Source organism: Tabrizicola sp. T46 (assembly GCF_057219895.1).
In genome coordinates this window covers 1-115,044 of record NZ_JBXVVV010000004.1, presented here as the reverse complement: position 1 = coordinate 115,044, position 115,044 = coordinate 1, and the positions used below count along the sequence as shown (strand labels likewise).

The window sequence follows — 115,044 nt, the reverse complement described above, 5'->3', positions numbered from 1 at the left end:
CCAGGTCTTTCGCGCGGCCGAGGATCGAAAGGTAGCCATCGGCATCGAAGGCCCCGAGATCGCCGGTGATGAACCAGCCGTCCCGGAACTCTTCCGCCGTCTTTTCGGGGAGGTTCCAGTAGCCTTTGAAGACGTTCGGCCCCCGAACCTCGATCGACCCCGCCTCGCCCGCCGGGAGCACGCCCGCAGGGCCGGTGACCCGCACCTCCACCCCCGGCAGGGGCATCCCTACCGTCCCGGCCTTCCGGGCACCGTCGTAGGGGTTCGAGGTGATCATGTTCGTCTCGGTCATCCCGTAGCGTTCAAGGATCGCATGGCCCGTCCGCGCCTGCCATTCGGCGTGGGTCGCGGGCGAGAGGGGGGCCGAGCCGGAGATGAAAAGCCGCACGCCCTTGCAGGCGTCACGGGTGAGCCGGGGATCGGCGAGCAGGCGGGTGTAGAAGGTCGGGACACCCATCATGACCGATGCTTGCGGCAGTGCGGTCAGCACGGCGTCGGGGGCGAAGGAGGGAAAGAAGATCATCGAAGCGCCAGAGACCAGCACGCAGTTCGTCGCGACGAAGAGCCCGTGGGTGTGAAAGACCGGGAGCGCATGGAGAAGGACGTCATCTTCGGTGAACCGCCAGAGATCGACCAGCGTCGCCGCGTTCGAGGCAAGGTTGTCGCGGCTGAGCATCACCCCCTTCGACCGCCCGGTGGTGCCGGAGGTGTAGAGGATCGCAGCCAGATCATCGGGCTTATGCTGGGGGTCGGCGAAGGCGGGGTCCTGCGTGGCGGATGCGGCGATGAGGTCGGGCAGGCTTGCCACCCGCGCGCCGGTTGCGGCGATCTCGGCCTGCCGCGCGGCGTCGACCACGGCGAGGGCGGGTTCGGCATCGGTCAGAAAATGCCGGGTCTCGGCAACCGTGTATCCGGGGTTCACCGGCAGAAAGACGATCCCCGCGCGCAGGCAGGCGAGGTAGAGGGTCAGGACCTCGGGGCACTTTTCCACCTGCAGGAGCAGGCGGTCGCCCTTTTGAAGGCCAAGGGCCAGAAGGGTGTGGGCAAGGCGTCCCGTTGCGTCGAGGAGTTCGCCGTAGGTGGCGGGCGTGCCGCCGTTCAGCCAGGGCCGGTCAGAGCGTTCCGCCATCGCCTTGAGACGGGTGATGATGTCCTCTGGCATGGCGGCCCCCTTTTCGTCCTGCCCGGGGTTTAGCCGTGGCGGGCGGCGAACCCAAGAATTTTCGGCGAAACTTCTTGGACTTTCCCGGCTCAGGCGCGGGTGATGCGGGGGGGCGTGGTGGCGTCGCGGAAGGCGGCAAGGACGGGCTCGGTCCCGTGTGTCTCCGCAAGTTTCAGGAGGGCAAAGCGGATGCGCGCAAGCTCGCGGTAATAGGTCAGGAAGGCCGCGTTCAGCGCTGCCCCGGTGACCGCGCCGACCACCGGCACCGCCTGCGCGGCAAGCTTCTGGCCGAGGACGGCAGCCAGGCGCGGGGCGATGGCAGTGATCAGGTTCTGCACCGTCGGCCCGGTCAGCGCCAGACGCGCGGTCAGGAAGCTGGTGTTCACCCCGTCATCGCCTTCCAGCGGCGATCCCGCACCGAAGACGCGCAGGCAATCCTCGCGCACGCCAAGGGCATCCGGGTCGAAGCCGGCGGCCCGGGCCTCGGCCCGGATGGCGTTCAGGATCAGGGTCACGGTCACCGGGATTTCGGCCAGTGCCGTTGCAAGGCCCCCAGCCCCGCCAGCCGCACCCGAGACCATCACGGCAGCAAGCGGGCCTCGCTGGCCAAGATCGGGTGTCCGGGCGGCGAGGCCATAAGCGGCTTCCAGTGCGCGGGCTGTGACCACCTCGACCTGGTCACGGAATGCGGGCGGCAGGAGGTCAAGCTGGTTTTCCAGCGTGCCGCCCAGACGGTTCATCAGTTGCATCACCGGGCCGTTCGCGCGCTTGTAGCGGCGGGCAAGCGAGGTGATGGCCTCGTCAAGGCTGGGGGTTGCGACGGCGGGAAGGGTGTTCTTCATTCCCGGAATATGGCCCCGATCCGCCCCCGCGCAATGGGCGTCAGGTCGCTTTTGCGACCTTGCCGGTCACGCCAGCCCAAGCCCCGGCCTTCAGTTCCAGCCCGAGAACCCGGTCGGGGTTGGTGGGGGGCGGCATCTCGACCCCCTCGAGCTTGCGAAAGCCGAAGCGGCCGTAATAGGGCGCGTCGCCGACGAGCATCACCCGTTCCCATCCAAGGCGCCGCGCCTCGGCAAGGCTTTCGTTGATGAGAAGCGCGCCCAGCCCTTCGCCTTGGCGGGTCGGGTGGACGGCGATGGGGCCGAGGAGGAGGACGTCATGCTCGCCGATCAGCGCGGGCCAGTAGCGGATGACGGCGGCGAGCGTTCCGTCATCGTCGCGGAGCGTGAGGCACAGGGGTGCCACGGTCGGCACGCCGTCGCGCAGGCGGTACGAGGACAGCGCCGTCCGCCCGGGGGCGAAGCACAGGTCGTAAAGCGCCTCGACCTCCCACCAGTCGGCTTCGGTCTCTTCCTCAAGCCGGTACACCGCGCCCTGCCCCCGAATCTGCTTGAAGCGCGCCGTAACATGCGCACATGTCAGGATCAAATCGCGAAAGGCCCGCAGATGTTCTACCGCCCCGCCGATGGTCACGGCCTGCCACACAGCCCGTTCTCGGCCATCGTCGCCCCGCGGCCGATCGGCTGGATTTCCACCCGGTCGGCAAGCGGCGACAACCTTGCCCCCTATTCCTTCTTCAATGCCGTGGGCTACACGCCGCCGCAGGTGATGTTTGCGGGCGATTTCCGCGACAGCATGGCCAATGCGATGGAAAGCGGGGTCTTCGCGGTCAACATCGTGGCCGCCGATGCGCTGCAGGCGATGAACGCGACCTCGGCCCGGTTTCCGCACGGAACGGATGAGTTCGTCGAGGCCGGGGTCGCAAAGGCCGAATGCGTGGAGATCGACTGCCCGCGCGTGGCGGATGCGCCGGCAACGCTGGAATGCCGTGTGGTGAAGCTGGTCGAGCTTCTTGGGCCCGAGCGGATGCTACTGGGCGAGGTCGTGGGGGTTCATATCCGCGAGGACTGCCTGGTCGGGGGGCGGCTTGATTATACCCGCTATGCCCCGGCGGCGCGGCTGGGTTATCAGGACTATACCTTCGTGCGCGAGGTCGTCGCGCTGCGTCGTCCCTGAGCGGGGTCAGCCGGAGGCAGCTTGGTCGGCCTCGCGCAGCCTTGCCTCCGCCGCCGTGCGGATCTGGGTCAGGCTGGCGCGCGGGGTGAGTGCCTCGGCCGAGATGGCAAGGTCAAGGACCGCCCCGGTGGACGAGGCGACCGCGCGGTCGAAGGCGGCGGCGAAGGCCTCCGTGGTTTCCACCCGTTCGGCATGAAAGCCGTGGGCGCGGGCGAGCATGACGAAGTCCGGGTTGATCATGTCGGTCCCCGAAACGCGGCCGGGGTATTCGCGTTCCTGATGCGCGCGGATGGTGCCATAGATACCGTTGTTCAGGATCAGGATGACCGGCTGCGCGCCTTCCGCCCGCGCCGTGGCAAGTTCCTGCGCGGTCATCTGGAAGTCGCCGTCGCCGGCAAAGCAGAGGACAAGGCGGTCGGGGTGGGCGATCTTGGCGGCGATGGCGGCGGGGACACCGTAGCCCATGGCGCCCGACTGGGGGGCGAGAAGCCGCGCCTGAGACCCGTAGGCAAGGAACTTGTTCGGCCAGACGGCAAAGTTCCCTGCCCCGTTTGTGATGATCGCGTCCGGCGGCAGCACCTTTCGCAGATGGGCCGAGACGCGGCCCATGTCGACCGGCGACGGCAGCGGGGAGATGGTCAGCGAGCCAAGCCAGGCCGACCGCGCCTTTGCCCGCCAGTCAGCCCAATCCCCCCGGACCGGGCGCAGCGACCGGGCAAAGGCGTTCGGCCCGGACTGGATTGCCAGGGCGGGGCGGTAGATCTTGCCAAGCTCACCCTCGGACCCGTGAACATGGATCAGCCGTTGCGCGGGGTTCGGCACATCGAGAAGCGTGTAGCCATCCGTCGTCATCTCGCCAAAGCGGAGGTTGACGGCGAGGATGGTATCCGCCTCGCGGATCAGTTCCTTCACATGCTCGGGCATGCCGACCCCGGCTTCGCCTGCGTAGACCGGCGAGTGGTTGTCGAAGGTGTCATGCGCGCGGAACCCCACGATGACGGGGATGTCCGAGGCTTCGGCGAAGGCCTTGAAGGCGGCCTTGCCCTCGGCCTGCCAGTTGCAGCCCCCGAGCATCAGAAGCGGGCGCTTGGCGTCGGCCAGAAGGGCCAGCGCCGCGTCGACTGCCCCCTCGCCCGGTGCGGGTTCGTGGATCGTGACCAGGCTGGTCAGGGCCGGGGCGTCGGTCAGGGTGACGAGCATGTCTTCGGGCAGCGCCATCACCACCGGGCCCGGACGGCCGCTGAGCGCCGTGGTCCAGGCCCGCGACAGAAGCTCGGGGATGCGGTCGGCGCGGTCGACCTCGACCACCCATTTCGCCATCGTGCCGAAGACCGCGGGGTAGTCGAGTTCCTGGAAGGCCTCGCGCCCGGTCATGTCGGTCCCGACCTGCCCGACGAAAAGGATCATCGGCGCGGAATCCTGCATCGCGGTGTGCAGGCCGATCGAGGCGTTGGTGGCACCGGGGCCCCGGGTGACCATGCAGATCCCCGGCTGGCCGGTCAGCTTGCCCCAGGCGGCGGCCATGAAAGCGGCCCCGCCTTCGTGGCGGCAAAGGACGTAGTCAAGCTGGCCCGCCGTGTCGTGCAGCGCGTCGAGGACCGCAAGATAGCTTTCCCCCGGCACACCAAAGGCCTTCTTCGCGCCTAGCCCCACCAGGCTTTGCACCAGAAGCTGCCCGCCGCTTTGCATCATCCCGCACTCCCCCGTTTCAGGGGGGCAATCTGCATCGCTTTGCCGGAAACGGAAAGACCCGGCGGCAGGCGCCGGGTCTGCCCTCAGGGCGAGGTGGTCGTGGTGGTACCCGCGTTGCCAAGCGCCGCGGCGGCTGCATCCACCTGCGCCTGAAGAGCGGTGATCGTCTCGGCCAGCGTGGCGCGCTCGGCCTCGAGTGCGGTGGCCTTTTCGGTCATCGTGGCAAGGTCGGCCCCAAGGCTGGTGACCTGGTCGCCGAGTGCGGTCTTCTCTGCGCCAAGGGCGGTGACCTGTTCGGTCAGGGTCGTGACCTGTTCGGCCAGTGCCGCGCGTTCAGCCTCGACTGCGGCGGCGGCGGCGGTTGCGGCCTGCGTCGCGCTGGCGGCATCGGCCTTCAGCTTTTCGATCTCGGCGGCCAGGGCCGACTTTTCGCCTTCCAGCGCGGTCACGGCAGCGCCGGCGGCCGTGATCTCATTCTGCAGGCCGGTGACCTGCCGCGAGCTTTGGACGGCGAAGAAGCCAAGGATGACGACTGCCGCGATCAGGATCCAGGTCAAAAGGTTCCGCATGTTCTCCCCCCGTCATGGCGCCGTGCCGTGGCGCCTTTTGCGGACCTCACCACAACCCCCGTCGCCGCACAACAGTTTCTCGCCATGGCGATTCCGCGCGGGGCGGCCTCAAGCGATCCCAAGGGCCCGCATAGCGTCGCGCATGCGGATCGTCTCGGTCAGGACATCGTCGAAAAGGGTGTTCATGTAGGTCTGGTGGACGTATTCGACCGCCAGCCAGCCGTCGTAGCCCGCGCGCCGCAGGACGCCGACCATGGCAGCGAAGTCCAGCGTGCCTTCGCCCCATTTCGCCTGAAGGGCACCGGGGCGGGCCTGGCGCAGGTGGACATGGCCCGCATGGGGGGCCAGGGGGTCGATCGCGTCCTGCGTGAAGCCCATGCATGCGAAATGCGCGTAGTCGAGCGCAAGCTTCACTCCCGGCGCCTGGTCCAGAAGCGACAGGGTCTCGGAGGGGCTGGCGAGGATGCCGCCGACATGCGGCTCGACCGTCAGGGTCACACCCTGCCCCTGCGCGATGCCGTTGAGCGCCCGCAGCGAGGCGGCGCTGTCGGCGATCGCCTGTTCCTTCGGCCGCCCATCCACCACTCCGGGCAGGACGAAGACCGAGGGGATGCCCGCCGCTGCGGCAAAGCGGCAGACGGCGGCGAAGTCGGTCAGGTTCGGGGCCCTTGCCTCGGGGTCGGTCAGCGCCCGGTCTGAAAGCCCGTTCCCGAAAAGCCAGTAGAGGTTCGCCCCGCGGATGCCGCGCCCGGTTACGTCCCGCGCCGCCCCTTCCGGGTCGGCAAGGACCCGCGCCTTGTCGAGGGCGGGGCCGTAGAAGAGGCCGAGGTCCATTGCCTGGAACCCAAGCGCGCGGGCAATGGCCCAGGCTTCGTCCAGGCTGCAGGCCGGAAAGGACCAGCTGGTGACGGAAAGCTGCATCTGACTGGCCTTACCACTTGAGCCGTTTCCGGCGATCTTCCGCGAAGTCCGGCGCATTGCAACCCATTTTTCGGCCAGAAACCGCCCGTTCGCCAAAAGAATCGGTTGCCAGCGCAAAAGTGGTCAGGCCAATATGCCGCCATGCCGATCGGGGGAGCGATTCGGCCAACGCTCAAATGGGAGGAGCAAGAATGAACAAGCTGACCGTGTCGGCGCTGGCGCTGAGCGCTGCGCTTTGGGGAGGGATGGCCCTGGCCGAAGCCGTGAAGGCCACGCCGGGCCAGGAAGTGCCGATGGTGCTTCTGCCCAAGTTCCTGGGGATCCTGCCTTTCGACCAGGCGAACCGCGGCGCGCAGGAGGCCCATGCCGAACTGCAGAACCCGGCGGAGCTTCTTTACACCGGCCCGACGCCGGAAAACTCGGTCGCCGGCCAGATCGAGATCGTGACCAACGCAGCCTCCCAGGGCCAGAAGGTCGTGATGCTGTCGAACAACGCAGGCGACCAGATCGCCCCGGCCGCCGAGGCCGCGCAGGCAGCAGGCACCAAGGTCGTGACCTGGGACAGCCCGATCCCGTCGGGTGCGGGCGAGACTGTATTCGTCGCGCAGGTCGACTTCGGGTCCATCGGCGTGGTGATGGCCGACATGGCCCATTCGATCATGGGCGGCGAAGGCGAGTTCGCGGTCCTCTCCGCCACGCCGGACGCGGCCAACCAGAACGCCTGGATCGCCGCGATGAACGAGGCGCTGAAGGATCCGAAATACGCCAACATGAAGCTGGTGGACACCGTCTACGGCGATGACCAGTCCGAGGTCAGCTACAACCGCGCGCTTGCGCTGGTCGACAGCCACCCGAACCTGAAGCTGATCATGTCGCCCACGACCGTCGGCATCCAGGCTTCGGCCAAGGCGATGCAGGACGAGGGGCTTTGCGACAAGGTCAAGGTCTCGGGCCTTGGTCTGCCGGCCGAGATGGTCAGCTACACCATGAACGGCTGCGCGCCGGAGTTTGCGCTCTGGTCCTTCGTCGACCTCGGGTATCTGACCTATTACACCAGCTACATGCTGGCGACGGGTGCGATCACCGGCGCGGTGGGCGAGACCTTCTCCGCCGGCCGCATGGGCGACTACACGATCGAGGAAGATCCAGGCCGTCCGGGTGCAAAGCGCATCCTGATGGGGCCGTTCACGGTCTACACCAAGGACAACGTCGAGGCCGAGGCCAAGTAAGGCCTTCGGCGGCCTGGCCCCCCGCTTTTCTCCCGGGGGGCGGGCCACTTCTTTCTCGTTGAAGTACCGAAAGGGCGGGGCGTGACGGCACCGGTTCTGGAAATGTTGGGCGTGAGCAAGACCTTCGGGTCCACGCAGGCCATGGTGGACGTCTCGCTGACGCTTTACCCCGGCACGATCCATGCGCTGGTGGGCGAGAACGGCGCCGGCAAGTCCACCCTCATCAAGACGATGACCGGGATCCATCGCCCCTCGTCCGGCACGATCCGGGTGAATGGCCAGCCGGTCAGCTTTGCCGGCACGCGCGATGCCCAGCGCGCCGGCGTGGCCGCGATCTACCAGGAGCCGATGGTCTTTCCCGACCTGACGGTCGCCGAGAACATCTTCATCAGCCACCAGTCGCGTCCGCAGCTGATCGACTGGGCCGGGCTGAACGCCGAGGCGGCGGCGATCATCGACCGGCTGGGGGTCAGCCTTGACCCGACGCGGCCTGCCGCGGAACTGACATTGGCCGAACAGCAGACCGTCGAGATCGCGCGGGCGCTGTCGCTGGACGTACGGGTCCTGATCATGGACGAACCTTCGGCCAGCCTCTCGGATCACGAGGTGCAGCGGCTTTTCGGGATCGCCCGCAGCCTGCGCGACCAGGGGGTTGCGGTCCTTTACATCAGCCACCGGCTTGATGAGATTTTCGCCCTCTCCGACACCGTGACGGTGATGCGAGACGGACGGCACATCAGCACAAAGCCGACGTCCGAAACGACTCAGGAGGGGATGATCGCAGAAATGGTGGGGCGCGACATGGCGGGGCGCTTTGCCCGGATGCCAAGCCTTGCCACGGGCGAGACGCGGCTGAAGGTCAGCGGCCTTGGCCGGACGGGTGCCTTCCGCGACATCAGTTTTCACGTCGAAGCGGGCGAGGTCGTCTGCCTCTCCGGCCTTGTTGGCGCGCGGCGGACGGATGTGGGGCTGGCGCTTTTCGGCGTCGCCCCGGCCGATCGTGGCACGATCGAGGTCGACGGAAAGGCGGTGACGATCACCGGCCCGCGTCAGGCTCAAGCCCTGGGAATCGCCTATGTCAGCGAGGACCGCCGCAAGATGGGCCTAGCGCTGGAGGAGTCCATCGCGGCGAATATCACCCTGCCGAAGCTTGATGCCTATGCCAACGGATGGGGCATCATCGACCGGGCGCGCGAGCTTGCCGATGCGCTGGATTATCGCAAGAAGCTGCAGATCAAGGCGGCAAGCCTTTCCGCGAAGGTCGGCACGCTGTCGGGCGGGAACCAGCAGAAGGTGATGCTGGCCAAGTGGCTGAACACCCAGCCGAAGATCCTGATCGTCGATGAACCCACGCGGGGAATCGACGTCGGTGCCAAGGCCGAGGTGCACCAGATCCTGCGCGACCTTGCGGCCAAGGGCGTGGCGGTGATCGTGATCTCCTCTGATCTGCCAGAGGTCCTGTCGCTGGCCGACCGGGTGCTGGTCATGCGCGAGGGGCGGCTTGTCGGCGCCTTCCCGGGCGAGGCGGCGACGGAACAGGCGGTGATGCGCGTCGCGGTGGGGGCCGAGCATGGGTAAGGTCAGCCCCACCACGCTGCGGGTTCTGGCCCTTCTGGCGGTCTTCGCGCTGACTGTGGCCTTCTTCGCCACGCAGATCGACGGCTATCTGAACGCGCGCCTTTTCAACCGCACCTCGACCTCGGTCGCGATCATCGCGCTGATCGCCGTGGGGCAGGCCTTCGTGATCCTGACGCGGAACATCGACCTTTCCGTCGGCTCGACGGTCGGCTGCGTGGCCTATCTGGTCGGCGGGCTTGTCATCCAATACCCCGACATGCAGCCCTTGCTGCTGGTGGCGCTGGCCGTCGGCGCGGGGGCCATTCTTGGGGCGCTGAACGGCGTGCTGGTGGCCTTCGTCGGCCTGCCCTCGATCATCGTGACGCTGGCGACGCTGGCGATCTTCCGGTCGATCCTCGTGCAGTTCTCCAGCGGCGGGTCGATCACCACCGACCGCCTGCCCGTGTGGCTAACAGGCTTTGCCCAGGCCAATGCCTTCGAAATCGGCGAGCTTCAGGTCCGCTGGATGGTGGTGATCACGCTGGTCATCGTCCTGGCCGCCCACCTCTACCTCACCCGCTTCCGGTCCGGGCGGCAGTTCTATGCGGTGGGCTCCAACCCCGATGCCGCGCGCTTTGCCGGGATCAGCATGGCGCGGACGGTCTTTGCGGCCTTCGTCCTCTGCGGCGCGCTGGCCGGGCTGGCGGGCTTCATGTTCCTGTCGCGCTTCGGCAACATCACCGTGGTCGCCGGCCTTGGGTTCGAGCTGAAGTCGATCGGCGCGGTCGTCGTGGGCGGGGTCAACATTTTCGGCGGCTCGGGCTCGGTCATCGGGGTCCTGATCGGCGCAAGCCTGATCGACCTCATCGACACCTCGCTGGTCCGCTGGGAAGTCGTCAGCGAGTTCTGGCGCGAGGCGGTCCTTGGCTTCCTGATCCTTGGCGCGGTCGTGCTTGACACCGTCCTTTCCCGCCGCCTGATCGCCCGCAAGATCGCCGCCGCCGAGGCCGCCCGCGCCCCGGCCCTGCAGAAGGAGCCCGCCGAATGACCTTGCGCGAGCGCCTCGCAAGCTATGAAGGCTTTCTCCTTGCGGTGCTGATCCTGCTTCTCGTGATCAACACGCTCACGCTCAGGGATCAGGCCGGGGTGCCGATGTTCCTGACGCAGGACAACCTGATCAACATGTTCCAGCTTTCGGCGGAGAAAATCATCGTCGCCCTTGTGATGACCTTCGTCATCATCAACGGCGAGATCGACCTTTCCGTCGCAAGCGTGATGGGCCTTGCCGCCTGCGCCTTCGGCTGGTTCTTCCAGATGGGCGTTCCCGCCCCGGTCGCAATCGGCCTGTGCCTTTTGATTGGCCTTGCCTGCGGCGCCTTCAACGCCTTCTGCATCGTGCGCCTCGGCATCCCCTCGCTTGTCGTGACGCTGGCGACGATGATCGCCTTCCGCGGCATCGCGCGGATCCTGGTCGAGGACAGGGGGATCACCGATTTCCCCGACTGGTTCGACCGGCTGGGCCAGGCCGGACTGATCGGCCCCCTGCCCCTTGCGATGGTGATCTTCGCGCTTGGCGCGGTCCTTGCCTGGGTGATCCTGGAACGGTCGGCCTTCGGACGGAAGGTGTACTTCATCGGCTCGAACCGCGCGGTGGCCGAGTATTCCGGGATCGACGTCGGGCGCATCAAGGCCTGGATCTTCATCGCCTCGGGCTTCGTCTCGGCGCTGGCGGGCCTGCTTTACGCCGCAAGGCTCGGCGCGATCCGGGGCGACGCGGCGCTGGGGTTCGAGTTGGACATCATCACCATGGTCCTTCTGGGCGGGATCTCGATCTTCGGCGGATCGGGGACGATGCTGGGTACGGTGCTGGCGATCCTGATCGTGCTGGCGCTACGGAACGGCATGGGGCTGGCCAATATCACCGGTCACATCCAGACCGGGGTCTTGGGCATCCTGCTGATCCTGTCGGTGATGGTGCCGATGATCCGCGACCGGCTTTCGCGCCTCATCAAGGGAGGGGCCCATGGCACGGCAGACTGAGCCAGTCGTCGTAAGGCTGGACGATCCCATCGGCCGCAAGTCGGTGTCGGAACTCGTCGTTCAGCGCATCCTCGACATGGTCAAGGCGGGGGCGCTGTCGCCCGGCCACAAGTTGCCCGCCGAACGCGAACTGGCGCAGATCCTTGACGTCAGCCGCCCCACGGTGCGCGAGGCTCTGCGCGCGCTCGCCATCCTTGGCGTGGTGGAAATCCGGCACGGCGGCGGGGTCTATGTCACCTCGCTCGACGCCGAGCTTCTGTCGCCGATGGAGTTCTTTGTCACCCTTTCGGCCTCGAACATGGCCGAGCTTTTCGACGCCCGCATCCAGTTCGAACCGATGATCGCCCGCATGGCGGCGGAACGTCTGACCGACGAGCAGCTTGACCACCTTGCCGACCTTGTCGCGCAGCAGACCGCCGCACCCGAGGATGCCGAGCTTTTCCACGACACGGATGTTGAGTTCCACAAGACCATCCTCGACGCCAGCGGCAACGCCTTCCTTGGCCGCTTCGGCAAGATGCTGCAGGTCCTCGGCGACCAGGGCCGCAAGGCGTTCCAGAAGCGCCGGTCGATCCGCGCGCAATCGGTCGAGGATCATCAGGCGATCATGGCCGCCCTTCTGGCGCGCGACCCCGACGCAGCACACCGGGCGATGCGGCAGCATATGGTCAATGTTCGGAACGCGTTGAAGGAGGTGACAGGTGCATAAGGCCAGGATCGCGGTTCTTGGTGCGGGCTGGTGGGGCGCGCAGGTCTATATCCCTGCCCTCCTTGACAACCCCGACGCCACCCTGGCCGCCGTGAACCGCCGGAACCCGGAAGCGCTGAAGCAGCTGACCGAGACCTTCGGCATTGCGGCGGGCTACACCGATTATCGCGAGCTTCTGGCGAAGGAGGCACTGGACGGCGCGATCATCGTCTCTCCCCACACAGTGCATTTCGAACAGGCGATGGCCTGCCTTGAGGCGGGCCTGCATGTGCTGGTCGACAAGCCGATGACCACCTCGGCTGCCGATGCGCGCGCAATGGTGGCGAAGGCGGCGGCGGCGGGCAAGCAGATCGTCGTGCCCTATGGCTGGAATTTCAAGGACTTCACCCGCCGCGCTGTGGACCTTGTGCAGGCGGGCCGCCTTGGGGACATCCGCCATGTCTCCTGCCAGATGGCCAGCCCGACGGGCGACCTTTTCGGTGGCGACGGGCTGATCGAGACGGTCAGCCACATGTTCCAGCCCGAACGCTCCACCTGGGCCGACCCGGCGAACGCGGGCGGCTATGGCTGGGGGCAGCTTTCACACGCTTTGGGGCTGATGTTCGCGGTTTCGGGCCTAGCACCCGCGCAGGTCTTTGCCATGGGTGGGAAAAGCAAGGCGGGGGTGGACTACTACGACGCGCTGACCGTGCGGATGACCAACGGCGCGACGGCGGCGATCTCAGGCGCGGCGACGGTGCCGAAACACTGCGGCTACCAGGTCGATGTCCGCATCTTCGGGACCGAAGGGATGTTGCTGATCGACGTCGAACGCGAGCGGATGGAGCTGCGCCGCAATGACCGCGATGACGTGGTGCTGGACCTCAAACCCGGCGAAGGGGCCTACCTCGCCATCGAGCCCGTCGACCGGCTGGTCGATATCTGCCTCGGCCGCGAGAAGCGGAACGAGGCGCCGGGCACGGTGGGCATGCACGTGGTCGAAGTGCTGGACGCGATGTACCGCTCCATGGCCTCGGGCCGGGTGGAGGGCGTGTGATGTGGGGCGCGACGAAGGATCAGATCGTTCAGGGCGGGTTCTCGACCCCGCTTGATGCGCCGATGATCCCGCGCTTTCCCTTCACCTTCCGCGATGTCGAGGTGCTGACCCTCTGCTATCGCAGCGACACGGACGCCATGCGCCGCCTCTTGCCGGAACCCCTGGAGCCGACCGGCGACGTGGTGATGATCCACGTCTACAAGATGAACGACACTGACTGGCTGGGGCCTTACGGCGAGGTCAACGTGATGTTCGGGGTCCGGCTGGGGGACGTGGTGGGGAGTTACTCGCCCTACCTCTTCCTCTCTTCCGACATCGGCGTCACGCATGGCCGCGAAATCCACGGCCAGCCGAAGAAGCTTGCCGAACCGGCGCTGGAGTTCCGGGGTGACCTTATCGTCGGTTCCTGCCGGCGGAACGGGATCGACATCCTGACCGGGACGATGCCCTACAAGCAGGTGCCGGCGGACATTGCCGAGCTAAATCATTTCCCGTTCAGGACCAACATCAACCTAAAGGCGGTGGACCATATCGACGGGACACCGGCGATCCGGCAGCTGACCAGTCGGGCGCTTGCTGACGTCGAGGTCACCGAATGCTGGCGCGGTCCCTGTACGGTGGAGCTTCGCCCGAACGCGCAGGCACCGGTCCACCGTCTGCCGGTGCGCGAGATGCTGGACGGTTTCTACTGGCGTGCCCGGTTCACGCTGGTGCCGGGCATCGTGATCCATGACTATCTGAAGGAGGGTGCGTGATGGCAAGCTACGCTTGGGTTCTCGGGGTTCGCCCCGGGTATGAGGACGAATACAAGAAGCGCCACGACGAACTTTGGCCCGAGATGGACGCGACCCTGCGGAAAAGCGGCATCCGCAACTACCACATCTTCCGCCACGGCCTGACGCTCTTCGGCTATTTCGAGACCGACGACCTGCCCGCCACCATCGCCTACCTCAAGACCGACCCGGTGAACGCGCGCTGGTCGCAGCACATGGCCGACATCATGGTCATCGACATCGACACCCGCACCGGATTTCCCTTCCTTCTCCCAAAACAGTGGAGCCTTGATGAAACCCCTTGATCTTCATGGCAAAACTGCCCTCGTCACCGGCGGCAACCGCGGCATCGGTGCTGCCACCGTGACCGCCCTCGCCGCCGCCGGTGCGACCGTGACCTATACCGCGCGCTCGGCCAGAAGCCTTGCCGAAGGCCCCACGGGCAAGGGGATCACGGGCCTCGTGGCCGACGCGACCGACCGGGCGGCGACCGTCGCCCTTCTTGCCCATGGCTTCGACATCGTCGTGAACAACGCCGGTGTCATCACCCCCATCGGCCATATCGACAGCGTTTCGATCGATGACTGGGAGCAGAACATCCAGATCAATCTGGTCTCGGCCTTCCATGTCACCCAGCAAGCCATCGTCCATCGTCCTGCAAACGGGGTGAGCGTGATCCACCTCTCCTCCGGTGCCGCCCGCAACGCGATGGAGGGGTGGAGCGCCTATTGCGCCGGGAAGGCGGGCCTTGCCATGCTCACCCGCTCGGTCCACCTCGAGTTCGCCGACAAGGGCGTCCGCGTCTTCGGCTTTGCGCCCGGCGTGGTGGATACCGGCATGCAAGGCTCGATCCGCGCCTCGAAGATGAACCCGGTCAGCCAGATCCCGCGCGAAAACCTCGCCCCCGCCGACCAGCCCGCCCATGCCATCGCCTGGCTCGCCACACCCGAGGCCGACCCCTATGCCGGACAGGAGGTCGACGTGCGTAACCCCGAGCTCCGCGCCGCCTGCGGCCTGCCGGTGCTGGCATGAGGGTCATCGTTACCGACGCGACCTTCCCCGATGTGGCCCGGGAAGAGGCCGCCGCCCGCCTTCTGGGCGCCGAGTTCGAACGCCACGCCTGCAGGACAGCCGACGAGGTCGCCGCCGCCGTGAAGGGCGCCGATGTCGCCGTCGTCCAGTTCGCCCCGCTGACCGCCGCCGCCATCGCGGGCCTTGCCCCCGGTGCCCGCGCCATCCGTTACGGCGTGGGCTTCAACAACTTCGACCTCGCCGCCCTTGATGCCGCGGGCGTCAAGGCCGCCTATGTGCCCGACTACTGCACCGACGAGGTCGCCGACCACACCGCCGCCGCCATCCTGACCCTCCTCCGCAAGCTCATGCCGCTGGAAGCACAGGTCAGGCGCGGCGAATGGAACGTCGTCGCCATCACGAAGCCCCTGCCCGCCTTTCGTGACACGACCGTGGGCTTCCTCGGCCTCGGGCGCATCGCGCAGGAGGTGCACCGCCGCCTTCACCCCTTCGGCTTCCGCTTCATCGCGACCGACCCCGTGGCGCAGGTTGACGGCGTCCAGATGGTCGACCTCCCCACCCTGCTCTCCCAATCAGACGTCCTGACCCTCCACGCCCCCGCGACGCCCGAGACGGTCGGCATCATCAACGCCGAGGCGCTGGCGCACATGAAACCCACCGCCTACCTCGTCAACTCCGCCCGCGGCGACCTCATCGTCGAACCGGCGCTCGCCGAGGCCCTGACCAAGGGAAAGCTCGCCGGTGCGGCGCTCGATGTTTTCGCGGTGGAGCCCCTGCCGATGGACTCCCCCTTGCGGTCGGCGCCGAACATCCTGCTTACTCCACACGCGGCGTGGTATTCCGACGTGGCGGTCGCCCAGTTGCAGTCTCTCGTCGCCGACGAGATCACCCGCGCCCTGACCGGACAGCCCCCGCGCCGCCCGATCCCCGGAACCATCGCCTACGACAAGGACAAGACATGAAACTTCTGCGCTATGGCCCCCAAGGGGCGGAACGTCCCGGCATCCTCGACAAGGCGGGGCGCATCCGCGACCTCTCCGGCGTCGTCCCCGATGTGGCGGGCGAGGTCCTGACCCGGCTCGACAGCCTGAAGATCGACCCCGAGACCCTGCCCCTTGTCGAAGGCAACCCGCGCCTTGGCCCCTGCGTCAGCGGAACCGGCAAGTTCATCTGCATCGGCCTCAACTACGCCGACCACGCCGCCGAATCCGGCATGCAGGTTCCCAGCGAGCCGGTCATTTTCATGAAGGCCACCTCCGCCATCTGCGGGCCGAACGACCCCATCCTGATCCCGCGCGGATCCGAAAAGACCGACTGGGAGGTCGAGCTTGGCGTCGTCATCGGCAAGCCCGCGAAATACGTGACCGAAGCGCAGGCGCTGGACCATGTAGCGGGCTACTGCGTGATCAACGACGTCAGCGAACGCGCCTTCCAGACCGAACGCCAGGGCCAGTGGACCAAGGGCAAAAGCTGCGACAACTTCGGCCAGACCGGCCCCTGGCTGGTGACGAAGGATGAGGTGCCGGACCCGCAGAACCTTTCCATGTGGCTAAAGGTCGGCGACCAGACGATGCAGAACGGGTCCACGAAGACCATGGTCTACGGCGTGGCGCACCTCGTCAGCTACCTTTCCCAGTTCTTCACGCTCCATCCCGGCGACATCATCTCCACCGGCACGCCCCCTGGCGTCGGCCTTGGCATGAAGCCGCCGCGCTACCTGAAAGCCGGCGAGGTCGTCACCCTTGGGATCGAAGGGCTGGGCCAGCAGCGGCAAGAGGTCCTTCAGGGATGAAGGTCGCCCGCGTCGAGGCGATCCCCGTCGCCTATCCAGAGCCGAACGACCACAGCCGCAAGCGGTCGGTCTGCCTGGTGAAGATCACCTCGACCGATGGCGCGGTCGGCTGGGGGGAGTGCTGCAGCTACTTCCCCGAAGCCAGCCGCGCCGCCAAGGCCCTCGTCGACGGAATGGCCGAACTGGTGTTGGGCGAAAGCGTCCTCGCGACGCACCGGGTCTGGCACGCCATTCGCCATCATGCCTGGTGGTATGGCAACGGCGCGGGGATCGCCTCCATTGCGCTCTCCGGCATCGACATGGCGCTCTGGGACCTCAAGGGAAAGACGCTGGGGGCGCGGGTGCTCGACCTTCTCGGCGGGCAGGTGAATGACCGGATGCCGGCGGTGGCGAGCCTTCATGCGACCGAGGCTGACATCGACCGCATGGTCGAAGGCATGGCGCGGCATCTGGAAGGCGGGATGCAGGGCATCAAGGTCGGCTTCGGCAAGAAGGGCGACGCGCATCTGGGCTTCGACCACGACCGCGACGTGCGCTTCGTCAAGGCGCTGCGGAAGGCGGTCGGGCCGACGAAGCGCATCATGATCGACCTTGGCATCAAGAACTTCTGGGATGTGCCGACTGCAATCCGTCGCGCCCGCGCCTTCGAGGAATTCGATGTCCACTGGCTGGAAGAACCGCTCGGCGACCGCGACCCCGAAGGCTACCGCGCCTTGCGCGCCGGTACCTCGCTGCGGCTGGCCTACGGCGAAAAGGAGTGGAACTACAAGGGCGTGCAGGAGATTATTGAGACGGGAACTGTAGATGTCATCGGCCTTGACCCGGGCCGGATCGAAGGCATCACCGGCTTCTGGAAAGCCGCCGAGATCTGCGTCGCCCACCGCCGTCAGGCCAATGCGCACAACTTCTCCACCGCCATCGTCTCTGCGGCCAGCCAGGCGCTCAGCTTCGCCTCGCCCGCCTGCCGCGAGCTTGAACTCCAACCGGTCTACGGCCCGGCGCAGGCCGACCTCGTGGACCGCCCGATCTGGCACACCGACGGCTGGATCAACCCGCCGGAAGGGCCGGGGCTGGGGATCACGGTGAACGAGGACCTCGTGAATTCGGCAAGGCTGGACCGATGACCCACCTCGACTGGGGCCTGGCGGGTCAGACCGTGATCGTCACCGGCGGCGCCGGGGCCATCGGCCGCGCGGTCTGCGAAGGCTTTGCCGAGGCGGGGGCAAGGGTCGCGGTCGTGGACATCGACCAGTCCGCCTGCGAGGCGGTCGCCGCCGCCCTGCCCGGTGCCAGGGGGTTCGGAGCGGACCTCACCGACTTCGCCGCCCTGCCCGCCCTCGTGGCGCGGATCGAAGACGCGATGGGGCTGGCGACCCACCTCGTGAACGTCGCCGGGATTATCCTGCGGACGGCCGACCTCTTTTCGGTCACCGAAAAGGATTGGGACGCCCAGCACGACGTGAACCTCAAGGCGCTCTTCTTCCTCACGCAGGCCTTTGCCGCGCGGCTGAAGGCCGAAGGGCGCGAGGGTTCGGTCGTCAACTACTCCTCGCAGGGCTGGCAGTCGGGCGGATTCGGCGGGTCGGTCGTCTACAATGCGACCAAGGGGGCGGTGACCACGATGACGCGCGGGATGGCCCGGTCCTGGGCTCCGCTCGGCATCCGTGTGAACGCGCTGGCACCGGGGTTGGTTGATACGCCGATGCTCAAGACCCCCGGGCAGACGCCCGAGCAGTTTCAGGCAATGGTAGACGCGATCCCGATGAAGCGGCTTGGCCTGCCCGAGGATCACGTCGGCGCGACCGTCTTCCTCTGCAGCCCGATGGCGCGCTACATGACGGGGGCGACGATCAACGTTTCGGGCGGTTTCCTTATGTATTGACCGAAGGCTCGTCGAGCCCTTCGGGCACTCCTCGCAGGCCCGACCGTCGAGTGCCCGACGGGCTTCGAGGAAGGTTGGCGATCCCGCCCGCAAAAATTTGATCAAATTTCTTGAACCCCGCCGCGTTTGATCATATCCTGCCTCCAAGACGGGGCGCCTGCCCTGCCGATTCCGGAAGGACAGCCCATGAACATGATCACCAACCACCTGCCCACCGCCGAGCTGCAACGCCTTGATGCGGCTCACCATTTCCATCCCTTCACGGACAAGGCCGGCCTCGCCGCCAAGGGCGCCCGGGTCATCACCCGGGGTGAAGGCGTCTGGCTGACCGACAGCGAGGGGAACAAGATCATCGATGGGATGGCGGGGCTCTGGTGCGTCAACATCGGGTACGGTCGGAAGGAACTTGCCCGCGTGGCAGCCAAGCAGATGGAAGAGCTGGCCTATTACAACACCTTCTTCCAGACGACCCATGTCCCGGCGATCGCCCTTGCGGCCGAGATCGCGAAGCTTGCGCCGGGCGACCTGAACCACGTCTTCTTCGCGGGTTCGGGGTCCGAGGCGAACGACACCAACATCCGCCTCGTCCGCCGCTACTGGGACGTGAAGGGGATGCCCTGGCGGAAGACGATCATCGCCCGGTGGAACGGGTATCACGGGTCCACGATGGGCGGCGGCAGCCTTGGGGGCATGAAGCCGATCCACGCCCACGGCGGCAAGATCGACGGGATCGAGCACATCGACCAGCCCTACTGGTGGGGTGAGGGTGGGGACATGTCGGAGGACGAGTTCGGCCTCGCCCGGGCGCGGCAGCTGGAGGAGAAGATCCTTCAGGTCGGACCCCAGAACGTCGCGGCCTTCATCGGCGAGCCGATCCAGGGTGCTGGCGGCGTGATCGTGCCGCCGAAGACCTACTGGCCGGAAATCCAGCGGATCTGCGACAAGTACGGGATCCTTCTGATCGCCGACGAGGTCATCACCGGCTTCGGGCGGACGGGGGAGTGGTTCGGGTCCCAGGTCTTCGGGATCAAGCCCCATATCATGACCATCGCGAAGGGCCTTTCGTCCGGCTATGCCCCGATCGGCGGGTCGATCGTCTGCGACGAGGTGGCCGAGGTTGTCGGCGGGGCGGGGGAGTTCTTCCATGGCTACACCTACTCTGGCCACCCGGTCGCCTGTGCGGTGGCACTGGAAAACCTGCGGATCATGCAGGACGAGAAGATCGTCGAACACGTCCGCGACGTCGCCCACCCCTACCTCAAGGAACGCTGGGAGGCGCTGACCGACCACCCGATGGTGGGCGAGGCGAAGCTGGTCGGGCTGATGGGCTCCATCGCCCTCACCCCGGACAAGGCGAAGCGGGCGAAGTTTGCCAGCGAGGCCGGCACGGTCGGCTACAAGACCCGCGAGCGGTGCTTTGCCAACAACCTGATCATGCGCCACGTCGGCGACCGGATGATCATTGCCCCGCCGCTGCCGATCACGCCGGCGGAGATCGACGTGCTGATCGAGCGGGCGAAGAAGAGCCTGGACGAGGCCTACAAGGTGGTCAAGGACGAGGGACTTTTCGTCTCTGCCTGAGTTTGACCACAGTGGTCAAAATGAACTTCACGAGCAAGATCAACATCTTGCTCGTGGACATTCAGGATTTGTTAACACATGGCGGCGCGGGCGGACGGCGGGAGAAACCCTACCCCGCCGGTGCCGCAATCGTATTTCGGGGCATCTGATTTCCTCTGACAGGCGCAACCGGCAGCGCTAGGGTTCCTGTGAAATCCATTTGACGAGTCGCCCATGCTGTTTCCCCGACGCCGGCTGATTGCCCTTTCACTTGCCACACTTGCAGCGCCCGCACTGATCCGACCGGCCCATGCCGCCTGCCAGCGCGCCGACTTGGACAAGGGCATCGTGTTTCGCCGCAGGGACGGGTCGAGGGGCCTTGCCCGGCGCGAGGGCGACGGGACCGTGGTGATCGACTATGTCACCAACCGGGGCGAATGGCTGGACCGGCGGCGCGTGACCCATGGGGTCTTCGAGATCGCCCGGATCGTGCAGGAAAGCGAGTTGCCGATTGTCGGAGCCTCGGCCCCCGATTACCGCTGGACCTTCAGCCCGAAACCGATCTGGCCCGAGGACGGGGCCAAATGGTCGGGCAAGGTGAAGGAAGTGGTGGAGGTCACGATCAGTGACGAGAGGGGCACCGTCGAACGCGAGCGGCGCAACTGGGCCGCAAGCTTTCGCTGCTTCGAGCCGAGGGAGGTGGAGCTGTCGGGGTGCAGCTACATGGCGCTGACGGTCGAGGCCGAATTCACCGGCAAGGGCGGCGGCCGCAGCCAGCGCTGGGTCTACTTTCCCCAGCTTGGCCTTGGGATCGAGACCCGGCGCGATGGGATCTCGAACGGGCTGACCGCAATGGGACCCGTCTGAGATCGGGACGATCCGACAGCCAGCGACTGCCGGCTTGTTCCAGATCATGTCCTGGGATGGTCTTCCCGGCCATGGTGGGGCCGGGAAGAGCCGGTGGCGGACATGTGCTGGGGAATAGGGATGACGGCGGGCATGGCCGTCGCGGGCGTGGCCGCGGCGGCCCTGACGATCCGGCGTGGCGATCCGGCGGCGGTGCCTTTGGCGCTGCTTTACTTTGCAGCGATGGAAGGGTTGCAGCTGGCCGGATACCTGGTGATCGACCAGTGCGGCACCCCGGCGAACCGGACGGTCACCGCCCTTTCGATGCTGCACATCGCCTTGCAGCCCCTCGTGATCAACGCCTTCATGCTGGCCTGGCTTCGTCGTGGCGCGACCAGGCGGACCGGAAGAACCGTCTTGGCGCTGTCGCTGCTGGCAAGCGCGCTGATCGCCGTGCAGATGGTGCCCTGGCCCGGACTTGAGCGCTGCGCGACCGGCCAGCCCCTGTGCGGCGAGGTCCTCTGCACGGTCAGCGGCACCTGGCATCTGGCCTGGACCCTGCCCTACAGCGACATCTTCGCCGGTCCCGACCGCTGGCTGGGCACCAACTTCGGCTTTCCCTTCTACGTTCTGGCGGTCTTCGTCCTGCCGCTCTTCTACGGCCTGTGGCGGTTTGTGCTGTTTCATGCGCTGGCCGGGCCGGTGGCTGCGAACCTTCTGACGCGGAACCCTAACGAGGCCCCTGCGATCTGGTGCCTGGTGTCGGTCCTGATCCTGGCGATTGTGCTGATCCCCGGCACGCGCAGGTTCTTCTCTGCCGGTGCGCCTGCCCCGGCTTGAGTTTGGCGGCGGTCCCCCATAAACCTGCAAGGATAACGGAAGGACCGCCCCATGCGCATTCACAGTGATCTTGCCGACACGATCGGGAACACGCCGCTTCTGAAACTGAAGAAGGCCTCCGAGATCACCGGCTGCACCATCCTGGGCAAGGCAGAGTTCATGAATCCGGGCCAGTCGGTCAAGGACCGCGCGGCGCTGTACATCATCAGGGACGCAGTGGCGAAGGGTCTTCTGAAGCCCGGCGGCACCATTGTCGAAGGCACGGCGGGGAACACTGGCATCGGCCTTGCACTGGTCGGCGCGTCGATGGGGTTCCGCACGGTCATCGTGATCCCCGAGACGCAGAGCCAGGAGAAGAAGGACATGCTGCGCCTCGCGGGCGCCGAGCTGGTGCAGGTGCCGGCAGCACCCTACCGGAACCCGAACAACTATGTCCGCTATTCGGGCCGCCTGGCCGAGGCGCTGGCCAAGACCGAGCCGAACGGCGCGATCTGGGCCAACCAGTTCGACAACGTGGCCAACCGGCAGGCCCATATCGAGACGACGGGGCCCGAGATCTGGGACCAGACCGGCGGGAAGGTGGACGGCTTCATCTGCGCCGTCGGCAGTGGCGGGACGCTGGCGGGCGTCGCCATGGCCCTGCAGCCGAAGGGTGTGAAGATCGGCCTTGCCGACCCCGAAGGTGCGGCGCTGCACAGCTTCTACACCACCGGCAAGCTGGAGGCCCCGGGCAATTCGATCACCGAAGGCATCGGCCAGGGGCGGATCACCGCGAACCTTGAAGGCTTCAAGCCCGATTTCAGCTACCGGATCCCGGATGCCGAGGCGCTCCCCATCGTCTTTGACCTTCTGCAGGACGAGGGCCTGTGCATGGGCGGATCGACCGGGATCAACATCGCCGGGGCGATCCGCATGGCGCGCGACATGGGGCCGGGCAAGACGATCGTGACGATCCTCTGCGACTACGGCAGCCGTTACCAGTCCAAGGTCTACAACCCCACCTTCCTGCGCGAAAAGGGCCTGCCGGTGCCGGATTGGCTGGACCGCGCGTCGCGGCCAATCCCGACCGTGTTCGAGGACGCATGAGGCAGCCCTTGCCCGCGGCGTGCGGACGGGTCTGGCGGGCGCTGCTCCTGGCGCTGGCCCTTGCCGCACCGTTGGCGGGTCCGGGCACGGCCCAGCAGTCGACGGCACAGCAATCCACGGCTCAGCCGTCAACGGGGCAGCCGCAACCTGGGGCGATCCCGATCACGGGTGTCGAGACCGTTCTGGGCGACGGAGAGCTCAGTTATTCGGACTGGGAGGCGACAGCCAGCCGGGCCGAGGCCGAGATCGCAGAACGTCGCACTTCGGACGAGCGTCTGGAAGAGATCCGCCGGCAGCTTGCGCAATGGCGCGCCGCCCTTCTGACCGCCGAGAACGCCAATTCGGCGCGGATCGCCACGGTGCGCCAGCAGATTGCGGCACTTGGCCCCGCGCCAGGTGAAGGCGAAAGCGAGGCCGAAGAAATTTCCAAGCGCAGAAGCGAGCTTGCCGCCCAGCTGGTCGAACTGCAGGCGCCGGGCATCGCGGCGGACGAGGCCTACCGGAGGGCCGACGGGCTGATCCGCGAGATCGACCGGACCTTGCGGGAGCGGCAGGCGGACGAGCTGTTGCAGCTCTGGCCCTCGCCCCTGAACCCGGTGAACTGGCCCGAGGCGGCAATCGCGTTTTCCGACACGGTGATGCGGGTCTGGGACGAGGTGACGACAGCCTGGGCGGACCGCGAGGCGCGGGCGAACTTGATGGACAACCTGCCGCTGATCGGCGGGCTTCTGGTCGTGGCCCTTGCGCTGGTGGTCTATGTGCGGCGGTGGATCCGGACGTTTTCCGACCGGCTGATCCAGAATGCCTCGGCCCGCGGGCGGGGGGTCTGGTCAATCCTGGCCTCGACCGGCGAGGTGATCGTGCCGACGCTGGGGATGATCTCCCTCTCTGGCGCGATCCTCGCGACCGGAACGCCGGGCGAGGTGGGCCGGCTGATCGCGGTGGCGCTGCCCTTCATGGGTTTCGTGGTCTTTGCGGCGGCCTGGCTGGGGGCCCAGACCTTTCCGCGCGTGCAGATCGAGGGTGCGGTCCTGCCACTGCCGCCCGAGCGGCGCGCCGAGGGGCGGTTCCTTGCGGTCCTGATGGGACTGGTCTTCGCCGCCGAGATCCTGCGCAGCGCCGCGATGGATGCGCAGGCCTATTCGGATGCCACGACCTCGGTCATGTCCTTCCCGATCCTTCTGCTCGGGGGGCTCCTCCTGGTCCGTCTGGGCCGGGTGATGCGGCTGTCGGAGGACCATGCCGAGCGCAACTATACCTGGCGGCTGGTGTCGATCCTGTCGCGGGGGCTGGGCATCATCGGCTTTGTCGGGCCAGTGCTGGCGGCCCTTGGCTATGTGCAGGCAGCAGCGGCGCTGATCTACCCGTCGATGCTGTCGCTGGCGCTTCTGACGCTGCTCTTCGTGATGCAGCGGCTGATTGGCGAGACCTGGGCGCTGATCATGCGCAGCGAGGTGCGTGACGGGCTGGTGCCGGTGCTTCTGGGCTTTGCGATGACGCTGGCCTCGCTTCCCGTCTTCGCGCTGATCTGGGGGGCGCGGTCGTCGGACCTGACCGAGCTCTGGGCGCGGTTCTCCGAAGGCTTCATGCTGGGCGACCGGCGCATCTCGCCCACCGATTTCATGATCGTCGCGGTGGTCTTCGCCATCGGCTACCTCCTCACCCGGCTCCTGCAGGGGACGCTGAAGGCGACGATCCTGCCCAAGACGAAGATGGAGCAGGGCGGGCAGACCGCGCTGGTGGCGGGTGTCGGCTATGCCGGGATCTTCCTGTCGGCGCTAATCGCGATCAACGCGGCGGGGCTAGATCTTTCGGGCCTCGCGATCGTCGCCGGTGCCCTGTCGGTCGGTATCGGTTTCGGCTTGCAGGCCATCGTGGGGAATTTCATCTCGGGAATCATCCTTTTGATCGAGCGGCCGGTCAGCGAGGGCGACTGGATCGAGGTTGGCGGCGTTCAGGGGCGGGTCAGGGCGATTTCCGTCCGCTCGACCCGGATCGAGACCTTCGACCGCAACGACGTGATCGTGCCGAACTCGGACCTGATCACCGGCCGGGTGACGAACTGGACGCGGTTCAACCTGTCGGGCCGGCTGATCGTGCCGGTCGCCGTGGCGATGGGATCGGACGCCCGGCAGGTCGAGCGCATCCTGCGCGAGATCACCGAGGCTCAGCCGCTGGCGATCCTGAACCCGCCACCCTTGATCCTCTTCATGGGCTATACGCCGACGCAGCTGACCTTCGAGATCCGGGTGATCCTGCGCGATGTGAACTTCAGCCTGCAGGTCCGCAACGACATCAACCACCAGCTGATGGAACGCTTTCAGGCCGAGGGGATCCACATCGTGCCGCCCCCTGCCCCGCCGGCCGAGCCGGACCCGGTCAAGACGGCCGAGACGCTGGTCGCGATGGCCGACCTCGTCGCCGCCGACCGGCCGCCCGCACGGCGCAAGCCGGCCAGGCCGCCCGCAGACGACATCAAGGGGGCCGACCGATGACCGAGCTTCTCTTCCGTGCCGATCCCTATCTGGCCGCCACGGAGTGCTGTATCACCGGCCATACCCCGGAAGGCGCGCTGATCGTCGACCGGTCGGTCTTCTACCCCACCGGCGGCGGCCAGCCGGGCGACAGCGGGATGCTGGACTGGAGCGGCGGGCGGATGCCGATCGCCACCACGATCAAGGTGGACGGGGGTCTTGCCCTTGTCCCGGCCGAGCCGCTGCCGATGCCACCCGTCGGCGCAGCTGCACGGATGATGCTCGACTGGCCGCGCCGCTACGGCCACATGCGCGTGCACACGGCGCTCCACCTTTTGTCGGTCGTCATTCCCCTGCCCGTAACCGGCGGCCAGATCGCCGCCGACCGCGGGCGGCTGGATTTTGACATGCCCGAGCCGCCGGACGACCCGGCCGCGATCCAGGGCGCGCTGATGGGCCTGATCGCCCGCAACCTGCCTGTGACCGAGGACTGGATCACCGACGCCGAGCTCGACGCCAACCCGGACCTCGTCAAGACGATGTCCGTCCGCCCACCGACCGGCCAGGGCCGGGTCCGGCTGATCCGGATCGGCGCGGGGGCCGAGCAGATCGACCTGCAGCCCTGCGGCGGCACCCATGTCGCCCGCACAGGCGAGATCGGTCAGGTCACGATCGGCAAGATCGAGAAGAAGGGCCGCATGAACCGCCGGGTGACGCTGCACCTCGCCCCCTAGCGGCGCCCGCATTCGCGCAGCTCTTATCGCCCTTGCAAAGCCCCCGGCGACTTGGCAGAAGGGCCCCCACGGACAGTTGGCCGAGTGGTCGAAGGCGCACGCCTGGAAAGTGTGTAGGCGGGGAACCGTCTCGAGGGTTCGAATCCCTCACTGTCCGCCATTACCGCTCAGATCGTTTTCCTGACGTCGAACCGCGTGGGGCTCGGACGTCTTGATGCTCAGCGGGAAGACGGCGCGGCAAGGCTGCCACGGCGAAGTCGCGGAACCTGCCCTGCGGTCATGAAGACCTTCGTGGGCCATCCCTTGGTGCCGGTGTCGGCAGGCAGCTGGTGGTCTGCCCGCCCCTCGGCTGCGATGTCCGTGGCGGCGGACCGTAGAGAAACAGTGGCCTTGCACCGTTCCCCGGGTTTGCGACTCATGTCTCGCGGAACGCCCCGCGGAAGTAGTCGGCGAAGGGCTTCACAAGATAGGAAAGCGGTGTCCGGTCTGTTGTCTTGAGCATGGCCTCGACCGGCATTCCCGGAACGATGTCCACGCCGCCAAGAGCCTGCAGGGTCGTGGCATCAATCGCGATCTCGGTGCGGAAATAGGCAACGCCTGTGCGTTCGTCAGACAAGGTGTCCGCCGAGACGAGCGTGACGGTTCCGGTCAATTCGGGAGTATTGCTTTTCGGCAGCGATGAGAAAATGAGGCGAACCTTCTGGCCGGAGTGAACCTCATCGACATGCGTGACAGGGACCCGGGCCGCGACGAACAGCGGGCGGTCCTGAGGCACGATGTGCAGCAGGGCCTCTGCGGGGCGGATCACGGACCGCGGAGTGGTGACGGTCAGGCCCAGTACGAGGCCGGAGGTCGGCGCGCGCAGGTCAAGCCTTGCGATGCGTTCGGTCAGGGCGTTATCGCGTTCGGTAAGTTCAAGCTGGCGCGCGACGACATCACGCAACTCGGCCTCTGCCGCTTCGCGGCTTTGGGTGGAAAGCGCGGCGATCTCGATCTCGATTTCGGTCACTCGGCCAGCCGCCTCTGCAAGGGAGGAGGTCAGTTCGCCGGCGCGACCCTGCAACTGGGCGAGATTGCGCTCCAGTTCGGACACGCGCGCGGCCTGGGTCAGGCCACGCTCCAGGAGGTCGCGTTGTGCGGCGATCTCATTGCTCAGCAGCCTGACCTGGGCCTCGTTCGCGGCTTGCTGGGCCCGCAGGCCGTCCATCTGGCTGTTGATCTGCGCGATCCTGGTCCGGCGAAGCTGTTTGGCCTGCCCCAGGGCATCCGCCTGCCGTTCGAAGAGGCCCAACTGCCCTTCGATCATCTCTTTCACTTCGCGCTGCTGGGTTGCCGCCGCGATGACCGTGTCGGGAAAGGTCGGGGCAGCTGCGTCATCGCGCTGCGCTTCAAGCCGCGCCCGCCTTGCGGCAAGTTCCATCAGCTGCGCGGCCACGATCGCCTTTTCGGACCGAAGAGCACTGCCATCAAGACGGAACAGGACGTCGCCCGCCATGACGCTTGAGCCTTCTGCGACCAGTATCTCCTCGATCACCCCGCCGTCCGGATGTTGCACAACCTGCCGGCTCTGTGACACCTCGATCCGTCCGGGGGCGACGACGGCACCTGACACCGTCGTCAGGACCGACCATGCGCCGAGACCGCCGACAAGGAGTGCGATCGTCAGAAACCCAAGAAACAGCGGGCGCGCGGCCGACCATGTGCGGACTGCACCCGTCATGTCGGAGCCCCGGGAAGCGCCGGTCGCAGAATCTCGGTGTGGTTCTTCACCTCTTCCCGCAGGACCTGATCACGCGGGCCGAAGGCACGGCGCGTCCCTGCTTCCAGAACCAGGAGGAGGTCGCATTCCTGGATTGCCGCCGGACGATGCGCCATGATCAGGACGGCTTTGCCCGCCGCCTTGGTCGCCCGGATCGCCATGTTCAACGCCGCAGAGCCCTGACTGTCGAGGTTCGAGTTCGGTTCGTCCAGCACAAGGAGCGGGGGATCCCCGTACAAGGCGCGGGCGAGGCCGATCCGCTGCATCTGCCCGCCCGACAGCCGACCGCCTGTCGCCGAAACGCGGGTGTCGTATCCCTGCGGCAGCCGGACGATCATGTCATGGGCATCGGCCCGCTTCGCTGCCTCGATGATGAGGGCACTGTCAGCCTGCGCTTCAAGCCGGGCAATGTTTTCGGCGATGGTGCCCTCGAATAGCGTAATGCGCTGGGGCAGATAGCCGATCAGCCGGCCAAGCTCGTCCGGGGCGTACTGATCCAGCGCCGCGCCATCCAGCCTGATCCGTCCGGCAAGCGGGGCCCAGACCCCGGTAAGCGCCTTCGCCAGCGTCGACTTGCCCGCGCCGGATGGGCCGATCACGCCAAGGGCCTGTCCGGGTTCGAGCCTGAAGCTGACCTGGCGCAGAAGCGCGTTCGTGTCGCCCGGCGCGGCGACGCTTAACCCGTCCACCTCCAGGATCGCGCGCGGGCGGGGCAGAGCGGTGCGGGGGACGGGAGGCGGCACGCGGGACAGCAGGTCGGCCAACTGGCGCCAGCCCTCGACAGCGCGCTGAGCCACGGGCCACTGGCCCACTGCAAGCTCGATCGGGGCCAGCGCGCGCCCCATCAGGATCGAGCCTGCGATCATCGCACCGGCGGAAAGCTCACCCCGCAGAACCAGCCAGGCACCAAGTCCCAGCATCGCCGATTGCAGGAACAGTCGGAACGTCCGGATCATGGCGTTGAACCCGCCGGAGATGCCGGTGGCCGTCAGGCTTTTTTCAAGGGCCAGGCGCCGGGCTACCTGCCAGCGGTCGAAGCCTGACCCCGCCATTCCCAGAGCCTGCAGGGTTTCGGCTTCGGCTTTCAGCTGGTCGGCGGTCCGTTCGGCCTGGAGGGCGGCGGAGCTCGCTTCAAGCTGCGGCTGGCGGGACCGGATCTGGTTCAGCGCCGTCATGGTCACCAGCACCGCCCCGCCTGCCACCGAGAGCCAGCCCATCCAGGGATGGAAGATGAAGATCGCGAAGAGGAAGACAGGCGTCCAGGGCAGGTCCATGAGCGCGGTCAGAACAGGCGAGGCGATGAAGCCCCGCACCGCCTCGAGATCGCGCTGCGCGCTGACGGCGGCGGGGTCGTTCGGGGCCACGGCAGAGCGCGCCATGGCCGCCGAAAAGACGCGCCGGTCCAGCTGTTCCTGAAAGCGGGCGGCGACCACCGTCATCACCTTGCCGCGCACGAAATCGAGGACACCCATGGCGAGAAACAGAAAGACGACGAGAAGGGACAGAGCGACAAGCGTCGCCTCGGACCCGCTGCCAAGGACGCGGTCATAGACCTGCAGCATGTAGAGCGGCCCGGTCAGCATGAGGAGGTTGACGAAGGCGCTGAAGACCAGAACCGCCAGGACCAGCCCATTCGAGGCGCGTCGCGCCGACCGCAGTTCCTTCAGTCCCCCGGATGCCACCGTCTTCTCCCTGTCCGTCCCGTCAGTCTAGCCCGAGGTCGTTAACGTCGGATGTCCGCCCCACCGTCCGAGAGGGCGGCCAGGCAGGGCCTGACGGACCCCCAGCGCGTCGTCGACAATGCGCACCTGCAGAGCCTTGCCGTCAAGATGCCATTGCGCGATTTGACGCGACTGTAGCGCAAAGGGTCACGGCGAAGACCTCAGGACCACTGGCTTTCGACATGCTGCGGGTCATAACTGGCCGGAACCGGCGTCAGGTTGATATCCTTCAGCAGCCGCGCACCTTCCGGGACGGTGCCGTCGATGACCCAGAGCTCGCGTCCTTCGGCCTGCGTGGTGCGGGTGAAGTAGAACTCGTCATCCCCGCCGCGGATGAGCGAGGAGATGCTCGCCGAGTCCGTGAAGCTGGTCAGTTGCGTCACGCCGGTCTGGTCGCCCGGCTGGGCGCCGGGGGTGAAGACGAACACCTGATCGATCCCGTTTTCAAAGGCGATCACCCCCACCCGGTCGCTCAGGTCCGCCAGTCCGATCACCACGCCGTCAAGGGGACCGGCGCCCACACCGGGCAGGTCCAGCTTCGTCGCGGTCAGGCCGCTGTCGTCAAGCTGGAAGACGCGCTGCCGACCGTCCGTCGCGTCGCGGGCGGTGAAGAAGAACTCATCCCCGACGGTGGTCAATTCGAAGGGGAAGGCAAAGCTTTCGGGCAGGTCAGGACCGGCCACCGCGACCGGCGCCGAGATGCCGTCGGTGGCGTAAAGCCGCGCCCCCCCAAAGGAGCCGTCGGTCGAGGCGGCGAAGTAGAACCGCCCGCCAAAGAAAGCAGCACTGTTGAAGTCGCCGCCCGAGGTCGCCCCGGGGGCGATGTCGTAGAGGGTCAGGCTGCCCTGGATGTCGGCGGCGGCAAGGTTGATGCTGTGCACCTCGACCCCGGCCCCGGCCCCGGCGTCTGCCGCGTTGTTCAACTGCTTCCAGAAGATCCGGTCGCCCTCGCCGAAGAAGCTTTCCCCTGTCGTGCTGAAGGGCACGATGGGATCATCCTGAAACTGGCCGGAGTAGCCGTTCGGCAGGTCGGCAAGGAAGGTGACGACCCCGCCCTGATAGCGGTAGAGCGACCAGATGTCGTTGGACGGATCCACATCGCTGTTGAACGGGTCGCTCCGATCAAGCGCGCTGAAGATGATCTGGCTGCCGATCGTCGTGGCCGAGCCGATCAGATGGTCGGCCAGCAGCGTTGTGGTCGTCCTGGCGTCAAGGTTGTGGATCAGGATGTCGTTGGTGGCATCCGTCGTCTCGCCGAAGAGGACCTCACGCCCCAGGCCCGCCACCGTCGCGCTGAAGTTGGTGCTGTCTGTGTAAAGCGCCCGGAACCCGGCAGTATCGGCGCGGAGCAGTCCGTTCACGCCGGTTGCATTATCGAAGCCCGTGCCGATCCAGGCGCCGTCAAACGCGATGCCAGGGCCGAGGAAGAGCTCTGCGGTCAGGTTCACCGTCAGGTTGAAGGACTGAGCGGGGAGCGTGCCGCCCTGCGCCGTGACAAGACGCACGCCCGCAAAGCCGAGATCGGCCTGGAAGGCCACCCCGAATTCCGTCGCGACCAGGGACGCGCCGCCCACGGCACCGTTCGCCGTGCCGCCGGTGAAGGCGTCGGTGCCGATCTCGTTGCCCGCGCCAGCGGCGATGTCGTAGACGAAGAGCGTGGGGAAGTCGCCTGCGGTGCTGTCCATGCGGTAGGTCAGCTGGCCGCCCTCCAGCCGCAGCTCGTCGATCTCCTTGAACGAGCCACCCCGGATGATGATGTCGCGCAACTCGGGCGTCCCGGAGCCGTCATCGGGGCGCCAGAGGTAGAGGGTCTCGTTGAAGCCCGTGTCCCAGGTGAAGGCGATGTTGCCCGCCGCATCGGTGACAAGGTCCTCGATCGTGCCGCCCAGGCCATCGAAGATCCCGGCTGTCGAGAAGACACCGTCGCCGTCGGCGTCGGTGGTCGTGTTGATGATCGCCCTGCCGTCGGCGGTGATGGCCGAGAAGGCGACGCCGCCCGTATAGGAAACGATATCGATGCCCTGGCTGATGCCTGATCCCGAGGCGGCCAGCGAGGACGCTGTTTCCAGCGACCCATCTGCGCGCGTTGTCACCGCGAAAATGCGGCCCTCGCTGCCACCGCCGCCTGCATCCGCGGTCCCGAAGAAGAACAGCGTTTCGCCGCGTCCGGTTTCGGCCACGGTCAGCTCTCGCGGCGCAAGCGGGGCTGCGGTGCCGGTGCCACCTGGCACGAATTCGCCGTAGTTGTAGCTCCAGATAACGCCGTTGTTCGACGCAGTGACAAGGAAAAGGCTGTTGTCAAGCCGGAACCCGGAGCCGTCCAGGTAATCGCCCGAGAAGAACAGAGTCTTCTCCGTCAGAGTTACACCTGCAAAGTTCCGCTGCGTGGTTTCGAAGCCGGCGATCTCGCGGATATCCAGCGCCTGCACGACATCGGGTTCGCCAAAGGCCGGGATGAAGGACGTGGGCGCCAGCGAGACCCAGCCGTCTGCCGCCGTCGCGTCCGGCAGGACGACGAACAGCTGTTCAACAAAGCCGAAGCTGCCGTCCTCCAGTGCGGAGTCGACAAAGGCCGCGTAGGCCACGCCATCCCCCATGCCGGTCAGCAGGCTGCGGTCCTGCCCCTGAAGGCCGACCTGGCCGGAATAGGCTCCGTTATGGTCATAGACCATCAGCACGTCAGAACCGCTTCCGGCAGACAGGAAGACGTTTGCATCGCTGACGGCCGACAGCGTGCGGTTTTCAAGGGCAAGCCCTGTGTCAAAGGCCTCCTCTCCCAGGCCTGCCAGTTGCTGCAGGCCAAGGCCGGAGGTTGGCGCATAGCTGAACCAGGAGGTCCCGAAGCTGGCTTCGCCGCGCCAGAAGACCGTATTGCCCGTCTGGGTGATCTCGACCGGGTTGCCATTCGCCGCGCCCGGGTTGATCTCGGCCAAGGCCACGGGGCGCGCGATCGGTATGCCCGAAGGCGGCGTGCCCTGCGCCGGGTCGAAGGCCCAAAGCTCACGCCCGCTTCCGGGTGAAGCACCCGAGAAGAAGAGGCTCCCCGGTCCCGGGGGCGGCGGACCGACGCTGTCGTCATCCTCGATCGTGAACTCGTTCACCTCGGGGCCGACCGTGCCGACCGTGCTGCTGACGAGGCTGACGCGGAAGGTCTCATCCGTTTCGCGCAGCAGATCATCGGTCAGGAAGACCAGCCCGACGGCCTGTGTCTGGCCCGCGTTAAAGACCATCGTGAAGTCGCCGAAGCCTGCCTGCAGGTCGGCGGCGCTGGCGCTGATGCCGGTCAGGCCGCCTTCGACGCGGTAGGTGACGGTGGCCGAATCGGACAGATCGCCTGTCCGGGTGACCGTGACCCCGACCGGGAAGGTGGCCGAGACACCCTCGCGCACGAACGCATTGATCCCCGTGAACGTGGCCATGGTGAAGACCGAAGGCGGGGGAGGCGTCACCGTCACGTTGGCTATTGCGGTATCGTCTTCCAGCTCGGATGCGGTAAGGAAGTTCCCCGGCGTGCTGTCCGGGTCGAAGCGGGTTGCCGTGTGGATTTCGCCGATGATCGCGTTCGTGCCGAGATAGGCATCGGAGAAGCTGTAGGTCGCGGTCAGCGTGACGGAGGTACCGACGCCGAGGTTGCCGAAGTCCCAGATCCCGGTCGCCGCGTCGAAGCTTCCGGTGCTGACGACGACGGGGGCAGTGGGGGTCTGGCCGGAGATCGTGAAGAGCTTGAAGGTGCCCGCCCCGGCGTCCGGACCGCTGTTCGTGACGGTGAAGGTGGCGCTGCTGGTCCCGCCCGCCGACACCTCCGCGTTCGAAACGGTGGCCGCGACCGAAAAGTCGGCCGCCGGGAACCGCACGCTGACCTCTACGCCGGCCGCGTCGTCCTCTGACGTGGGCCCGGTGAAGAAGTTCCCCGGGGTGCTGTCGGGGTCGGCGACATCGGCCGTTGCGATCTCGGCGACGAAGTTGAGTGCGCCAGCGGTGGTGAACCGCAGCGTGACTTCGGCCGCGACCGACTGACCTGGGGCGACCGACGGGAAGGTCCAGAGTTGCGTCGCCGGATCATAGACCGCGCTGCCCCCGCCGGGCAGGGTCACGCCCTCGACGGTGAACCCGGAAAACGGCTGGCCGAAGCGGACCGTGCCGCCCGTGGCATCGGGACCGGAATTCGTGACGGTGACAAGGAAGGTCCCCGTGCCGCCCTCGACAATCGCGCCCGTGCCGTCCGTGCGGACCACCGCCAGCGACAGGTCGGCCGTGGGCGCTATCACCGTTACGCCGACGCTTGCCGCGTCGTCTTCCGGCGTGGGTTCGATGTTGAAGTTCCCCGGCGTGCTGTCGGGGTCTGTTTCGGTTGCCGTCATGATTTCGGCCAGGACGTTCGCGGTGCCGATGCTCGCTTCGTCGAAGACCGGAGAGAATGACAGCGTGATCGAACCGCCGGCCGGGATCACCGGAAGCGTCCAGGTGCCCGTCGCGAAGTCGAAATCCGGCAGGTCATCCGTGCCGAAGAACCCGACGCCGCTGATTGTGGAACCGCCGGGCAGTCTGATCTGCACGGTGCCACCACCGGCGTCCGGGCCGGAGTTGGTGACGGTGACGGTGAAGAACGAGGTCTCACCCACCTTGATCGGATCGTTCGGCCCCTGACGGCCGACGGTCAGACTGAGGTCGGTCTGCCGTTCGCGGACCGTGACGTTCACGCCTGCCGTATCATCCTCGGCCAAGGGGATGGTAAGGAAGTTCCCCGGCGTGCTGTCGGGGTCGAAGACGTCTGCGGTTGCGATCTCGGCGACGAAGTTGAGTGCCCCAGCGGTGGTGAACCGCAGCGTGACTTCGGCCGCGACCGACTGCCCTGGGGCGACCGACGGGAAGGTCCAGAGTTGCGTCGCGGGCTCATGGACCACGGTGCCCCCGCCGGGCAGGGTCACGCCCTCGACGGTGAACCCGGAAAACGGCTGGCCGAAGCGGACCGTGCCGCCCGAGGCATCGGGACCGGAGTTCGTGACGGTGACTAGGAAGGTCCCTGTGCCGCCCTCGACAATCGCGCCCGTGCCGTCCGTGCGGACCACCGCCAGCGACAGGTCGGCCTGCAAGTCGTCATTCAGGATCGTGACCTCGCGCGCGGTCGTGTCGACCGTGCCGACGCTTGCCGAGGTCAGGGCGACGCGCACACTCTCATCGGCCTCGAAGAGCGAGTCGGGTCTTGCAAGGATGGTGAAGGTCCTGACCGTCTCGCCTTCGGCAAAGCTGACGCTGCCACTGCCAAGGCCGGGCAGCATGTCGTCGAGGCTGACGGGGTTCGTGCCCGTCCCGCTGACGGAATAGATCACGTCCGCCGCATCCAGCGCGCCGGTCCGCATGATCGTGAAGGTCACCGACCCGCCCGCGCCGGGCTCCGTGCCCTCGAGCACAGACGTCGCCGACTGCGCGGTGATCGCGAACTGTGGGCCGGCAGGGGGCGCCGTCACATCGATGGTGACGGTGGCGAAGTTGCTGTCACTGACCCCGTCGGAGATGCGGTAGGTGAACGTGTCGGTCCCTACGAACCCGGCGTTGGGCGTGTAGGTGAAGCTGCCGTTCGTCACGACNCTCACCGTGCCGTTCGAAGGATCGAAGAATCCCGTCGCCTGGATCGGGTCGTTGTCGGCATCGGTGTCGTTGGCCAGAAGCCCCGGCGCGCTGATGGTCAGCACCTGCCCGGCCCGCATGGTGAAGGTGTCGTTCACCGCGACCGGGGCGGTGTTCGTCACATCGATGGTGACGGTGGCGAAGTTGCTGTCACTGACCCCGTCGGAGATGCGGTAGGTGAACGTGTCGGTCCCTACGAACCCGGCGTTGGGCGTGTAGGTGAAGCTGCCGTTCGTCACGACGCTCACCGTGCCGTTCGAAGGATCGAAGAATCCCGTCGCCTGGATCGGGTCGTTGTCGGCATCGGTGTCGTTGGCCAGAAGCCCCGGCGCGCTGATGGTCAGCACCTGCCCGGCCCGCATGGTGAAGGTGTCGTTCACCGCGACCGGGGCGGTGTTCGTCACATCGATGGTGACGGTGGCGAAGTTGCTGTCACTGACCCCGTCGGAGATGCGGTAGGTGAACGTATCGGTCCCGACGAACCCGGCGTTGGGCGTGTAGGTGAAGCTGCCGTTCGTCACGACGCTCACCGTGCCGTTCGAAGGATCGAAGAATCCCGTCGCCTGGATCGGGTCGTTGTCGGCATCGGTGTCGTTGGCCAGAAGCCCCGGCGCGCTGATGGTCAGCACCTGCCCGGCCCGCATGGTGAAGGTGTCGTTCACCGCGACCGGGGCGGTGTTAGTCGGCGTCACCGTGACCGGCACCCAGACGACGTCGCCGACGGTGCCCGAGGCATCCTGCGCGCGGTAGTAGAAATTGGCCGTACCATTGAAGCCTGCATTCGGCGTGAAGGTGAGCGTGCCGTCGCCGTTGTCGACGACCGTGCCGCCGCCCCAGTTCGACACGCTGTTCAGGGTGACGGTCTGGTTTTCGTTTGCGGGCTGCGTGTCGTCGGCGAGCAGATCGGCGATACTGATGGTCAGTGGGGTGTCCTCGGCCGTGGTCAGGCCGAGCGCCGCGTCATTGCCCTGCGGGTCGCGCGGGGCATCGTTGACCGAGTTCACGACGATGATGCGGCTGGCCGCGCCGGTGACGGTGGTGCCGCCTTCCACACTCGTGGCGGTCACGGTTACACCGAAGCTGCCGTTGAAGTCTGCCGGTGGGGTGAGGGTAAGGTTGGCTGGCGGGGCACCGGCGAAGGTCCAGGTTGTGCCACTGGCACTCGGCACGCCGGCGCTCAGGACGCTGCCCGCGGGAAGGCCGGTGAGGACGACCTCGGTCAGGGTGCCGCCGGGCGGCGGCGTCACCCGGATGGGCATGGCGATCGAGGTGTCTTCGTCGCCGCCGATGGGGACGACGGTTTCGAACCGCCGCGCAACGATCTCGCCTTGACCGAAGAACGTGGCGATCAGGGTTCCGTCGGCAGCGACGGCAATCGGGTTGCCGCCCGCGCCAGCCCTGTGCAGCTGTTCGCCGGGAAGATCGGCGCTGATCTGCACCGCATCGCCGATCGGCGTGCCCGTGCTGTCGTAGTGGCGGGCCAGGATGTCCCGGCCGTTGGGGCCAAACTCCATCCAGCTGACGACGAAGCCGCCGGTGGGTGTCGCCGCCAGCGCCGGGGTGGCGAAGTTGCTCGCGTTGGGCACCTGAATGGTCGGGCCTGCGGAATTGCCATCCGCATCGAACACCTGGACCTCGACCTGGTTACTCGAGACCTGATAGGCCACCGCGTACCCGCCGTCCGCCAAAGCCGTCACACCGGCGATTTCGACGTCTAGCGTGGGGTAGTAACTTGCCAGCGTCCGTGGGCTGCCAACAGGATCACCGACTGCGTCGAATTGCTGGGCGACGATGAAGCGATGCATCGGCCCGCTGGCGGTGAAAACGAATGCGTTGGACACGACGACATAGCCACCGTCCTGGAGGCCCGCGAGGGAAGAGTATTCGTGGCCAAGCTGAAAATTCGGAAACAAACTGCCGGCATTGTAGCCCCGGACCGGAATCGGAACCGTTTCCCCACCCATCCGGTCACCATCCGCGTCAAAGCGCTGAAGGAAGGTTCCCCCGAAGCTGGCGCCGGAAGTGCTTCTGCCTTCATAGGTGATCGCAAAGCCGCCATCCGCCAGCGCGGCGATCTGCGGGGCCACCTGGGGACCGGCCGTCGTTGTGTTGACAACGAACTCGGCCCCGATCGGCGTGCCCCCAGCGGAATACCGTTGGGCATAGATCCCGGCGCCGCTGCCATCCTGGCCCACCGAGGACCAGGTGATGACGAATTCGCCATTCCTGAGGGCCGCGATGGCAGGATTGCGCTGCTCTCCCGCCGTGAAGGAATTGACCAGGAACTCGGTCCCGTCGGGTGCGCCCGTCGCATCGAAGCGCTGTGCATAGATACCCCAGGACGAGCCATCCTGGCCCTGCGACTCCCAGGTGATGACGTGGCCACCCCCGGCCAGGGCCGCCACGGCACCGGTTTGCTGCGTGTCGGTGGTGGTGGTGTTCACGGTCAGATTGGCCGGATCTAGCGCCCGCAACGGCACGGCCGCGCCGAACAGGATGGTCGGCAGGCTTGGTGCGGCGGTGACCGTGATCGCGGCGGTGCTCTGGTCATCCTCGCCGTTCAGCGTCCCGTTGCCGGGGGTGCTGTCGGGGTCGGTCAGGCTGGCAGAGGTGATCTCGCCGGTGATGCCCAGCGTGCCGGCAGCGGCAAGGACCGCATTGATCGGAATCTCGATGAAGTCGCCCGGCGCGATCTCGCCGAAGGTCAGAAGGCCGGTCGCCGGATCGAAGCCGCTGGCCGGGCTGAAGGTCACCCCGGCGGGCGCGGTCAGGAAGACCGTGCCGCTGGCCGCATCCGGCCCGCTGTTCGTGACGCGCACCAGAAGATCGACGTCGGTCCCGAAAGCGACCGAGTCTGCCGGGGTGTCGAACAGAAGCGACAGCGACAGGTCGGCCCGGGGCGGGGCGACGACGGTGACGGCATTCGCGGCATAGTCATCTTCGGCCGTGTTGGTGTTGCCGGGCGTGCTGTCGGGATCGGGGAGGGTCGCGGTGACGATCTCGGCCGCAAAGCTGCGCGCGCCCGAGGTCAGGCCTGCATCCAGGGCGACCGTCACGAGCAGGCTGGCCGAAGCGCCGGACGCCAGCGCGGGAAAGTCCCAGGTGGCGGCACCGGTGGTCCGGTCCACCGTCACCGTCGGGGGCGGCGCACCACCTTCGGAGGCCACCGACTGAACCGTCGCGCCAGAGGGAAGCACGAAGCGCGCGGTGCCGTCGCCCGCATCCGGCCCGTCATTCGTCACGGTCAGCCGGAAGATCGCGACACCACCCGGCGCGACCGGATTGCCGCCGTCCGCCCGCTCCAGCGTCAGGCTCAGGTCTGCTGCCGGGGGGGCGTCGTCGTTCAGGAACCGGCCTTGCGACACGGTGATGCCGCCCAGCGTCCCGTTCGACACGACCTGCGTCAGCTCAAGCCGCAGAGTTTCATCCAGCTCGACCGCCCTGTCCCCGACCGCGGTGACAAGGATCGGCAGGGCCGCGACACCCGCGTTGAACTGCGCTTCGTACAGCCCCAGCGTGCCGACCGGGCCGTCGCCGACCCGGATGGCGTTGCCGATCACGATGTCATCGGCCGCAACGTCACCCGCGACGGTGAAACGCACGACCGAGACCTGGCCCGTGTCGCCGCTGCGGGTCAGGGTGAAGGTCAGACTGCCGGAAGCGCCCGGGGCCGGGTCGCCCTCGGGAACGCTTCCGGCATCGGCCGACTGAAACCCGATGGCTGGAGGCGGCAGCGGAGCCACGTTGACCGTGACGGTCGCGCGGGGACCAAAGGCAACACCGTCGAACGTGGCGTAGGAAAAGGTGTCCGTGCCGATGAACCCTGCCCGCGGCGTGTAGACGACGTTGCCGTCGCCATCGATCGAGACAGTCCCGTTCCGTGGCCCGCGAAGGGACGCGACCGTCAGGGCTTCGCCCTCGGGATCCCGGTCGTTTGCCAGAACGTCCAGCACAGCGGACCGTCCCGCGGCAACCGTGAAGGTATCGGCAACGGTGACCGGCCGGTCGTTTCGACCGGTAATGGTTATGGTCAAGGTTGCGGTATCGGTCCCACCCGAAGGATCGGCCACCGTGTAGACGAAGGTTTCGGTCAGGGTTTCGCCCGTGTTAAGCCCTTGAACCTCCGCAAGGGCGTTGTCGAGGTCATAGACATAGCGCCCGTCTGACTGCAGCGTCAGAGTGCCGTATGCACCCCGCACCGCCGCCCCGACCAGGCCGCTGTCCCCGTTCAGCTCCGAAACCCGCAGCGGGTCTCGGTCCACATCCCTGTCGTTGCGCAGCACCATGCCCGAAACCGTGTCGCGGTCCTCGGTCATTGCACGGGCATCATCGTTAGCCACGGGGGCATCGTTCCGGCCGACCACCGTGATCGTCAGAATCTGGGTCGCAAAGCCGCCGTTCCCGTCGCTGACCGTCACCCGGAAGGTGTCGGTGCGCGACGCACCTGCGGCCAGTCGCACGTAACCCGGAGCGGTTTCGTCCAGTTCGTACCGGAAGCTGCCGTCTGCCGCGACAGTGAGCTCGCCGAAACGCCCAGCCACCGCGTCGCCCGGCGCGAACACATCCCGGCCCCGCCGGATCGACGTCACGCTCAACTGGTCGTTCTCGGGGTCGCTGTCGTTGGCCAGAAGCATGCCCGTAACCGGGCCCCCGCCACCGGTTGCCACCGCGGAGTCCGAAACCAGAAGCGGCCGGTCATTGCGTCCGACGATCGTGATGGCAAGAGTGGCCGAGGCCATGCCGCCCGCCGCATCCGTGACCGTGTAGGCAAATCTTTCGGTCAGGGTCTGTCCCGCGCGAAGGCCCTGAACGGCTTCCAGGCGATTATCAAGATCATACCGGAAAGTCCCGTCGGCATTCATGCGCAGGATGCCATAGGCCCCTGACACAAGCCCGTTCACGTTCTGGGTCAGCCCGTCAATGGCCGTCACGGACAGGGGCTGCTGACCCCGGTCATCTCTCAGAACACTGCCGGAAATGAGATCGCGGTCCTCACTGATTGTGGCGCGATCATCGGAAACTGTAAGTCTTGGAAACAGCAAAATGCTCTCTCCTGAAATCAAGGGGTGATGAAAAAAACCTGAGCAATCTTAAACACCCGAAGCATGCATCAACCTGCATGGCTCGGCAAGCCTAGATTCCAGCCAGAATGTCGCGGCGAAAGACATTAACGGCTCCGCCCGCAAGCGGTTCATGCCCTTGGCACGCTAGCGTCCCGCATCAAGGATCGAGGCAAGGAGGGGGTTGGGGAAGCGGCGGTCGCGGGTGACGGCCAGGAAAGTCTCGACGATGCCTTCAAGCTTCACGGCCTCGATCAGAAGACCCGAGGCAAGTTCGTCCTGCACCACGATCGGCGGAATGACGGCCAACCCGGCATCCTCGCGCGCCAGAAGCCGCAGCATGGCCATGTCGTCGACCTCGGCGGCGATGGCGGGGGTGACGCCAAGACGGCTGACCAGCGCATCGAATCCCTCGCGCAGCGCGGTTTCCCGGGTAGGCAGGACCACCGGCTCCCGCGCCAGAAGATCGGCCAGCCGCAAGGGGCCGGGACCAATGCGGGCAGGCGTGCCGATCAGGCTGACCGGCTGTTCCGACAGCCGGTGCACCAGCCAGGGGCTTGCGGCATCGCGCGGTGGCGCGAGGTTCGTGAGCACCACGTCAAGCGACGTGGCCCCCAGCCCGCGCAAAAGCTCGGCCTGACTGCCCGAGCGCAGCACGACCTCGACATCCGCCCGTCCGATCAGCGGGCGCAGGAACTGGAGCTGGAAGTTCCGCGACAGCGTGGCGAGCGCGCCGACCCGCAGGACCTGCCGGCTGCGTCCCGTCTCGCGCAAGGTGGAACCCAGATCATCGGCCGTGCGGAAGATCGCCTCGGCATGGTCCAACGCAATCCGCCCGGCCTCGGTCAGCACGAGCGCACGGCCCCGCCGTTCGAAGAGATCATGGCCAAGTGTCTGTTCCAGCGTGCGGATCTGGGTGGACAGCGCCGATTGAGAAAGGTTCAGCCCTCGGGCCGCTGCGGTCAGCGAGTCATCCGTGGCGACAGCCTGAAAGAGGCGGAGATGATGCAGGTTGATCTGGGCCATCGTTCTATTCTTTCAAATGATACGTCAGAAAATATGTATTTTTCTGGTTGATGGCCAGCCGTTATCTGCCTCGGGACCGCCCTGTGCCCAAACGGAGACCGAACGATGGACCCCTTGTCGCTTGCACCGCTTCCGCTTCTGGCCGTCTCGCTTCTTGCCGCCCGCCGGCCCGGACTACGGCCCGGCGCCATCCCGCACCTGGCAGAGGGCGCGGCCATTGCCGCACTTGCCTTGGCAGCGGCGGGAGTGGCATGGCTGATCCTGTCCGGGCCCGCGGCCCTATCGCTGGGATCCGGTCCCTGGATTTTGACGCTGCGGCTCGATCCGGTAAGCGCGACCATGGGCCTCCTGGTCGCCTTCGTCGGCTGGATCGTGGTGCGCTATTCGCGCCGCTACCTTGACGGCGAGGCGCGGGAGGGGCGGTTCCACGCCTTGATGCTGGCAACGCTGGCCGCAGTTCTGGTGCTGGTCCAGGCCGGTAGCCTGCTTGTGCTCGCCGCAGCTTTCGTCGCGACCGGGCTTGGCCTGCGGCAGCTTCTGCTCTTTTACCCCGGGCGGGCCGAAGCGCGCCGGGCGGCGGCAAAGTTCACGCTGGTCTGGGGCGCGGGTGATGTGGCGGTGGTGCTTGCAGCACTTCTCCTCTGGTCCGGCTTCGGCACCGCTGATCTGGCGGCCATCGCCACAGCGGCAGAGGCGGGCCTTCCCCTCGTCGCGCAGGGGGCGGTCGCACTCCTGGTACTGGCCGCTGCCCTGAAGACGGCGGCCTTCCCGCTGCATGGCTGGCTGACCGAGGTGATGGAGGCCCCGACCCCGGTTTCGGCGCTTCTGCATGCGGGCATCGTCAATGCCGGGGGCTTCCTGCTGATCCGCATGGCCGATCTGGTGCAGGCCAGCCCCGGCGCGATGGCCGCGCTGGTGATGATCGGCGGACTGACCGCCCTTTTCGGGGCGGTGGTCATGCTGACCCAGTCGGCGGTCAAGACCGCGCTCGCCTGGTCGACCGTCGCGCAGATGGGCTTCATGCTTCTGCAGTGCGGCCTTGGCCTCTGGGCGCTGGCGATGCTGCATATCGTGGCGCACTCGCTTTACAAGGCGCATGCCTTCCTGTCTTCGGGTGGCGCGGTGCAGGCGGTTGCGGCGGTGCGGCGGCCGGGGCCGGTGGCGGTGCCGGGCCTTGCTGCCGTCACCCGCGCCTTCCTGATCGCGATCCTCCTTTACGCCGGCATCGCGGCGGGCTTCACCGCGGTTGCGGGCGAAAAGTCGCCGCAGGCGCTGGCCCTGGGCATGATCCTCGTTTTCGGTGTGGCCTACCTTGTCGCGCAAGGGCTCGCCGACGCCGCCCCCGCCGCGCTGACGAAGCGGACGGCGGCGGCCTCGGCCGGGGCGGCGATTGCCTATTTTGCCTTCCACCAGATCGCGGGCGGCCTTTGGGGCGGCATGCTGCCTGCGGCTCCCGTTGCCGGGGCGCTGGAATGGGCGCTGATCGTGCTGGCGCTTCTGTCCTTCGGACTGGTGGCGGTCGCACAGGCGCTTTTCCCGCTCTGGTCGCATCACCCGGCCGCCGCGGGCCTGCGCGTGCACCTGGCAAACGGCCTTTACCTCAACGCGCTTCTTGATCGCCTGATCGGCGGCCTGAAGACCCAAAAGCCCCTCTGACCCCCCGACATCGCGGAGACAGCCATGTTCCTCAAGCCGATCGACATCGCCCCCGCCCGGATTTCGGGCCTTCTGAAGGCGGCAGAAAGCGCGGCGCGCGCCATTCCCCCAGCGTTCCCGCTTTCTGCCACGGTCGCCGTAAACCCGTTCCTCGGCCAGACGGGCGAGGATCTTGCGACCGCCGCCGCCCGGCTGTCGCGCGTTGCCGGGGTGGCGATCCTCCGGCCACGCTCCGACTTTGCGGCAGAGGTTGCAGCAGGCCGGATCACAGACGATGACCTCGCCGCCGCCCTTCTGGCCTGCCGCTCGCCGCTGAAGCCTGCCGACCTTGCGCTTCTCAAGGCCAAGCTCGACGTCAAGTCCCCTTCCCCTGCCGCCTTGCCGACGGTGGCCGACCTTGCCGCCAACGCCACGGGCACGGATTGGCCCGCGGTGGTCGCGCGTGCCTTCGGCCTTTGGGCCGCAGGCCGGTTCGACCTGGGTCAGGCGCTCTGGACACCCGCGCCGGGACAGGGTGCCTTTGCCGCCTGGCGGGAATGGGCCTCGCACGACCTGACCCCGGAAATCGCCGGTCTCACGGGCTTCTGCGCCCATGTCGCGGCCGCCCCGGACACGGCCGAGCGCGCGATCCTGCGCGCGGCGGAACGGCTGGGGATCACCGAGGCGGCAGCGTCAACCGCCTTCCACCGGCTGTTGATGGACCTTGGCGGCTGGGCGCAGCATGGGCGCTGGCTCTTGTGGGAAGCCGAGTTGAACGGCGGCAGCGACACCACGATCACCGATCTTCTCGCGATCCGGCTGGTCTGGGAAGAGGCGCTTCTGGCGCATGTACCGCAGGTGGCCGAGCATTGGGGGCAAGCGGTTGCCGCCCATGCCGCCCCGGTTGCACCGACCCCCGACCAGGTGATTGACGCGATCCTGCAGGAAGCGGCCGAACGCGCGCATCAGCGGCGGCTGGCGTCCGCCCTGACCGGACCGAAGGCGCAGGCGGGCCGTCCCGCCCTTCAGGCCGCCTTCTGCATCGACGTGCGGTCCGAGGTCTTCCGCCGCGCGCTTGAAGCGCTTGATCCCGGCATCGCGACCATAGGCTTTGCCGGGTTCTTCGGACTGCCGCTCGCGCACCGCGCGCATGGCACCGACGAGGTCGCGGCGCATCTGCCGGTGCTCCTGAAGCCGGGCCTCACCTCGACCAGCCATGCGGGCCCCACGCGGGAAGAGGCGACACGCATCGCCGCCCGCGGCGCGCGCGCCTGGGGCCGGTTCCGCCAGGCCGCCGTGTCCTCCTTCGCCTTCGTCGAGGCGGCAGGGCCGGTCTACGGGGCGAAGCTGGTGAGGGATGCGCTTGGCCTTTCGCCCGCGCCCAAGGCCAGCCCCGCGCCGCAGTTCGAGGTGGCGCTTTCGCCCGACGCGAAGGCTGCTACGGGGGCGGCGGTCCTGAAGGCGATGAGCATGACCACCGGCCATGCGCGGCTGGTGCTGCTGCTGGGTCATGGCGGGCAGGTGACCAACAACCCCCACGAAAGCGCCTATCACTGCGGCGCCTGCGGCGGCCAGACCGGCGAGGTCTCGGCGCGGCTTCTCGCCAGCCTCCTGAACGACTCCGAGACGCGGGCGGGCCTTGCGTCACATGGCGTTGACCTTGCGGCGGAAACGCATTTCGTGGCCGGTCTCCACGACACCACGACCGACACGATCACGCTTTATGAAGACACCCCCGCGCCGGATCACCTGTCCGACCTCGCCACCGCGAAGGACTGGCTTGCCCGCGCGGCAAAGGGGGCACGGGCGGAACGCGCGCTGCGGCTTCCCGGTGCCACGGCGGCATCCGTCGCAAAGCGCGCCCAAGACTGGGCCGAGGTCCGGCCAGAGTGGGGCCTTGCGGGCTGCGCCGCCTTCATCGCCGCCCCGCGCGCGGTCACGGCATCAGCCGACCTCAAGGGCCGCGCCTTCCTCCACAGCTACGACTGGCAGGCAGACGCAGGCTTCGGCACGCTGGAACTGATCCTGACCGCGCCGGTCGTCGTCGCCAGCTGGATCAGCCTGCAATACTACGGCTCCACCGTCGCGCCGGAGGCCTTCGGCGGCGGCAACAAGCTGATCCACAACGTGGTGGGCGGCATCGGCGTGGTCCAGGGCAACGGCGGCAGCCTGCGCCCCGGCCTGCCATGGCAGACCGTCCACGACGGGGAAAGGCCGGCGCACGAACCGCTCCGCCTCTCGGTCCTCGTCGAAGCGCCAGAGGCCGCGATGACGGAAATCCTTGCCCGCCACGCCGGGGTGCGGGACCTGTTCGACAACGGCTGGCTCCACCTCTTCGCGCTCAAGAACGGCCGGATCGCCGCGCGCTACCGCCCGGGGCTGGTCTGGGAGGCGGCAGAGGACCTCGCGCGCGCCGCCTGACGCGGCGGCGCGTCCACTTTCCCGGCAGGTGGTGGCGTGGGTACGCCAGCGAAACCGCTTGAACGATAACGGCCTCGTGATAGGCTCGGCTTCGCACAGGCCTACCCGGTTTCGGCGTCAGGAACTGCCGCAACCGGGTGCAGGCCTCACCCAGCGAAGGACAGTCCCATGCGCATTTCCAGCAGGCTTCGGACGACAGTTGCGGCCATCAGCATCCTTGTCGGGCTAGCACCCGGCCTGACCGCAGCACAGGAGGCTGAAGGCGGCACGGCAGTCGGCGATGTCGGCGGCGTCTCCGAGGCCGAACTGGGTCGCGTGGTCGCCACCAAGCCCCCCTATTCCCCCGCGCTCAGCCGGAACTTCCCGACCCGGCCCCTCTTCGGCGACACCCACCTCCACACCGCCGTGTCGCTTGACGCCGGCACCGCCGGAGCGCGCCTGACACCGTCCGACGCCTACCGTCTTGCGAAGGGCGAACGGATAACCGCCTCCTCGGGCCAGCCGGTCCAGCTGACGCGCCCGCTCGACTTCCTCGTCGTGGCCGACCATTCCGACAACATGGGCTTCTTCCCCAAACTGTCGTCCGGCGATCCGGCCTTCCTCGCAGACCCCACCGGCAAGCGCTGGTACGACATGATGGCCGCCGGCAAGGGCATGGCCGCGACGCTGGAGATCATCCAGGCCATGTCGACCAACACCTTCCCGGCCGCCCTTTCGATCTCGCCCGATTCCAAGGCCTTCAGCGACGTCTGGAACGAGACCATCGACGCGGCCGAGGCTTTCAACGACCCCGGGCGCTTCACCGCCTTCATCGGCTATGAATGGACCTCGCAGGCCGCCTACAACATCCACCGCAACGTGATCTACCGTGACGGCGGCAGCTATGCGCGCCAGATGATGCCCTTCACCGTCTCGCCGCCTCTTGGCAGCCCGCATGAGCCCGACCTCTACGCCTGGATGGCAGCCTATGAGGAAAAGACCGGCGGCGACGTCCTGGCCATCGCCCATAACGGCAACCTGTCGAACGGGCTGATGTTTCCGACCGTGAACCAGCCCCTCACCGACAAGGCCGTGGACAGCGCCTATGTCGAGGCGCGTGCGAAATGGGAGCCGCTTTACGAGGTCACACAGACCAAGGGCACCGGCGAGGCGCACCCTCTCCTCTCGCCGAACGACGAGCTGGCGAATTTCGAGATCTGGGACCTCGGCAACCTCAACCTCTCCGAGGCCAAGACGCCCGAAATGCTGCCGCATGAATACGCGCGCTCCGGCCTGAAGCTCGGGCTGGAGCTGGAACGCAAGTTCGGCACCAACCCCTACAAGTTCGGCATGATCGGCTCGACCGACGCGCATACCGGCCTCTCGGCCGTCGAGGAGGACAACTTCTGGGGCAAGGTCACCCCGATGGAGCCGAACCCCGAACGCCTGACCAACACCTTCATCGCCGACAAGGACACCGGGCTGAAGCTGATGGAATGGCAGGTCTCGTCCTCGGGCTATGCCGCCGTCTGGGCCACCGACAACACCCGCGCCGCGATCTTCGACGCGATGGAGCGGCGCGAGACCTATGCCACCACCGGCAGCCGGATGACCGTGCGCTTCTTCGGGGGCTACGACTTTGCCGCCGAGGATGCCAATTCGCGCAACCCGGCGATGATCGGCTATGCCAAGGGCGTGCCGATGGGCGGCGACCTTGCGCCCGATGCCGAGGGCCGTGCACCCTCATTCCTTGTCGCCGCACTCCGCGATCCGATCGGGGCGAACCTCGACCGCTACCAGATCGTCAAGGGCTGGATGGACGCGGACGGCAAGACGCATGAACAGGTCTACGACGTGGCCTGGTCGGATGGCCGCGTCGCCGGTGCCGACGGCAAGCTGCCCCCGGTCGGCTCGACCGTCGATGTCGCCAACGCAACCTGGGCCAACACGATCGGCGCGCCGGAACTGATCGCCGTCTGGACCGACCCCGATTTCGACCCGACCGAGCCCGCCTTTTACTATGGCCGGGTGATCGAGATCCCGACTCCGCGCTGGACGGCCTATGACGCCAGGTACTTCGGCAATACCCCCCTGCCTGGCACGGTGATGGAGATCACGGAACGCGCTTATACCTCGCCAATCTGGTTCAACCCGGCGAAATGAGATCGGGCGTTCACTGGCGGCCTGCGCTGGCCGCGACCTGCCTCGCCCTCTGGCCGGGGCTCGCCTCCGCCTGCCTTGTCTGCATCGCGGTGCCGGAGGACAGCCTCGCCGACCGTGCCCATGCGGGCGAGGCAGTGGCCCTTCTGCGTCCCATGCCTGAAGACCCGTTCCGCTTTGCGCCGGTCGCCGTCCTGAAGGGTAGCCCGGATCTTCCGCCGGTGCCCTTCCTTGTGAGCCGGCCGGCGGCGGCGGTCTTTGACGCAGACCCTGCCGCCGTCACCGTGGGCATCTTCAGTCCGGGCAAGGGCTGGAGCCTTCACGACCAGGGAACCGGAGCCCTGGGCGAAGTGCTGGCTGCGGCCCTTACCGCCGATCTTACGACCGAGGAGGCACGCATGGCCTTCTTCGGCCCCCTTGCCGCGCATTCCGACACGGCCGTGCAGGAAATGGCCCTGATCGAGCTTGCCGCCCTGCCCTATCCTGTCTTGCGCCAGGTTGGGGTGCATCCCGACCGGCAGCAGGTTCTGCGCCGGGCCGCCGACCCGCTCTGGTCGGAATGGGCACCGGTGATGATCCTTTTGCTCGGCACCAGCGACAACCCCTACGACGCCCGCCTTGTCCGCACCGCCGTGGAACGTCTGGCCCGTGCGGGACATGACATACACCTTGCCGCCTGGGCGACCGCCCTGATCGAGATGGACGGGCAAGACGGCATCAGGGCGCTGGAACGCCTCTTTCCGGCGGATGGCACGACCTCGCCGGACACCGTCCTCCTTCTTGCCGTCGCGTTGGCCGACCACGCCACGCGGCGCGACACGGTGGGCGAGGCCGCCCTTGACGCGCTCATCCGCCTTGCCGAGGTGCGGCCCGAGGTGCTGGGCTACCTCTCCCGTGCACTTCTGCAACGCGAGGACTGGTCGCTGGCCGAACCGCTTGCCCGCTTGCGCGACCGGGGGATTATCACCGATCCTGCCGACGAATTCGTCGTCAGCCAGTATATCGCCGCAGCTGCAGCCGCCCCGACGGCCCTGCCCTGAACCCGGAGAGCCAATTGCCGCGCCGCCTTTACTTCGTCCTTCTCTTGCCGCTGGTCGCTTTGGTGGCCGGGCCGGCGCTTGCCCATACCGGGGACGGGGCGGGCGGTGGTTTCCTTACCGGCTTCCTTCACCCGATCCTCGGGCTTGACCATGTGGCGGCGATGGTGGCCGTCGGCCTCTGGGGCGCGATCCTTGGCCGGCCTGCGGTCTGGGTCCTGCCCGTCGCCTTCCCGCTGGTCATGGCCATCGGCGGCGCGCTGGGGGTGGCGGGGATCGACCTGCCGTGGGTCGAGACCGGCATCGCCGCCTCGGGGGTCGTGATCGGGCTGGCCGTTGCCCTTGCCCTGCGACCGCCGGTCGTGATCGCGGCACTGATCGTCGGCGGCTTCGCGATCTTCCACGGCCACGCGCATGGCACCGAGATGCCGACCGCCGCCAATCCGATCGCCTATGCAGTGGGCTTCGTTCTGGGCACCGGGCTTCTGCACCTCGCCGGCATCGCCTTTGGCAGACTTGCGGTCAGTCCCAGTGGCACGGCCGCTGTGCGTGCGGCTGGAGGTGTCATCGCCCTTGCCGGGTTCGGTTTTCTGACCGGCACGCTGTGATCCGGCGTCTCATCCTCCCGGCTGTTCTTTGCAGCTTGCCCGGGGCCGCGCTCGCGCATGACGCCTTCGGTGACCTCGGGCCATTCTATCAGGCCTTCCTCCATCCGCTGGTCGATCCGGCGCAGGGACTTCTCGTGGCGGCGGCTGCGGTTGCGCTGGCCATTCAACCGGTCGCGTCGCTGCGCGTGGCCTTTGCCGCGCTGACCCTTGGTGCCCTTTCGATGCTGGTCGCCCGCACCGTAGTGGACGTTGCCGACCCCGGCCTTCCGGAGATCGCGGTGCTGACGGTCCTTGCCGCCGCCATCGCCGTGCTGGCGCTCCGGCCCGGACCGGCGGTGACCGGACTTCTCGCCGCCCTGCTCGGCGCGGTGGCTGCCCTGTCGGTCGACCGGGCGGGCGGCGGTCTTCCTGCCGTGCTGTCGGTTGCGGGCGGCACAGCTGGGATCGCCTTCGGCACCCTCTTCCTCTGGGGCGCCATCGACCTCGCCGCCCGCCGCATCTCGCCCCTCGCCCCCCGGGTCGCCGGGGCCTGGCTTGCCGCCATTGGCGTGATGGTCGCGGCCCTGCCCGCCTGAAGCACTCAGAACGCCGCGACCCGCGCGATGACCCAGGCGGCGGCAAGGCTCCCGATCCCGTAAGCCATCACCCGCGCGCCCGTCCGCCCCCGCGAGGCGATCGAGGCGATGGCCCCGGGATAGACCCGTGCCAGCAGCGCCCCCGCGACCAGCGTGAAGCCGATGAACAGCAGCTGCCCCGCCTCGACCCCGAGGTTGAAGAAGAGAAGCGCCGGCACCACGTCATCCCGCGGCAAGCCGATGTCGAGGAGAGCGCTCGCAAACCCCAGCCCGTGCAGAAGGCCAAAGCCGAAGGCGACGGTCCAGGGGAAGCGTTCGGTCCACCGCAGCCCCGCGCCCTCGGGCCGCACCAGTTCGGCGGCAAGGAACATGATCGACAGCGCCACCACCGCCTCGACCGGCGGGGCGGGCACCACGATCCAGCCCAGCGTCGCCGCCGCCAGCGACAGGGAATGCGCCACCGTGAACGCGGTCACGGTCCCCACCAGCTGCCAGCGGTCCCGCACGAGGAGGAGGAGAAGGAACACGAACAGGAGATGATCGACCCCCGCCAGAATATGCCCGATGCCCAGCGCGCCATAAGTCACCGCCATCCCGCGCAGCCCCTGCGGTTCGGGGATGGTGAACCCCGGCTCCGCCGCCGTCAGCCGCCTGGTCTCCACCACGCCCGGCGCAAGCTCATAACGCACAAGCACATCGGTCAGCGTCGCCTCCAGCCCCCGGATCACGATGCTTCCGCCCTCCAGCCCCTTGGGACAGGTCGCCACCCAGACCGTGCGATAGGTCGCCCCGTCGAACTCCAGCGCCCCCGGCTCGCGGGGCGAGCAGCCTTCGGGCAGGACCGCGACAAGATCCAGCGCGCGCCCGCCCGACTGCGGCACGCGCCACAGGACCCGCCACGCCTGCCCCTCGACGATCCGCAGGTCTAGGTAGCCGGGGTCCAGCGCATGGGCGCGCGCCGCGCCACCCGCCACCAGCGTCAGCACCACGACCAGTGCGGCAAGGACCAGCCTCATTCCCCCCCGCCCGTCATGATCCTGATGTCATAGCGCGCACGCAGCTCCTGGTAGTGCGCCTCGCGCAGCTCCACCGCGCGGTCCTGCCGCCAAAGCTCGACCGCCCGCTCCCGCACCTCGCTGAGCGGCGGCACCGGCGCGGCCTCGCTCCGCTCCAGCCGCACCAGATGCGCGCCATAGCCCGACGGCACCGGCCCGGCCCATTCCCCCGGCGGCAGTGCCACCACCGCGTCGAAGAACCCCCGCCCGAAAAGCCCGTCGACCGCCGGGGCCGAAGCCTCAACGGACGTCGGCAGCATCGCCCCCGCGCCAAGCCCGGCAGGATCGGCTCCTCCGGCCAGCTGCGCCAGCACCGCCCCCGCATCGTCGCCCGGTGCCAGCAGCACCTGCTCGAAGACGGCAAGCCCCGGCGGCGCCAAGAGCGCCCCCTTCTCAGCATACCAGGCCGCAAGCTCGGCCTCCGTCGGCTCCATCGCGCCCGCCGCGCCTTCGCCCAGAAGCTCCATCTTCAGCTTCAGTCGCTGCCGGATCACCGTATCGTCGCGGTCAAGTCCCAGCGCCTGCGCCTCACGGTAAAAGACTTCCTCGCGCACATGGGCCTCGATCAGCCCGGCAAGCTCCTCCTCTGTCGGCGGCCTGCCCCATGAGCTGGAGAACTGGGTCGCCAGACGCTCCTGCACTTCCGCAGTCACCTCGATCACCCCGCCCTGGGGCGTGACCTCTGCCGACCTGTCGGACAAAAGCCCGTAGGCCAGGAAAAGGCCAAGCCCCGCCACCAGGAAATGCAGCATCGGCTCGCGCAGGACCGCCGACAGGCCGGACCGCGGGCTCATCCGACCCGCCCGAATTCCTGCCCGCCCGGGGCTCTGACGCGCATCGGAACCTCTCCCTGCAAGGATCACCGCTCTTTCCGACCTTCAGGCCACAGATCGCGCCCTCCGGCAAGAGGCGCGCGCGAAGCCGGCGATTGACAGGCCCGCGCCGGTTTGTTGTATTATCGTTCAACAACAGCGCCGGCCCGGCCGAAAGGATCAGCCATGACGCAGCACTACCGGGCCGTGGTCATCGGGGGCGGCATCGTCGGCACGGCGATCCTTTACCACCTCGCCAAGGCCGGGTGGACCGACATCGCGCTGATCGAACGGGCCGAACTGACCGCAGGCTCCACCTGGCACGCCGCCGCCGGCTTCCATGTGCTGAACGACAATCCGAACGTCGCGGCGCTCCAGAACTACACGATCAACCTTTACCGCGAGGTCGAGGCCGAAAGCGGCCAGAGCATCGGCATGCACATGATGGGCGGCATCAGCCTTGCCACCACCCCCGCCCGTTTCGAGATGCTCAAGGCCGAGAAATCCCGCTTCGACGTGATGGGGATGGACACCCGCATCATCGGGTCGGAAGAGATCCGCGCCCTCTGCCCCATCGTCGACGTCACCGGCGTGATCGGCGGGCTGCACGACCATCACGAAGGCTATGTCGACCCGCATGGCACGACGCACGCCTTCGCCATTGCCGCGCGGAACCGGGGGGCCAAGGTCATCCTTCGGAACCGCGTGACCGACTTGCACCCCACGGCCGAAGGCTGGCGGCTCACGACCGAACAGGGAGAGATCACCGCCGAACATGTCATCAACGCCGCCGGTCTCTGGGCGCGCAAGGTAGGGCGCATGGCGGGGATCGACCTGCCCGTCGTGCCGATGTCGCACCACTACCTCGTGACAGAGGACATCCCCGAACTCGCGGATTTCCCGGGTGAGATCGCCTGCGTCACCGACCTTGAAGGCTTCACCTACATGCAGCCCGAAAAGAAGGGCATCCTTCTCGGCGTCTACGAACGCGAGCCCCGGCACTGGATGCCGGACGGCGCGCCGTGGGATTACGGGATGGACCTTCTGCCCCCCGACATCGACCGCATCCTGCCCGAGCTCTCCATCGGCTTCGACCGCTTCCCCGCCCTGCGCGACATAGGGATAAAGAAATGGGTGAACGGGGCTTTCACCTTCACGCCGGACGGCAACCCTCTCGTCGGTCCGGTGCCCGGCCTGCGGAACTACTGGGTCGCCTGCGGTTGCATGGGCGGCTTCAGCCAGGGCGGGGCCATCGGCAAGGTGCTCGCCGCCTGGATGGTGCATGGCGACCCCGGCACCGATGTCTTCGGCCTAGACATCGCGCGCTACCCGGCCTTCGCCAGCCGCGACGACTACCTTCGGGCGAAGACAGCGCAGTTCTACGCCCGGCGCTTCGTCATCTCCTACCCGAACGAGGAACTGCCCGCCGGGCGGCCGATGAAGACCTCGCCCAGCCACGACATCCTTGCCGCCGAGGGCGCGCTTTTCGGTGTCACGCACGGGATGGAAACGCCGCAGTACTTCGTGTCGGGGGGCGAGGCCTTCACCGAGATCCCCACCCTCCGCCGCCCGAACGCCGGGCGCTTCGTCGAGGCGGAGGTTGAGGGCGTCCGCCACGCGGCAGGTGTCTTCGACAGCTCGGTCTATGCCCGCTACGAAGTCTCGGGTCCGGGGGCAGAGGGCTGGCTTGACCGGCTGGTGGCCAGCCGGTTGCCCGGAGTCGGCAAGGTCCGGCTGGCGCCGATGCTGGGCCATGACGGGCGGCTGATGGGCGACCTCACGGTCAGCCGCCTTGCGCCGGACCGGTTCTGGCTGATCGGCTCCTACTACCTTCAGGAATGGCACATGCGCTGGTTCGCGGGGCTTCTTCCCGCCACCGGGGTGACGGTTACCAACCTTTCCGACGACTGGACCGGCCTTGCCCTCTCCGGGCCGAACTCCCGCCGCCTGATGGAGCGGCTGACGGGTGCCGACATGTCGAACGAGCGGTTCGGCTTCCTTGGGTGCCGGATAATGCCGGTCGCCGGGGCCGAGGCTGTGGTCGCCCGCCTCTCGCTGACCGGCGAGCTCGGGTATGAAATCAACGTCCGCGCCGCAGATCACCGCGCCCTCTACCTCGCGATGCGCGAGGCAGGCCGCGACCTTGGCCTTCTGCCCATCGGCAACCGCGCGCTCGACAGCCTGCGGCTGGAAAAGAGCTACGGCATCTGGTCGGCCGAATTCACCCGCGACGACACCGCCGCAGAAACCGGCCTCGGCCGCCACGTCGACATGACCAAGGCCGATTTCATCGGCCGTGCGGCGGTGCTTGCCGCCTCTCCCCCCGCACGGCGGCTGGTGACCTTTGCGGTCGACAGCACGGACGCCGACGCCGCCCCCTTCACCGCCGTCCGGAAAGGGGGCCGGGTCGTGGGCCATGTCACCTCTGGCGGCTACGGCTGGCATGTGCGCGAAAGCCTTGCGATGGCGATGGTGCAGATCGAGGCGCTGAAAAACCCCGAGGGGCTGACCGTGGATGTGATCGGCGAACCTGCCCCCGCGCGGCTCCTGTCCGAGCCCGCCTATGATCCGAAGGGCCAGCGACTGCGCGCCTGAACGCCTCTTCTGACCACGTGGTCACGGGTTAAGGATTGGTGAATCAATTTCGCCAATCCATTGATCCTGAACGGAATCCCGATTTTGACCACTGTGGTCACTTCCCGCATCAAGGAGTGGGATCAGTTCATCGGCGCCCCGCCCTCGGCCTTCCTGCGGGTAACGTAGGCGTCCAGGGCCTCGGCCTTTGCCTCGTCAAGCGCGGGGGCTTCGTACTGGGCCAGAAGCTGCGGCCAAAGCTGGGCGGCCCGGGCGGCGGCATCGACCGACCCCCGCTCGACCCAGGTCGTCCAGCTGTCCCAGTTGGCGACAAGGGGGGCGTTGAAGGCGGTCTCGTAGCGTTCCATCGTATGGGCGGTCCCGAAGAAATGCCCACCGGGGCCGACCTCCGCGATCGTCTCGGCCGCCAGCGCGGCGGGGGTGGTGTCGATGGGGGTCAGGTAGGCCTGCATCATCTGCAGCATCTCGGCGTCGATGATCAGCTTCTCGAAGCTCGCCGTCAGACCGCCATGCATCCACCCCGCCGCATGCTCGATCAGATGCGCCCCGCCCATGATCGACCCCCAAAGGGCCATCTGGCTCTCCCACGCCGCCTGCGCATCGACCGCATTCGCCGCCGTCACGTTCGACGACCGGAAGGGCACGCCGATGTGGCGGGCCAGCTGGCCCGAGGCCTGCGCCGCCTTGGTGTATTCCGGCGTCCCGAAGGCCGGTGCCCCGGACTTCATGTCGACGTTCGAGGTGAAGCCCCCATACATCACCGGCACGCCGGGCCGGACGATCTGGGTCAGCACGATCCCGGCAAGGGCCTCGGCATGCTGCATCACGAGGGCCCCGGCGAGAGTGACCGGGGCCATCGCTCCGGCAAGGGTGAAGGGGGTGATGACGTTGACCTGACCATGCTCGGCCAGCGCGATCAGCCCCTCGGCCATGGGGATGTCCAGCTGCCGGGGGGAGTTCGTGTTGATGATCCCCATCAGGATCGGGGTCCGGTGCAGGTCCTGAACCGGGATGCCGAAGGCGATCGAGGCCATCTCGATCCCGTCCATCGTGCGGGCATGGCCAAGGGTCTGGGTCTGCCAGGACTTGTCGAGGACCCCGATCTGCGCGCGGTAGATGTCGAGGTGGCGGGTGTTGGCGGGCAGGTCGAGCGGTTCGAACGGACAGCCGCCCTCCTGCTGGACGACGTTCAGGACCTGGATCAGCTTCAGGAAATCGCACATCTCGGCGAAGGTTCCGGTCCGCCGGCCCCCGGCGAGGTCCATCACATAGGCGGGTCCGCCGACCGCCGAGAAGACAAGGTCGTTCCCCCCGAACCGCAGTGACTTCGCCGGGTCGCGGGCGGCGAGGGTGAAACGGGCGGGGACCGTTGCCAGACGCTCGGCCACCAGCCCCGGGTCGAGGCGGACCATATCCTCCACCACCGCGGCCCCTGCCCTGCGGTAGAGGCCCCTTGCCCGGTCGTCGAGCACGCGCAGGCCCTGGGTTGCCAGCACGTCAAGCGCGGCCTGATGGATCGCCTCTACCTGGTCGTCGGAAAGGACGCGGATCGGGTCGTAGGGGCGGGGCACCTGGCCGAAGGGGAGCTGGGTGATCCCACCCGGCACCCGGGTGCCACGGGGGGACCGGCGGCTCATGGGCGGGCACCTGGGCTGCGGGGGTCGCGCGGGTGGCCGGGCATGGGGCGCTCCTGTTGAACAGGCGTACAGTAGGAGGCGCAGGCGCCCCGGGTCAAGAGGGTTGACGCCTCGCGCGGACCTGTTGCATGCTCGTTCAACAAGCCCCGGAGGTCCGATGCCCACGGAACGCGACGACCTGCCTTACCCCGTGCGACTGATCGAGGACCTTAAGGTTCCGCTGCCGGATGGCAAGGTGCTTGCGGCGCGAGCCTGGCTGCCGGAAGGCGCAGGGCCAGTGCCCGTGATCCTGGAATACCTGCCCTACCGCAAGCGTGACGGCACAAGGTCGCGTGACGCGAAGATGCACGGCTACCTTGCCGGGCATGGCTATGCCTGCATCCGGCTGGACATCCGTGGCACCGGCGACAGCGAAGGCATCCTGCACGACGAATACAGCACGCAGGAACAGGTCGACGGCTGCGACGCCATAGCCTGGCTTGCGGCACAGGACTGGTGCGACGGACAGGTCGCGATGATCGGCATCAGCTGGGGCGGGTTCAACGGCTTGCAGATCGCTGCCCGCCAACCCCCGGCGCTGAAGACGATCATCACGGTCGGGTCGACTGACGACCGTTTCGCCACCGACATCCACCGCGTGGGAGGCTGTCTGTCGAAGGACGACTTCGACTGGTCGGCCACCATGTTCGCCCATCAGGACCTGCCGCCGGACCCCGCCATCGTCGGCCCGAAATGGCGCGAGATATGGGAGGCGCGGATGCGCGCCAACGAGCCCTGGATCCTGACCTGGCTACGCCACCAGCGGCGAGATGATTACTGGCGGCAGGGGTCGGTCTGCGAGGATTTCTCGAAGATCAGGGTGCCGGTCTATGCCGTCTCAGGCTGGGCAGACAATTACAGCGAAAGTGTCCCGCGCCTGTTGTCGGGTCTTTCGGTCCCGGTGCGCGGCCTGATCGGTCCCTGGGCGCATTCCTTTCCGCATGACGCCGCCGTGCAGCCCGAGATCGGCTGGCTGCAGGAAGTGATCCGTTGGTGCGACCACTGGATGAAGGGCCGCGAGACCGGGATCATGGATGAACCCCTTTACCGGGCCTGGATGCAGGAGAGCGTGCCGCCCCGGACCTGCTACTATGAGCGGCCGGGTCGGTGGGTGGCAGAGGATGCCTGGCCCTCGCCCCGGATAGACTGGCGACCGCTGCACCTGGCACAAGCCGGGCGGCTGGCCGATGCGCCGGGAAAGGGCGAAGCCTCGATCTGTTCGCCCCTCTGGGTCGGGCTGACGGCGGGCGAAGTTGGGCGCTATGGCGAAGAGGCGGAGTGGGCGACCGACCAGCGGCTGGACGATGGCGGGTCGCTGGTCTTTGCGACCGACCCGCTGCCCGAGCGCACGGAAATCCTGGGCGCGCCGCAGCTTCGCATCCGGTTCCGGTCGGACAAGCCGCAGGCGCTGATCTCGGTCCGGGTCAACGACGTGGTCCCGGATGGGGCATCGACCCGGGTGGCGATCGGGCATCTGAACCTCTGCCACCGTTTTGGCCATGACGCACCGCAGGCGCTGATCCCCGGTGAATGGACCGAGGCGGTGGTGGACCTCGACGACATCGGCCACGCCTTCCCGGCGGGGCACCGGATTGCCGTGTCGATCTCCACCGTCTACTGGCCGATCGCCTGGCCGTCGCCCGAGCTTGCGACGCTGACCTTCGATCTGGCGCATAGCCGCCTGGACCTGCCGGTTCGCCCGCCGAGGGCCGAGGATGCGACCTTGCGCCCCTTCGACCCGGCGGAATGCGCCCCGGCCGAGCCGGGACGGAAGCGCGTCACCGGCGGCTCCCCTGCCCCGTCGGAAGCCGCCCCCGTGCCGGAAAAGCGCCGGGTCACGCATGACCTTCTGTCGGGCGAGATGGTGGTGGACTTCCCGCGCTGGACTTACCTCGCCGAGATGCCGGAGATTGCCACCACCACGCGCGGCAAGGCGATGGCGCGCTACCGTATCACCGACGGCGACCCGCTGAGCGCCCGCTGCGAGACCGACTACAGCGTCGAGATCGAGCGCAGCGACGGGCGCTTCGGCCATGAGAGCCGGGGGGTCCTGTCCTGCGATGCCACGCATTTCATCGTCGAGATGCAGCTGACGGTGACCGAGAACGGCAGCGCGATCTTCCGGCGCGACTGGCACGAGAGGATCCCGCGTGACCACCTCTGACCGATCCGCTCTTCCGCCCTTGCGGGCGTCATCGCTGCGGGCGGTCCCGGCGATGACGCCCGTCAGGGCGGAAGAGCGACCCGGAGCATCACCCCCATGCTGACCTACACCGTCAAGCGCATCGGCCTTGCGATCCTGATCCTGGTGACGGTGATGCTGGCGATGTACGCGATGGTGTTCCTGGTGCCGGGCGATCCGGCCTCGGTGGCGCTTGGTCCCCGCGCCTCGCCGGCCCTGAAGGCGGCGCTGACCGAACGGATGGGGCTGGACCAGCCGATCCTGACGCAGGTCTGGAACTTCTTTGCCGCGGCTCTGACGGGCGACCTTGGCTATGACGTCTGGTCGAACCGTCCGGTGACCGAGATGATCCTCGAGACCTTCCCCAAGACCCTGATGCTGGGGACGGTGGCGATGGGCTGGGCGATCCTGTTCGGCCTGATCCTTGGCTGTCTTGCGGTGGTCTGGCGTGACACGGTGGGGGACCGGGTGCTGGGCGTGCTGTCGGTCGGTTTCATTTCGGTCCCGTCCTTCGTCATCGCGATCTACCTGCTGCTGATCTTCGCGGTCACGCTGAACTGGGTGCCCGCCATCGGCGCGGGCGATGCGGGAGACCCCGCCAGTCAGGCCCGTGCGCTGATCCTGCCTGCCATCGCCATCGGCCTGCCCTGGATCGGGTATCTTGCGCGGCTGGTCCGCGCCTCGATGCTGGAGGTGATGGCGACGCCGCACATCCGCACCGCCCGCGCCTTCGGCCTGCCCGAGCGGGTGATCGTCGCGCGCTACGCCCTGCGGGTTGCGGTGGTGCCGGTGATCTCGGTCATCGCGGTGGGTTTCGGGGCGATCCTGTCATCGGCGGTCTTCGTCGAGACGGTGTTCTCGCGCCCCGGGATCGGGACGCTGATGACGACGGCGGTGGAAAAGCGCAACTTTCCGGTGGTGATGGGGACGGTCCTGTTCATGACGGCCTTCTACCTGGCGGTCGTGACGGCGGCGGACCTTCTGATCGCCCGGCTTGACCCGAGGGTGCGCGATGCCTTCCGCGGTTGACGCCCTGCCTGCGCCAGAGCCTCGACCGCGCGCGTTCGGCGCCCTTGGCCGGCTGATGCGCGACCCGATGGGGGTCTTCGGGGCGGTGCTGGTTGCGTTCTTCGTACTTGTGGCGCTTCTCGCCCCGCTCATCGCGCCTTACGACCCAGTGGCGATGGACGTGCGCAACAAGTTCGCCGATCCAAGCTGGCAGCACTGGGCGGGGACGGACCAGCTGGGGCGGGACACGCTGTCGCGGCTGATCTGGGGGACGCGGACGGCGCTGGGGATCGCGCTGACGGCGATCGGGATCGCGGGGGCGCTGGGGCTGATCCTGGGGCTGATCGCGGGCTACGGGCCGCGCTGGCTGGATGGGATCCTGCTTCTGGTCTTCGACGCACTCTCGTCGCTGCCGATGGTGTTCTTCGCGCTGGCGGTCATCACGGTGCTTGGTCCGGGGCAGGTGACGCTGATCCTGGTGATCGTCCTCGTCTCGGTCCCCGCCTATGCCCGGCTGGTCAGGGCGCAGACCCTTTCGCTGCGCGAGGCGGACTTCGTGCTGGCCCTACAGGCGATGGGGGCGTCGCCCGCGCGGATCGTGTTCCGGCACCTTCTGCCGAATGTCGTCGGGCCGCTGGTGATCGTCCTGTCGATGGACGTTCCGGTCGTGATCACGCTGGAGGCGGGGCTTTCGTACCTGAACCTCGGCGTGACGCCGCCGACGCCGAGCTGGGGGAACATGCTCTATGACGGTTATTCGGCGATCCGGAACTCGCCGGTGCTGGTCATCGCGGCAGGGATCCCGCTGATCCTGGCGACCCTGGGCTTCACCTTCCTGGGCGAGGGGTTGCGCGATGCGCTGGACCCGCGCTTGCGGCATCGGGGGGCCTGATGATCCGGGTCGAGAACCTTTCGCTGAGCTATGCCACCGACCGGGGGCCGCTTCAGGCGCTGCGCGACGTGTCGCTGCATGCCGAGGCGGGTGAGGTGGTGGGGATCGTGGGCGAATCCGGCTGCGGAAAGTCAACGCTGGCGCTGGCGCTGCCGATGCTGTTGCCGGAGAACGCCCGGATCACCGGCGGGCGGATCAAGCTTGACGGGCGGGATCTCGTATCCTTGCCGGAACCCGCGCGGCGGCCTCTGCGCGGGCCGGGGATCGCGATGGTGTTCCAGGACCCGATGACCGCGTTCAACCCGGTGCTGACCATCGGTGAGCAGCTGGTGGACGCGCAGGTGAACCTTCACCGTCCCCGGGCCGAGGCGGAAGCGGCGGCCCGCGCAATGCTGGCCCGGGTCGGCCTGCCGGACCCTGCGGCCATCCTGCGGCGGCATGTGCATGAGCTTTCGGGCGGGATGCGCCAGCGCGTGGGGATTGCGGCCGCGCTCTTGCTGACCCCGCGCGTGCTGGTCGCGGATGAGCCGACCACGGCGCTGGACGTGACGATGGAGGCGCAGATCCTGCACCTTCTGCGCGACCTTCGGGCCGACCATCAGGGGGCGATCCTGGTCATCACGCATCACCTTGGCGTGGTGGGAGAGCTTTGCGACCGGGTCTATGTGATGTATGCGGGCGAGGTGGTGGAGGAAGCGCCGGTCGACACGCTTTACCATGCGGCGCGGCATCCTTACACGCGGGCGCTGATGGCCTGCGATCCCGCTGTGCTACCGGGCCGTGTCTCGCCCTTGCCGACGATCCCGGGGCGGGTGCCCGACCTTGTCACCCCACCCGCCGGCTGCGCCTTTGCCGAGCGTTGCCCGATCGCGCAGGCCCATTGCCGCATCACCCCGCCGCCCCGGGTGACGCTGGGCCACGGCCACGCCGTCCTTTGCCATGAGGTCCGGCCATGACCCCCGTGCTGGAACTGGAGAATGTCGCGGTGGACCGGCCCCTGCCGGGCCTTCTGTCCCAACCGAAGCTGAACATCCTGTCGGGCGTCACCCTGGCCGTGGGCGCCGGCGAGACGCTGGGTATCGCGGGCGAAAGCGGGTCGGGCAAGTCCACCCTCGCCCGGGCCTTGATGGGGCTTCTTCCGGCCAACGGACGCATCCTGTTCGAGGGCAAGCCCATCACCGACACCGCCGCACTCCGCCGCCACGCGGCGCTGATGCTGCAGGACCCTGTCGCCGCCCTCTCGCCGCGCCAGTCGGTGGGGGCTGCCCTGGCCGAACCCTTCGCCATCGCGGGCCGCAAGCCCGAACCGCCCGAGGCGATGCTGGCCCGCGTCGGCCTTCCCGCCGATCTTGCCCGGCGCTTCCCCCACGAGCTTTCGGGCGGCCAGGCCCGGCGGGTGAACCTTGCCCGCGCGCTGGCGCTTTCCCCGCGCCTTCTTGTGGCGGACGAACCGACGGCCGGGCTGGACGTGTCCGTGCAGGGCGAGGTCCTGAACCTGATCGCCGCGCTGCAGCGCGACATGCGGCTGGCCGTGATCCTGATCTCGCACAACCTAGCCGTCCTGCGCCACACCTCGGACCGGATCATGATCCTCTACCTCGGCCGGGTGATGGAGACCGGGCCTGCGGCCCGGGTCTTTGCGACCCCGGCGCATCCCTATACCGCTAGCCTCCTTGCCGCGACCCCCGATCCTGACCCGCGCCATCGGCGCGCGGACCTTGCGATCAAGGGCGACATCCCCTCGTTGCTCGGGCGGCCAACGGGTTGCCCGTTCCATACCCGCTGCCCCAAAGTTCAACCGATCTGCCGACAGACCGCCCCGGCCCTCGCCGAGGTGGCCCCTGACCATTCTGCTGCCTGCCACTACCCAAACCAAGAACAGGGAGAACACCATGCACTGGTCCACTGACCGCCGCGCGTTCCTGAAGCTTTCAGGCGCCGCCCTTGCCGCCGCAGCCACCGCCCCCCGCTTTGCCTGGGCGGCCGAGGGCAGCACTCTGCGCCTGCGCGTGACCTCAGACTTCCAGGTCGTCGACCCGTTCGGGATCATCGGCGAGCTTGACGACATCATCCCCCGGATGACGCAGGTCACGCTCGTCCGCATCTCGGACATGCGCGAGGGGAACACGCTGTCGAACTACGCCGCCGGGGTCTTCGAATGGCGCGACCCGCAGACCATCGCCTTCACCTTGCGCGAGGGGCTGGCATGGACCGGTGACTTCGGGCCGGTCACCACCGCCGACGTCAAGTTCAGCTTTGAACGCATCAAGGGCAGCGACTCGGCCTGGGCCTACCAGTTCGAACAGCTACGCGAGGTCGAGATCATCGACGACCGGCAGGGCCTGATCCACCTTGCGGCACCCTTCGCGCCCTTCCCGGTGATAGCCCTGCCCTACTACGGCGGGCATATCGTCTGCCAGAAGGCGGTCGAGGCGGCGGGCGGGCGTTACACCACCGAAATCCCGGCCCAGTGCGGCCCCTACCTTTTCGACAGCTGGGAGCAGGGCCAGAAGGTCACCCTGAAGAAGAACCCCGCCTGGACCGGCGAGCCGCAGAACTGGGAGACGATCGAGATCTACATCGTTACCGACGATCAGGCGGCGCAACTGGCCTTTGAGGCGGACAGCTTCGACTATACACGCGTCGCCGTCGCCGCTGCGACCGGCCTGCGCGAGGCGCTGCCGGACGGGGCCGCGCTGATCGAGGCGCAGTCCACCCGCTATGCCTGGCTGACCATCAACATGAACGCGGAACCCCTAAAGGACCCGCGTGTCCGGCAGGCGATCCAGTACGCCTATGACGGCGAGTCCGTCCTGATCGGGGCCTATGACGGGCTGGTCCCGCGGTCGACCGGCGTGGTCCCGCCCGGACCCTATTCGCGGGCCTCGAACCTGATCGCGACGCGGGATGTGGAGAAGGCGAAGGCGCTGCTGGCCGAGGCGGGGGCGGAGGGGCTGACGCTGAACCTAGTGGCGCTGACGGACGGCACGTCGCAGGCCATCGCCCAGATCATCCAGGCCTCGCTCGCCGAGGCGGGGATCACGGTGAACATCCAGCCAACCGAGGATGCGGTCTACTGGTCGCTTGGCGACAAAACGGCTGGTGATGCCTACCTGTCGCTTGAACTTGTGCTGATGAACTTTGCCGGCGGCGTGGACCCGACCGAGAACCTTGTCTGGTTCCGGCCCGACCAGATCGGGGTCTACAACTGGTCGTTCTTCGACAGCACGGAATACGAAGAGCTTTACCAAGCGTCGCTTCTGGAAACCGACGTGGAGAAGCGCAAGGCGATGTTCAACCGGATGGAGGACCTTATGGAAGAGTCGGGAGGCTTCATCTTCATCTGCTTCGAGCCCTTCGTGGCGCTGCACGACACGAACCTGAAGCCGGTGATCCTGGCCGATGGGCATCCCGACCCGGTGCGCTTCACGCTTATCTGACCCAACCACCGGCGCCCCTTGCCCAAGGGGCGCCCGTCTTACGAAAGCCAGCCGCCGATGTCGGAGCCCCGTTTCCGTCGCTATTCCGTTGAGGAGCGGTCTGCCATGCTGGTCGAGGCGGGCCTTGCCTGCCTGGCGCAGGGCGGAATTCAGGCCTTCACCGTCGACAACATCTGCCGCGAGGCAAAGGCGTCACGCGGGCTGATCGCGCATCACTTCGGCAGCAAGGAGGGGCTTCTGACCGAAGTTTATGTGGCCGCCTACCGCAACTTCATGGCGATCCTGATGCCGGAGGGGGCCACGGACCTGAAAGCCTTGCTCGACGCCGCCTTTTCAGCCGACCTTTACCGCCGCGATCCGCTGAACATCTGGCTTGCGCTCTGGGGCGAAGTGGCTGTCAACCCCACGCTGCGGGCTGCCCACCGCGTGCAGTATGCCGGTCTCTTGTCCCGTCTCGAGGCGGCGATCGCCGAACATGCAGAGAAGCGGGGCCTTTCCGTCGATGCTGCCGAACTGGCCCTGCCCGTCATGGCACTGATCGACGGTCTCTGGCTTGAAGCGCAGATCGACCCCGAGCGGCTGTCGCCATCCCGCGCCCGTGCGGCCGCCCTTGCCCTTCTTTCGCATGCCCTGGGCCCGATCGACCCGTGATCGCAGGCGCCGGGTGGGTTCCGCCCGGTGCGAGCGCGCACTCTTGCTTGGGGCCGCTCTGCCGTCTATTGCCTGAGAACCACCCGGGGACGCAGCCGAAGCGCCCTTTTCCAAATCGAAGGCACCCAGCGCCAGCCATGATCAGCCGCCTCAAAGACCTCTGGGCCAGGAAGGTCGAGCGGATAACGCAGCGCAGCACGCTTGGGCGGCTCTTGCTGGAGAATCTGCCAGAACACCGCAAGCGCTATCTGGCTGCTGTCTTCGCCATGGTGATCGTGGCCGCGATGACGGCCGCAACCGCATGGATCATGGGGGCCATCGTCGATTCAATGACGAACCCCGAAGACCGCGCCCGGATCATGCTGGTGGCCGGGGCGGTGGCGGGCATCTTCATCCTGCGTGGCCTGGCCTCATACGCGCAGATGGTCCTTATGGCCCGGGCCGGCAACCGGATCGTGGCGCAGAAGCAGGCGGACCTCTATCGACGGCTGCTTGACCAGGACATGGCCTTCTTCTCGCGCACCGAGTCTTCTGATGTGCTCGTCCGGGTCACGCAAAGCGCCCAGATGGCCCGGAACGTCATTGACACGATCGTCACCGGCTTCGTCCGCGATCTGCTGACCCTGGTCGGACTGATCGGCGTGATGTTCTGGCAGCAGCCGCTTCTGTCAATGGTCAGCCTGGTCGTGGGGCCGCTGGCACTGTGGGGGATCAGGTCGATCCTGTCGCGGGTGCGGGCGGTGATGTCGCAGGAAATGGCAGGCCTGGCGGAAGTGTTCCGCGTGGTGCAGGAAACCTCGATCGGCACGCGCGTGATCAAGGCCTTCGCGCTTGAAAGCCCGATGATCGAGCGGATGGAAACCGCCGTCCGTGCCGTGGAAAAACGCGCCAACAAGATGGTGCGGCTGGAATCCGCCACTGCGCCGCTGATGGACACGATCGCCGGACTTGCGATTGCATCCATCGTGGTCCTGAGCACCGTGAACCTGTTCGGCAGCTCAGCGGGGACACCGGGTCAGCTGATGTCCTTCGTCACTGCGTTCCTCATGGCCTATGAGCCGGCAAAGCGCCTGTCGCGGATGCGGGTCACGATCGAGGCAGGGATGGTCGGGGTCCAGATGATGTATGAACTCCTTGACCGTCCCCCGACCATGGTCGAGGCCCCGGATGCCGTGGATCTTCCGCCGGGACCGGGCAGGATCGAGCTGCGCGATGTCAGCTTCAGCTACACCGACGGACGGCGGGTCCTGGACGGCCTTAGCCTCACGTTCCCGGTGGGCGGCACCACCGCCCTGGTCGGGCCATCGGGGAGTGGCAAGTCGACGGTGCTCAACCTGCTTCTCCGGCTTTACGACCCGGACGAGGGACAGGTGCTGCTTGACGGCATCGACCTCCGGCAGGTGCGTTCTGCCGCCCTGCGCCGGAAGATGTCCTATGTCGGACAGGACACCTTTCTCTTTTCCGGCACGATCGGCGAGAACCTGCGACTGGTCAGGCCGGAGGCAGACGATGCCGAGATCGTCGAGGCGGCGCGGATAGCGCATGCCGATGAATTCATCCGGTCGCTTCCGAAAGGATACGACACTCCGGTCGGCGAGAACGGGGTCTTCCTGTCCGGCGGCCAGCGCCAGCGGCTTGCCATCGCCCGCGCGGTCATGCGCAAACCCGAGGTCCTTTTGCTGGATGAAGCCACCAGCGCGCTGGACAGCCACTCCGAGGCCCTGGTCCGGGACGCTTTGCAGAACGTCACGCAGGGTGTGACCACGGTGGTCGTGGCGCACCGTCTGTCCACCGTGCTGCGCGCGGAACTCATCTGCTACATGGAGAATGGCAAGCTTGTCGAAAGCGGTCGGCTGGACGAGCTTCTCGCCCGGAACGGGAAGTTCCGGGAGCTGTACGAGCGACAGTTTGCGCAGTGATGGGTGCAGCTATCCGTGTCCGCTGTCAGCGCCCATGGAACAGTTTCGTGTGATTGCGTAGGGGAGGGTTTGCGGCTCATTTTAACCTACATGGAGTTGAAGATAACGAAGAGATCCGTGACGACGAAGGCCTCCGCCGAGCAGGCTTTGAAGGACATCCGGCGCGCGACGCGCAAGCTGCATTCGTCTGAAGAGAAGATCCGGATCGTGTTGTCCGGGCTTCGTGGCGAGGTCGGCATCGCGGAGCTGTGTCGCAAAGAAGGTATCGCCCAAAGCCTGTATTACAGCTGGTCGAAGGAGTTCCTTGAGGCTGGCAAGAAGCGGCTTGCTGGAGACACCGCTCGCCAGGCCAGCAACGGCGAGGTCAAGGATTTGCGCGCTGACGCTGTGGCTTTGAAGGAGCTGGTTGCCGATCTGACCTTGGAAAACCGCTTGCTTAATGAGCATGACCGGGGCTGGGGGCGACCAAGAATGAGATACCCAGCTGCGGAGAAGCTTGAGATCATCCGGTTGGTGGCACAGTCACACCTGTCGGTCCGGCGCACCCTGGCCAAGATCGGCATCCCGCCCACCACGTTCTACCGGTGGTATGACCGGTTCGTCGAACATGGGTCTGAGGGGTTGGAGGACAGGCCCTCTTTCCCTTCTCGGGTCTGGAACCGGATCCCCGAAGCGGTGCGGGATCGGGTTCTGGGACTGGCGCTTGAGGAGCCCGATCTGTCGCCGCGCGGGCTGGCGGTCCGGTTCAATGACACGGAAAAAAAATTCTGTGTCAGAGGCTGCAGTCTATCGGCTGCTCAAATCTCACGACCTCATCACCAGCCCGGCCTATATCGTCATCAAGGCCGCCGATGAGTTCAAGGACAAGACCGCGGCGCCAAACCAGGTGTGGCAAACTGATTTTGCCTACTTCAAGGTCATCGGCTGGGGCTGGTTTTACCTGTCCACGATCCTCGATGACTACTCACGCTACTCACGCTACGTCATAGGCTGGAAGCTCTGCGGCAACATGCGAGCTGAGGGTGTCACCGACACGCTCGACATTGCCCTGGCCGCGTCAGGCTTTGACAGGGCCAGGGTGCTGCACAAGCAGCGCCTGCTCAGCGACAACGGCTCTTCCTACATCGCCGGCGATCTGGCCGAATACCTCGAAGGCAAGGGCATGAAACACGGGCGCGGCACCCCGATGCATCCCCAGACCCAGGGCAAGATCGAGCGGTGGCACCAGACCCTGAAAAACCGCATCCTGCTGGAAAACTACTTCCTGGAGGGCGAGCTGGAAGCCGCCATCGCCGCCTTCATCGATCACCACAACCACCACCGCTACCAAAAGAGCATCGGCAATCTGACCGCGGCCAACGTCTACTTCGGACGCGGCGAAAGCATCTTGGCCGAAAGGAGGCGGATCAGACAGCAGACCATCCAAAAACGCCGCTTGAACCACCAGCGTCAGGCAGCATAACCTCAACCAGATGAGGCCGCGCCCTCCGATCCAAAATCAGCGCAGCCGCTCCAAATCTTTCGACGACGGACAGACGCATGCCCAGCAAACCCATGAAGTTCCTTGCCAACCTCGCGGCTTTCGTGGGCCCGACAAAAGCCTCTCGCCGTCAGATCAGGCGTAGTATTCTGGGCGATCCCGTGACCGAAGTCCGGAAGGAGACAGCCGCGCTGGCCAGATTCAGCGAGTCGGCAATCCTGACCCGGGCGCAGGACTTCATGTTTCCGGTCACAGCAATTGAGTCCAAGCGTCTCATGGTCATGATCGTCCCCGAGCACAACGACATGAGTGGCGGGATCTACTCGTTATTCTCGATCGCCAACCAGATGCATTCGATGAAGCGCATCCACGGCTATGATGTACTCGTGATGACACGGCCGAACGAAGCGGGCCATACCTATGTTAGACTGTCGGCGTTCCGTAATGCAGAGACGGTCTATCGGTTCGAGCAGATCCTGCTCTGCGACATGGTCGAAGAACTGTATCTCCATGTTCCTGAATATGCGACACCCCAATTCTATGATCTTCTGTCGCCCGAGTTGCTGACGTATCTTAAGAGTCGCAGGAAGCTCTACATCAACATCCTGAACCAGAACACGAAGCTGATGCCCGAGGCGCCGGCGTTGCGGAGCTTGAGGGGACTTGCCACCGAAATTTCGCAATCTGTCGCCCATCATGCATACTTCGGTCAGGATTTCGCGGATCGGTACAATCTTCCGACCCTGCTCCTTCCAGCCTACACGGATCTGAGCGCCTATCCCGCATCGGCTTTCGAAGAGAAGCGCAAGCTCATCATTTACTCCCTTGATGAAGCCCCTCATCGCAAGGCCTGCCTCGACATTCTGGAACGCGAGTTCGGCGACTACGAGCGGGTCGAGATCCGGGGCATGTCCTTTGATCGCTACATGCAGCTTGCGACCGAGTGCCTTTTCTCCATTTCTTTTGGCGAGGGATTTGACGGATACGTCGCGCAACCGATCCAGCAGGGCGGTATCGGGTTGACGGTGTACCGCGAGGAATTCTTCCCGTCCAAGGATTTCCTACGATATTACAACATCTTCCGATCTGAGGAAGAAATGGTCGCAGAGCTTGCCACTCGCCTGCGCCGCCTTGCCTCCGAGCCGGATCTCTACAAGTCCCTGAACCGGGACTACAAGAAAGCGCATGCTGCGCTCTATAGCTTCGATGACTATGTCGGCTGTGTCCGGAAACTCGTGATGCGCGATTTCGATCTGTTCCCGACCCGGAATGCCGCATCATCGGTCGTGACGTTGCCCCCTGCGCCTAATCCAGTTTGAGGTAGACTCTGGCCCAACCGAGAGGACCAGAGATGAAGCGCAGCAGGTTCACCGAAGACCAGATCATCGGCATTCTGAAGGAGCACGAGGCCGGGGTTTCCGTCGCAGATCTGTGCCGCAAGCACGGCGTCAGCGATGCGACCGTCTACAAGTGGAAGGCCAAGTCTGGCGGAATGGATGTCAGCGAGGCGAAGCGTCTGACGGGGCTCGAGGACGAGAATGCGCGGCTCAAACGGCTGTTGGCCGATGCGATGCTCGACAATGCGGCGCTGAAGGACCTCCTGGGAAAAAGTGGTGGCGCCCGCCGGAAAGCGGCAAGCGGTCGCGCATCTGGTGGCGGGCCACGGGATAGCGAACGGCGGGCGTGCCGGGTGATCGGGGTGTGGCCGGATGACCATGCGGTATGGGGCGATCCGGCAGGACGACCCCATGCTGCGCGAGCGCTTGAAGGAACTGGCGCGGGTGCGTCGCCGCTTTGGCTATCGGCGGCTGCACGTGTTCCTGAGGCGCGAGGGGCATGAGGTGAACACAAGCGCCTGATCCGCATCTATCGCGAGGAGCGGCTGCACGTCCGCCGCCGCCGCGGGCGCAAGCGGGCCATCGGCACACGGGCTCCGATGACCCCGCCGTTGATGCCGAACCAGCGCTGTTCGCTCGACTTTGTCTCCGACCAGCTGACCGATGGCCGCCGCTTCCGGGTGCTGACCGTGGTGGATGACTGCACGCGCGAATGCCTCGCTCTGATCGCTGACATGTCCCTGTCCGGCGCACGGGTGGCGCGGGAGTTGTCGACCCTATTCGAGGCCCGCGGCAAGCCGATCACGGTGGTCAGCGACAACGGGACTGAGTTCACCTCGAACGCGATCCTGACCTTCGCCGACGACCGCAAGATCGACTGGCACTACATCGCACCCGGCAAGCCGACGCAGAACGCCTTCATCGAGAGCTTCAACGGTCGGTTGCACGACAAGCTTTTGAACGAGACGCTGTTGCCGTCCTTGAACCATGCCCGCGCCACGCTCGCGGTTTGGCGCAAGGACTACAACACCGAACGCCCCCACTCCCGCCTCGGCTGGCAGACGCCTGCCCAGTTCGCCCAAACCTTCACCCCGCAACGGGACCTGACGCTGCGCAACCCGCAAAGCTCCGGGCCAGCCCCCGTTGCCCAACCCGCCCAAGCAGGCAAAGCTCAAACCCGGAGTCTCGCTCACGCTGGACGAGAGTTGGGGGCAACGTCAAAATCTTTCGACGACAGACATGCCCAAGCACATGCAAAAAATGGTTAAGTAGAGCCTTCACGCCAGCCATCATCCTCGAAAGGAGAACAGCCCGTGCCCAGCAGAAAGAGCATCATCTTTCATGTCGGAACAGTAAAGACGGGGTCAACCGCGATCCAGCATCACCTCTGGAAGAACCGTGATCAGCTTCGTTCTCTAGGCATAGACTACCTACAGATCACGCCTCCCCGGATTGATCTGCCAAGATATGCAAATGCGGATTTTCTCTTCGATTCAGACACGAAATTCGAAGAGGTCCACAGACTTATTGATGAATCTCCGTCGGATCAGATCGTGATCTCGGAAAAAGGGCTTTGGGGAAATCCGCGCTCAATCCTGCACCCCGTATTCGAGGGTCAAGAGAAAACCATCGTCATATACCTGCGCAACAGCGCCGGCCATGATCGCGTCATGGGCTGCGTAAAATGCCGAGCCCTACAATGTCATGATTGATCCGCCTGCAGATTTCCCGCCTGATTTTCTGAGTGGTCCCGTGCCAATCGACATCGGTATAGAGCAGTGTCGCTACTTCTACGGCAAGATATTCCGGGAGTTCTTCGATTTCCTGGACGGCTTTCTTGCCACCGGAGTGCACCTTGTGGTGCGGCCCTTTGAGAAACACCAATTCTATGGCCATGATGTTGTGTCAGACTTTTTGAATCTTCTTGGAGCGCGTCATGAGGATCAGTCTGGCGGAGGTCCAGAGGATGATCCGATCATCGTCAACCCAAGTCGCAGCCGAAAGTTTTGTGATGTGTCTACCCTTGTCTGGAAGCCCGTCCAATCGCGAGGAGAACAGGCATTCTACAACCTCTCTCTTGTCGAGGCAGTGTATACAGCCTGCCGGTCGGGCGACGATCGGCCCGTGGTCGCGACCTTGCCAGATGAACTGATTGCATCGATCTACGAGGAGTTTCGTTTCGTCGAAAGCGCGCTTTCACTTCGATTGGCGAACACCGGAAAGGACATTCTTGTTCGCAAGATGCCCTCTGTCTTTGGCCACAGCCGGCCGTCTCTCGTTCCGATTGATGAACGAGAGCTGAACCTTCTGGTCAACCACGAGCTTCTCATGCTGCAGGCAAGGACGGCTGAGGCTACAATAGGCGCCCTGCAATCAGAGAAGGACGAGGTCCGTTCTGCCCTTGCCGTGGCATTGGCAGAACGGGACGAGGAGCGCACCGCCCTTGAGGCCGCGCTGGCAGAGCGAGACCAAGCCCGTCTCTATCCGTGGAAATACCTGAAGCATGCCTTACGAAGCCGCATCGGAGATCGCTGACAATCCCTTTGCGGTTGCGCCTCACATACCGTGGAACACAGCCCGAATTTCTTCGACATCCTCGTCGGTGACACCGCTGAAGAACGGCAGGCACAGCACTTGCGACTTCACCTCTGACACGTAGGGCGTGTTGCGGGTCGAGATGATCGGGAAGCCCCGATAAGAGGCAAAGTCCGTGCAGATGGGGTGGAAGTATTTGCGAGACAGAATGCCCCGGTCCTTCAGGGCGCTGTAGATCGCATCACGGTTCTGGCCGAAGAGTTCGGCATTGATCACGACTGGGTAATACTGTTCCGACTGTCCAACTCCTGGTTGCACAGGCTGCAGTCTTATGCCCGGCAAACCTGAGAGTGCTGCATCCAGCTTTGCCCGCAGACGGGCACGGGCATCCCGTTCGGCAGGAACCTTCGGCAGGTTAAGCAGGCCGATTGCGGCCTGAACCTCGTTCATCTTGCCGTTGATGCCGATCGAAACTACCTCTTCCTCGCTCTTGATGCCGAAGTTCCGCAGGAAATAGATCATGTCGTGATCGGCAGCGCTCGGCGTTGCAATCGCCCCGCCTTCGAGCGTTGTGAAGAGTTTCGTCGCATGGAAGGAAAAGACCGAAGCGTCCCCAAAGGCGGCAACGGGGCGGCCGTCGATGGTCGTGCCGAAAGCATGGGCGGCATCATAGATCAGCTTCAGCCCGTGACGGTCCGCGATTTGCTGCAGTGCCTCGACGTCGCAAACCGTGCCATAGACATGCACCCCCAGAATAGCCGATGTCAGCGGGGTGATCGCTTTCTCGACCGACGCTGGGTCGATGGTCAGCGTCTCTGGCGAGACATCGGCGAAGACGGGCCGCAACCCGTTCCAATGGATGGAATGTGCGGTAGCCGCGAAGGTGAGGGGGGTTGTGATGACCTCGCTTCCCGGAGGCAGGTCGAAGAGCTTCAAGGCCACCAGCAGGGCGATTGTGCCGTTGTTGAACAACTCGACCGTCGGCACGCCAAGTGTCTCTTGCAGGGCGGTTTCAAGCTGCTCGTGGAAAGGCCCCCCGTTCGTCACGAACTGCGTCCGCCAGATCTCGCGCATCATTACATCCACATCACCGAGATCGGGCAGTAGGGGCCGGGTGACATATAAGGGTCTTGTCATGATGATCCTTGTGCAGTTTTGGCTCAGATAGCCTGATTGCCCGACCTGGGCAGTGGAAGCGCTGGATTCAGGTTACCCTGTAGGCCTGCCGATCTAGGAACTGGTGATAGGTCTTGACCAGTTCAGGATGATCGGTCGCTTCGCAGAAAAGGATTCCCGCCCGGTTGCCTTGCCGCGCGAGCAGTGTCTGGCCCACGGATTGCAGCGGGAAGAACGAATGAACGTGTAGGGAGCGATCCAGTCTTAATCCGCCATAAACATGGTCGACATCCGACGTCACGGTGTGCCGCAGGATGTGCCGGCGATTGCCCGTTGAACTGGCAATCCGGTCCCCCACGAAAAAGGAGGCGTAACGGGCGGCATATGGATAGCCTGTCGTGAACTCGATGAGCAGTGAGTAGAGGTCACCCGGACAGCGGCGCGAAACCTCGACAACATAGGCGCCATCCTCCGCCAGCAGGAACTGAGTATGGATAAGCCCATCAGCCAACATCAGCTCGGCGGCCAGTCTCTCGAGGCTTTTCTCCAGCTCAATACGAAAGGCCGGAGGAACAGCGTCTGTAACATAGCTCGTGTCCACGGCGAACGGATTGGCGGACGACCCTTCGATGACATAAAAGGTATCGACAAGGCTCCCCTCCTCGAGGAACCCGGTGCAGCTGTGCAACTGGCCTTCCACAAAGGTCTCGATCACGGATCGCCCGGAGGGACTTGCCGCCCGCGCGATACCCAGCGCCTTTTCCAGAGCCGCAGGGTCTGACGCTTCAAAGATGGAAATGCCACGGCCACTGAAGGCATCGACAGGTTTGCAGATCAGGCGGCCCGCAGCAGGAAGTGTTTCCGCGGTCACGACCCTCGGAGCGCGCATCCCTATGCGGGCACTGATCTCTCGGAAGCGGGCCTTATCGCAGATGGCCGTGTCGGTATCGCTGGCGTCCATATGACCCTGCATCACGGACAAACTGGCGCAGGTGGCGATGGAGACATCGGTGCAGCCAGGAACCACCCGCGAGAATCCCGCGGCGCGAACATGGGCCTCGACAGCTGTCACATCGCTGTAGTCCTGTTGGATCCAGCGGTCTTGCGCGCGCTGTGCAAGCAGGTCCGAGCTTCGATTGCCCATAACCCAGACTTCATGGCCGGCCGCCAGAAGAGCATCGTAAATGGGAGCTGCGGCGAAGGCTGTGTCGAGCAGCAGGACTTTCATGCGGACTATCTCTTACTCAGCTTCCAACTCAGCCAGATCAACGATCTGATTCTCACGGATAGAACAGCCAATCGCTTCTATGACGAGCATGTTCCGGTAGCCATCCTGCGCCGTAACGAGCGGTTTTTCCTGCCCTCTGATCACGGCGATGAAGTGATCGAGCTGCGCAGCGAGCGGGTCTTTTCGGCCTACAGAGAGCCGTTCAGAGATGAAAGGAACCCACCAAGATCGATCTGAATCCTTGGCGTAGCTGCGCACATGCATGCTGGGGAAATCAAGCGATCCTTGCGTGCCGGCGAAATGGTAGCAGTCTTCATCCGGGAAGTGCGGGTAGGCGGAGTTCTCTCCTGCGGTCATCTCCCAGCTCTTCGAACTGGCGGCAGTGTCGGACAGCAAGAAGGTGCCCAGAGCACCATTTTCGAAACGCATGCTGATCGAAACACTGTCCTCAACCTCGAAGCCCCGAACAGAGCTGCTTGCCAGAGCCACGATCTGGGAGATCTCCCCGCAGAAGTGACGCATCAGCCCGATTTCGTGGATGAGGTTGATAAGGATCGGCCCGCCACCAATCCGGGTCCGCCAGCCGCCATCGAGAAAGTAATGGGCTGGCTTGTAGAACTGAGCCGATCCCATGACCGAGACCAGCTGCCCGAACTGCTCAGAACGCAGGAAATCATCTGCGACGGACAGCAGTGTGCTATACGTGCGATGATGTCCAACCAGCACGGGCACCTTGGCGTCGGAGGCGCGGCGGGAGAGGTCGCGCGCACTTAAAAGTGTATTTGTGACCGGCTTTTCAACCAGAACGGGTATACTGTGCTCTATGCATGTGATGGTCTGGTCAAAGTGGAAAGCATTTGGCGAACTGATGATGACCGCGTCAATTGGTGCGCCGGAATCACGCGCACTGCCAATCGCTTCCTCGAGTGAGGTATGGAAAGCCGCGCCGAACTCAGCAGCGGTTGCCCGGTTCTCCGTAGAATCCGGCGCAACAATAGCCACAAGTGCGCAGTCGTTCCTGTCGCGAACGAGCGCACAGTGTTTCTTTCCGATCAGGCCAGGCCCAGAGACTAGGAAACGGATGGGAACATTCATGTTTGCCTCCGACAATATCTTCACAGCCTGCTCGGTAGAGGCCTTCGTCGTCACGGGTCTCTTCGTCATCTTGAAATCCATGTAGCGTAAAGATGAGCCGCAAACCCTCCCCTACGCAATCACACGAAACTGTTCTATAGGCGCTGACAGCGGACAGTCCTCGACAAGGGCGCAGATCATATGGCCGATCACAATATGCGCCTCCGGGATGAAATTGGTCTTCAGATGCGGAACGGCTATCAGAACATCGGAAAGCTCCACCATCCGTCCCCTACCCGCTCCGGTAAGCCCGATCGTCTGAATTCCGATTTCGGAAGCAGTCTGGAACGCCTTCACAACATTGCTGCTGTTACCCGAAGTGGACATGCCGACGAGCACATCGCCGGAAACGCCAATGCCGCGAAGCTGGCGGGCGAATACATCCTCGAAACCGTAATCGTTGCCTATAGCGGTCAGAGCCGAGGTATCCACAGTAAGGGACACCGCAGCCATCGGCGCGCGGTCGGCCAAGAAGCGCCCCATAAGCTCGGCAGCCAGATGCTGCGCGTCTGCGGCCGAGCCTCCGTTACTACAAAAGATCACCTTGCGGTTCTTCGTAAGTGCGGATTTCCAGAGTTCTACGGCCTTCAGAATCTGCGGCTCGAGGTCTTTCGTCGCAAGCAGCACGCTCACCGTTTCCTCAAGATATCTCGCTACAAACTCGTGCCGCATGCATTCCACTCGCCAAAGGGTTGCAGGTGCCTCCCTATTCGACCAGCCATCAATAGGCCAGCAAAAAAGCGAATATTCGCATCGATCAGGAGATGACACCAAAACGAAAGCGCAGACAGTTTCAGCGCGCACTTCACATGTGCGTGTAGCCGCGCATCCTAACACAAGATGCAGCGAAGTGTTCGGCAATCGGCCAGCGCGCGGTACACTGCTGGACTGCCGGGGCTTGCCAAGATGCGTTCCAATGTGACAGGCAATGTGCACGGGTCGCACATCGTATGCCCAGCCGGTGGGGCAGGTCGCGCTGCAGTTGCAGACCGGACACCCCGTAGCAAAGGCGTGGTCGCCATGGAGTTACCAAGAGGATCCTTCGAAAAAGACCCGCGTATCCTGCGGTCTCTACAGTATTTCGAGGCCGTTGCGCGGCATGGTTCGGTCAAGGCGGCAGCTGATGAATTCAGAGTTTCCGCAAGTGCGGTAAGCCACCAGTTGCGATCGCTTGCCAGTTATGTCGGAGAGGACCTGTTCGTGCGGTCGGGCCGCAGTCTGGTCCTGTCGGACCGCGGGCATCGCCTGCAACTGCAGGTCGCATCCGTCTTTTCGGATCTGGCTCATGCGCTGCGCGACACCGTGGGAGAACACAAACCCCGGTTGCGGGTCGCGGTATGCTCAAGCTTTGGGCCCCAATGGTTGGCGCCACGGTTGCCTTCATTCTTTGCGCGGCATCCGAACATCGACATCGAACTGCGTCTGTATGCGAGCGACCCGGAACAGACCGAGTCTGTTTCCGACGCCATCATCACCGCCGGGCCGGTGGCTGACGGGTTCGATGCTGTCAAGCTGTTTGACGAAAGGCTGGTTGCCGTCGGGATCCCGGCTGGTCCGGCAGCGCAGCCTGAAGCGGCAGAGCGGCTTATCACTACAGACGTTCCACCTGCTCCACTTGGGCAGGACTGGCTGAACTTCTACGCAGAAACAGGAAATGCGCCTGCCGGGTCCGGCTTGCAGTTTGTCCGCTGCACGCATTACTTGCTGGCCCTGTCGCTGGCGAAATCCGGGCTTGGCGATGCACTTGTTCCCGATTTCGTTGCAGCCGAGGCCCTGGCAACCGGTGCAGTGGTTGCAGTTCATGAGACCAGGATCCTATCAGGCCGCACATACAAGCTTTGCTACAAGGCCGCGCGCAGCGGCGATTCCGACATTCGCTCTTTTGCGAAGTGGCTGAAGTCTGTCTGCGACCAAATGTAATTGGGCACGCCCAAACTGGATTCGATCCCGACAGGTCAAGGCTGGAGTGCACTTGAATGCTGAGCAGGATTCAGGATTCTGAAAAAATCTTCATTGTGCAGCACAGTTGCGCGGTGTCAATTCTAGGTGCGAGGCCATGGTCTAGACTCGCCCGCCGCGACCACCGATACACAGCCGATTCAACATGTTAGGGCAAGCCTCTGCGCTCAGCCCAGTCTTTGGACCTGCCCGGGCAGTTCTGACTCTGGCGCAACGACGGATGGATGATGATGACAGATATGCTCAACCTGAACAGAACAGCTCTGGCCCTTGTCTTCGTACTTGGTGCCGGGTCGGCCCTGGCCAAACCGAGCCAGGAGGACATCGAGGCCGCTCTTGTGCTTCTTGGCATCGCTGCACTGGCACATAACGAACATCATTACCGCGAGGGTCAGGCGCCAAGCGGTGCACAGAGCACGGCCGACTTCGAGCGCGGCTATCGGGACGGTCTGCACGGCTACGACTACGACTCCGCCCGTTCAAGCGCAGCTTACGGCGACGGCTATGACGCCGGCCATGCTGATCGCGCCAATCGGACAACCCACCGGACGCGGGCCGAATCCGAGGGGCCGAATGTGCCGCCGCAGGCGATGCAGGGATGCGCCAAGGTCGTGGCGACAAACTTCGGCGTCGGCACCCATGATGTTCACATTACCCGCACGGTGCAGCGCGGCCCGAACGACTTTCTCGTCGAAGCGGCAGTCGGCCACAAGTACATGACCTGCGTCATGGGTGATGGCGGCCAAGTCGTCGACGTGACAGGCGGCAGGATGCAGTGAGCAGTAACGGATCCTCGATCTGCGGACCGCTGACCGCGGCACGCGGGAGTAACGATTTGCCTGCGTTTCCTTCGGTCGGAGTCGGGGAAAACCGGGGATCGGCAATGACCATAAGCAGAATGCTTGGCGCGCTGATCCTCGGCTCTCTGTTGGTCTTGCCAACGGATCATTCCGTGGCACAGACGCTGGAGAACCGGGCCTACCGGGTCGAGTTCCAGCGGGGGCAAAGCGAAGTGACCCTTCGCGACAGCGTCACTGGCGCGGAAAGTCTTGTCTATCGCTTCGGTGCCAAGGCGGGCCAGACCCTCGACCTCAGGCTGAGTTCCACCACCCGGCTTGTCGAGTTCCGCCTTTACGCACCGGGCGAATGGCCGAACGGCAAGCCGCTCGCGACAAGCAATGTCGCGGGCGCCATCTTGCCGGAGCTCAACCGCTATACCGGCCGGTTATCGGCCACCGGCGACTACCGCATCGTCCTGCGTCATCTGCGCGAGGTTGCAGCATCCGGTCTCCAGTCCGCCTTCCGGCTGGACCTCGCGATCACCGGAAGTGGCGCGGCAGGCAATGACGGGGCCGCGACCCAACTGCCCGGCGACACACCGGTCGGCGAGCCGGAGTACTGGCGAGTGGCCGGCCTGAAAGCAGGCGAAAAGCTGAACATGCGGTCGGGTCCCGGCACGTCCTTCCGGGTGATCGACCAACTGGCGCAAGGCGAAGTGGTGAAGAACGAAGGTTGTCTGTCGCAGACCGGGGCGCAATGGTGCGAGGTCAGCCGCCCAGGAAAACCGCGCGAAAGCGGCTGGGTTTCGGCGCGCTATCTTGTCGCCTCGGCCGCACCCAGGCCGGGAAGCAGTCAGGGTGCTACCCAGTTGCCGGGTGACGCGCAGGTCGGCGGTACTGGCTTCAACGCGACCGGCAGGCTTCCCTGCCTCGCCGAGGGCCGTGCCACCCGGTGCAACTTCGGCGTGATCCGGCGCGGCGGCGGCAATGCAACGCTTGTCGTCGACCTGCCTTTCGGCGTCCAGCGCCGGATCGAGTTCGAAGCGGGCCGCCCGACTCGTGCGAACGTCTCGGGTGGGGTCTACGCGGAATACACCGGGACCGGCGCGGCGCTTGTCTACGTCGGCGCCAGCGAACGCTTTACCGTCGAAGAGGCGATCCTATTCGGCGGCTGACATCGAGAAATCCCAACCCAGGCATCAGGAGGCCACCATGAAGACCCTTACCCTCTCACTCGCCCTGACCGCAGCGGCAGCCGGTACCGCGATGTCCGAAACCTACCCGATCTTCGCCGCCGAATGTGCCGGGGGCGTCAACCAGGGCGGTTACAACATCGATACCGATGACCGAGGCCACCTTTGGATTAACGGGCACAAGGTGAATATCGAGAAGGTCGCCGAGGATGCCTGGCAGGCCGGATACCACGGCGTGATCTTCGGCTTTTCCTCGACGGAGTCCGGCCTGATCGTCGACTTCACCGGACCGAAGGGTGCAAACGGTATCTGCACCGTGGTCGCGCAGTAGGAAGGGGAACCCCATGACTCTTCGCACCGCCCTCATCGCCGCCATTTTCCTGTGCATCGGCACCGGCGACCTTGCCCTTGCCCAGGACGAGCGGGTCGAGGACGTCAGGTTCGCCCCGGGGACAACCGGGGTGACGCTGAGCGACAGCATCACCGGACGGGAATACGTCCTTTACCGCATAGGCGCCGAGGCCGGTCAGCGGATGGAGATCTCGCTCGCCTCGGACAATACGGCAACATACTTCAACGTCTACGAACCCGGACGCGGCCCGGGGGACGAAGCCCTGGCCAGCAGCGAGATGACCGGGCCGATGGTTCCGGACCTGAACCGGTTTTCGGGCGAACTGCCGACATCAGGCGTGTATTCGGTGTCTGTCTATCTTTACCGAAACGCGGCCCGCGACGGTGAGACCTCGAACTTCACCATCGACATCTCGATCACCGGCGAGACCGGTGCCGTGGTCCAGGGCGACTTTGCCGATGGGCTGCAAGGCGGCCCGGACTTCTGGCGCGTCAGCGCAGGGGGCGGGCTGAAGCTGCGCGATGCCCCGTCGACGGGTGCAGCCGTGCTGACCACGCTGCCGAACGGTCTTGAACTCCGCAATCTCGGCTGCCGCATGTCCGAGGCGCGCACCTGGTGCAACGTTGCGACGCTGGCAGACCCGGGCTTCGAAGGCTGGGCAGCAGCCGACTTCCTCGTCGAGGGCAGCGGCGAAACGGCGACCCAGTTGCCGGACGCCGTGCCGGTCCAGCAAAGTGAAGATGCCCTGGTGCCGGGCACTGCCTTCAACGCAACGGGAAAGGTCGAATGCTATCCCGCCCCGGGTGCCGAAACACAGATGTGCGATTTCGGGGTAGTCCGCGACGGCAATGGCACCGGCACGGTGACCGTCACGCTGCCGGACGGCAACTCCCGCGCGATCTACTACGACGGCGGCCTGCCAGTGAACTTTGACAAGTCCGAGGCTGACGGCGACCTTACCTTCGATGCGCAGAAACAAGCCGACGGTTATGTCGTCTTCATCGGCCAGACCAGCTTCGTCATCCCGGATGCCGTCATCTATGGCGGCTGACTCAATTACCCACCATCAACAGAAAGGCTTGCTACCATGACGACCACGATCCGCTTCGCCGCACTTGGCCTTCTCGCCGCGCTCGTTTCGGGCTGCGTCGAGGAAACCGTCGCCACCACACCGAACGCTGCAGAACAAGCGTGTCTCGCCTCGGTCTCGCGCACCGCGAACAACGGTGATGTCGTGCTCCTGGGTTCGGAGTTCTCGGAAGCCGGCACTTCCGTTCGGGTTGGGGTGGGCGAAAACCGCGCGCCCTGGAAGTGCATCGCCTACAGCGACGGAACAACGGCGGGCGTCGAATTCATGGGCGCAAACGGCTGACCCGTGCTCAGGGCACCGGGGCCGGTCTGCCCCGGTGCCCTACCATGCTTCGTTCCGGATAGCGGGTGATCATCGCAGTCTGTAGCTGATCTGTCGGCGCGCCACGCGTAGAACAACCTGAACCTGCGGCACAGCAATGACATACAAGACCCTATCGCCGCTCCACAAATCGAATGGAGACCAGAATGGAACAGGCCTTCGGAACCGGGATGGGCGCGTTTTTCGGACTGATCATCGTCATCGTCGTTGGCGGCGTCGCAGGCTGGCTGGCCAGCCTGATCGTCAAAGGATCGGGCATGGGGTTGCTGGGCGATGTCCTCCTCGGCATCGCGGGCGCCTGGGTGGCGGGCTGGCTTCTGCCCATGCTTGGTGTGGGGCTTGGGGGTGGGCTGATCGGGATGATCCTTGCAGCGACTGCTGGGGCGGTCGTTGTCCTCCTCCTCATCCGGATGATCAGGCGCGCATGAACCTTGCGCGGATAGCCCTTCTGATCGCTTTCGGCGGATTGTCTGTCGGCAGTGCAGGCATGGCTCCAGCTGACGACATGCCCCGGATCGAGCCCTTGGACACCTGCTTCGTACAACCGGATGCGGCCCTGACGCCGGGCGTCACTTACCGGTGCGGCCATGTTGTTGTACCCGAGGATGTGTTGCGCCCCGCAGGACGTGTGGTCCGTCTGGGTTACATGCGCGTCTCGAACGGCAGTGGCGGGTCCGGGCCGCCGCTGATCATGCTTGCCGGGGGGCCGGGAAGTTCGCTGATCCAGCCGGCGATGTTCTACTTGTTCAGCGACCAGTTCCTTGGCCCCCTGCTGGCCGGACGTGACATCATTGTTCTGGAGCAGCGGGGCGCGCGTTACAGCGATCCGCATCTTGACTGCCCGGAAACCGCCGCCTTTGCCTGGACGGCGGCAGAGCAGGGGCTTGACCCGCAAGCCGCAACCGACCTCCGCCGTCAGGCGATCCCCGTTTGCGCAAGGCGGGTGGCGGCTCAGGGGATCGACCTCGCGCAATACAACGTGCAGGCCATCGTCGGGGATATCGAGGCTGCACGCCAGGCCTTCGGCTTCGACCACATCTCGCTTTACGGGGCGTCCTATGGCGCTCAAATCGCTCAGCAGATGCTGCGCATGCATCCCGACAGGCTGGAAGCCGTGGTTCTGGATGGGGCGAATGCCCTGTCGCCGACGTCCTGGGTGCAGGATCGTGCGAGGGACGCCGACGACGCCCTGAATCGCCTGCATGACATTTGCGAGGCCGATGCCAGATGCGCAGCAGCCTACGATCTTCGTGGAATGGTCGACGAGGCAATGGCGATCTTTGACGCGAGCCCGATAGAGGGTTCGCTTCCCGATCCGGTCGATCCTTCCCGCAGCCTTGCGTTTCAGGTCACCGCAGGGGATTTCGCCAATCTGATCTTCGATTTTCAGACCGGGCAGACCTCGATCCGGTCATTGCCGGCCATGATGTCCAGCTTTCTAGCCGATGGCCGAAGGTCCATGCAGTCCGCTCTCGGCGAAATCCTCGGCTCCGCCTTGCTCGCCGCCCGAGACCCGGCACCCCAAGACATAGCGCCCCTGGCCCATGCAGCGATCATCTGCACGGATGATCCTGTGACAGACCCTGGCGATGTGACGATCCTGCCCGAAGCCAGCGCCTTTGCGCGGGCCTATGCCAGGTCGATGTATGACCTGTACCAAGGCTTTTGCTCCGACCTGGCCTTGCCGGTTCTTCCCGCTGCCTTTGACGAAGACGCCATCAGCGATGTGCCGACGCTGATCCTCGCCGGGGCACTCGACGCCCGCACGCCCCTGTTCCGAAGCGAGGAAGTGGCCGCGAAACTTCCCCGCGCCACGCTCGCGGTCTTTCCCGAAGGCACACATGTCCAGCTGGGAGAAGTGAACACCTGCGCTGCCAGCCTGATGGTCAGCTTCATTCTTGACCCCGATGCGAGGCTCGACCAGGGCTGCATCGGCGCAGCTCCGAAACTCGGCTTCGTCCTGCTAAACGGCAGCATGAGCCATGAGAGTGATCAATGACCCTTGTCCACCAGAAACGTCGAAGATCCATGCACTTTCGTTTGATCGCCGCCGCAGTCGGCAAAGTCACGTCCAGGCTATCGCGACTTCGCATAGGCTGCGCGGTCACGGCGGCCCTTGAGCTGTTACTTTTTCCCCAAGCCACTTTCGCGGTTTCGGGGATCGACAGCTTGGCCGGGATCGATGATGCCGCTCTCCTGCGCGACCAGGGCTGGCAGCAGTTGCAGAACCTGCCCGAGATGCTGGACTTCCTCATTGCGGTCGTGACGGCGGCGGTCCTTACCGCGGCAATCGCCTATCATCCGGTCATCATGTCCGAACGGCGGACCACGGAAGACTATCAGGAACCGCGCAGCCTCTTCATGTACGGGCTGATCGGCTTGCTCGTCGGGTTTATGGTGATGCACCATGGATACCTGATCGGCTTCGTGATCTTCGGGATCGGCGGACTGTTGCGGTTCAAGACCGATACCGAGGAAATCGGCAACACGCGCCGCCTGATCCTGGTCACCCTGATCTGCCTGAGTGTAGGGCTTAACCTTCCGGTGATGGCAACCATAGCGACCGCCTGTGCCTGGGCAGTCATCTGGTTCCTCGGGCGCAGCATGCACCTCAGGGTCGAGGTCGAGTTCGAAAGCATGAAACTTCTGAAACTGAACTCCGACGTGTTGCGCGACCTTCTTGTCGAGCGTGGCTATCAGGTGGTCGCGACTTCGAAAGAAAGGTTCAAGGACCGCGTCAACTTCATCGTCACCGTTCCCGGCCCCAGGGGCCGAAGCGCGATCATGCGCGAGATGACAACGATCTCGGCGGCAAGGTTGCACGGCATTTCCGATTGGCACGTCGACTGATGGCACATCTTGGACACGAAAATCAGCACCGTAACCTCGATCGACACTGGTGCTTGTGTGGCGTCATGGCTGCGCTCGGCGTCTGGGCCACGGTGATGCCCGAACCCATCGCATTCGCCCAGACCGCTGTACCCACGCTGCGGATCATCGACACGAAGCAGATTGCCGACAAGTCCCTGGGCTTCACAGAACCTTCCGGCCTCATCCTGTCAGCCGACGATCTGCAGTACTGGGCTGTAAGTGACGATGCCGGTAAGGTGTTCCTGCTGGACCCGGATGGTCTGCTGGTCCCGGAGAAGTCTTTTGACATCAATGTCCAGGGGCTGGAGGGGATCACGCTGGATCAGGCCGGCAGTCGGATCCTTGCCGTCCGTGAGAACACGTCCGAAGTCATCCAGGTCCATCCTGACGACGGCAAGGTTTCCCGCCACCCGCTTTCGCAGATGGAAGGCTTCGACAGGATCGCCCCGTCCTTCGGGCCGCTCCGGACCAATGACGGCATCGAAGGGATCGCCTACAATTCAGACCGTGGCGAAGTGCTGCTGGCAAAACAGGTCGATCCGCGCCTGCTTCTGCGGCTTTCGTGGGACCTTGCGACCGTTCTGGATGCGGTCGAACTGACGGCCGACCTTGGCTACACCTGTGACGGCGCCGACGACGCGACACTGGACGTCTCTGACATCCTGTACGACAGCCAGCGGAAGGTCCTCTGGGTTCTCAGCGACACCGGTTCCTGCGTCCTCATCGCCGATCCGGCTTCGGGGCGGGTGATCGGACAGGTGCCGATCACGAACGCCTCTGACCATGAAAAGCGCCTCAGGCACACCGAAGGTTTCGCCTTGAACGCCTCGGGGACCGAGCTTCGGATCATCACCGATAACGGCAAGAACAGTCATATGATTACCTTGTCCATCGAATGAATGTCCGACCAATCCCAGGCATCCGCCTGCAAGTGGAGACCCGCAATGATGAGACCCGACCTCTGGATTTCCGCCGCTGCCATATGCTTTCTGGCAGCAGGTGCCGCTACGGCCGAGACGGCCTTTGAAAACCGCGACGGCGGTCCTTCGCAGTCGGCGATGGTCTCGCGCACCGGCCACAGCCCGGCCGAGGGTCTCGCCTTCGTGCGTCCAGTGCTGTCGGGGGTTCTCTACCGGGCGGGCTTCAAAGGCGGCGACAAGAACCGGACCGGCCTGTCCCAGACCCAGAAGACCGAGCTGTGTGAGGCCGGGTTCTCCTCTGCCCGCTACATCGACTTCGGCAAGAACGCGACCTACGACACCACGCGCTGCGCAGCCGGCTCGATGAGCTATGCGCCCGGCAAATCCACCCGGCCCGCCGACGTGATGCGCGAGATCCATGATATCATCAAGAACCCGGGGCGCGGTCCGATGCTTGTCCACTGCATGTGGGGGGTGCACTCCTCCGGCGCGATTTCCGCAATGGCCTTGGTGCAGTTCTGCGGCTGGAGCGAGGACCGCGCCAAAGCCTACTGGAATGACGCGCGCAACGACGCCGATTGCTCGGATGGTTGCGATGCCTGGATCGACCATCACTTCGAGACCTTCGAGTTCGACCCGTCCCTCAAGATTTCCGCTGCCGATCAGGCCGCGATCTGCCCGAAATAGGAAGGGAAGCCACCATGTTCCTGCGCATGACCACCTTGGCCGCCACGACCGCCCTGACCCTGACACTTCCGGCGGCCGCTTCGGACGAAATCCTCGGCGAGGAAACCACCTTCCAAAGCCCGAACGGCGTGACCGAACGCTGCGTGCAGATCGCCCGGATGCCGGGCGCCATCTACTCCGAAAAGGACCAAAAGGAGGAAGCGGCCTTCTGCGCCATCGACTTTTACGATCCCGCCGTGGCACTCTGCCCCAAGACCTGGAGCACGAGCCCCGGCATGATCGTCTATGACATCTCCGAAGGACCCTACGTCAACGACCGCCAGGGGTTCGAACGCAAGGCCTGCCCATTGGGCAAGGACGCCAAGGATCAGGCCCGGGACGATATCGCTAAGTTCAAGCCCACGATGAATGCCAAGGGCACCAGCGGCACCTTCTCGGCCTCGCCGCTTCTCTACTACCACGTGTCGCGCTTTTTCGATGCCGACATCGGCGTCCCCCCCGCCGTCTGGCGTAGCATGGACCGCGGGATGCATCTCAGCGAGGTCGCACGCCCGGGGCAGGCGCTGACGGGACACAGCCATTCGTCGGACATGAACATCGCGGGTTGGCAGGTGCTGGTCGATGCCGATCAGGACCCCGAAACCTATAGCCCGACCTCGGACCTCTTCACCTCCGACCGCGCCGCCCTCTACGGGGTGATGCTGCTAAGCTCTGGCGACCGCTACAACTCCGAAGTCAACGGCACCCGGAAATCCGGTTGGGGCAAGGGCCAGAACCTTGATTTCCAGGAAACCGCGCCCTTTCTTGCGCTGCGCTCGGACAAACCCTTGGCAGAAGCGATCGCGGAAGGTCTGGCAACAGCCCTGAAGGACCCGCAGATCAGGCGAGACATGGGGGATGACACCGATCCGCGCCAGATTGCCTTCTGGATGCACGACCTTGCCAACATCGTGCTGCTTGACTTCATCTTCAGCCAGCAGGACCGGGTCGGCAACATCGACTTCGTGCCGCACTGGCACTGGGTCGAAAACGGCGAGATCAAGACCCGCAAGGCGAAAGGCCACGGCAAGGAAACCGATCCTCTGCCTTCAGGCGCCGTCCTGATCAAGCGCACGCATCTCAACGACAACGATGCCGGCGGGCGGGTCGAATACGCCAACTTCGCAAAATCTACGAAGATGCTGGAGGGGATGCGCCACTTCCCCGCGACAACCTATGCAAGGCTGATTGCACTGAACGCGGACCTGCAGGCGCAAGGCCCGCTCCACGCTTACCTGCGCGACAGCTTCGGCCTTTCGACGCCGCAATTCGACCAAATCGTGAAGAACACGCAGCAGGCGGCACAGATCCTGTCGGACGGCTGCAAGCGGGGCGAGCTTCTCTTCGATGTCGAGCCCGAGACCTTCTTTCTGACCGGTGCTGCGGCGCCGGTTCAGCAGGGCTGCGACGGGTGACGCTGCACCGTCGCACCCTTCTTGCAAGCGCTGCGGCATCGCTCGCTCTGCCCGCACGTGGCCAGACCGGGCAAGATGTCCGGATCGCCGTGATCTCCGATCTGAACGGGTCGTACGGTTCGACCGTCTACGGCCCAGAAGTCGCAGAAGCGGTGGCGTCGATCCTTGCCCAGGCCCCGGACATGGTGGTCTGCACCGGCGACATGATTGCCGGCCAGCGCCGCTCGCCCAAGTTCACCGAACCGGAACTCTCTGCCATGTGGGCCGCCTTCCACGGAGTCGTCACTGAACCCATCCGGGCTGCGGGCATTCCCCTGTTCGTCACGCCGGGAAACCATGACGCTTCGGGCTATCCGGGCTTCGAGCTTGAACGCGAGGTGTTCGACAAGGTCTGGACCGGACCGGCCCCGGACGTCGAGATCCTTGATGGCGAGCGTTTTCCCTTCCGCTACGCCGCCGTCTGCGAGGGCATCCTCCTGATCGGTCTCGACGTGACGCGGACCGGCCCGCTGGATGTCGAGGAAACCGACTGGCTGAAGCAGATGCTGATCGAGACGCGCGGGCAGTACCGTTCGACGGTCGTCTTCGGCCACCTGCCGATCTGGCCGGTAACCGTCGGTCGGGAAAACGACGTGATCGGAGACAGGTCGTTCGAAGCCCTGCTTCATAACGGTGGTGTTGGGGCCTACCTAAGCGGCCACCACCACGCTTTTTTTCCCGGTCTCTCTGGCGGACTGCTTCAGATCGCGCAAGGCTGCCTTGGCAACGGTCCGAGGGCCCTCATCGGTGGTAACGGACCGGCGGTGAAGAGTTACACGCTGATCTCGATCGACCCTCACGGCAAAATTTCATGGCAGGAGGTTAGGTCGTCAACTGGAACGAATGATGAGTCAGCGGAAAACTCTGATGTCATGGTCGACCAGATTGGAAACCTCAGACGCGCCCAAGGAGACCTGTGATCCTACTCCGGACGGAACGCTGACAACCCAACCCATTGCGACCATGTCAGACAGGACTCCTTTTGAACTGGACGCGTTTAGACGGTGAATAAGCTGTTTCGGTCAAAACGGGCTTGTCGAAGCCAAGCACGCAAACTCGCAAAGCTTAGGTTGGTTGTGGCTCATGACCTGAAGGTCCTATCCCTTCGATCAAGCATTGTGGTTGTTCGGTGTAAGCCAAATCCTGCCCTCGCAACAAAAGATCATTAAAAAAAGACCCGCGATCTCGTCGACGAGGGCGATGAGATCGGACGCCACCGCACGGCACGCCTGATGCGCGAGAACCAGTTGATCGCGCGGCAGAAACGGCGGCTCAAGCGGACAACGGGCAGCGAGCACGCTTGGCCCGTCGTACCAAACCTCGTGGCGCAGGACTTCAAGGCCGATGGTCCGGACCGGAAATGGGGGGCGGACATCTCCTGTATCTGGACGGCGAAGGGCTGGCTCTACCTCGCCGTCGTGCTCGACCTGTTCTCCCGCCATGTAGTTGTCTGAGCGACGAGTGATCGCCTGAAACGCGATCTGGCGGTCGGAGCTTTGCGCCGTGCTCTGGTGGCTCGCAACCCCGCGCTGGGACTGGATCACCATTCCGACCGCGGATCGCAATACTACTCGGTCGACTATCAGGCGCCGCTCCGCAAACGCGGCATCCTGATCTCGATGAGCGGGCGCGGGAACTGCTACGACAACTCGATGGTGGAAACGTTCTTCATGACCATCATGTCGGAGTTGATGTGGCCCGTCGCCTGTCAATCACGCCAAGAGGCCGAAAACGCCGTCGCCAGATAAATCGACGGGTTCCATAATCCCGTCAGACGACATTCATCGCTCGGCTTCCAGAGCCCTGTCGCCTTAGAGCGAAGGGCCCGGGAAGTGAACTAATCGCTCTCCACAAAAGCCGGGCAAGTCCAAAAGTCGTTGTAACAGCCACATATCCGCAAGCGGACCTGACAAGGCCAGCAAGCGTTAAGACAGTGTAATGCCCTATGGAAACGAGAGTTCCGCAAAGACCGGCTGATGGTCCGAGCCGTCAGCTTCAGCGTCGATCCAGGCATGGGTCACGTGTTCGACAAGTTCCCCGGATACGAATATGTGGTCGATCCGCGCGTATCCTTCCGGGTCAGCCTCGGGATGGGTGGACCCCATGTCTTCTGGCTGCCCGACCAGTGTCAGCACATCGCTGAACCGCGCAAGGTCCGGCAGGCGGCCATAGAACGGGTCGCGCTCGCCCACGATCTGGTCGTAGTTCGGCGAATTGGTCCGCATGTTGAAATCTCCCGTCAGGATCGCGGGAACCGGCATGGCGGGCACGTCCTCGGGACCGATTGCCATCCAGTCCTGGCGATATTCCTCCTCCGGCACGCCGGGCCCGACGATGGCGCCACCCTGCAGAGGGGCATCGGCGATGATCTTCATCACCTCGTCGATCTGCAGGTGGCGCTGGCGCTGCGACAGATAGTTGAGATGCGTGTTGTAGACGCGAAGGCCCGTTCCCCCCGGCGCGATCACGGCCTCCTGCAGGCACGAGCTGTCGTTCAGGCTGCCCTGCACCGGATACTTCGGCAGGGGAAAGGTGCGCGTCGACAGGATCGGCCAGCGCGACAGGAGCATCAGCCCATACTGGCGGCGGCCGCTGCCGGCCCCGTCCCGATGGTCATGCAGGTCGACGGTCGGCGAGAAGATCGCATGGTGGCCCGGCAACAGCGCCGCAAGCTTCGCGACCTGATCGCTGTCGGCCATCTCGCGCCAGTTGCGCTCCACTTCTTGCAGGCAGATCACGTCGGCCGCCTGAACCGTCCGGGCGATGCGCGACAGGTCCACGACCTCGTCCTGACCCTTGCCCCACTGGATGTTGTACGTCACGATCTGCATGATGCCTCCGTCAGCGGGACTGCCAAAACCCTTGTCGATTTGTCATCCGGGCTTCATGTTCGGGAAATCTACTGCACAGAATAGGTCGCTCCGGGACTGACATGCCAGGCAGGCTTGCATGTTTCGACCCGGACAGCAAACGGGGACAAATATCGCCATGACACGCCAATTGACGGCCGGACTGCTAGCAACCCCCCTTGTCATTCTCATGACGATTGCCGGCACGGCAGAGGCGGAATCCGTCATGCGGCGGGCCAATGACTTGAGCTTCGGCGGCAGCGAAAGCCTCGATCCTGTCTCGGCAAACCGGTTCTACGAGGTGAACGACCTGATCTACAGCCGGCTCATCCGCCAAGATGACGATGGCCGGCCGGCGCCGGAACTGGCGCAGAGTTGGACCGCGAACGACACCGCCACCGAATGGACGCTGACCCTGCAGCCCGGTGTCACCTTTCACGACGGCAGCAGCTTCGATGCGGCGGACGTGAAGTTCACGCTGGAGAGGATCAAGGATCCTGCGCTGGAATCGCCGGTGACCGATGTGCTGGGGTTCATCGAAGGGGTCGATGTCGTAGACCCGCTGACCGCGAAAATCCGCCTGTCGACGCCCCATGCCGGCCTGCCGCTTCTCCTGATGGATTACCGGGTCAGGATGTTGCCGGAAGGGGCGGCCGAGCCTTTCGGGATCGGCACCGGTCCCTTCAAGCTGGACAGCTTCGACCCGGAAAGCATGACGATCCTGACCGCCAATGCCGACTACTGGGAAGGTCCGCCGAAACTTGACCGGATCGAGTTCACCGCGATCCCGGATTCCGAGGCGCGCAATCAGGCAATGCTGGGCGGTCAGCTCGACTACAACGGCCTGACCCGCGATCAGGAACCGCTTTATGCCGGCAATCCCGATTTCATAGTGCAAAGCTATCCGGCAGGCGGCTGGTTCGGCATCGCCTTCCAGGCCAACCAGCCCCCGCTTGACGATCCCCGAGTCCGCAAGGCCCTGCGCATCGCGGTCGACCGCAACGAGATGCTGGCCCTGATGGCAGGTGAAGGCAACGGGGTCGTCGGCTGCGACACGCCGGTCATGGCCAGCGATCCGTTCCGCGCGAACCTCGACTGCCCGCAGGACATCGCCGGGGCAAAGGCGCTTCTTGCCGAGGCAGGCTTCCCCGACGGGATCGACATCGAGGTCTTCACCGCCGATCTGGAGCCCGGCATGGTGCAATATGCCGAAGTCTACCAGCAGCAGGTGGCCGAGGCCGGCATCCGCGTCACGCTGACGCTGGCCCCCTCTGACGGCTACTGGGATGACGTCTGGATGCAGAAGAACGCCGTCACCTCCTGGGGCCAGCGCCCGGCGGACCAGATCCTGAACGAGGCCTACCGCTCGGGCGCCTCGTGGAACGAAAGCCACTTCAGCAACCCCGCCTTCGATGCCCTCCTCGATCAGGCCCGGGCGACGCTTGATATCGACAAGGCCCGCGGCCTCTATGTCCAGGCGCAGGAAATCCTGTTCAACGAAGGCGGCACCCTGATCGCCTACCAGGAAAACGGCCGCCGCGTGATGTCGTCGCGCGTGACCGGGATCAAGCCGCAGGACGAGGACTACATCCGCTGGCATCTGGTCGGCATGACCGAGTAGCGGCATATCCCGCAATGGTCGCGGTCCTTCTCGAGCGGATCGGCCTGGCACTCCTGACGCTGGCGATCATTGCGGTCGTCGTGTTCTTTGCGCTGGAGCTGATGCCAGGCGACGCATGCACCGTGCATCTCGGGCGCGGCGCCACCGACAGCATGCTCGAGGTCTGCCGCACGCGCATGGGCCTCGACCAGCCACCGCTTTGGCGGTTTGCCGCCTGGGCTGGCGATATCCTTCGGGGAGACCTCGGCGTCTCGATGCAGCGCGACAGGCCGATCACCGAAATCGTCGGCTGGCGGCTGCGCAACACGCTCATCCTTGCGGCGGTCACCGCCGCGATCGGAATTCCGCTGGCGCTCTGCCTCGGCGTCTTGGCCGGGCTCAAGCCGGACGGTCCGCTGGACATGGCGATCTCCGGCATCGCGATCTTTGCCATGACGGTGCCCGAGTTCATCTCCGGAACCCTGATGATCCTGGTGTTCTCGGTCCTCCTCGGCTGGGCGGCCGGTGTGGTGACCATCGGCTACAAGGCGCCGGCCCTCGACCTGATCGGCGCCTCCATCCTCCCCGCAGCCACGCTCGTCCTCATCCTCGCGGCGCATATCCTGCGGATGGTGCGGGCCTCGGTGATCGAGGTGATGCAAAGCGATTTCGTCCAGATGGCGCGGCTAAAGGGCGTGCCGCGGCGGCGCATCATCTGGCACCATGTGGTGCCCAACGCGCTTCTGCCCGCGATCAGCATTATCGGCCTCACGATGGCCTGGCTTCTGGGCGGGGTGGTGATCGTGGAAAGCGTCTTCAACTATCCCGGCCTCGGGCGCCTCGCGGTCGATGCGGTGGCCGACCAGGACCTGCCGCTGGTCCAGGCCATCGCGCTTCTCTTCGGGGTGATCTATGTCCTGACCAATCTCGGGGCTGACCTCCTGTCGCTTGCCCTCAACCCCCGGCTCCGGACGCGGCGGGGATGAGCGTGGCCGCCGCCTCTCCCCTGTCGCAGGTCCTGCGCGAGGTCTGGGCCCAGCGGGCCGGGCGCATCGGGCTGGCGATCGTGGGCCTGCATCTGGTCGTGGCCCTGGCCGCTCCGCTGATCGTCCCGAAGGACCCCACCTTCCAGGACGCCAGCGCAATGCTGCAGGCCCCCTCGGCGGCCCACTGGTTCGGCACCGACCGGCTCGGGCGCGACGTGTTCAGTCGGACCCTGCTCGGCGGGCGCGAAGCGATGCTGATCGCGACACTGGCCACGATCATCGCGATGGTCTGGGGATCGGCGCTGGGTATCCTTCTCGCCCTGGTCGGCGGCCGGACCGATGCCATCGTGATGCGCTTCGTCGATGCGATGATGGCGATCCCCTGGATCCTCATGGTCATGCTCTTCGTCGCGGCCCTGGGCAGCAGCTCTGCCGCCCTCGTACCGGTGCTCGGTTTCTCCTACGGGCTCTCGGTGGTCTACCTCGCGCGGGCGGCCGCGCTCGACTTCGTGGCACGGGATTTCGTCCTTGCCGCACAGGCGCGCGGCCATTCGCGCTGGTCGATCGCGGTGACCGAGCTTCTGCCGAACGTCCGGGACAGCCTTGCCGTGCAGGGGGCCATGCAATGGTCCTGGATCCTGCTTGCCGTCAGCTCGCTGTCCTTTCTCGGCATGGGGGTCGCGCCGCCCACGCCGGACTGGGGCCAGATGATCGCCGATGCCCGGGGTATCATGCAGCGCGCGCCCTGGGCTCTCGTCTGGCCGATGCTGGCGCTGAGTTCGCTGGTCATCGGCATGAACCTTGCCGTCGACGCCTGGGCCCGCGCCACCGGGGTCGAGCGTAACCGCCGGGTCCCCGGGGCATGACCGCGCCGCCGCCCCTGCTTGCAGTCGAGGCGCTGGAGATCGGCGGGGCAGGGTTCCTCGTGGTCGACCGCGTCTCCTTTGCCTTAGCCCTGGGCGAAAGCCTCGGCATCGCCGGTGAATCCGGGTCCGGCAAAAGCACGCTTCTCCTGTCGCTCATGGGCTGCATGCGCCAGGGCCTGCAGCACATCGGCGGGTCCGTCTGGCTGAACGGCCGCCCGATACTCGGGCAATCCGATGCCGCGCTTGCCGCTGTCCGTGGTGGCAAGATCGCGCTCATCCCGCAGAACCCCGCCACCGCGCTCAATCCCGGTCGCCGGATCGGCACGCAGATCGCCGAGGCGCTTCTCCTGCACAGCACGCTGGACAGGCAGGGACGGGACGCGCGTGTCCTGGACCTTCTGGCCCGGGTCCGGCTGCCCGAACCGGCCGGAATAGCGCGCCGCTTCCCGCACGAGCTCTCAGGCGGGCAGGTGCAGCGGGCAGCGATCGCTATGGCGCTTGCCGGCGAGCCTGAAGTGCTGCTCCTTGACGAACCCACAACCGGCCTTGACGTCACAACGCAGGCCGCTCTGCTCGATCTTCTGGTCGATCTGCGCCATCGCGCCGGGGTCGGCATGGTCTGCGTCAGTCACGACCCTGGCGTGCTGGCACGGCTCTGCGACCGGATCGGGGTAATGTATGCGGGCGCACTGGTCGAGGAAGGACCGCTGGCTCCGGTCCTGACCCGTCCCAGTCATCCCTATACGCGCTCACTCGTAGCCGCGATCCCGCGCATCACCGCGTCCAGTCTGCCCTTGCCCATCGAGGGAAGCCCTCCCTCGCTGCTTCATTTGCCGACCGGCTGCCGCTTTGCACCGCGCTGCGCCTTGGCTCAGGAAGCCTGCCGCACTCAGCGCCCGGGTCTGGAGTCAGTTGGTCATGACCGCAAGGTCGCGTGCCTCCGCCCGATGGTCTCTCCCGCGCCCCTTGCCAAGCAGCCAGGCACATCATTTGCGACGGGCTCGCCGATTCTTGCAGTGGAAGAGCTGTCTGTCGGTTACGCAAAGCAGGGGAGATTTGGCAGGACAGCGCCAAGGTCAGTTGTCGAAGCGGTCAGTTTCACTTTGCAGAGGGGGGAGGTCCTTGGACTTGTCGGCGAGTCCGGGTCGGGCAAATCCACTATTCTGCGGGCGATTGCCGGGCTGGCAGTTCCCGGCTCTGGCCGAATTTCCCTGATGCGCAATGGCCAGACCGAGCCACTTGCCGGTCGCTCGACCGAACGCCCCTTGTCCCAACTCCAGGCAATCCAACTGGTCTTCCAGAACCCCGATGCCTCGTTGAATCCGCGACATCGGATCCTCGACCTTCTCGCCCAGCCCCTTTTGCTGTACGGACAAGTAGCCCGTTCACAGCTCCGGACAAAGGCCGCCGAGCTCCTTGCCGAAGTGCGCCTTGGTGCCGCGATGCTGGACCGGATGCCCGCCCAGCTTTCTGGTGGTGAGCGCCAGAGGGTGGCCATCGCCCGAGCGTTTGCCGCCGAGCCTGATTTGCTGCTCTGCGACGAAATCACCACAGCACTGGACGTATCGGTGCAGGCGGCGGTTCTGGAACTGATCCGCGATCTGGCCAGAAAGCGTGACGTTGCAGCCATCTTCGTTTCGCATGACCTTGCCGTCGTGCGCGCGATTGCCGACCGGATCGCCGTGATGCGCAAAGGTAAAGTCGTGGAAATCGGCACTGCTCAGAAGCTCTGTGCAGACCCTTCCGACCCCTATACCCGGAGCCTCATAGCGTCGATCCTGGAGATCCCAGCCCAAGAGGTTAGTCTCGGCAACTGATGGATCGAGGCCAACATTAATGATTGTGCCTTGCCAGTGGTCTTTCCGCCGCGGGGCTATGCCAGCACCAGCCGCCGGACCGAAAGCCAGCTGGCCAACGCCATGGCTCCAGCGGTTGCAAGGCATAGCGGCAGCCCGCCGAACTGATAGCTGAGGCCGGAGAGCAGGGTGCCGATCAGCCGCCCGGCTGCATTGGCCATGTAGTAGAACCCAACATCCCGTGTGATCCGTTCGGCAGATCCAAAAGCGAGGATCAGGTAGGAATGAACCGAGGAGTTGATCGCGAAGACGAAGCCGAACACTAGTAATCCGCCGATCAGCGTGGCAGTCAGCCAGGATGCAGGCCCTTCGGCAGCCAGCGCTGCAGCGGCCAGCAGGAACGGGATCGGAACCAGCAGCCCGGCCCAGAGAACGGCCTTGCGGGTCGTTTCTGCTTCGGTCTGATCCCTGCCACCAAGCAGCCGTGGTGCAAGAGCCTGCACCGCACCGTAGGCGATGATCCACAGTGCAAGGAAGCTGCCGATCAGGAAGAAGGCCTCGCGCCGTCCCTCGGCCGTGCCATCGGACAGGACCGCCTGGAAATAGACCGGGATACCCACCACGAACCACACGTCCCGCGCACCGAAGAGGAACATCCGCGCAAGGCTCAGGCGGTTCACGCGCGGGTCCGTGGAACGCCAGCCGCCCCAGGCTTCTTCCGACTTCATCCGCCCCGGCAGACCCGCGGGAAGGAACAGGACCACCGCGATCAGGATGGCCGTCAGTACGCCGGCCATCCCCCAGATGGCCGCTTCGAAGCCTGCCAGCGCCAGAAGAGCCGCTCCAAGAAAGAAGCCCAGCCCCTTAACCGCGTTTTTCGACCCGGTGAGCAGGGCAACCCAGCGGAACAATCCTCCGTCTTCCTTGGGCGCCAGAAGCTTGACGGCGGACTTCGAGGACATCTTCGCCAGATCCTTGGCCACGCCTGACACACCCTGCACCGCCATGACGAAGGCGACGGAGGCTGCGACACCCCATGCCGGGTCAAGCTGCGCCAGCGCCACCAGCGCGCCGATTTGAAGCGCCAATCCGCCATAGAGCGTGGCAGCCAGCCCAAAGCGTGCGGCCAGCCAACCCGCCGCTAGGTTGGTGACGATGCCAGCGACCTCATAAAGCAGGAACAGCCAAGCCAACTGGATCGGCGTGAAACCGAGGCTGTTGAAATGCAGAAGCACCAGCATCCGCAGCGCGCCGTCCGACAGCATGAAAGCCCAGTATGCCGCGGTGACAGCGGCATAGGCGCGCAGCGGGTTCGGCGGTGGTATTGGCGGGCTTGCGGCGTCGGTCACGGTGATCCGGCCACCATCCGCACGATGTCAGCGAGGCGGCAGGCATAGCCCCACTCGTTGTCATACCAGGCGTAGATCTTCACCTGCGTGCCGTTGATGACCATGGTGGAGGGGCCATCCACGATCGAAGAGCGGGGGTCGTTCGTGAAGTCGCAGGAAACGAGCGGGCGCGTCTCGAAGCCGAGGATGCCCTTTAGCGGTCCGTCTGCGGCGGCGGCAAACAAGGCGTTCACCTCTTCGGCCGTTGTTGCTCGCTCTACCTCGAACACGCAGTCGGTCAGCGAAGCGTTCAACAGTGGAACACGGACGGCATGGCCGTTCAGCCGGCCCTTGAGCTCCGGATAGATCAACGTGATCGCGGTGGCCGATCCGGTCGTTGTCGGGATCAGGTTCATGAGCGCCGAGCGGGCGCGGCGCATGTCCTTGGCCGGCCGGTCCACGATGGTCTGGGTGTTGGTCACGTCATGGATCGTGGTGATCGACCCATGGCGGATGCCAAGCGTCTCGTGGATCACCTTGACCACCGGGGCGAGGCAATTGGTGGTGCAGGAGGCTGCCGTGATCAGGGCCTGCGAGCCGTCGTATAGGTGATGGTTCACCCCGTAGACCAGGTTCAGCGCACCGCCATCCTTGACTGGTGCCGAGACGACGACCTTCTTCACACCGGCCACATAGTAGGGCGCGACCTTGACGGCGGTCTTGAAGACGCCGGTGCAATCGACAACCAGATCGACGCCAAGTTCCGCCAACGGCAGCGCCTCGATGGTCTTCTCATGTGTCAGGCGGATTGTCTGGCCCGCCAGCACCAGCGCACGATCAGTTGCGCTGACGGGCGTGCGCCAGCGGCCGTGGACACTGTCGAACTCCATCAGAAGGGCGTGCTGTTCTGCATCTCCTGCAGGGTCGTTCAGCAGAACGATCTCGCCTCCGGCTCCAGCATCAATCAAGTCCCTCAGGACAAGCTTTCCGATCCGGCCAAGGCCGTTCAGGGCAATACGGGTCATGGCAGTCAGATCCTGGCTTTGGCGTCAGCGCCGATAGCATCCACACGGGATTGGAGCGACAGGCGGCTGAGGCTGTCAAAGGGAAGCTCGACGAAGGCCGTTATCCTTCGGCGCAGCGCGGCATAGGTCTGGGCGAAGACCAACGCCTTTTCCGCGTCGGTGCCAGTGGCCTTCACAGGGTCGGGCAGTCCCCAGTGGCCGGTGATCGGCTGGCCCGGCCATGGCGGGCATTCTTCAGCTGCTGCGGTGTCACAGACCGTGAAGACGAAGTCCATGATGATCGAACCGGGCTTCTGGAACTCCGAGATGTGCTTCGACCGCAAGCCCGACGTGTCGTGGCCGTTGCGCTGCAGAACATCCAAAGCGAAAGGGTTGAGTTCGGTATTGGGGCGCGTTCCGGCCGAAAAGGCCTGGAACTTGCCCTTGCCCAGATCGCGAAGCAGGGCCTCGGCAAAGATCGACCGGGCCGAGTTGCCCGAACAGATGAAAAGGACATCGAAGTCGGTGTCGGGAACTTGGGCAGTCATTTGAACGGCATCCTTCTGAGCGGAAAGCAGGGGGGCAAGCAGGTCGGGCCGGGCCCGGCCGACATCGAGGGCGAGGTATCCGATAAGCCCTTCGGTCGCGTCGAGATTGGCCGCGTAGTATAGGGACCGTCCCTGTCGTTCCACGCCGACGAGGCCAGAGGCGGTGAGGTCAGCGAGATGATGCGACAGGGTGTTCTGTTTCAGGCCAAGCGCCTCTGCAATCTCGGTCGGGCGCACCCCTTGCGGGGCAAAGCGCATCAGCAGACGGAAAACAGCCAACCGGCCGGAATGACCGAGTGTGGCAAAGGCATGAGCGGCGACCTTCTGTTCCATATTTCCTGATTAAAGGAAATCTATTTCAGCGTCCAGTGAAGGTTTCATGACAGAGGCTGGAGAGCCAGTTTCAGACTGAAACGCTTCCGCGAGCCGTTGATCTGGGTCAGGGCGCCGCGCAGTCTTTGTGCGATGTCTGGACGCAGCTTCCAGGAGAGCCCGACATGCCCGTTTCCCCGATCGCCAATCCTACGCGTTATTTGTTCTTTACGGGCAAGGGCGGTGTGGGCAAGACCTCACTGAGTTGCGCGGTGGCGCTGTCCTTGGCAGACGCTGGAAAGCGGGTGCTTCTGGTCAGCACAGATCCTGCGTCGAACCTAGACGAAATGCTTGGCGTGGCGCTGTCAGACAGGCCGCTGCCCGTGCCGGGCGCGGCGGGACTTTCGGCCATGAACATCGACCCGGACAAGGCGGCCGAGGATTACCGGGCGCGCGTCCTTGACCAGATGGAGCCAGATGCCACAGAGGAGGACCGGGCCACGGTGCGCGAACAGCTTTCGGGGGCCTGCACCATCGAGATCGCGGCCTTCGACGAGTTCGTAGGCCTGCTGGCTGGCGAGGCCGATGATTTTGACCATGTGATCTTCGACACCGCACCTACCGGGCATACGCTGCGGCTTCTCAGCCTGCCACGTGCCTGGACGGGATTCTTGAAGGACAACGACCGTGGCGCGTCCTGCCTCGGGCCACATTCGGGCCTGAAGATGCAGGAGGAACGGTTCAAGATCGCGCTTGCAACGCTTTCGGATCCCGCGCGGACCTCGATCGTGCTGGTGACGCGGGCCGATCGCGGTGCCGTGCGCGAGGCGGCACGCACGTCGGATGACCTGCGCGCTCTCGGTTTGGGGAACCAGCGGCTGGTGATCAACGGGGTTTTCCACGCCTCCAGAGAAGGCGACGCCGTGGCCGACGGTCTGGCGCGCGACCATGCGGCAGTGATCGCGGCGCTGCCCTCTAACCTTGCATCACTACCGAGGGATGAGGTCCCGCTTCGATCCTTCGATATGGTGGGGTTGCCTGCCTTGCGCGCCCTGTTCGTTGATGAAGTGCCAGTTGCGCCGACAGTCGTGCCTAAATCGATCGACGAAGCGGGACTGGACGCGATGGTCGACGAACTGGCGCAAGCTGGACGCGGGTTGATCATGGTCATGGGCAAGGGCGGGGTCGGCAAGACAACGGTCGCTGCTGCCGTCGCCGTGGGTCTGGTGAAACGGGGGCATAAAGTCCATTTGACCACGACCGATCCCGCAGCGCATGTGTCGCTGGTGGTGGACGGCAATCTTAACGAGCTGGTCGTGGACCGGATCGACCCAGTTGCCGAAACGACCCGCTATGTCGAGAAGGTGCTGGCCACCAAGGGCCGCGATCTGGACGAGGCTGACCGCGCTTTGATGCGCGAAGACCTCGCCTCGCCCTGCACCGAGGAGGTTGCTGTTTTCCATGCCTTCTCGCGCATCGTGGCCGAGGCACGGGGAGCCTTTGTCGTCATGGACACTGCGCCGACTGGGCACACCCTTCTCCTCTTGGATGCGACGGGGGCCTATCACCGCCAGATAACGCAGGATATGGGGCAGTCGCAGGGGCGAATCGTGACACCCCTGATGCGGCTGCAGGATCCCGATTACACGAAGGTAATCCTTGTGGCGCTGCCAGAAACAACGCCTGTGTCGGAAGCGGCGAGTCTTCAGGACGACTTGAGACGGGCCAGGATCGAGCCTTGGGCTTGGGTTGTTAACCGGTCACTTGCGCGGACGGGGACGACTGACCCACTGTTGCAGCGGCGTGTTGCCAGTGAGGTCAGGCAGATCGCGCGGATCAGGAACGGGCTCGCGCAGCAAATGTTTCTGCTACCGTTTCTTCCCGAACCGCCGGTGGGCATAAAGAAACTGCTCTCGCTTTCATGAACGTGGTTACTGAACGGTCTAGCGGGGCGCAACGAGGTAGGAGCTAACCGGTGCATTACCGCCGAACGGTCGCTTTCGCCCTTAGCGACTGCATGGCCATCGACGCACTCGGCCCTGAGCGGACTCTGAAGGATCACGCAGCAGATGGTCGGTTCCCGCCGTCAACGATCAGAAGGGTGCTTTCGGCCTTAAGCCGCCGTTGCAATCTAGCAAGGTGAATGACCGTTATCGGTCAGGGATACCAGCTGCAGTCTGAACGTGGACTGGACGATTGCAGGAGCAGATTTGCGCCTCCGCTATTAACAGAAATGCACGTTCAAGTGTTCTGACCTGACGTGTATGGCCTCGATCGAGCGAGAGTAGCTTGCGGATAGCGCTTGTATCAGATTGATAATGTTTCCGGGTCGATGGTTGGGGCAGAAGATGAAATCCGGTGACGACGTCGTGGCGGCCTCCTCGCATGAGCCATTACGGGAACTGGCGCGCTTCAGTTTTGATTTCGCTCCACATTTCTGTGATCCGGCGCATGGGTGTATGGTGTATCACCGGGGCTGGAGCATGGTCCGCCTGCTTGAATCCGGCGGCAAGCTGCCGGCAGGTCAGGATTTCTTCCGCCGCGAGTTGCTGGACCTTGCCGCAGAGCGTGGCACGGGGTACCTGCGCGTCATGTTGTCGGGTGCGGCAGATACGGGACAGGCTGCGCTGGTCCTGCAGTCGCTCCGTCCACATGGGATCGAGCCCGAATTCGTGATCGTCGACCGCTGCCGCACGACGCTGGAACAGCAGGGGCTCTTCCTCCGTATGCGCGGCGTCAGGGCGGAAATCCATCAGGCCGATGCTGTCGAGGTCGCGGTCTCTCCGGTCGATGCCATCATCGCCCACAGTTTCATCGGCTTTATTCCCGAGCATCGACGCCTGTCCCTTTTCGAAAACTGGAACCGCAATCTGGCACCCGGGGGCCGCGTCCTGCTGTCGGAGCGGCTCCTACAGCCAGGCGTGGCCCGGCGGGCACCCATCGCACCTGACGAACGCAAAACGCGACTGACGCGCGTTCTTGCTTCGCTGGACTCGCAAGGGACAACTGGCCGGGAAAGAGTGAAGATTGTAGAAGCGGCGGAACGCCTGTGGGATCAATCGGGAGTGCGACCGAAGATGCCCGTTGGCCTGTTTCGCGAATATCTCGCCGCCGCAGGCCTCGTGGTGCTGCGCGAGGCGGCGGACGGCGGCCAAGAGGACGAGTCGCCGATCGCCACCAAGGATGCGCCGGACCTTCATCCGCGGATCGAAGCGGTGCTTGTTCGGGCGACGTGATGCCAACCGGTGGCCCGCCCCGTTCGGGTATCGCATTCCGAGCCATACCCCAAGACCGGACCGTCTTTGGCCGGATCGGCCCGAAAGGCGTGCCTCTCCTGCGTTGGCCGGGCGAGATGGAACTGCCCGCGCTGACCGACCCAGTCCTGGTGCGGGCCTGGCCCCAGCTTATCCATGATCCCGCACTGCCCTTTGCGCTGCCGCCGCGGGTCGACGCCATTCTGAACCTTTGTGCCTCATCCGAGCATTATCCCATGTCGCTTGCGGCGCTGGATGCTGCGCTCAGACCGGGGATCGCCGTCCTGAACCATCCGCGGGCGGTGATGTGGACACGACGTGACCTGGCCTTCCAGGTCTTGGCGCAGGTTCCCTTCCTGCGCGTCGCGAAGGTGCGGCGGTTTCTGCCCGAGACGCCGCGGGACTTCATGGCGACCTTCGAGGCGGAAGACTTCAGCTATCCCGTGGTGCTGGAACCGGCTGTCGCCGAAGAGGGGACCGAACGGCACGAGATCACCCATCCCGGTGAGTGGACAGGGCTTTTCAATGCGCCGTGGTCAGAGCGCGTCTGGCTTATGACGCAGGATTCCCGGGACCGGGGCCGGTGGCAGATGAGGATCGGGATTGCAGGCGAAGAGGCCCATTTCGAGACCTACGGCAGAGATGCTTCAGGCAGTCCTGGCCGTCCCGCCGTACCCCTTGACCAGCTGCGCGCCATCATGAAGGCGGTCCGGCAGTGCATTCCCCTCGATGTCGCCTCGCTGGTCCTGGGCTTTGGTCCGGATGGACCGGTTGTCGAACGGATCGATGCCGGACTGCCGGTGCCGATGACGGATGCGTCACCGGCTGCCATCGCACGGTCGTCGCATCGGGTCCGTGCGGCGCTGGCGGCTCCCCTTTCCGCGCTTCTGAGGGACACGTTGCTCTGGAGGACAGACGCATTCCGTCTGCCACCCATCCCTGCGCCGTCCCCCGATGACAACCGGGAAGGGGTGTAAGGGTATGTCCGGTCTACCGACAGTCCGAGCCATACCCGCATCAACCGGTGCCAGCCTGGTGGCCTTGCCCCAGTCCGGCAAAGTGAGGATCCGCCTGGAACCGAACGGCCGCCTGATCACTAACTTTCCCAACCGGATCGCTTTTCCAGAGATGTCAAAGCGCTGGCGGCAAGAGAACGCGCCGCAGCTGTGGTGCCCACCCGAAGGCCCTGTGAGGAAGCTACGCTTTGCCTGGGCCCTGAATCTTCTGGCTGACCCGGATGACTATCGGCACGCGCTGATCTGGCAGGATGAGGAGATTTCGGCGGATATCCCCGTCTTCAATCACCCTCGGGCCGTAGCACAGACCCGGCGGGACCTATCGGCCCGACGTCTGGCGGGCGTGCCCGGTCTGGTCGTACCCCCTTGCGTCCGGTTCAGGGCCGACAGCCTTGCGGCCTTTTCAGGGACGTTCGCCGATCACGGCTTTCGCTATCCCGTCCTGATCCGCCCCTGCAGCACGCAGGGTGGCATCGGCCAGTTGCGCATAGACAGCGCGGCGGGCTGGGAGGCCGCGATGAACAGCCGCTGGTTCGGACAGCCGCATTTCATGGTGCAGTACGAGGACAGCCAGACCGCCGATGGCACCTATTTCAAGGCGCGTGTGGTCTTCGTTGGCGAACAGTTCTTTGTCCGCCATGTCAAGGCATCCGCCGTCTGGCAGATCCACAACCGCGCATCGGGCCGGCTGGCCGATAACCGGGAACTTGAGATCGTTGGGATGCTCGAAGCCTCGGCCGGCTTTCGTGCACTTTGCGCAGCGGTGGCCTCACGCACCCGGCTGGACCTCTGCGGGATGGATGTCGGTGTCGATCCGGCGCGCGATCGCTACGTGCTTTTCGAATGCAATCCCTCAATGTCGGTCTTTTTCCCCACGCGTCCCGATCACTCACCGGCGCAGGTCGAGCGCCGTGGCCGCCTGCAGGCACCGGTCGAGCAGGCGCTGGATGCGCTGGTACGCGATCCGCGCGCCTGGGCCTTCGTGCGTCGGGGCGTGCAGGATCTGCCAACAGTCCGTGCAGCTTTGGCCGACTAGAACAGCCCCGGAAGCGCGGCATCCGGCAGACGCACCACGGCGAAGCGGTCGAGGTAAAGGGCGGTCACGGCTGCCACGGCTGCGGCGACGGCTAATGAGGTGATCAGGTTCCTCGGGCGTCCATTCTCCCACTGCAGGACCCAGAAGAAAGCAAAGGCCGCAGAGGCGGCAACGAGGCCAAAGGCCCAGATGAAGAACGGCAGCACCGTCAACAAGAGAAGCGGAAGACGATGGTCGATAGGGACCGGATCAGCGGCATCCGGCTCCGGCATGCGAGCCAGCTGCACGACCGCAGCCGCAGCAAGGGTTGCCGCAGCCAGGGCCAGGACGATCGATAGGGTGGTGTAGCCCTGCATCAGGGCAAGCCCGGCCATAGCGGCGGGAAGGGCCGTCATGGCCAGCGCAAAGCCGCGTTCGCCCCGGATGCGGCGCGGCGCCTCATCTGACCGGACCATGCGGCGCAGCATCCAAGCCACGGTCAGAAGGATCACCACAAGCAAGACCCAGGCGGCCGGGCGGCTTGCAAGGTCGATGCGTCCGGCGTCGGCGAGTTTGACGGTCATCGCCAGGTTGTCTTCGATGAAGTCGCCCAGCACGAAGGCAATCACGAAGGGGATGCGCGGCCAGTCGAAATGCCGAAAGAGATAGCCCAGCACGCCAAAGGCTGCCGCGACATAAAGGTCGATGATGCTGCCGTTCAACTGGATCAGCGTGACAAGGCTGGCGATCAGGACGGGCAGCACGATGCGGTCGATCCTGAGCGTGGTCAGCTTCCCCAGCACAGGCGTCAGCGCCACGCCCACCAGCGACGTCGTGATGTTGGACAGAAGCAGCGCGAAGATCAGCACGAAGGACATCGACAGATCGACCGTCAGCATCGGCAGACCTGGCTGAAAGCCGTGGATCAGAAGGACGGTCAGCAGAAGGACCCCGGCCTCTGATCCCGGAATTCCGAAGGCCAGCGCAGGCAGAAGGGAACCGCCGTCCTTCGCGTCCACCGCCGCTTCGGGCGCGATCAGGCCGCGGATGTCACCCTTGCCGAACTGGCCCCGGTCATCTTCCGGAGTGGTCTGGACGGCCTGACCATAGGCAACGAAGCCCGCGACGGTGCCGCCGACGCCCGGCACCACCCCGACAACCGTGCCGAGGATCGAGGATCGAACCGTCAGCGGCATGTTCTGCCGCACGGACCTGATGCCCAGCCAGATGCCATCCTTGTCGCCATCCAGCGGCGGGGGATCCGAAAGGCGGTGTGTTGTGCGCCACGACATGAGTTCGGACAGGGTGAAGAATCCAAGCAGCACCGCTACGATCGAAAACCCGTCGAAGAGGCCGAGGCTGCCGAAGGTCCAGCGCGGATCGCCTGTCGCCGGGTCAGCCCCGATCATTGCCAGAAGAAATCCCAGCACGGCGGTTGCTGTCGCCCGCAAGGCCGAGGCATTGGGAACGGCGATGATTGCGGTCAGCCCCCAAAGCCCAAGAAGCAGCCGCTCCAGCGGGCCGAATTGCAGGACGAATGGCCGCACGACCGGTAAGAGCGAGATCAGCACCATGACCCCGATCACTGATCCGATGGCCGAAGCGGTCGCGGCAGCGGCAATGGCCTTGCGCGGATAGCCCATGCGCGAGATCGGATGCCCGTCGATCTGCGCCGCCGCGGACGAGGCATTGCCTGGTACGTTGAACAGGATCGCGGTGATCGAGCCCATGAAGGTCGCACCGCCGGTCAGGGCACCGAACAGCATCAGGACCGCGATCGGGTCCCAGTGCAGCGTCATCAGAAGCGCGATCGTCGCAATGCTGGTCCCGCCGATCCCCGGCAGAAAGGACGAGATCATCGCGATCAGCGTGCCCAGAAGCGGCACGACGATGTTGGGCCAGCTCAGGACGTGGCCTGCACCCTCGGCAATGGCGGCAAGGTATTCGGACAAGATGTCAGGCTGTCCGCAACCGGACCACGATCATGGCGCGTCTGCAAGGATGGTGCGGGCGGCGTCCATCGCCTCGGAAAGTTCGGATAGCGCCGCCTCGGACGCTTCGGGGGACAGCGCATTGACCGCGCGCCCTTCTGCCTCGGCCGCGGTGCGGAAGGCATCGCTGAAGATGACGTCCTTCACGGCGCTTTCAAGGCAAGCCATGCGGTCGATCGGCATCGCCTTCGGCACGACGACGATCCGCAGCACACGCCCGGTTTTCACCGCAATGTCGGCAAGCCGCTCGGCCTCGGCCCGCTCGGCCTCGCCCAGACCGGCGAGCTTGGCTTCAAGCTTGCCACCCGCGCCAAGCAGGTAAGGAAGGTCAGGCGCAGCGGGGTCAGGACCATCGGACAGGACGAAGGCCACCTCAAGATCACCCGCCTTCGTGGTGCGCTGCGCCGTGGCGAGCGAGATCGAGATCACGTCGATCTCGCTTCCAAGAAGACCCAGGCTCATGGCGCTGGTCCCGTCATAGCCCATGATCGTCTGGGTCTCCAAACCGAGCGCCATGGCCATCAGCCGGTAGCCGGTGTCTTCGTTTCCAGCCGACGACCCGCCGACAAGCTTGCCGTCTGGCGGGTTGAGCACATCAAAGCCCGGGCGCGTGACCCAGGCGCTCGGCTCGGTGTGAAACACCGCCAGCAGCTGCAGCTTCTCTCCGGAGTCCGGCCCAAGATCGCCCTCGGCGATCGAAAAGAGAATGTCATTCGCCTCTTGCACGAGGAAAACCCATTCATCAGGGTCCGCCTCGATGATGCGGCGTGTTGCGATCAGGCCGCCGGCTCCGGGCAGGTTCTCGACCGAAACGCGGGCGCCCGTGGTCTCGGCAATCACGGGCGCCATGGCGCGGGCGTAGGTGTCATAGCCACCGCCGGGCCCGTTGGGCACGATGACAGACAGTCTGTCTCCTTCAAATGACGCGCGGCATTCAGCGCTGATCCCGGCTCCAGCAGGCGGTGTGGCTACCAGCGCAAGGAAAAGTGCGGAGGCAAGTGTTGCAATTGAGGCGGCATGCGGCATGATGATCCTTGGCGTTACGCAATTCTGCATGGGACCCACTGAACAGGAATGTGATCCCATCCCAACATGATCCGTAGCACACTAAGCTGGTGGAGGACGCATCGTCCACAAAGCCATCGATAGTGCCCCGCAATTCAGTGAGCAAGCTTACTACGCTATTCGGCTTGAAACGATTGGCCAAGGTCAAGCTGGGCCACGCGGCGCAACGCCCACGAAGATGTCCTTTTCAATCTATTGGCTCTACCCGAAGGCTGACGCAGGGTCTGGGGCTTCGATAAGGCGACGTTAGGAGTCGACCTCCTGCAAACGAGCGACGGCCCGCCAAGGAACGGCAGCGCGAGACGCCGGCGCTTTAGCGCAGCGTGTAGGAGAAGAAAATGCATGGTTTTGGTATCGTCCACCGCTGGGCCGGTTGCGCGAGTGACCTTTGCCAGGTGCAGCGCCTTCAAGTGCTCCGGACGGTCCGCCTTGCGTCCACTCTCAACCTCTGTGAACCGCGCCAGGATCTTGGCTCCGCGGGAGGCGGCAAAGTCCTCGATCACCCTGCGCAGTGCTTCCAGCTCGAGTCCGCTTGCTCCCTGCAGCGCCATCGAGACCCTCTCATGGGCCACCAGCCGCTGTCCTGTCGCCATATCCGCCCCGGTACACAACGACCTGACGTTCGTTGCGCAGTTGTGCAAAGCCCAGTCGAGAAGCTCTTCGGGTGGCCGGAACAGTTTGCTTGGGAAGCGGACGATGCGTTGAATCTGACTGGACGACTGCTTTCCGCCCATCAGGTCGGTCATCGTGCGTCTGCGAGTGGTGAAAGAGGGGCCCTAGCAAACGGCAGGAAGGTCCGGAAAGCAGTCGCATGCGGCGCGAGATTGCTGCAGCACCAAACACTGGAAATCGTGCAGGAAAGAGACGACAGTATGCGCGTGTTGTGGGCGGTGGACCTATGATGACGCTGAACAGCCTGAACATTACGTTTCCAGCGCCCTCAGAGGTCGCGCTAACCCGAGACACTGTCCCGCCACCGGGGCCGGGGGAACTGCGTTGCCAGGCGCTGAAATCGCTCGTAAGCCGGGGCACTGAGTGCTTCTGCCTCCGTGGTGAATGTGATCCGGGGACATTCTGGGAGGACTACATAGCCTTCCCTTTCGCCCCCGGTTACTCGATGGTGGCCGAGGTGGAAAGCGTGGGCGAGGATGTTGCCGGCTTCCGGCCGGGCGACCGCATCACCACCTGGGGGCCGCACCGGCAGGTATCGCTGACCCCGGCAGAGCACGCCTTTCCTGTTCCGGCAGGCATTTCGGATATCGACGCAACCTGGGCAACGCTTGCGCGGACGACGCAACTGGGTGTGCGTCGGGCTGGGCTGGAACTGGGCGAAAGCGTGGGAGTAATCGGGCTTGGCATCCTTGGCCAGCTTGTCGTGCAGTACCTTGCCGTTGCCGGCGCGCGGCGGATCGTGGCCATCGACCCTGTCGCCGGGAGGCTGGATCGCGCCCAGGCCGCGACCCATCGTATCGCCAAGGGCGCGGCGGAAGCTCGGTCCGAAGTGGAGGCAATCACCCAGGGTGAGATGCTGGACGTCGTCTTCGACATCACGGGCAGGGCAGATGTGCTTGCCCCTGCTACGGAACTCCTGCGCAAGCTCGGTCGCCTCGTGCTGCTGGGCGACAGCCCGACGCCCTCTCGCCAGCATTTGGGACCCCGCGTCGTGGGTCATTCCATCGCCATCCTCGGCATCCACGGCTTCATGTTCCCCGCACACGGCACCCCCTTCAACCAGTGGACCGCTTCCCGCATGACTGAGGTCTTCTTCGACCTGCTGGCGCAAGGCCGCATGGACGTGGCGCCGCTTACCGACCGCATCCTGCGCCCCGAAGACGCGCCCGCCCATTACGCCGCCCTTCTGGCCGGAGAGATGTCCGAAGAGATTGGGCAGGTTTTCGACTGGACCGGCGAGCGTGCTTGACGAGAGGCATCGCAAGTGCTGGTCAAATCCGTGCAGCAAGTCCCTGGCGTCTCGTCACTTTAGCTTTTGGCTATATCTGGGCACTTCGGTCTGATCGAGGGTCTAAAGCAGATCAAGCTGTCCCTTCAGCAAGGCGAATTCGTCATCTTAGTCGGGCCCTCGGGTTGTGCGAAATCCTCGCTCCTGCCGATCATCGCGGGACTGGAGGACGCCCGGGCGGCTGGTCCGCAAGATTCATTGTCCGCCCAGCGACTGCATTTGGCTGACGCTGGCACCTGGGCAGCATGATGCTGCGACGTCGCTAGCTGGACGATTCACTGCCCGTTCACCAGGAACGAAGGCCCAAAAGCCGCTCGCCAAGATCCGTCAGCCGCGCCGTCTCGGCGTTCTTCTTTTCCCACTCGCGCGGGTCGCCCGGGAAGGCGTAACGCTGTGGATGGTCGCGCTCACGCCAGAGCCGTATGCGTTCGGAGCGCTGAGGCTCGTCGTCCTGCTCGGCCGGATGCATCGAGATATACTGGGCCATTCGTACGCGGTCGCCCGAATGGTTCGGTCGGACGCCATGAGCAAGGAGCGAATTGAAGATTAGGAGGTCGCCCTCCTCCATCTCGATATTCGTGATACGAAGACCTGTGAGGTCGGGGTGCATAGGGTCACGGTCAGCCGGCTGCGTCTTAACCCAATTTTCGAAATCGGAGAAGAGTTCGGGGATGCACTGGAACCCCCCTATCGACTCGTCCTGCCGCACTAGGCTGAGGACGCCCTGCACGCCGATTGGCAGGGGGACGAGCGAGGTGTCCACGTCCCAATGGATAAAGCCGTCGGGGTTGCCGGGGACCTTCTTCGGCATGTTCATGTTGGCCCGGTCGATGGTCACCCAGAGGTCGGTCCGGTCCCAGATGTCGACAAAAGCGTCGTACACGCGAGGGTGCTGCCGGTTGTCCCAAAGGTACTGATGGTTGTAGATCTCCACCATACCGGTGTCGTTCAACTCAGTCATGATGTGATCGCGGCGCTGCGGCGTGTGCCAGGTAAGGGGGTTGTCTGGGTCCTTCTCCTCGAACTGCCAAAGCAGATTCTTCAGCCGCGTGACGTTTTCTGGCGGCACTGCGTTCCGAACAATGACATAGCCGCGCGTCGTCCAATGCTCCCAATCACTGGACGACAGGACGCGCAACGGCAGGGACTTGCGGATCAGGTGCAGCGGTGTCGTGACCTTGCGGCTCGACGGGTGATGGTCCTTGGAACCGGTGCCAGTGAGAGGCTGAGTCACATTGGCCATGAAGGCGTCCTCTTGCGGATCGGCCCGAGGGCGCGGGCCCCTGCCGATCCGGACGAAGGTTCGCCCAAAGCGGCGAACCCGAGGATGGGCCGACCTCATTCCCATGTCCAACAAAATCTGGGGCTCTGCGCACTACAGGCCGGTGTAGCGCGCCGCGCTCCCCGTCCGGGTGATCGCGAATGGCACTTGCCACGATCCCTTGTGATGGCTCTCTAGGCCGAGCTCTTCCCACATCCAGCCGAAGCCATACCCGCACATGGCCGTGTTGGGATGGCCTGCCCTGAGGTTCTCTATCAACTCCAACCATTCGATGACCTTCGTGCGGCCAGCTACAGATCGTGTGGCCTGGCGCGGGGTTTTTCGCCGAGGGTGGGGATGGGTGGTCAAGCGTAGACGCTCCGAAGCGCTATTGCTTCCCGTATCAACACCAGCCGCACCAGCCACAGCGGCGCGTCGGAGATCCAGACCAGATCCAGTGCCGCCAGAGTCTCAGGGGGTGACATCTCTTCCAGCCAGGCAGCGATGAAGAACGGGATCGCCACGAGGACGCGGATGACCCAGAGGGCGATGGACCAGGCTCGGGACTGCGTGACGCTGGCGGACATGCCTCACCCTTTCCGCAGCGCGGGGATCATCCGCGCCAGCGTTCCGTCCTTGCGCACGACCTGGTTGAAGATGGCGGCAAGGCCGTGGGCGATGGCCGCGAAGAAGAGCGCGGTGGAAAGCGCGAAGTGCAGGCCGCCCAAGGGCGCGATCTCGTTCCAGGTCAGCATGCCGGTGACGACCATCGCCAGGAGAAGGCCGTACAGCGCGTTGTGCATGAGGGTTGCGACCTTCGCCTGAGCGGGCGATGTGCCGGGGGCATGGCCGGGCACGCCATGGCGGAAGCGAAGGTAAAGGCGGCCGATGACGGCCAGAAGGATGACGAAGCCGATGGACACGTGGAACATGGCCCAGGTGATGTCGGCGTCGGCGGCAGTTTGGCCTGCCTCGCGCGCCTCAACAACGGCGACGATCGCTTCGTTGAAGCCTATTTGCAGGATGACGCCGATCACGACGATCCAATGCAGCCAGATCTGGGCGGGGCGGTAGGTGGTGGGAGTGGAGGTCATGATTGGGCTCCGGTTGAAGGGCTGCGGTCAGGCGGCGGTGGGACGGGGGCGCAGGTACCGGTACCAGACGCGGTAGGCCTCGAGCGCGATCAGCGGGCCGAAGTGCACAAGCGCGGGGGCAATCCCGCCCAAGTCGTTCAGCGCGGCCCAATGGGCCAGCGTCAGCACGGCGGCGGCATAGGTCCAGCGTTGCAGCCATTTCCACCATGTGCCCATGCGGCGCACGAACCAGTCATGTGAGGTGATGGCCAAGGGCAAAAAGATCAGGAAGGCAACCCAGCCGGTCCAGATGTAGAACTTCGGCAGGTCCGACAGCACGGGGTCGAGGGCGGCCTTGTCGATCAGATAGAGGATGGTGTGAAGAAGTGCATAGCCGAAGGCGGCAACGCCCAGATACCTGCGGTTCCGCTTCATCCACTGCGGCCCACGCCAGCCGCGGAGCAGCATGGCAAGGGGTGTCGCCATCATCGCGACGATCAGGAAGCGGGCCGAGAACTCGCCCGAAGGATGGACCATCTCGTGGATCATCGTGGCGGGCGTGGCCGAGGTGAAAATCGCCACGGTCATCGCCACACCGGGCAGCGCGAACAGCGCCCAGAGGCCGTAGGGGTAGAGAAGGCTTTTCAACAGCGACGGCGCCGGGGCAGTTGCGATGGGGCTTTGCAGGGTCATGCTGCGTTCTCCTTCCGGTGTTCGGTGGCGCGCAGGGCCAGGGTCAGGGTGACGCCTGCGGGGTCTGTCCCGGTCAGAACGCCCGAGCCTGAAGTTTCCGTCAGGTGAACCCTTGCGGCGGCGAAGGTGTCGGTGTCGGACGTCTCCAGCCGGTAGGTCAGAAGCCGGGCCGAGGCGGCAGGCGCAGGGCGCGCGCCCGGACCGGCCCACAGGTTCATCGCCAGCCGATGCGTGTAAGGTGCCCCTGCCCCCATGTCAGCCATGCCGAAGTCGGGCAGGTTCAGGTTGCGGGCAAAGCCAAGGCCTTCGAACCATGTCAGCGACGGGTCAAGGGCGGGCACATGCAGGTGCAGGTGAGCCACGCTTGCATCGCGGTGCAGTGGCAAGGAGGGGTCGGTGCCATCGGCCGCTGCCAGTTCTGCTCGCAGGTCCAGCCGCTCGCGCCCGCTATGGGGGCGGCCCGCGGCGTCGACCATGGCGAAGCGGCCGCCGTCAAAGCTGAACCGGCCAAAGCGCTCTGGCGTCTCGAAGGCGATCTCGATGCCGTGGCCATCGGGGTCGCTTATGTAGATCGCCTTCGACATCAAGTGATCGACGGGTGAAAACGGGAGGCCGAGGTCGATGAAGCGCTGCATCCGGCGCGAGAACTCGGCCTGCGATGGCATGCGGAAGGCCACGTGGTACATCCCCGCATAACCCTTCGCGACCGGGCTGGTGGCGCCGGGTTGAAGCACCACCAGCGTCCGGTCCGGGGTGCCGAGCGCGAGGCCCGGACCCGGCTCGGGGCGACGGACGAAGCCTACGACTTCGGTCCAGAACGCACCTGCGCGGTCAAGGTCGGTGACTGACAGGGTCAATGGGCCCCAGGTCAGCCGTTCGGGAAGGTTGTCGGCTGCGCGTTGCCGGGCAAGGGCGAGGGCGGGCGTGTCCATGTCGGTCTCCTGTTCACAAGGATCAGGCGCGGGGCGCGATCGGCGCCTTGCGGGCCCGGCCCCAGAGGACGAACACCGCGAGGACTACGTAGATCAGGTTGAAGGGCAGCGCTTCGAACTCGCCCCGGATGGCGTGGAACGGAATGGCCAGTGCCTGGATCGCCAGCAGGCCTGCCGCGGCCCAGACGGTCAGATGCGGCATGATGCGGGTCGCGGCCGGCAGGATCAGGCCGAGGACGCCCAGCACTTCCATGATGCCGATGAAGCGCGGGAGGGCGATCGGGACTTCGGTCATCCAGACCGCGCCCATCTTGGCGGCCTCTTCCGGGGGCAGGAAGTGGAACCAGGCACCCATAGCGTAAAGCGCGGCAAGGGCGATCTGGCCCCCCCAGATGGCAACGTTCCAGCCGCGGCTGGGGGTGGCGGAGGCGGTCGAGGTCATCGTCATGGTCTGTCCCTTCGGGTTCGGGGGCATCGGCCCCGGTTTGCTGTGCCCCAAGAAGTACCCGGTCCGCCGCCCTGGATCATTGGCGCGCGGGTGAAGGCTGTCTTTCCTGTCAGTTGATGATCTTCGGCGTTATCGGGGGTATTCTGCATTGATCGGCAATCTCGGCGCCTTTACGTTGCTTGCCGGACTATTCTGCCCAGCTCGCCGCGCGGCGTGGTTCAACAGGAGGAAATCGTGGACAGCCTTCTCAGCCTGCGGGTCTTTGCCGCCGTGGCCGAGGCGAAAAGCTTCGCCACCGTCGCCGAGCGGATGGACATCTCGGCGGCGATGACCAGCAAGCATGTGCAGCACATCGAGGCCGAGGTCGGCGCGCGGCTGCTGAACCGCACCAGCCGCAGTGTCAGCCTGACCGAGGCCGGCGCCATCTACCTTGCCGCCGTGCGCCCGCTGCTCGAAGGGCTGGACGAGGCCGGCGCGCGCCTCGCGCAATCAACCATCGACCCGCGCGGAACGCTGAAGATGTCCCTGCCGGTCTGGCTGGCCGAACCCGGCTTCATCCACGTGCTGGCCGCCTATCGCGTGCGCTATCCCGAAGTGACCTTCGACCTCGACCTTTCCGGGAGGCAGGTGAACCTGGTCGAGGACGGCTATGACCTGGCCTTGCGCGTCAGTCCGGCGTTGGACGAGGGGCTGATCGCGCGGCGGCTGGCGGACGTGACCTTCCATATCGTTGCCGCGCCCTCTCTTCTTGACCGGATCGGGCGGCCGAAAGACATCGCCGACCTGAACGGCGGGCCATTCCTGGCCTACAGCCCGATCAGCACCGGGGGGCGCGTCCGCCTGGGCCTGGGCCCGAGCGCTCCGGAGGTCCGGATGACACCGGTCTTGCAAAGCGCGAACGAGACCGTGCTGTTCCAGGCCGCGCTGGAAGGCATGGGTATCGCCATAATGCCCCATCTCGTCGCGCGCGCGCATCTGGCCACGGGTCGGCTGGAGCGGCTTCTGCCAGACCTGCCCGCCCCGACCGTGGCTTTGTCGGCGATCTACCCCGACCGCAGCTACCTTCCTGCCAAAACGCGCAGCTTCCTGGACTTCCTCGCCGGCCCGGAAGGCTTCGGCGGCCCGCTTGGCGCGCTATAGGCGGCGTAAAGGCTCCCAAGGCAGCGCGATCATATCTTCTGGCGAAATCGACCATCAACGAATCACCTGATGATCTCTTCTTGATGAACGCCTAACTTCATCTCATCGGGACGCAAGACGCCGGAAGGTACCAGCGAAACCCGGGAAAGACTGAAACCAAACCTGATCCTCCGGTCCGCAATGCTGCGGCACCGACCGGGATCGCTCACTCGAAACCCGCCGCCCCGAGGGGCCGCAAAGAAAGGAAGACATCATGTTCAAGAAATCCATCCTCGCCCTGACAGTGGTCGCCCTGACCGCTCCTGTTGCTGGCACGGCCATCGCCGGCCAAGGCGCCGACCAGCTTGCCAAGCAAGTCGGCGTTCCGGCCGGTGCCTATACCGTGGCCCAGATGATCCAGCTGAAGGAAGCGCAGCGCGAGGGCGACAAGAATGCAGAAGCCTTCATCCTGTCTCAGGGCAATGATGTGGCCGTGTCACGCAGCGACAAGTCCGACGCGGCATCTGTCTCGGCTGGGGCGGAGCAACTTGCCCTTCTGGTTGGCGTGACCCCTGGCGCCTATTCGGTCAACGAGATGATCCGCCTGCAGGCGGCGATCACCGAGGGTGACCGCCAGACCATTGCCTTCATCCTGGGTGGCAGCGACAGCGGCAACACCGGCAACGACATAGGAGTGGTGACCCCCGGCAAATCGCAACTGGCGGCTTCGCTGGGGCTGGACCCCGCAGCGCACGCCACCGCCGATCTGGTGGCCCGCTATCTCGACAGCATCAACTGATCCCAGCCCAAGACAACAGGCAGACAGGGCGCGCCGGACCACCGGCGCGCCCAAAATCATTCCATGCGCCGCGTCCAGGCGTGCACCCTCAAACCGGGGAGACTGACGCGTTCATGTCGCATCGCGAAACACAGGATCAACAATCGGCCGGATGATCTCCTGCAGGTGAAGGTCTAGGTTCCCCTTATCGAACCGCGATCCACCTGATGGCGCAAGCGGCTCTCGAGCAAGACCCGAAACACGAACGGCCCGCCGGGCCGCGCAAGATGCGCGGCAACGATCCGGTGACCTCAACCCAGAACGAAAGAGAAGGGGACCAACATGTCCATCACCCGCCGCGCCACCCTGGCCCTTGCCACCGCCGCCACATCCCTGTCGCTCTTCTCCGGGGCCGCCATGGCCCAGGACGACTACAAGGAGAAGATCCGCATCTTCTATGAAACCTTCAACACGAACGACCCGAACCTGCTGGACCAGGTTATCGTCGAAGACTGGGTGAACATCCCGGTCAATCCGGGCCAGGGTCCTGGCCGCGAAGGCTTCAAGCAGATGATCCCGGGCTTTGCCGCGACCTTCGCCGATGGGAACCTCGTGATCGAGGACATCGTCCAGGACGGCAGGCGGTCGTCGCCTTGGACGGGGCGCTGACGGCGTTGATTGGCTTGGCTCAGAATGCAAAAGGCCCCGCGGTTGCGGGGCCCTTCGGCAGTTCGGTGAAGGTGGTTGCGGGGGCAGGATTTGAACCTGCGGCCTTCAGGTTATGAGCCTGACGAGCTACCGGGCTGCTCCACCCCGCGACGCTTGGCCTGTTCGGCCTGGTCGAGTTGCGGCCCTGGTGGGTCGCG

General features: G+C 65.3%; 95 protein-coding genes, 2 tRNA genes and 2 pseudogenes (1 of these 99 only partly in view). 68 read left to right on the top strand and 31 right to left on the bottom strand.

Features of this window, described 5'->3' with window-relative positions; all coding sequences use genetic code 11:
• From AC2D9V_RS16085 to AC2D9V_RS16075, 3 genes are all read right to left on the bottom strand, one after another.
• A protein-coding gene (locus AC2D9V_RS16085) for an AMP-binding protein (protein ID WP_484715118.1) crosses the window boundary here: on the bottom strand, positions 1 to 1,162 show its 5' portion. Its footprint begins 299 nt before the window's first position; the window shows 1,162 of its 1,461 coding nt (coding positions 1-1,162); the start codon lies at positions 1,160 to 1,162; the stop codon falls past the left edge of the window.
• An 89-nt stretch (positions 1,163 to 1,251) separates the two neighbouring features.
• Positions 1,252 to 2,004 carry an EcsC family protein gene (locus AC2D9V_RS16080; RefSeq protein ID WP_484715117.1) on the bottom strand — a complete coding sequence of 251 codons (753 nt, stop codon included), beginning with the start codon at positions 2,002 to 2,004 and terminating at the stop codon, positions 1,252 to 1,254.
• Between the two features lie 40 nt (positions 2,005 to 2,044).
• Positions 2,045 to 2,530 (bottom strand): GNAT family N-acetyltransferase, encoded by a 486-nt coding sequence (locus tag AC2D9V_RS16075; protein ID WP_484715116.1) that lies wholly within the window; start codon positions 2,528 to 2,530, stop codon positions 2,045 to 2,047.
• Positions 2,531 to 2,608: 78 nt separating this feature from the next.
• On the opposite strand from AC2D9V_RS16075, the gene AC2D9V_RS16070 reads away from it, so the two are divergent.
• Complete coding sequence (locus AC2D9V_RS16070; RefSeq protein WP_484715115.1) at positions 2,609 to 3,178, top strand: flavin reductase family protein; 570 nt, start codon at positions 2,609 to 2,611, stop codon at positions 3,176 to 3,178.
• Positions 3,179 to 3,184: 6 nt separating this feature from the next.
• Here the strand turns inward: AC2D9V_RS16070 and AC2D9V_RS16065 are convergent, their stop codons facing one another.
• From AC2D9V_RS16065 to AC2D9V_RS16055, 3 genes are all read right to left on the bottom strand, one after another.
• Positions 3,185 to 4,870: a thiamine pyrophosphate-dependent enzyme gene (locus AC2D9V_RS16065; RefSeq protein WP_484715114.1), complete on the bottom strand. Its 1,686-nt coding sequence runs from the start codon at positions 4,868 to 4,870 to the stop codon at positions 3,185 to 3,187.
• Positions 4,871 to 4,953: 83 nt separating this feature from the next.
• Positions 4,954 to 5,439 carry a hypothetical protein gene (locus tag AC2D9V_RS16060; protein ID WP_484715113.1) on the bottom strand — a complete coding sequence of 162 codons (486 nt, stop codon included), beginning with the start codon at positions 5,437 to 5,439 and terminating at the stop codon, positions 4,954 to 4,956.
• 108 nt (positions 5,440 to 5,547) lie between these two features.
• Complete coding sequence (locus AC2D9V_RS16055) at positions 5,548 to 6,360, bottom strand: sugar phosphate isomerase/epimerase family protein (RefSeq protein WP_484715112.1); 813 nt, start codon at positions 6,358 to 6,360, stop codon at positions 5,548 to 5,550.
• A 191-nt stretch (positions 6,361 to 6,551) separates the two neighbouring features.
• Here AC2D9V_RS16055 and AC2D9V_RS16050 point away from each other — a divergent pair, with 191 nt between their 5' ends.
• The 20 genes from AC2D9V_RS16050 (at position 6,552) to AC2D9V_RS15955 (ending at position 26,110) form a co-directional block, all read left to right on the top strand.
• Positions 6,552 to 7,589 (top strand): rhamnose ABC transporter substrate-binding protein, encoded by a 1,038-nt coding sequence (locus AC2D9V_RS16050; protein WP_484715111.1) that lies wholly within the window; start codon positions 6,552 to 6,554, stop codon positions 7,587 to 7,589.
• 111 nt (positions 7,590 to 7,700) lie between these two features.
• Positions 7,701 to 9,167 (top strand): sugar ABC transporter ATP-binding protein, encoded by a 1,467-nt coding sequence (locus AC2D9V_RS16045; RefSeq protein WP_484715110.1) that lies wholly within the window; start codon positions 7,701 to 7,703, stop codon positions 9,165 to 9,167.
• Positions 9,160 to 10,194 carry an ABC transporter permease gene (locus AC2D9V_RS16040; protein WP_484715109.1) on the top strand — a complete coding sequence of 345 codons (1,035 nt, stop codon included), beginning with the start codon at positions 9,160 to 9,162 and terminating at the stop codon, positions 10,192 to 10,194. Before AC2D9V_RS16045 ends, AC2D9V_RS16040 begins: the two co-directional genes overlap by 8 nt.
• Entirely contained in the window at positions 10,191 to 11,186 is a 996-nt protein-coding gene (locus AC2D9V_RS16035; protein ID WP_484715108.1) for an ABC transporter permease, read from the top strand. The genes AC2D9V_RS16040 and AC2D9V_RS16035 overlap by 4 nt, the downstream gene beginning before the upstream one ends.
• On the top strand, positions 11,170 to 11,895 hold the full coding sequence (locus AC2D9V_RS16030) for a FadR/GntR family transcriptional regulator (RefSeq protein WP_484715107.1): 726 nt from the start codon (positions 11,170 to 11,172) through the stop codon (positions 11,893 to 11,895). Before AC2D9V_RS16035 ends, AC2D9V_RS16030 begins: the two co-directional genes overlap by 17 nt.
• Positions 11,888 to 12,931 carry a Gfo/Idh/MocA family protein gene (locus AC2D9V_RS16025; protein WP_484715106.1) on the top strand — a complete coding sequence of 348 codons (1,044 nt, stop codon included), beginning with the start codon at positions 11,888 to 11,890 and terminating at the stop codon, positions 12,929 to 12,931. Before AC2D9V_RS16030 ends, AC2D9V_RS16025 begins: the two co-directional genes overlap by 8 nt.
• Positions 12,931 to 13,686: an acetoacetate decarboxylase family protein gene (locus tag AC2D9V_RS16020; protein WP_484715105.1), complete on the top strand. Its 756-nt coding sequence runs from the start codon at positions 12,931 to 12,933 to the stop codon at positions 13,684 to 13,686. Before AC2D9V_RS16025 ends, AC2D9V_RS16020 begins: the two co-directional genes overlap by 1 nt.
• Complete coding sequence (locus AC2D9V_RS16015; RefSeq protein WP_484715104.1) at positions 13,686 to 14,009, top strand: L-rhamnose mutarotase; 324 nt, start codon at positions 13,686 to 13,688, stop codon at positions 14,007 to 14,009. The genes AC2D9V_RS16020 and AC2D9V_RS16015 overlap by 1 nt, the downstream gene beginning before the upstream one ends.
• Complete coding sequence (locus tag AC2D9V_RS16010; protein WP_484715103.1) at positions 13,996 to 14,736, top strand: SDR family NAD(P)-dependent oxidoreductase; 741 nt, start codon at positions 13,996 to 13,998, stop codon at positions 14,734 to 14,736. The genes AC2D9V_RS16015 and AC2D9V_RS16010 overlap by 14 nt, the downstream gene beginning before the upstream one ends.
• Positions 14,733 to 15,698 carry a C-terminal binding protein gene (locus tag AC2D9V_RS16005; protein WP_484715102.1) on the top strand — a complete coding sequence of 322 codons (966 nt, stop codon included), beginning with the start codon at positions 14,733 to 14,735 and terminating at the stop codon, positions 15,696 to 15,698. Before AC2D9V_RS16010 ends, AC2D9V_RS16005 begins: the two co-directional genes overlap by 4 nt.
• On the top strand, positions 15,695 to 16,528 hold the full coding sequence (locus AC2D9V_RS16000; protein ID WP_484715101.1) for a fumarylacetoacetate hydrolase family protein: 834 nt from the start codon (positions 15,695 to 15,697) through the stop codon (positions 16,526 to 16,528). The genes AC2D9V_RS16005 and AC2D9V_RS16000 overlap by 4 nt, the downstream gene beginning before the upstream one ends.
• Complete coding sequence (locus tag AC2D9V_RS15995; RefSeq protein ID WP_484715100.1) at positions 16,525 to 17,652, top strand: mandelate racemase/muconate lactonizing enzyme family protein; 1,128 nt, start codon at positions 16,525 to 16,527, stop codon at positions 17,650 to 17,652. Before AC2D9V_RS16000 ends, AC2D9V_RS15995 begins: the two co-directional genes overlap by 4 nt.
• Complete coding sequence (locus tag AC2D9V_RS15990; protein ID WP_484715099.1) at positions 17,649 to 18,410, top strand: SDR family NAD(P)-dependent oxidoreductase; 762 nt, start codon at positions 17,649 to 17,651, stop codon at positions 18,408 to 18,410. Before AC2D9V_RS15995 ends, AC2D9V_RS15990 begins: the two co-directional genes overlap by 4 nt.
• A 186-nt stretch (positions 18,411 to 18,596) precedes the next feature.
• Positions 18,597 to 19,991: an aspartate aminotransferase family protein gene (locus AC2D9V_RS15985; protein WP_484715098.1), complete on the top strand. Its 1,395-nt coding sequence runs from the start codon at positions 18,597 to 18,599 to the stop codon at positions 19,989 to 19,991.
• A 213-nt stretch (positions 19,992 to 20,204) separates the two neighbouring features.
• Positions 20,205 to 20,837: a hypothetical protein gene (locus AC2D9V_RS15980; protein ID WP_484715097.1), complete on the top strand. Its 633-nt coding sequence runs from the start codon at positions 20,205 to 20,207 to the stop codon at positions 20,835 to 20,837.
• Between the two features lie 120 nt (positions 20,838 to 20,957).
• Positions 20,958 to 21,656: a DUF5765 domain-containing protein gene (locus AC2D9V_RS15975; protein WP_484715096.1), complete on the top strand. Its 699-nt coding sequence runs from the start codon at positions 20,958 to 20,960 to the stop codon at positions 21,654 to 21,656.
• Positions 21,657 to 21,707: 51 nt separating this feature from the next.
• On the top strand, positions 21,708 to 22,742 hold the full coding sequence (locus AC2D9V_RS15970; protein ID WP_484715095.1) for a cysteine synthase A: 1,035 nt from the start codon (positions 21,708 to 21,710) through the stop codon (positions 22,740 to 22,742).
• Positions 22,743 to 22,750: 8 nt separating this feature from the next.
• On the top strand, positions 22,751 to 25,237 hold the full coding sequence (locus tag AC2D9V_RS15965; RefSeq protein WP_484715094.1) for a DUF3772 domain-containing protein: 2,487 nt from the start codon (positions 22,751 to 22,753) through the stop codon (positions 25,235 to 25,237).
• Positions 25,234 to 25,950: an alanyl-tRNA editing protein gene (locus tag AC2D9V_RS15960; RefSeq protein WP_484715093.1), complete on the top strand. Its 717-nt coding sequence runs from the start codon at positions 25,234 to 25,236 to the stop codon at positions 25,948 to 25,950. The genes AC2D9V_RS15965 and AC2D9V_RS15960 overlap by 4 nt, the downstream gene beginning before the upstream one ends.
• Positions 25,951 to 26,020: 70 nt before the next feature.
• Positions 26,021 to 26,110: transfer RNA gene (locus tag AC2D9V_RS15955), tRNA-Ser, on the top strand.
• 255 nt (positions 26,111 to 26,365) lie between these two features.
• On the opposite strand, the gene AC2D9V_RS15950 is transcribed toward AC2D9V_RS15955, so the two are convergent.
• From AC2D9V_RS15950 to AC2D9V_RS15935, 4 genes are all read right to left on the bottom strand, one after another.
• Complete coding sequence (locus tag AC2D9V_RS15950) at positions 26,366 to 27,670, bottom strand: HlyD family type I secretion periplasmic adaptor subunit (RefSeq protein WP_484715092.1); 1,305 nt, start codon at positions 27,668 to 27,670, stop codon at positions 26,366 to 26,368.
• Positions 27,667 to 29,391, bottom strand: coding sequence for a type I secretion system permease/ATPase (locus AC2D9V_RS15945; RefSeq protein ID WP_484715091.1), 1,725 nt, complete (start codon positions 29,389 to 29,391; stop codon positions 27,667 to 27,669). The genes AC2D9V_RS15950 and AC2D9V_RS15945 overlap by 4 nt, the downstream gene beginning before the upstream one ends.
• Before the next feature lie 200 nt (positions 29,392 to 29,591).
• Entirely contained in the window at positions 29,592 to 40,100 is a 10,509-nt protein-coding gene (locus tag AC2D9V_RS15940) for an Ig-like domain-containing protein (protein WP_484715090.1), read from the bottom strand.
• 165 nt (positions 40,101 to 40,265) lie between these two features.
• A complete protein-coding gene (locus AC2D9V_RS15935) occupies positions 40,266 to 41,144 on the bottom strand; it encodes a LysR family transcriptional regulator (protein ID WP_484715089.1) in 879 nt (292 codons plus the stop codon).
• Between the two features lie 105 nt (positions 41,145 to 41,249).
• Between AC2D9V_RS15935 and AC2D9V_RS15930 the strand changes: the two genes are divergently transcribed.
• From AC2D9V_RS15930 to AC2D9V_RS15905, 6 genes are all read left to right on the top strand, one after another.
• Positions 41,250 to 42,800, top strand: a complete 1,551-nt coding sequence (locus AC2D9V_RS15930) for a proton-conducting transporter transmembrane domain-containing protein (protein ID WP_484715088.1) — start codon at positions 41,250 to 41,252, stop codon at positions 42,798 to 42,800.
• Positions 42,801 to 42,824: 24 nt separating this feature from the next.
• Entirely contained in the window at positions 42,825 to 45,200 is a 2,376-nt protein-coding gene (locus tag AC2D9V_RS15925; RefSeq protein WP_484715087.1) for a YbcC family protein, read from the top strand.
• A gap of 168 nt (positions 45,201 to 45,368) precedes the next feature.
• On the top strand, positions 45,369 to 47,342 hold the full coding sequence (locus tag AC2D9V_RS15920) for a DUF3604 domain-containing protein (protein ID WP_484715086.1): 1,974 nt from the start codon (positions 45,369 to 45,371) through the stop codon (positions 47,340 to 47,342).
• Positions 47,339 to 48,379, top strand: coding sequence for a hypothetical protein (locus AC2D9V_RS15915; RefSeq protein WP_484715085.1), 1,041 nt, complete (start codon positions 47,339 to 47,341; stop codon positions 48,377 to 48,379). Before AC2D9V_RS15920 ends, AC2D9V_RS15915 begins: the two co-directional genes overlap by 4 nt.
• A gap of 14 nt (positions 48,380 to 48,393) precedes the next feature.
• Positions 48,394 to 48,984 (top strand): HupE/UreJ family protein, encoded by a 591-nt coding sequence (locus AC2D9V_RS15910; protein ID WP_484715084.1) that lies wholly within the window; start codon positions 48,394 to 48,396, stop codon positions 48,982 to 48,984.
• Positions 48,981 to 49,559 carry a hypothetical protein gene (locus tag AC2D9V_RS15905; protein ID WP_484715083.1) on the top strand — a complete coding sequence of 193 codons (579 nt, stop codon included), beginning with the start codon at positions 48,981 to 48,983 and terminating at the stop codon, positions 49,557 to 49,559. The genes AC2D9V_RS15910 and AC2D9V_RS15905 overlap by 4 nt, the downstream gene beginning before the upstream one ends.
• A gap of 5 nt (positions 49,560 to 49,564) precedes the next feature.
• On the opposite strand, the gene AC2D9V_RS15900 is transcribed toward AC2D9V_RS15905, so the two are convergent.
• Positions 49,565 to 50,575, bottom strand: a complete 1,011-nt coding sequence (locus tag AC2D9V_RS15900; RefSeq protein ID WP_484715082.1) for a HupE/UreJ family protein — start codon at positions 50,573 to 50,575, stop codon at positions 49,565 to 49,567.
• Positions 50,572 to 51,408: a peptidyl-prolyl cis-trans isomerase gene (locus AC2D9V_RS15895; RefSeq protein ID WP_484715081.1), complete on the bottom strand. Its 837-nt coding sequence runs from the start codon at positions 51,406 to 51,408 to the stop codon at positions 50,572 to 50,574. The genes AC2D9V_RS15900 and AC2D9V_RS15895 overlap by 4 nt, the downstream gene beginning before the upstream one ends.
• A 204-nt stretch (positions 51,409 to 51,612) precedes the next feature.
• On the opposite strand from AC2D9V_RS15895, the gene AC2D9V_RS15890 reads away from it, so the two are divergent.
• Positions 51,613 to 54,021: a GcvT family protein gene (locus AC2D9V_RS15890; protein WP_484715080.1), complete on the top strand. Its 2,409-nt coding sequence runs from the start codon at positions 51,613 to 51,615 to the stop codon at positions 54,019 to 54,021.
• A gap of 122 nt (positions 54,022 to 54,143) precedes the next feature.
• Here AC2D9V_RS15890 and AC2D9V_RS15885 read toward each other — a convergent pair whose 3' ends face one another.
• Positions 54,144 to 55,658, bottom strand: a complete 1,515-nt coding sequence (locus AC2D9V_RS15885; protein WP_484715079.1) for a trimethylamine methyltransferase family protein — start codon at positions 55,656 to 55,658, stop codon at positions 54,144 to 54,146.
• Between the two features lie 157 nt (positions 55,659 to 55,815).
• Here AC2D9V_RS15885 and AC2D9V_RS15880 point away from each other — a divergent pair, with 157 nt between their 5' ends.
• The 13 genes and pseudogenes from AC2D9V_RS15880 to AC2D9V_RS15820 all read left to right on the top strand — a co-directional run bounded on the left by AC2D9V_RS15880 (position 55,816) and on the right by AC2D9V_RS15820 (position 71,141).
• Complete coding sequence (locus tag AC2D9V_RS15880) at positions 55,816 to 57,861, top strand: CocE/NonD family hydrolase (RefSeq protein ID WP_484715078.1); 2,046 nt, start codon at positions 55,816 to 55,818, stop codon at positions 57,859 to 57,861.
• 96 nt (positions 57,862 to 57,957) lie between these two features.
• Positions 57,958 to 58,908, top strand: a complete 951-nt coding sequence (locus tag AC2D9V_RS15875) for an ABC transporter permease (RefSeq protein ID WP_484715077.1) — start codon at positions 57,958 to 57,960, stop codon at positions 58,906 to 58,908.
• Positions 58,892 to 59,779 (top strand): ABC transporter permease, encoded by an 888-nt coding sequence (locus AC2D9V_RS15870; protein WP_484715076.1) that lies wholly within the window; start codon positions 58,892 to 58,894, stop codon positions 59,777 to 59,779. Before AC2D9V_RS15875 ends, AC2D9V_RS15870 begins: the two co-directional genes overlap by 17 nt.
• Complete coding sequence (locus AC2D9V_RS15865) at positions 59,779 to 60,735, top strand: ABC transporter ATP-binding protein (RefSeq protein ID WP_484715075.1); 957 nt, start codon at positions 59,779 to 59,781, stop codon at positions 60,733 to 60,735. The genes AC2D9V_RS15870 and AC2D9V_RS15865 overlap by 1 nt, the downstream gene beginning before the upstream one ends.
• The gene (locus AC2D9V_RS15860) at positions 60,732 to 61,688 is read left to right on the top strand and encodes an oligopeptide/dipeptide ABC transporter ATP-binding protein (protein ID WP_484715074.1); all 957 of its coding nucleotides are present in this window, start codon (positions 60,732 to 60,734) and stop codon (positions 61,686 to 61,688) included. Before AC2D9V_RS15865 ends, AC2D9V_RS15860 begins: the two co-directional genes overlap by 4 nt.
• A complete protein-coding gene (locus AC2D9V_RS15855) occupies positions 61,672 to 63,219 on the top strand; it encodes an ABC transporter substrate-binding protein (protein WP_484715073.1) in 1,548 nt (515 codons plus the stop codon). The genes AC2D9V_RS15860 and AC2D9V_RS15855 overlap by 17 nt, the downstream gene beginning before the upstream one ends.
• Positions 63,220 to 63,276: 57 nt before the next feature.
• The gene (locus tag AC2D9V_RS15850; RefSeq protein WP_484715072.1) at positions 63,277 to 63,870 is read left to right on the top strand and encodes a TetR family transcriptional regulator C-terminal domain-containing protein; all 594 of its coding nucleotides are present in this window, start codon (positions 63,277 to 63,279) and stop codon (positions 63,868 to 63,870) included.
• 137 nt (positions 63,871 to 64,007) lie between these two features.
• Complete coding sequence (locus AC2D9V_RS15845; protein WP_484715071.1) at positions 64,008 to 65,789, top strand: ABC transporter ATP-binding protein; 1,782 nt, start codon at positions 64,008 to 64,010, stop codon at positions 65,787 to 65,789.
• 90 nt (positions 65,790 to 65,879) lie between these two features.
• A protein-coding gene (locus tag AC2D9V_RS15840; RefSeq protein ID WP_484715070.1) for an IS3 family transposase occupies positions 65,880 to 67,251 on the top strand; the annotation gives its coding sequence in 2 pieces (ribosomal slippage) (positions 65,880 to 66,557 and positions 66,559 to 67,251; 1,371 coding nt in all).
• 92 nt (positions 67,252 to 67,343) lie between these two features.
• Positions 67,344 to 68,588, top strand: a complete 1,245-nt coding sequence (locus AC2D9V_RS15835) for a hypothetical protein (protein ID WP_484715069.1) — start codon at positions 67,344 to 67,346, stop codon at positions 68,586 to 68,588.
• 32 nt (positions 68,589 to 68,620) lie between these two features.
• A pseudogene (locus tag AC2D9V_RS15830) lies at positions 68,621 to 69,775 on the top strand (IS3 family transposase); the annotation flags it as partial.
• Between the two features lie 144 nt (positions 69,776 to 69,919).
• Positions 69,920 to 70,318: a hypothetical protein gene (locus tag AC2D9V_RS15825; RefSeq protein WP_484715068.1), complete on the top strand. Its 399-nt coding sequence runs from the start codon at positions 69,920 to 69,922 to the stop codon at positions 70,316 to 70,318.
• A gap of 40 nt (positions 70,319 to 70,358) precedes the next feature.
• Complete coding sequence (locus tag AC2D9V_RS15820) at positions 70,359 to 71,141, top strand: hypothetical protein (protein WP_484715067.1); 783 nt, start codon at positions 70,359 to 70,361, stop codon at positions 71,139 to 71,141.
• Between the two features lie 21 nt (positions 71,142 to 71,162).
• Here AC2D9V_RS15820 and AC2D9V_RS15815 read toward each other — a convergent pair whose 3' ends face one another.
• The 4 genes from AC2D9V_RS15815 to AC2D9V_RS15800 form a co-directional block, all read right to left on the bottom strand.
• Positions 71,163 to 72,278, bottom strand: a complete 1,116-nt coding sequence (locus tag AC2D9V_RS15815; protein WP_484715066.1) for a DegT/DnrJ/EryC1/StrS family aminotransferase — start codon at positions 72,276 to 72,278, stop codon at positions 71,163 to 71,165.
• A gap of 67 nt (positions 72,279 to 72,345) precedes the next feature.
• Positions 72,346 to 73,485 (bottom strand): ATP-grasp domain-containing protein, encoded by a 1,140-nt coding sequence (locus AC2D9V_RS15810; protein WP_484715065.1) that lies wholly within the window; start codon positions 73,483 to 73,485, stop codon positions 72,346 to 72,348.
• A 12-nt stretch (positions 73,486 to 73,497) separates the two neighbouring features.
• Complete coding sequence (locus AC2D9V_RS15805) at positions 73,498 to 74,649, bottom strand: Gfo/Idh/MocA family protein (RefSeq protein WP_484715064.1); 1,152 nt, start codon at positions 74,647 to 74,649, stop codon at positions 73,498 to 73,500.
• Between the two features lie 42 nt (positions 74,650 to 74,691).
• On the bottom strand, positions 74,692 to 75,291 hold the full coding sequence (locus AC2D9V_RS15800; RefSeq protein WP_484715063.1) for a D-sedoheptulose-7-phosphate isomerase: 600 nt from the start codon (positions 75,289 to 75,291) through the stop codon (positions 74,692 to 74,694).
• A gap of 348 nt (positions 75,292 to 75,639) precedes the next feature.
• Here AC2D9V_RS15800 and AC2D9V_RS15795 point away from each other — a divergent pair, with 348 nt between their 5' ends.
• The 14 genes and pseudogenes from AC2D9V_RS15795 to AC2D9V_RS15730 form a co-directional block, all read left to right on the top strand.
• Positions 75,640 to 76,539, top strand: coding sequence for a LysR family transcriptional regulator (locus AC2D9V_RS15795; protein ID WP_484715062.1), 900 nt, complete (start codon positions 75,640 to 75,642; stop codon positions 76,537 to 76,539).
• 269 nt (positions 76,540 to 76,808) lie between these two features.
• Positions 76,809 to 77,357: a hypothetical protein gene (locus AC2D9V_RS15790; RefSeq protein WP_484715061.1), complete on the top strand. Its 549-nt coding sequence runs from the start codon at positions 76,809 to 76,811 to the stop codon at positions 77,355 to 77,357.
• A gap of 104 nt (positions 77,358 to 77,461) precedes the next feature.
• Positions 77,462 to 78,532: an SH3 domain-containing protein gene (locus AC2D9V_RS15785; protein WP_484715060.1), complete on the top strand. Its 1,071-nt coding sequence runs from the start codon at positions 77,462 to 77,464 to the stop codon at positions 78,530 to 78,532.
• 37 nt (positions 78,533 to 78,569) lie between these two features.
• Positions 78,570 to 78,881: a hypothetical protein gene (locus tag AC2D9V_RS15780; protein ID WP_484715059.1), complete on the top strand. Its 312-nt coding sequence runs from the start codon at positions 78,570 to 78,572 to the stop codon at positions 78,879 to 78,881.
• Between the two features lie 13 nt (positions 78,882 to 78,894).
• Entirely contained in the window at positions 78,895 to 79,953 is a 1,059-nt protein-coding gene (locus AC2D9V_RS15775; protein WP_484715058.1) for an SH3 domain-containing protein, read from the top strand.
• Between the two features lie 36 nt (positions 79,954 to 79,989).
• Entirely contained in the window at positions 79,990 to 80,274 is a 285-nt protein-coding gene (locus AC2D9V_RS15770; RefSeq protein WP_484715057.1) for a hypothetical protein, read from the top strand.
• A 185-nt stretch (positions 80,275 to 80,459) separates the two neighbouring features.
• Complete coding sequence (locus AC2D9V_RS15765; protein WP_484715056.1) at positions 80,460 to 80,741, top strand: GlsB/YeaQ/YmgE family stress response membrane protein; 282 nt, start codon at positions 80,460 to 80,462, stop codon at positions 80,739 to 80,741.
• Positions 80,738 to 82,312: an alpha/beta fold hydrolase gene (locus AC2D9V_RS15760; RefSeq protein ID WP_484715055.1), complete on the top strand. Its 1,575-nt coding sequence runs from the start codon at positions 80,738 to 80,740 to the stop codon at positions 82,310 to 82,312. The genes AC2D9V_RS15765 and AC2D9V_RS15760 overlap by 4 nt, the downstream gene beginning before the upstream one ends.
• A 170-nt stretch (positions 82,313 to 82,482) precedes the next feature.
• Positions 82,483 to 83,163, top strand: coding sequence for a hypothetical protein (locus AC2D9V_RS15755; protein WP_484715054.1), 681 nt, complete (start codon positions 82,483 to 82,485; stop codon positions 83,161 to 83,163).
• Positions 83,164 to 83,228: 65 nt separating this feature from the next.
• Entirely contained in the window at positions 83,229 to 84,083 is an 855-nt protein-coding gene (locus AC2D9V_RS15750) for an SdiA-regulated domain-containing protein (protein WP_484715053.1), read from the top strand.
• A gap of 45 nt (positions 84,084 to 84,128) precedes the next feature.
• Entirely contained in the window at positions 84,129 to 84,791 is a 663-nt protein-coding gene (locus AC2D9V_RS15745) for a hypothetical protein (RefSeq protein ID WP_484715052.1), read from the top strand.
• Between the two features lie 14 nt (positions 84,792 to 84,805).
• On the top strand, positions 84,806 to 86,245 hold the full coding sequence (locus AC2D9V_RS15740) for a hypothetical protein (protein ID WP_484715051.1): 1,440 nt from the start codon (positions 84,806 to 84,808) through the stop codon (positions 86,243 to 86,245).
• Complete coding sequence (locus AC2D9V_RS15735; RefSeq protein ID WP_484715050.1) at positions 86,242 to 87,204, top strand: metallophosphoesterase family protein; 963 nt, start codon at positions 86,242 to 86,244, stop codon at positions 87,202 to 87,204. The genes AC2D9V_RS15740 and AC2D9V_RS15735 overlap by 4 nt, the downstream gene beginning before the upstream one ends.
• Positions 87,205 to 87,486: 282 nt before the next feature.
• A pseudogene (locus tag AC2D9V_RS15730) lies at positions 87,487 to 88,125 on the top strand (IS3 family transposase); the annotation flags it as partial.
• Between the two features lie 102 nt (positions 88,126 to 88,227).
• Here the strand turns inward: AC2D9V_RS15730 and AC2D9V_RS15725 are convergent.
• Positions 88,228 to 89,115, bottom strand: coding sequence for an endonuclease/exonuclease/phosphatase family protein (locus AC2D9V_RS15725; protein WP_484715049.1), 888 nt, complete (start codon positions 89,113 to 89,115; stop codon positions 88,228 to 88,230).
• A 208-nt stretch (positions 89,116 to 89,323) separates the two neighbouring features.
• Between AC2D9V_RS15725 and AC2D9V_RS15720 the strand changes: the two genes are divergently transcribed.
• The 4 genes from AC2D9V_RS15720 to AC2D9V_RS15705 are packed head-to-tail and all read left to right on the top strand — an operon-like array spanning position 89,324 to position 94,402.
• Positions 89,324 to 90,754, top strand: coding sequence for an ABC transporter substrate-binding protein (locus tag AC2D9V_RS15720; protein ID WP_484715048.1), 1,431 nt, complete (start codon positions 89,324 to 89,326; stop codon positions 90,752 to 90,754).
• A 14-nt stretch (positions 90,755 to 90,768) separates the two neighbouring features.
• On the top strand, positions 90,769 to 91,719 hold the full coding sequence (locus AC2D9V_RS15715; protein ID WP_484715047.1) for an ABC transporter permease: 951 nt from the start codon (positions 90,769 to 90,771) through the stop codon (positions 91,717 to 91,719).
• Positions 91,716 to 92,585, top strand: coding sequence for an ABC transporter permease (locus AC2D9V_RS15710; RefSeq protein WP_484715046.1), 870 nt, complete (start codon positions 91,716 to 91,718; stop codon positions 92,583 to 92,585). Before AC2D9V_RS15715 ends, AC2D9V_RS15710 begins: the two co-directional genes overlap by 4 nt.
• Complete coding sequence (locus AC2D9V_RS15705) at positions 92,582 to 94,402, top strand: dipeptide ABC transporter ATP-binding protein (RefSeq protein WP_484715045.1); 1,821 nt, start codon at positions 92,582 to 92,584, stop codon at positions 94,400 to 94,402. Before AC2D9V_RS15710 ends, AC2D9V_RS15705 begins: the two co-directional genes overlap by 4 nt.
• 56 nt (positions 94,403 to 94,458) lie before the next feature.
• Here the strand turns inward: AC2D9V_RS15705 and arsJ are convergent, their stop codons facing one another.
• From arsJ to AC2D9V_RS15690, 3 genes are read right to left on the bottom strand one after another with little or no spacing between them, the layout of a single operon-like run.
• On the bottom strand, positions 94,459 to 95,730 hold the full coding sequence (arsJ, locus tag AC2D9V_RS15700; protein WP_484715044.1) for an organoarsenical effux MFS transporter ArsJ: 1,272 nt from the start codon (positions 95,728 to 95,730) through the stop codon (positions 94,459 to 94,461).
• A complete protein-coding gene (locus tag AC2D9V_RS15695; RefSeq protein WP_484715043.1) occupies positions 95,727 to 96,734 on the bottom strand; it encodes an ArsJ-associated glyceraldehyde-3-phosphate dehydrogenase in 1,008 nt (335 codons plus the stop codon). The genes arsJ and AC2D9V_RS15695 overlap by 4 nt, the downstream gene beginning before the upstream one ends.
• A 5-nt stretch (positions 96,735 to 96,739) precedes the next feature.
• Entirely contained in the window at positions 96,740 to 97,594 is an 855-nt protein-coding gene (locus AC2D9V_RS15690; protein WP_484715042.1) for a metalloregulator ArsR/SmtB family transcription factor, read from the bottom strand.
• A 164-nt stretch (positions 97,595 to 97,758) separates the two neighbouring features.
• Between AC2D9V_RS15690 and arsA the strand changes: the two genes are divergently transcribed.
• From arsA to AC2D9V_RS15670, 4 genes are all read left to right on the top strand, one after another.
• Positions 97,759 to 99,498 (top strand): arsenical pump-driving ATPase, encoded by a 1,740-nt coding sequence (gene arsA, locus AC2D9V_RS15685; protein ID WP_484715041.1) that lies wholly within the window; start codon positions 97,759 to 97,761, stop codon positions 99,496 to 99,498.
• Positions 99,499 to 99,921: 423 nt separating this feature from the next.
• Positions 99,922 to 100,809, top strand: coding sequence for a hypothetical protein (locus AC2D9V_RS15680; protein ID WP_484715040.1), 888 nt, complete (start codon positions 99,922 to 99,924; stop codon positions 100,807 to 100,809).
• A gap of 89 nt (positions 100,810 to 100,898) precedes the next feature.
• Positions 100,899 to 101,804 (top strand): ATP-grasp domain-containing protein, encoded by a 906-nt coding sequence (locus tag AC2D9V_RS15675; protein ID WP_484715039.1) that lies wholly within the window; start codon positions 100,899 to 100,901, stop codon positions 101,802 to 101,804.
• Between the two features lie 151 nt (positions 101,805 to 101,955).
• Positions 101,956 to 102,879, top strand: coding sequence for an ATP-grasp domain-containing protein (locus tag AC2D9V_RS15670; protein WP_484715038.1), 924 nt, complete (start codon positions 101,956 to 101,958; stop codon positions 102,877 to 102,879).
• Here AC2D9V_RS15670 and AC2D9V_RS15665 read toward each other — a convergent pair.
• From AC2D9V_RS15665 to AC2D9V_RS15655, 3 genes are all read right to left on the bottom strand, one after another.
• Complete coding sequence (locus AC2D9V_RS15665; protein ID WP_484715037.1) at positions 102,876 to 104,810, bottom strand: tripartite tricarboxylate transporter permease; 1,935 nt, start codon at positions 104,808 to 104,810, stop codon at positions 102,876 to 102,878. The genes AC2D9V_RS15670 and AC2D9V_RS15665 overlap by 4 nt on opposite strands.
• A 30-nt stretch (positions 104,811 to 104,840) precedes the next feature.
• The gene (locus AC2D9V_RS15660) at positions 104,841 to 105,743 is read right to left on the bottom strand and encodes a tripartite tricarboxylate transporter substrate-binding protein (protein WP_484715036.1); all 903 of its coding nucleotides are present in this window, start codon (positions 105,741 to 105,743) and stop codon (positions 104,841 to 104,843) included.
• Between the two features lie 287 nt (positions 105,744 to 106,030).
• Positions 106,031 to 106,660: a recombinase family protein gene (locus AC2D9V_RS15655; protein ID WP_484715035.1), complete on the bottom strand. Its 630-nt coding sequence runs from the start codon at positions 106,658 to 106,660 to the stop codon at positions 106,031 to 106,033.
• Positions 106,661 to 106,815: 155 nt separating this feature from the next.
• Here AC2D9V_RS15655 and AC2D9V_RS15650 point away from each other — a divergent pair, with 155 nt between their 5' ends.
• Both AC2D9V_RS15650 and AC2D9V_RS15645 read left to right on the top strand, forming a co-directional pair.
• The gene (locus AC2D9V_RS15650) at positions 106,816 to 107,835 is read left to right on the top strand and encodes a zinc-binding dehydrogenase (protein WP_484715034.1); all 1,020 of its coding nucleotides are present in this window, start codon (positions 106,816 to 106,818) and stop codon (positions 107,833 to 107,835) included.
• Positions 107,836 to 107,901: 66 nt separating this feature from the next.
• Positions 107,902 to 108,123: an ATP-binding cassette domain-containing protein gene (locus tag AC2D9V_RS15645; protein WP_484715033.1), complete on the top strand. Its 222-nt coding sequence runs from the start codon at positions 107,902 to 107,904 to the stop codon at positions 108,121 to 108,123.
• Between the two features lie 37 nt (positions 108,124 to 108,160).
• On the opposite strand, the gene AC2D9V_RS15640 is transcribed toward AC2D9V_RS15645, so the two are convergent.
• The 6 genes from AC2D9V_RS15640 to AC2D9V_RS15615 form a co-directional block, all read right to left on the bottom strand.
• The gene (locus AC2D9V_RS15640; protein ID WP_484715032.1) at positions 108,161 to 109,117 is read right to left on the bottom strand and encodes a phytanoyl-CoA dioxygenase family protein; all 957 of its coding nucleotides are present in this window, start codon (positions 109,115 to 109,117) and stop codon (positions 108,161 to 108,163) included.
• A 383-nt stretch (positions 109,118 to 109,500) separates the two neighbouring features.
• Positions 109,501 to 109,722, bottom strand: a complete 222-nt coding sequence (locus AC2D9V_RS15635; RefSeq protein ID WP_484715031.1) for a hypothetical protein — start codon at positions 109,720 to 109,722, stop codon at positions 109,501 to 109,503.
• Positions 109,723 to 109,725: 3 nt separating this feature from the next.
• Positions 109,726 to 110,229, bottom strand: a complete 504-nt coding sequence (locus AC2D9V_RS15630) for a cytochrome b (protein ID WP_484715030.1) — start codon at positions 110,227 to 110,229, stop codon at positions 109,726 to 109,728.
• Between the two features lie 27 nt (positions 110,230 to 110,256).
• Positions 110,257 to 110,901: a protein-methionine-sulfoxide reductase heme-binding subunit MsrQ gene (locus AC2D9V_RS15625; RefSeq protein WP_484715029.1), complete on the bottom strand. Its 645-nt coding sequence runs from the start codon at positions 110,899 to 110,901 to the stop codon at positions 110,257 to 110,259.
• On the bottom strand, positions 110,898 to 111,833 hold the full coding sequence (locus AC2D9V_RS15620) for a VOC family protein (RefSeq protein WP_484715028.1): 936 nt from the start codon (positions 111,831 to 111,833) through the stop codon (positions 110,898 to 110,900). The genes AC2D9V_RS15625 and AC2D9V_RS15620 overlap by 4 nt, the downstream gene beginning before the upstream one ends.
• 22 nt (positions 111,834 to 111,855) lie before the next feature.
• Positions 111,856 to 112,281: a DoxX family protein gene (locus AC2D9V_RS15615; protein WP_484715027.1), complete on the bottom strand. Its 426-nt coding sequence runs from the start codon at positions 112,279 to 112,281 to the stop codon at positions 111,856 to 111,858.
• 234 nt (positions 112,282 to 112,515) lie between these two features.
• Between AC2D9V_RS15615 and AC2D9V_RS15610 the strand changes: the two genes are divergently transcribed.
• From AC2D9V_RS15610 to AC2D9V_RS15600, 3 genes are all read left to right on the top strand, one after another.
• Positions 112,516 to 113,421: a LysR family transcriptional regulator gene (locus AC2D9V_RS15610; RefSeq protein ID WP_484715026.1), complete on the top strand. Its 906-nt coding sequence runs from the start codon at positions 112,516 to 112,518 to the stop codon at positions 113,419 to 113,421.
• A gap of 253 nt (positions 113,422 to 113,674) precedes the next feature.
• Positions 113,675 to 114,199, top strand: coding sequence for a hypothetical protein (locus AC2D9V_RS15605; protein WP_484715025.1), 525 nt, complete (start codon positions 113,675 to 113,677; stop codon positions 114,197 to 114,199).
• Positions 114,200 to 114,520: 321 nt separating this feature from the next.
• On the top strand, positions 114,521 to 114,847 hold the full coding sequence (locus AC2D9V_RS15600) for a nuclear transport factor 2 family protein (RefSeq protein WP_484715024.1): 327 nt from the start codon (positions 114,521 to 114,523) through the stop codon (positions 114,845 to 114,847).
• Positions 114,848 to 114,919: 72 nt separating this feature from the next.
• Here AC2D9V_RS15600 and AC2D9V_RS15595 read toward each other — a convergent pair.
• Positions 114,920 to 114,996: transfer RNA gene (locus AC2D9V_RS15595), tRNA-Met, on the bottom strand.
• Positions 114,997 to 115,044: the final 48 nt, after the last annotated feature.

Excerpts from the sequence above, each read along its gene's own strand:
- AC2D9V_RS16080 (WP_484715117.1), bottom strand. The coding sequence starts at position 2,004 with ATGAAGAACACCCTTCCCGCCGTCGCAACCCCCAGCCTTGACGAGGCC.
- AC2D9V_RS16070 (WP_484715115.1), top strand. The coding sequence starts at position 2,609 with ATGTTCTACCGCCCCGCCGATGGTCACGGCCTGCCACACAGCCCGTTC.
- AC2D9V_RS16065 (WP_484715114.1), bottom strand. The coding sequence starts at position 4,870 with ATGATGCAAAGCGGCGGGCAGCTTCTGGTGCAAAGCCTGGTGGGGCTA.
- AC2D9V_RS16060 (WP_484715113.1), bottom strand. The coding sequence starts at position 5,439 with ATGCGGAACCTTTTGACCTGGATCCTGATCGCGGCAGTCGTCATCCTT.
- AC2D9V_RS16055 (WP_484715112.1), bottom strand. The coding sequence starts at position 6,360 with ATGCAGCTTTCCGTCACCAGCTGGTCCTTTCCGGCCTGCAGCCTGGAC.
- AC2D9V_RS16050 (WP_484715111.1), top strand. The coding sequence starts at position 6,552 with ATGAACAAGCTGACCGTGTCGGCGCTGGCGCTGAGCGCTGCGCTTTGG.
- AC2D9V_RS16040 (WP_484715109.1), top strand. The coding sequence starts at position 9,160 with ATGGGTAAGGTCAGCCCCACCACGCTGCGGGTTCTGGCCCTTCTGGCG.
- AC2D9V_RS16035 (WP_484715108.1), top strand. The coding sequence starts at position 10,191 with ATGACCTTGCGCGAGCGCCTCGCAAGCTATGAAGGCTTTCTCCTTGCG.
- AC2D9V_RS16030 (WP_484715107.1), top strand. The coding sequence starts at position 11,170 with ATGGCACGGCAGACTGAGCCAGTCGTCGTAAGGCTGGACGATCCCATC.
- AC2D9V_RS16020 (WP_484715105.1), top strand. The coding sequence starts at position 12,931 with ATGTGGGGCGCGACGAAGGATCAGATCGTTCAGGGCGGGTTCTCGACC.
- AC2D9V_RS16015 (WP_484715104.1), top strand. The coding sequence starts at position 13,686 with ATGGCAAGCTACGCTTGGGTTCTCGGGGTTCGCCCCGGGTATGAGGAC.
- AC2D9V_RS16010 (WP_484715103.1), top strand. The coding sequence starts at position 13,996 with ATGAAACCCCTTGATCTTCATGGCAAAACTGCCCTCGTCACCGGCGGC.
- AC2D9V_RS16005 (WP_484715102.1), top strand. The coding sequence starts at position 14,733 with ATGAGGGTCATCGTTACCGACGCGACCTTCCCCGATGTGGCCCGGGAA.
- AC2D9V_RS16000 (WP_484715101.1), top strand. The coding sequence starts at position 15,695 with ATGAAACTTCTGCGCTATGGCCCCCAAGGGGCGGAACGTCCCGGCATC.
- AC2D9V_RS15995 (WP_484715100.1), top strand. The coding sequence starts at position 16,525 with ATGAAGGTCGCCCGCGTCGAGGCGATCCCCGTCGCCTATCCAGAGCCG.
- AC2D9V_RS15990 (WP_484715099.1), top strand. The coding sequence starts at position 17,649 with ATGACCCACCTCGACTGGGGCCTGGCGGGTCAGACCGTGATCGTCACC.
- AC2D9V_RS15985 (WP_484715098.1), top strand. The coding sequence starts at position 18,597 with ATGAACATGATCACCAACCACCTGCCCACCGCCGAGCTGCAACGCCTT.
- AC2D9V_RS15980 (WP_484715097.1), top strand. The coding sequence starts at position 20,205 with ATGCTGTTTCCCCGACGCCGGCTGATTGCCCTTTCACTTGCCACACTT.
- AC2D9V_RS15975 (WP_484715096.1), top strand. The coding sequence starts at position 20,958 with ATGACGGCGGGCATGGCCGTCGCGGGCGTGGCCGCGGCGGCCCTGACG.
- AC2D9V_RS15970 (WP_484715095.1), top strand. The coding sequence starts at position 21,708 with ATGCGCATTCACAGTGATCTTGCCGACACGATCGGGAACACGCCGCTT.
- AC2D9V_RS15960 (WP_484715093.1), top strand. The coding sequence starts at position 25,234 with ATGACCGAGCTTCTCTTCCGTGCCGATCCCTATCTGGCCGCCACGGAG.
- AC2D9V_RS15950 (WP_484715092.1), bottom strand. The coding sequence starts at position 27,670 with ATGACGGGTGCAGTCCGCACATGGTCGGCCGCGCGCCCGCTGTTTCTT.
- AC2D9V_RS15935 (WP_484715089.1), bottom strand. The coding sequence starts at position 41,144 with ATGGCCCAGATCAACCTGCATCATCTCCGCCTCTTTCAGGCTGTCGCC.
- AC2D9V_RS15930 (WP_484715088.1), top strand. The coding sequence starts at position 41,250 with ATGGACCCCTTGTCGCTTGCACCGCTTCCGCTTCTGGCCGTCTCGCTT.
- AC2D9V_RS15925 (WP_484715087.1), top strand. The coding sequence starts at position 42,825 with ATGTTCCTCAAGCCGATCGACATCGCCCCCGCCCGGATTTCGGGCCTT.
- AC2D9V_RS15920 (WP_484715086.1), top strand. The coding sequence starts at position 45,369 with ATGCGCATTTCCAGCAGGCTTCGGACGACAGTTGCGGCCATCAGCATC.
- AC2D9V_RS15915 (WP_484715085.1), top strand. The coding sequence starts at position 47,339 with ATGAGATCGGGCGTTCACTGGCGGCCTGCGCTGGCCGCGACCTGCCTC.
- AC2D9V_RS15900 (WP_484715082.1), bottom strand. The coding sequence starts at position 50,575 with ATGAGGCTGGTCCTTGCCGCACTGGTCGTGGTGCTGACGCTGGTGGCG.
- AC2D9V_RS15895 (WP_484715081.1), bottom strand. The coding sequence starts at position 51,408 with ATGAGCCCGCGGTCCGGCCTGTCGGCGGTCCTGCGCGAGCCGATGCTG.
- AC2D9V_RS15890 (WP_484715080.1), top strand. The coding sequence starts at position 51,613 with ATGACGCAGCACTACCGGGCCGTGGTCATCGGGGGCGGCATCGTCGGC.
- AC2D9V_RS15885 (WP_484715079.1), bottom strand. The coding sequence starts at position 55,658 with ATGAGCCGCCGGTCCCCCCGTGGCACCCGGGTGCCGGGTGGGATCACC.
- AC2D9V_RS15880 (WP_484715078.1), top strand. The coding sequence starts at position 55,816 with ATGCCCACGGAACGCGACGACCTGCCTTACCCCGTGCGACTGATCGAG.
- AC2D9V_RS15875 (WP_484715077.1), top strand. The coding sequence starts at position 57,958 with ATGCTGACCTACACCGTCAAGCGCATCGGCCTTGCGATCCTGATCCTG.
- AC2D9V_RS15870 (WP_484715076.1), top strand. The coding sequence starts at position 58,892 with ATGCCTTCCGCGGTTGACGCCCTGCCTGCGCCAGAGCCTCGACCGCGC.
- AC2D9V_RS15865 (WP_484715075.1), top strand. The coding sequence starts at position 59,779 with ATGATCCGGGTCGAGAACCTTTCGCTGAGCTATGCCACCGACCGGGGG.
- AC2D9V_RS15860 (WP_484715074.1), top strand. The coding sequence starts at position 60,732 with ATGACCCCCGTGCTGGAACTGGAGAATGTCGCGGTGGACCGGCCCCTG.
- AC2D9V_RS15855 (WP_484715073.1), top strand. The coding sequence starts at position 61,672 with ATGCACTGGTCCACTGACCGCCGCGCGTTCCTGAAGCTTTCAGGCGCC.
- AC2D9V_RS15850 (WP_484715072.1), top strand. The coding sequence starts at position 63,277 with ATGTCGGAGCCCCGTTTCCGTCGCTATTCCGTTGAGGAGCGGTCTGCC.
- AC2D9V_RS15845 (WP_484715071.1), top strand. The coding sequence starts at position 64,008 with ATGATCAGCCGCCTCAAAGACCTCTGGGCCAGGAAGGTCGAGCGGATA.
- AC2D9V_RS15835 (WP_484715069.1), top strand. The coding sequence starts at position 67,344 with ATGAAGTTCCTTGCCAACCTCGCGGCTTTCGTGGGCCCGACAAAAGCC.
- AC2D9V_RS15815 (WP_484715066.1), bottom strand. The coding sequence starts at position 72,278 with ATGACAAGACCCTTATATGTCACCCGGCCCCTACTGCCCGATCTCGGT.
- AC2D9V_RS15810 (WP_484715065.1), bottom strand. The coding sequence starts at position 73,485 with ATGAAAGTCCTGCTGCTCGACACAGCCTTCGCCGCAGCTCCCATTTAC.
- AC2D9V_RS15805 (WP_484715064.1), bottom strand. The coding sequence starts at position 74,649 with ATGACGAAGAGACCCGTGACGACGAAGGCCTCTACCGAGCAGGCTGTG.
- AC2D9V_RS15800 (WP_484715063.1), bottom strand. The coding sequence starts at position 75,291 with ATGCGGCACGAGTTTGTAGCGAGATATCTTGAGGAAACGGTGAGCGTG.
- AC2D9V_RS15795 (WP_484715062.1), top strand. The coding sequence starts at position 75,640 with ATGGAGTTACCAAGAGGATCCTTCGAAAAAGACCCGCGTATCCTGCGG.
- AC2D9V_RS15790 (WP_484715061.1), top strand. The coding sequence starts at position 76,809 with ATGACAGATATGCTCAACCTGAACAGAACAGCTCTGGCCCTTGTCTTC.
- AC2D9V_RS15785 (WP_484715060.1), top strand. The coding sequence starts at position 77,462 with ATGACCATAAGCAGAATGCTTGGCGCGCTGATCCTCGGCTCTCTGTTG.
- AC2D9V_RS15780 (WP_484715059.1), top strand. The coding sequence starts at position 78,570 with ATGAAGACCCTTACCCTCTCACTCGCCCTGACCGCAGCGGCAGCCGGT.
- AC2D9V_RS15775 (WP_484715058.1), top strand. The coding sequence starts at position 78,895 with ATGACTCTTCGCACCGCCCTCATCGCCGCCATTTTCCTGTGCATCGGC.
- AC2D9V_RS15770 (WP_484715057.1), top strand. The coding sequence starts at position 79,990 with ATGACGACCACGATCCGCTTCGCCGCACTTGGCCTTCTCGCCGCGCTC.
- AC2D9V_RS15765 (WP_484715056.1), top strand. The coding sequence starts at position 80,460 with ATGGAACAGGCCTTCGGAACCGGGATGGGCGCGTTTTTCGGACTGATC.
- AC2D9V_RS15760 (WP_484715055.1), top strand. The coding sequence starts at position 80,738 with ATGAACCTTGCGCGGATAGCCCTTCTGATCGCTTTCGGCGGATTGTCT.
- AC2D9V_RS15750 (WP_484715053.1), top strand. The coding sequence starts at position 83,229 with ATGGCTGCGCTCGGCGTCTGGGCCACGGTGATGCCCGAACCCATCGCA.
- AC2D9V_RS15745 (WP_484715052.1), top strand. The coding sequence starts at position 84,129 with ATGATGAGACCCGACCTCTGGATTTCCGCCGCTGCCATATGCTTTCTG.
- AC2D9V_RS15740 (WP_484715051.1), top strand. The coding sequence starts at position 84,806 with ATGTTCCTGCGCATGACCACCTTGGCCGCCACGACCGCCCTGACCCTG.
- AC2D9V_RS15725 (WP_484715049.1), bottom strand. The coding sequence starts at position 89,115 with ATGCAGATCGTGACGTACAACATCCAGTGGGGCAAGGGTCAGGACGAG.
- AC2D9V_RS15720 (WP_484715048.1), top strand. The coding sequence starts at position 89,324 with ATGACGATTGCCGGCACGGCAGAGGCGGAATCCGTCATGCGGCGGGCC.
- AC2D9V_RS15715 (WP_484715047.1), top strand. The coding sequence starts at position 90,769 with ATGGTCGCGGTCCTTCTCGAGCGGATCGGCCTGGCACTCCTGACGCTG.
- AC2D9V_RS15710 (WP_484715046.1), top strand. The coding sequence starts at position 91,716 with ATGAGCGTGGCCGCCGCCTCTCCCCTGTCGCAGGTCCTGCGCGAGGTC.
- AC2D9V_RS15705 (WP_484715045.1), top strand. The coding sequence starts at position 92,582 with ATGACCGCGCCGCCGCCCCTGCTTGCAGTCGAGGCGCTGGAGATCGGC.
- AC2D9V_RS15695 (WP_484715043.1), bottom strand. The coding sequence starts at position 96,734 with ATGACCCGTATTGCCCTGAACGGCCTTGGCCGGATCGGAAAGCTTGTC.
- AC2D9V_RS15690 (WP_484715042.1), bottom strand. The coding sequence starts at position 97,594 with ATGGAACAGAAGGTCGCCGCTCATGCCTTTGCCACACTCGGTCATTCC.
- arsA (WP_484715041.1), top strand. The coding sequence starts at position 97,759 with ATGCCCGTTTCCCCGATCGCCAATCCTACGCGTTATTTGTTCTTTACG.
- AC2D9V_RS15680 (WP_484715040.1), top strand. The coding sequence starts at position 99,922 with ATGAAATCCGGTGACGACGTCGTGGCGGCCTCCTCGCATGAGCCATTA.
- AC2D9V_RS15670 (WP_484715038.1), top strand. The coding sequence starts at position 101,956 with ATGTCAAAGCGCTGGCGGCAAGAGAACGCGCCGCAGCTGTGGTGCCCA.
- AC2D9V_RS15655 (WP_484715035.1), bottom strand. The coding sequence starts at position 106,660 with ATGACCGACCTGATGGGCGGAAAGCAGTCGTCCAGTCAGATTCAACGC.
- AC2D9V_RS15650 (WP_484715034.1), top strand. The coding sequence starts at position 106,816 with ATGACGCTGAACAGCCTGAACATTACGTTTCCAGCGCCCTCAGAGGTC.
- AC2D9V_RS15640 (WP_484715032.1), bottom strand. The coding sequence starts at position 109,117 with ATGGCCAATGTGACTCAGCCTCTCACTGGCACCGGTTCCAAGGACCAT.
- AC2D9V_RS15635 (WP_484715031.1), bottom strand. The coding sequence starts at position 109,722 with ATGTCCGCCAGCGTCACGCAGTCCCGAGCCTGGTCCATCGCCCTCTGG.
- AC2D9V_RS15630 (WP_484715030.1), bottom strand. The coding sequence starts at position 110,229 with ATGACCTCCACTCCCACCACCTACCGCCCCGCCCAGATCTGGCTGCAT.
- AC2D9V_RS15625 (WP_484715029.1), bottom strand. The coding sequence starts at position 110,901 with ATGACCCTGCAAAGCCCCATCGCAACTGCCCCGGCGCCGTCGCTGTTG.
- AC2D9V_RS15620 (WP_484715028.1), bottom strand. The coding sequence starts at position 111,833 with ATGGACACGCCCGCCCTCGCCCTTGCCCGGCAACGCGCAGCCGACAAC.
- AC2D9V_RS15615 (WP_484715027.1), bottom strand. The coding sequence starts at position 112,281 with ATGACGATGACCTCGACCGCCTCCGCCACCCCCAGCCGCGGCTGGAAC.
- AC2D9V_RS15605 (WP_484715025.1), top strand. The coding sequence starts at position 113,675 with ATGTTCAAGAAATCCATCCTCGCCCTGACAGTGGTCGCCCTGACCGCT.
- AC2D9V_RS15600 (WP_484715024.1), top strand. The coding sequence starts at position 114,521 with ATGTCCATCACCCGCCGCGCCACCCTGGCCCTTGCCACCGCCGCCACA.